The 115,343-nt window shown below is 64.3% G+C and carries 101 protein-coding genes, 1 tRNA gene and 2 pseudogenes (1 of these 104 running past the window's edge); 71 read left to right on the forward strand and 33 right to left on the reverse strand.

The window, feature by feature from the left end:
- The 24 genes from JWQ90_RS24360 to JWQ90_RS24475 form a co-directional block, all read left to right on the forward strand.
- On the forward strand, positions 1-592 hold a 592-nt coding region (locus tag JWQ90_RS24360), incomplete at its 5' end, for a 3D domain-containing protein (RefSeq protein WP_299697622.1).
- A gap of 206 nt (positions 593-798) precedes the next feature.
- Positions 799-2,634 carry a type VI secretion system baseplate subunit TssF gene (gene tssF / locus JWQ90_RS24365; RefSeq protein ID WP_299697624.1) on the forward strand — a complete coding sequence of 612 codons (1,836 nt, stop codon included), beginning with the start codon at positions 799-801 and terminating at the stop codon, positions 2,632-2,634.
- Positions 2,635-2,796: 162 nt separating this feature from the next.
- Positions 2,797-3,858, forward strand: coding sequence for a type VI secretion system baseplate subunit TssG (gene tssG / locus JWQ90_RS24370; protein WP_299697626.1), 1,062 nt, complete (start codon positions 2,797-2,799; stop codon positions 3,856-3,858).
- A gap of 23 nt (positions 3,859-3,881) precedes the next feature.
- Positions 3,882-6,536 carry a type VI secretion system ATPase TssH gene (gene tssH / locus JWQ90_RS24375; RefSeq protein ID WP_366919588.1) on the forward strand — a complete coding sequence of 885 codons (2,655 nt, stop codon included), beginning with the start codon at positions 3,882-3,884 and terminating at the stop codon, positions 6,534-6,536.
- Positions 6,537-6,735: 199 nt separating this feature from the next.
- The gene (tssI, locus tag JWQ90_RS24380; protein ID WP_299697628.1) at positions 6,736-9,033 is read left to right on the forward strand and encodes a type VI secretion system tip protein TssI/VgrG; all 2,298 of its coding nucleotides are present in this window, start codon (positions 6,736-6,738) and stop codon (positions 9,031-9,033) included.
- Entirely contained in the window at positions 9,033-9,656 is a 624-nt protein-coding gene (locus JWQ90_RS24385) for a peptidoglycan-binding protein (protein ID WP_299697630.1), read from the forward strand. Before tssI ends, JWQ90_RS24385 begins: the two co-directional genes overlap by 1 nt.
- A gap of 297 nt (positions 9,657-9,953) precedes the next feature.
- The gene (locus tag JWQ90_RS24390) at positions 9,954-12,389 is read left to right on the forward strand and encodes a hypothetical protein (RefSeq protein WP_299697631.1); all 2,436 of its coding nucleotides are present in this window, start codon (positions 9,954-9,956) and stop codon (positions 12,387-12,389) included.
- Positions 12,390-12,472: 83 nt separating this feature from the next.
- On the forward strand, positions 12,473-13,060 hold the full coding sequence (locus JWQ90_RS24395; protein ID WP_299697632.1) for a DUF3617 family protein: 588 nt from the start codon (positions 12,473-12,475) through the stop codon (positions 13,058-13,060).
- Positions 13,061-13,177: 117 nt separating this feature from the next.
- Entirely contained in the window at positions 13,178-14,848 is a 1,671-nt protein-coding gene (locus JWQ90_RS24400; protein ID WP_299697633.1) for a hypothetical protein, read from the forward strand.
- Positions 14,849-15,080: 232 nt separating this feature from the next.
- On the forward strand, positions 15,081-15,359 hold the full coding sequence (locus JWQ90_RS24405; protein ID WP_299697634.1) for a DUF1778 domain-containing protein: 279 nt from the start codon (positions 15,081-15,083) through the stop codon (positions 15,357-15,359).
- Positions 15,350-15,868, forward strand: a complete 519-nt coding sequence (locus tag JWQ90_RS24410) for a GNAT family N-acetyltransferase (RefSeq protein ID WP_299697636.1) — start codon at positions 15,350-15,352, stop codon at positions 15,866-15,868. The genes JWQ90_RS24405 and JWQ90_RS24410 overlap by 10 nt, the downstream gene beginning before the upstream one ends.
- A 444-nt stretch (positions 15,869-16,312) precedes the next feature.
- Positions 16,313-16,912 carry a hypothetical protein gene (locus tag JWQ90_RS24415; protein WP_299697638.1) on the forward strand — a complete coding sequence of 200 codons (600 nt, stop codon included), beginning with the start codon at positions 16,313-16,315 and terminating at the stop codon, positions 16,910-16,912.
- Positions 16,913-17,570: 658 nt separating this feature from the next.
- Positions 17,571-17,960: a hypothetical protein gene (locus JWQ90_RS24420; RefSeq protein ID WP_299697640.1), complete on the forward strand. Its 390-nt coding sequence runs from the start codon at positions 17,571-17,573 to the stop codon at positions 17,958-17,960.
- Positions 17,961-18,653: a penicillin-insensitive murein endopeptidase gene (locus tag JWQ90_RS24425; RefSeq protein WP_299697641.1), complete on the forward strand. Its 693-nt coding sequence runs from the start codon at positions 17,961-17,963 to the stop codon at positions 18,651-18,653. It abuts the gene before it with no gap.
- Between the two features lie 155 nt (positions 18,654-18,808).
- On the forward strand, positions 18,809-19,051 hold the full coding sequence (locus JWQ90_RS24430; RefSeq protein WP_299697643.1) for a DUF6868 family protein: 243 nt from the start codon (positions 18,809-18,811) through the stop codon (positions 19,049-19,051).
- 298 nt (positions 19,052-19,349) lie between these two features.
- Complete coding sequence (locus JWQ90_RS24435) at positions 19,350-19,751, forward strand: FAD-binding protein (RefSeq protein WP_299697645.1); 402 nt, start codon at positions 19,350-19,352, stop codon at positions 19,749-19,751.
- Between the two features lie 30 nt (positions 19,752-19,781).
- Positions 19,782-20,774 (forward strand): D-arabinono-1,4-lactone oxidase, encoded by a 993-nt coding sequence (locus tag JWQ90_RS24440; protein ID WP_299697647.1) that lies wholly within the window; start codon positions 19,782-19,784, stop codon positions 20,772-20,774.
- A gap of 252 nt (positions 20,775-21,026) precedes the next feature.
- A complete protein-coding gene (locus JWQ90_RS24445; protein ID WP_299697648.1) occupies positions 21,027-21,833 on the forward strand; it encodes an energy transducer TonB in 807 nt (268 codons plus the stop codon).
- A gap of 294 nt (positions 21,834-22,127) precedes the next feature.
- On the forward strand, positions 22,128-22,739 hold the full coding sequence (locus JWQ90_RS24450; RefSeq protein ID WP_299697649.1) for a DUF1780 domain-containing protein: 612 nt from the start codon (positions 22,128-22,130) through the stop codon (positions 22,737-22,739).
- A gap of 255 nt (positions 22,740-22,994) precedes the next feature.
- Positions 22,995-23,492, forward strand: a complete 498-nt coding sequence (locus JWQ90_RS24455) for a L,D-transpeptidase family protein (RefSeq protein WP_299697650.1) — start codon at positions 22,995-22,997, stop codon at positions 23,490-23,492.
- Between the two features lie 170 nt (positions 23,493-23,662).
- A complete protein-coding gene (locus JWQ90_RS24460; RefSeq protein ID WP_299697652.1) occupies positions 23,663-24,064 on the forward strand; it encodes a VOC family protein in 402 nt (133 codons plus the stop codon).
- Positions 24,065-24,147: 83 nt separating this feature from the next.
- Complete coding sequence (locus tag JWQ90_RS24465; protein WP_299697653.1) at positions 24,148-24,510, forward strand: nuclear transport factor 2 family protein; 363 nt, start codon at positions 24,148-24,150, stop codon at positions 24,508-24,510.
- 78 nt (positions 24,511-24,588) lie between these two features.
- Positions 24,589-25,083, forward strand: coding sequence for a hypothetical protein (locus tag JWQ90_RS24470; RefSeq protein WP_299697654.1), 495 nt, complete (start codon positions 24,589-24,591; stop codon positions 25,081-25,083).
- Positions 25,080-25,439 (forward strand): nuclear transport factor 2 family protein, encoded by a 360-nt coding sequence (locus JWQ90_RS24475; protein WP_299697656.1) that lies wholly within the window; start codon positions 25,080-25,082, stop codon positions 25,437-25,439. The genes JWQ90_RS24470 and JWQ90_RS24475 overlap by 4 nt, the downstream gene beginning before the upstream one ends.
- A gap of 88 nt (positions 25,440-25,527) precedes the next feature.
- Here the strand turns inward: JWQ90_RS24475 and JWQ90_RS24480 are convergent, their stop codons facing one another.
- On the reverse strand, positions 25,528-27,141 hold the full coding sequence (locus JWQ90_RS24480) for an NAD(P)/FAD-dependent oxidoreductase (protein ID WP_299697658.1): 1,614 nt from the start codon (positions 27,139-27,141) through the stop codon (positions 25,528-25,530).
- A gap of 186 nt (positions 27,142-27,327) precedes the next feature.
- Between JWQ90_RS24480 and JWQ90_RS24485 the strand changes: the two genes are divergently transcribed.
- Complete coding sequence (locus JWQ90_RS24485) at positions 27,328-28,275, forward strand: LysR family transcriptional regulator (protein WP_299697660.1); 948 nt, start codon at positions 27,328-27,330, stop codon at positions 28,273-28,275.
- A gap of 42 nt (positions 28,276-28,317) precedes the next feature.
- On the opposite strand, the gene JWQ90_RS24490 is transcribed toward JWQ90_RS24485, so the two are convergent.
- The 4 genes from JWQ90_RS24490 to JWQ90_RS24505 all read right to left on the reverse strand — a co-directional run bounded on the left by JWQ90_RS24490 (position 28,318) and on the right by JWQ90_RS24505 (position 33,670).
- Positions 28,318-30,765 carry a TonB-dependent receptor gene (locus JWQ90_RS24490; RefSeq protein WP_299697662.1) on the reverse strand — a complete coding sequence of 816 codons (2,448 nt, stop codon included), beginning with the start codon at positions 30,763-30,765 and terminating at the stop codon, positions 28,318-28,320.
- Between the two features lie 85 nt (positions 30,766-30,850).
- A complete protein-coding gene (locus JWQ90_RS24495) occupies positions 30,851-31,027 on the reverse strand; it encodes a rubredoxin (protein WP_299697663.1) in 177 nt (58 codons plus the stop codon).
- Between the two features lie 18 nt (positions 31,028-31,045).
- The gene (locus tag JWQ90_RS24500) at positions 31,046-32,299 is read right to left on the reverse strand and encodes a cytochrome P450 (protein WP_299697665.1); all 1,254 of its coding nucleotides are present in this window, start codon (positions 32,297-32,299) and stop codon (positions 31,046-31,048) included.
- Positions 32,300-32,401: 102 nt separating this feature from the next.
- Entirely contained in the window at positions 32,402-33,670 is a 1,269-nt protein-coding gene (locus JWQ90_RS24505; protein ID WP_299697667.1) for a sulfotransferase, read from the reverse strand.
- Positions 33,671-34,226: 556 nt separating this feature from the next.
- Here JWQ90_RS24505 and JWQ90_RS24510 point away from each other — a divergent pair.
- The 10 genes and pseudogenes from JWQ90_RS24510 to JWQ90_RS24555 all read left to right on the forward strand — a co-directional run bounded on the left by JWQ90_RS24510 (position 34,227) and on the right by JWQ90_RS24555 (position 46,455).
- Positions 34,227-35,669 (forward strand): OmpA family protein, encoded by a 1,443-nt coding sequence (locus JWQ90_RS24510; protein ID WP_299697669.1) that lies wholly within the window; start codon positions 34,227-34,229, stop codon positions 35,667-35,669.
- 561 nt (positions 35,670-36,230) lie between these two features.
- Positions 36,231-37,493 (forward strand): DUF1214 domain-containing protein, encoded by a 1,263-nt coding sequence (locus JWQ90_RS24515; RefSeq protein WP_299697670.1) that lies wholly within the window; start codon positions 36,231-36,233, stop codon positions 37,491-37,493.
- A gap of 167 nt (positions 37,494-37,660) precedes the next feature.
- Positions 37,661-38,515 (forward strand): DUF1295 domain-containing protein, encoded by an 855-nt coding sequence (locus tag JWQ90_RS24520; protein WP_299697671.1) that lies wholly within the window; start codon positions 37,661-37,663, stop codon positions 38,513-38,515.
- Positions 38,516-38,539: 24 nt separating this feature from the next.
- Positions 38,540-39,343 (forward strand): hypothetical protein, encoded by an 804-nt coding sequence (locus JWQ90_RS24525; protein WP_299697672.1) that lies wholly within the window; start codon positions 38,540-38,542, stop codon positions 39,341-39,343.
- 81 nt (positions 39,344-39,424) lie between these two features.
- Positions 39,425-40,837, forward strand: coding sequence for an aromatic ring-hydroxylating dioxygenase subunit alpha (locus tag JWQ90_RS24530; protein WP_299697674.1), 1,413 nt, complete (start codon positions 39,425-39,427; stop codon positions 40,835-40,837).
- 15 nt (positions 40,838-40,852) lie between these two features.
- Positions 40,853-42,454 carry an AMP-binding protein gene (locus tag JWQ90_RS24535; protein WP_299697675.1) on the forward strand — a complete coding sequence of 534 codons (1,602 nt, stop codon included), beginning with the start codon at positions 40,853-40,855 and terminating at the stop codon, positions 42,452-42,454.
- A gap of 1 nt (position 42,455) precedes the next feature.
- On the forward strand, positions 42,456-44,138 hold the full coding sequence (locus tag JWQ90_RS24540) for a methylmalonyl-CoA mutase family protein (protein WP_299697676.1): 1,683 nt from the start codon (positions 42,456-42,458) through the stop codon (positions 44,136-44,138).
- Positions 44,138-44,551: a cobalamin-dependent protein gene (locus tag JWQ90_RS24545; protein WP_299697678.1), complete on the forward strand. Its 414-nt coding sequence runs from the start codon at positions 44,138-44,140 to the stop codon at positions 44,549-44,551. Before JWQ90_RS24540 ends, JWQ90_RS24545 begins: the two co-directional genes overlap by 1 nt.
- Complete coding sequence (gene meaB / locus JWQ90_RS24550) at positions 44,548-45,495, forward strand: methylmalonyl Co-A mutase-associated GTPase MeaB (RefSeq protein ID WP_299697680.1); 948 nt, start codon at positions 44,548-44,550, stop codon at positions 45,493-45,495. Before JWQ90_RS24545 ends, meaB begins: the two co-directional genes overlap by 4 nt.
- A gap of 63 nt (positions 45,496-45,558) precedes the next feature.
- Positions 45,559-46,455: pseudogene (locus JWQ90_RS24555) on the forward strand (transposase).
- Positions 46,456-46,535: 80 nt separating this feature from the next.
- Here JWQ90_RS24555 and JWQ90_RS24560 read toward each other — a convergent pair.
- The 3 genes from JWQ90_RS24560 to JWQ90_RS24570 form a co-directional block, all read right to left on the reverse strand.
- Positions 46,536-49,271 (reverse strand): S8 family serine peptidase, encoded by a 2,736-nt coding sequence (locus JWQ90_RS24560; protein ID WP_299697682.1) that lies wholly within the window; start codon positions 49,269-49,271, stop codon positions 46,536-46,538.
- Between the two features lie 157 nt (positions 49,272-49,428).
- Positions 49,429-49,818: a DUF4280 domain-containing protein gene (locus JWQ90_RS24565; RefSeq protein WP_299697684.1), complete on the reverse strand. Its 390-nt coding sequence runs from the start codon at positions 49,816-49,818 to the stop codon at positions 49,429-49,431.
- A gap of 27 nt (positions 49,819-49,845) precedes the next feature.
- A complete protein-coding gene (locus tag JWQ90_RS24570) occupies positions 49,846-50,412 on the reverse strand; it encodes an OmpA family protein (protein ID WP_299697685.1) in 567 nt (188 codons plus the stop codon).
- Between the two features lie 177 nt (positions 50,413-50,589).
- Between JWQ90_RS24570 and JWQ90_RS24575 the strand changes: the two genes are divergently transcribed.
- Together JWQ90_RS24575 and JWQ90_RS24580 are read left to right on the forward strand one after the other, a co-directional pair.
- Positions 50,590-51,666, forward strand: a complete 1,077-nt coding sequence (locus JWQ90_RS24575; protein WP_299697687.1) for an ABC transporter substrate binding protein — start codon at positions 50,590-50,592, stop codon at positions 51,664-51,666.
- Positions 51,663-53,522 carry an ATP-binding protein gene (locus JWQ90_RS24580; RefSeq protein WP_299697689.1) on the forward strand — a complete coding sequence of 620 codons (1,860 nt, stop codon included), beginning with the start codon at positions 51,663-51,665 and terminating at the stop codon, positions 53,520-53,522. Before JWQ90_RS24575 ends, JWQ90_RS24580 begins: the two co-directional genes overlap by 4 nt.
- Before the next feature lie 173 nt (positions 53,523-53,695).
- On the opposite strand, the gene JWQ90_RS24585 is transcribed toward JWQ90_RS24580, so the two are convergent.
- The 4 genes from JWQ90_RS24585 to kynU all read right to left on the reverse strand — a co-directional run bounded on the left by JWQ90_RS24585 (position 53,696) and on the right by kynU (position 57,343).
- Positions 53,696-54,565 carry a DUF2167 domain-containing protein gene (locus JWQ90_RS24585; protein WP_299697691.1) on the reverse strand — a complete coding sequence of 290 codons (870 nt, stop codon included), beginning with the start codon at positions 54,563-54,565 and terminating at the stop codon, positions 53,696-53,698.
- A 52-nt stretch (positions 54,566-54,617) separates the two neighbouring features.
- Complete coding sequence (locus JWQ90_RS24590) at positions 54,618-55,046, reverse strand: hypothetical protein (RefSeq protein ID WP_299697693.1); 429 nt, start codon at positions 55,044-55,046, stop codon at positions 54,618-54,620.
- A gap of 103 nt (positions 55,047-55,149) precedes the next feature.
- A complete protein-coding gene (locus tag JWQ90_RS24595) occupies positions 55,150-55,965 on the reverse strand; it encodes an alpha/beta hydrolase (RefSeq protein WP_299697695.1) in 816 nt (271 codons plus the stop codon).
- Between the two features lie 145 nt (positions 55,966-56,110).
- Positions 56,111-57,343 carry a kynureninase gene (gene kynU, locus JWQ90_RS24600; RefSeq protein ID WP_299697697.1) on the reverse strand — a complete coding sequence of 411 codons (1,233 nt, stop codon included), beginning with the start codon at positions 57,341-57,343 and terminating at the stop codon, positions 56,111-56,113.
- Between the two features lie 221 nt (positions 57,344-57,564).
- Here kynU and JWQ90_RS24605 point away from each other — a divergent pair, with 221 nt between their 5' ends.
- Complete coding sequence (locus JWQ90_RS24605) at positions 57,565-58,440, forward strand: alpha/beta hydrolase (protein ID WP_299697699.1); 876 nt, start codon at positions 57,565-57,567, stop codon at positions 58,438-58,440.
- 56 nt (positions 58,441-58,496) lie between these two features.
- Here JWQ90_RS24605 and JWQ90_RS24610 read toward each other — a convergent pair whose 3' ends face one another.
- Positions 58,497-58,982, reverse strand: coding sequence for a DUF4399 domain-containing protein (locus tag JWQ90_RS24610; protein WP_366919589.1), 486 nt, complete (start codon positions 58,980-58,982; stop codon positions 58,497-58,499).
- Between the two features lie 289 nt (positions 58,983-59,271).
- On the opposite strand from JWQ90_RS24610, the gene JWQ90_RS24615 reads away from it, so the two are divergent.
- Positions 59,272-60,774, forward strand: coding sequence for a DEAD/DEAH box helicase (locus JWQ90_RS24615; RefSeq protein WP_299697702.1), 1,503 nt, complete (start codon positions 59,272-59,274; stop codon positions 60,772-60,774).
- A gap of 123 nt (positions 60,775-60,897) precedes the next feature.
- Here JWQ90_RS24615 and rpiA read toward each other — a convergent pair whose 3' ends face one another.
- Both rpiA and JWQ90_RS24625 read right to left on the reverse strand, forming a co-directional pair.
- Positions 60,898-61,563, reverse strand: a complete 666-nt coding sequence (gene rpiA / locus JWQ90_RS24620; protein ID WP_299697704.1) for a ribose-5-phosphate isomerase RpiA — start codon at positions 61,561-61,563, stop codon at positions 60,898-60,900.
- 11 nt (positions 61,564-61,574) lie between these two features.
- Positions 61,575-62,294: a YggS family pyridoxal phosphate-dependent enzyme gene (locus tag JWQ90_RS24625; protein ID WP_299697706.1), complete on the reverse strand. Its 720-nt coding sequence runs from the start codon at positions 62,292-62,294 to the stop codon at positions 61,575-61,577.
- Between the two features lie 94 nt (positions 62,295-62,388).
- Between JWQ90_RS24625 and JWQ90_RS24630 the strand changes: the two genes are divergently transcribed.
- From JWQ90_RS24630 to JWQ90_RS24640, 3 genes are read left to right on the forward strand one after another with little or no spacing between them, the layout of a single operon-like run.
- Positions 62,389-63,426: a type IV pilus twitching motility protein PilT gene (locus tag JWQ90_RS24630; RefSeq protein WP_299697707.1), complete on the forward strand. Its 1,038-nt coding sequence runs from the start codon at positions 62,389-62,391 to the stop codon at positions 63,424-63,426.
- Between the two features lie 15 nt (positions 63,427-63,441).
- Positions 63,442-64,608, forward strand: coding sequence for a PilT/PilU family type 4a pilus ATPase (locus JWQ90_RS24635; protein ID WP_299697709.1), 1,167 nt, complete (start codon positions 63,442-63,444; stop codon positions 64,606-64,608).
- Between the two features lie 12 nt (positions 64,609-64,620).
- Entirely contained in the window at positions 64,621-65,682 is a 1,062-nt protein-coding gene (locus JWQ90_RS24640; protein ID WP_299697711.1) for a PilT/PilU family type 4a pilus ATPase, read from the forward strand.
- 59 nt (positions 65,683-65,741) lie between these two features.
- Here the strand turns inward: JWQ90_RS24640 and JWQ90_RS24645 are convergent, their stop codons facing one another.
- The gene (locus JWQ90_RS24645) at positions 65,742-66,545 is read right to left on the reverse strand and encodes a lysophospholipid acyltransferase family protein (protein WP_299697712.1); all 804 of its coding nucleotides are present in this window, start codon (positions 66,543-66,545) and stop codon (positions 65,742-65,744) included.
- A gap of 202 nt (positions 66,546-66,747) precedes the next feature.
- On the opposite strand from JWQ90_RS24645, the gene JWQ90_RS24650 reads away from it, so the two are divergent.
- From JWQ90_RS24650 to JWQ90_RS24680, 7 genes and pseudogenes are all read left to right on the forward strand, one after another.
- A complete protein-coding gene (locus JWQ90_RS24650; protein ID WP_299697713.1) occupies positions 66,748-68,139 on the forward strand; it encodes a DUF1254 domain-containing protein in 1,392 nt (463 codons plus the stop codon).
- 155 nt (positions 68,140-68,294) lie between these two features.
- Positions 68,295-68,732 carry a 50S ribosomal protein L13 gene (rplM, locus tag JWQ90_RS24655; RefSeq protein WP_299697715.1) on the forward strand — a complete coding sequence of 146 codons (438 nt, stop codon included), beginning with the start codon at positions 68,295-68,297 and terminating at the stop codon, positions 68,730-68,732.
- Between the two features lie 15 nt (positions 68,733-68,747).
- Positions 68,748-69,146 (forward strand): 30S ribosomal protein S9, encoded by a 399-nt coding sequence (gene rpsI / locus JWQ90_RS24660; protein WP_299697716.1) that lies wholly within the window; start codon positions 68,748-68,750, stop codon positions 69,144-69,146.
- 111 nt (positions 69,147-69,257) lie between these two features.
- Positions 69,258-69,331, forward strand: a tRNA-Gln gene (locus JWQ90_RS24665).
- A gap of 208 nt (positions 69,332-69,539) precedes the next feature.
- Positions 69,540-69,755 (forward strand): Arm DNA-binding domain-containing protein, encoded by a 216-nt coding sequence (locus JWQ90_RS24670; RefSeq protein WP_299697718.1) that lies wholly within the window; start codon positions 69,540-69,542, stop codon positions 69,753-69,755.
- Positions 69,756-70,254: 499 nt separating this feature from the next.
- A pseudogene (locus tag JWQ90_RS29295) lies at positions 70,255-70,409 on the forward strand (acetyl-CoA C-acyltransferase); the annotation flags it as partial.
- 197 nt (positions 70,410-70,606) lie between these two features.
- Complete coding sequence (locus JWQ90_RS24680; protein WP_299697721.1) at positions 70,607-71,158, forward strand: hypothetical protein; 552 nt, start codon at positions 70,607-70,609, stop codon at positions 71,156-71,158.
- 582 nt (positions 71,159-71,740) lie between these two features.
- Here JWQ90_RS24680 and JWQ90_RS24685 read toward each other — a convergent pair.
- The 9 genes from JWQ90_RS24685 to JWQ90_RS24725 form a co-directional block, all read right to left on the reverse strand.
- A complete protein-coding gene (locus tag JWQ90_RS24685; RefSeq protein WP_299697723.1) occupies positions 71,741-72,232 on the reverse strand; it encodes a hypothetical protein in 492 nt (163 codons plus the stop codon).
- Positions 72,229-73,293, reverse strand: a complete 1,065-nt coding sequence (locus tag JWQ90_RS24690; protein WP_299697725.1) for an aminopeptidase — start codon at positions 73,291-73,293, stop codon at positions 72,229-72,231. The genes JWQ90_RS24685 and JWQ90_RS24690 overlap by 4 nt, the downstream gene beginning before the upstream one ends.
- A 41-nt stretch (positions 73,294-73,334) precedes the next feature.
- Positions 73,335-74,309, reverse strand: a complete 975-nt coding sequence (locus tag JWQ90_RS24695; RefSeq protein ID WP_299697726.1) for an MBL fold metallo-hydrolase — start codon at positions 74,307-74,309, stop codon at positions 73,335-73,337.
- Positions 74,310-74,327: 18 nt separating this feature from the next.
- Positions 74,328-75,284 (reverse strand): LuxR C-terminal-related transcriptional regulator, encoded by a 957-nt coding sequence (locus tag JWQ90_RS24700; protein WP_299697727.1) that lies wholly within the window; start codon positions 75,282-75,284, stop codon positions 74,328-74,330.
- A 173-nt stretch (positions 75,285-75,457) separates the two neighbouring features.
- Complete coding sequence (locus tag JWQ90_RS24705) at positions 75,458-76,588, reverse strand: RDD family protein (protein WP_299697728.1); 1,131 nt, start codon at positions 76,586-76,588, stop codon at positions 75,458-75,460.
- A 15-nt stretch (positions 76,589-76,603) separates the two neighbouring features.
- On the reverse strand, positions 76,604-77,191 hold the full coding sequence (locus tag JWQ90_RS24710; RefSeq protein ID WP_299697729.1) for an adenylate/guanylate cyclase domain-containing protein: 588 nt from the start codon (positions 77,189-77,191) through the stop codon (positions 76,604-76,606).
- 106 nt (positions 77,192-77,297) lie between these two features.
- Entirely contained in the window at positions 77,298-78,908 is a 1,611-nt protein-coding gene (locus JWQ90_RS24715) for an NAD(P)/FAD-dependent oxidoreductase (RefSeq protein WP_299697730.1), read from the reverse strand.
- Positions 78,909-79,027: 119 nt separating this feature from the next.
- Positions 79,028-79,405, reverse strand: a complete 378-nt coding sequence (locus JWQ90_RS24720; protein ID WP_299697731.1) for a hypothetical protein — start codon at positions 79,403-79,405, stop codon at positions 79,028-79,030.
- A gap of 24 nt (positions 79,406-79,429) precedes the next feature.
- Positions 79,430-80,314, reverse strand: coding sequence for a phosphoribosylaminoimidazolesuccinocarboxamide synthase (locus tag JWQ90_RS24725; RefSeq protein WP_299697732.1), 885 nt, complete (start codon positions 80,312-80,314; stop codon positions 79,430-79,432).
- A 149-nt stretch (positions 80,315-80,463) separates the two neighbouring features.
- Here JWQ90_RS24725 and JWQ90_RS24730 point away from each other — a divergent pair, with 149 nt between their 5' ends.
- From JWQ90_RS24730 to JWQ90_RS24740, 3 genes are all read left to right on the forward strand, one after another.
- Positions 80,464-80,697 (forward strand): hypothetical protein, encoded by a 234-nt coding sequence (locus JWQ90_RS24730; RefSeq protein ID WP_299697733.1) that lies wholly within the window; start codon positions 80,464-80,466, stop codon positions 80,695-80,697.
- Between the two features lie 53 nt (positions 80,698-80,750).
- Positions 80,751-82,040, forward strand: coding sequence for a phosphoribosylamine--glycine ligase (gene purD, locus JWQ90_RS24735; protein ID WP_299697734.1), 1,290 nt, complete (start codon positions 80,751-80,753; stop codon positions 82,038-82,040).
- Positions 82,041-82,234: 194 nt separating this feature from the next.
- A complete protein-coding gene (locus tag JWQ90_RS24740; RefSeq protein ID WP_299697735.1) occupies positions 82,235-84,727 on the forward strand; it encodes a DUF1302 family protein in 2,493 nt (830 codons plus the stop codon).
- A gap of 86 nt (positions 84,728-84,813) precedes the next feature.
- Here JWQ90_RS24740 and JWQ90_RS24745 read toward each other — a convergent pair whose 3' ends face one another.
- The 3 genes from JWQ90_RS24745 to trxA all read right to left on the reverse strand — a co-directional run bounded on the left by JWQ90_RS24745 (position 84,814) and on the right by trxA (position 87,872).
- Positions 84,814-85,647: a metal-dependent hydrolase gene (locus JWQ90_RS24745; RefSeq protein ID WP_299697736.1), complete on the reverse strand. Its 834-nt coding sequence runs from the start codon at positions 85,645-85,647 to the stop codon at positions 84,814-84,816.
- A 202-nt stretch (positions 85,648-85,849) separates the two neighbouring features.
- Entirely contained in the window at positions 85,850-87,085 is a 1,236-nt protein-coding gene (gene rho, locus JWQ90_RS24750) for a transcription termination factor Rho (RefSeq protein WP_366919590.1), read from the reverse strand.
- A 442-nt stretch (positions 87,086-87,527) separates the two neighbouring features.
- The gene (trxA, locus tag JWQ90_RS24755; RefSeq protein WP_299697737.1) at positions 87,528-87,872 is read right to left on the reverse strand and encodes a thioredoxin TrxA; all 345 of its coding nucleotides are present in this window, start codon (positions 87,870-87,872) and stop codon (positions 87,528-87,530) included.
- Between the two features lie 397 nt (positions 87,873-88,269).
- On the opposite strand from trxA, the gene JWQ90_RS24760 reads away from it, so the two are divergent.
- The 4 genes from JWQ90_RS24760 to JWQ90_RS24775 all read left to right on the forward strand — a co-directional run bounded on the left by JWQ90_RS24760 (position 88,270) and on the right by JWQ90_RS24775 (position 93,901).
- Complete coding sequence (locus tag JWQ90_RS24760; protein WP_299697738.1) at positions 88,270-89,550, forward strand: DEAD/DEAH box helicase; 1,281 nt, start codon at positions 88,270-88,272, stop codon at positions 89,548-89,550.
- An 11-nt stretch (positions 89,551-89,561) separates the two neighbouring features.
- Positions 89,562-90,317, forward strand: a complete 756-nt coding sequence (pgeF, locus tag JWQ90_RS24765; protein WP_299697739.1) for a peptidoglycan editing factor PgeF — start codon at positions 89,562-89,564, stop codon at positions 90,315-90,317.
- 120 nt (positions 90,318-90,437) lie between these two features.
- On the forward strand, positions 90,438-91,382 hold the full coding sequence (locus JWQ90_RS24770; RefSeq protein ID WP_299697740.1) for a YCF48-related protein: 945 nt from the start codon (positions 90,438-90,440) through the stop codon (positions 91,380-91,382).
- Between the two features lie 14 nt (positions 91,383-91,396).
- A complete protein-coding gene (locus JWQ90_RS24775; RefSeq protein ID WP_299697741.1) occupies positions 91,397-93,901 on the forward strand; it encodes an MMPL family transporter in 2,505 nt (834 codons plus the stop codon).
- Positions 93,902-93,972: 71 nt separating this feature from the next.
- On the opposite strand, the gene JWQ90_RS24780 is transcribed toward JWQ90_RS24775, so the two are convergent.
- Positions 93,973-94,791: a symmetrical bis(5'-nucleosyl)-tetraphosphatase gene (locus JWQ90_RS24780; RefSeq protein ID WP_299697742.1), complete on the reverse strand. Its 819-nt coding sequence runs from the start codon at positions 94,789-94,791 to the stop codon at positions 93,973-93,975.
- A 152-nt stretch (positions 94,792-94,943) separates the two neighbouring features.
- Here JWQ90_RS24780 and JWQ90_RS24785 point away from each other — a divergent pair, with 152 nt between their 5' ends.
- The 12 genes from JWQ90_RS24785 (at position 94,944) to JWQ90_RS24840 (ending at position 107,362) form a co-directional block, all read left to right on the forward strand.
- Entirely contained in the window at positions 94,944-95,117 is a 174-nt protein-coding gene (locus JWQ90_RS24785; protein ID WP_299697743.1) for a Flp family type IVb pilin, read from the forward strand.
- A 115-nt stretch (positions 95,118-95,232) separates the two neighbouring features.
- Positions 95,233-95,760, forward strand: a complete 528-nt coding sequence (locus JWQ90_RS24790; protein WP_299697744.1) for a TadE/TadG family type IV pilus assembly protein — start codon at positions 95,233-95,235, stop codon at positions 95,758-95,760.
- Between the two features lie 50 nt (positions 95,761-95,810).
- Entirely contained in the window at positions 95,811-96,770 is a 960-nt protein-coding gene (cpaB, locus tag JWQ90_RS24795; RefSeq protein WP_299697745.1) for a Flp pilus assembly protein CpaB, read from the forward strand.
- Positions 96,771-96,893: 123 nt separating this feature from the next.
- A complete protein-coding gene (locus JWQ90_RS24800) occupies positions 96,894-98,294 on the forward strand; it encodes a type II and III secretion system protein family protein (RefSeq protein ID WP_299697746.1) in 1,401 nt (466 codons plus the stop codon).
- Between the two features lie 83 nt (positions 98,295-98,377).
- Positions 98,378-99,577: a hypothetical protein gene (locus tag JWQ90_RS24805; protein WP_299697747.1), complete on the forward strand. Its 1,200-nt coding sequence runs from the start codon at positions 98,378-98,380 to the stop codon at positions 99,575-99,577.
- An 18-nt stretch (positions 99,578-99,595) separates the two neighbouring features.
- Positions 99,596-100,816 (forward strand): CpaF family protein, encoded by a 1,221-nt coding sequence (locus JWQ90_RS24810; protein ID WP_299697748.1) that lies wholly within the window; start codon positions 99,596-99,598, stop codon positions 100,814-100,816.
- Positions 100,813-101,733, forward strand: coding sequence for a type II secretion system F family protein (locus JWQ90_RS24815; RefSeq protein ID WP_299697749.1), 921 nt, complete (start codon positions 100,813-100,815; stop codon positions 101,731-101,733). Before JWQ90_RS24810 ends, JWQ90_RS24815 begins: the two co-directional genes overlap by 4 nt.
- Positions 101,730-102,671, forward strand: a complete 942-nt coding sequence (locus tag JWQ90_RS24820) for a type II secretion system F family protein (protein WP_299697750.1) — start codon at positions 101,730-101,732, stop codon at positions 102,669-102,671. Before JWQ90_RS24815 ends, JWQ90_RS24820 begins: the two co-directional genes overlap by 4 nt.
- Entirely contained in the window at positions 102,668-103,384 is a 717-nt protein-coding gene (locus tag JWQ90_RS24825; RefSeq protein WP_299697751.1) for a tetratricopeptide repeat protein, read from the forward strand. Before JWQ90_RS24820 ends, JWQ90_RS24825 begins: the two co-directional genes overlap by 4 nt.
- Before the next feature lie 21 nt (positions 103,385-103,405).
- A complete protein-coding gene (locus JWQ90_RS24830) occupies positions 103,406-103,708 on the forward strand; it encodes a DUF3613 domain-containing protein (protein ID WP_299697752.1) in 303 nt (100 codons plus the stop codon).
- A 142-nt stretch (positions 103,709-103,850) separates the two neighbouring features.
- Positions 103,851-106,889, forward strand: a complete 3,039-nt coding sequence (locus JWQ90_RS24835) for a diguanylate cyclase (RefSeq protein ID WP_299697753.1) — start codon at positions 103,851-103,853, stop codon at positions 106,887-106,889.
- On the forward strand, positions 106,886-107,362 hold the full coding sequence (locus JWQ90_RS24840) for a metallophosphoesterase family protein (RefSeq protein WP_366919591.1): 477 nt from the start codon (positions 106,886-106,888) through the stop codon (positions 107,360-107,362). Before JWQ90_RS24835 ends, JWQ90_RS24840 begins: the two co-directional genes overlap by 4 nt.
- A gap of 72 nt (positions 107,363-107,434) precedes the next feature.
- Here JWQ90_RS24840 and rsmA read toward each other — a convergent pair whose 3' ends face one another.
- From rsmA to lptD, 4 genes are all read right to left on the reverse strand, one after another.
- Positions 107,435-108,214: a 16S rRNA (adenine(1518)-N(6)/adenine(1519)-N(6))-dimethyltransferase RsmA gene (rsmA, locus tag JWQ90_RS24845; RefSeq protein WP_299697755.1), complete on the reverse strand. Its 780-nt coding sequence runs from the start codon at positions 108,212-108,214 to the stop codon at positions 107,435-107,437.
- The gene (pdxA, locus tag JWQ90_RS24850; protein WP_299697756.1) at positions 108,211-109,194 is read right to left on the reverse strand and encodes a 4-hydroxythreonine-4-phosphate dehydrogenase PdxA; all 984 of its coding nucleotides are present in this window, start codon (positions 109,192-109,194) and stop codon (positions 108,211-108,213) included. The genes rsmA and pdxA overlap by 4 nt, the downstream gene beginning before the upstream one ends.
- A gap of 4 nt (positions 109,195-109,198) precedes the next feature.
- On the reverse strand, positions 109,199-110,551 hold the full coding sequence (locus JWQ90_RS24855; protein ID WP_299697757.1) for a peptidylprolyl isomerase: 1,353 nt from the start codon (positions 110,549-110,551) through the stop codon (positions 109,199-109,201).
- A gap of 191 nt (positions 110,552-110,742) precedes the next feature.
- Positions 110,743-113,073, reverse strand: a complete 2,331-nt coding sequence (gene lptD, locus JWQ90_RS24860) for an LPS assembly protein LptD (protein WP_299697758.1) — start codon at positions 113,071-113,073, stop codon at positions 110,743-110,745.
- A gap of 88 nt (positions 113,074-113,161) precedes the next feature.
- On the opposite strand from lptD, the gene JWQ90_RS24865 reads away from it, so the two are divergent.
- From JWQ90_RS24865 to JWQ90_RS24875, 3 genes are all read left to right on the forward strand, one after another.
- A complete protein-coding gene (locus tag JWQ90_RS24865; RefSeq protein ID WP_299697759.1) occupies positions 113,162-114,175 on the forward strand; it encodes a phosphotransferase in 1,014 nt (337 codons plus the stop codon).
- 57 nt (positions 114,176-114,232) lie between these two features.
- Complete coding sequence (murU, locus tag JWQ90_RS24870) at positions 114,233-114,925, forward strand: N-acetylmuramate alpha-1-phosphate uridylyltransferase MurU (RefSeq protein WP_299697760.1); 693 nt, start codon at positions 114,233-114,235, stop codon at positions 114,923-114,925.
- Positions 114,926-115,089: 164 nt separating this feature from the next.
- A protein-coding gene (locus JWQ90_RS24875) for a hypothetical protein (protein ID WP_299697761.1) crosses the window boundary here: on the forward strand, positions 115,090-115,343 show its 5' portion. The gene runs 160 nt beyond the window's last position; only the first 254 of its 414 coding nucleotides appear in the window; its start codon is at positions 115,090-115,092; its stop codon lies off the right edge, out of view.

The raw sequence follows: 115,343 nt of genomic DNA on the forward strand, positions 1-115,343 counted from the left end.
CACGCCTGCATCGTCCGATGTCGCGGCGATGATCGCCGCGCTGAAGCAGCCGGGCTCGGGCTCAGGCTCGGGATCGTCCGCTGCGCCGGCGTCGCCGGCAACTGTGATCAGCAGCGGCGCGGAGCCCTCATCGCCCCTGTCCAAAGCCGGGCCGCGCACCGATATTCCCGATCCGAGCTACGTGTTCTTCCGCCGCATTCCCGACAGCCCTCAGGGTCCGCTGGGCGCGCTCGGCGTGTCGCTGACCGCGGGCCGCTCGATCGCGGTGGACCCGCGCACGACGCCGCTGGGCTATCCGGTGTTCCTGTCGACGGTCGCTGCCGACGGCTCGCAGAAAGCCGGGCGCCTGATGTTCGCGCAGGACACCGGCGGTGCGATCCGCGGGCCGGTGCGTGCCGATTTCTTCTGGGGCTTCGGCCCGCAGGCCGGCGCCCAGGCCGCGGCGATGAACGAGCCCGGCCGCATGTGGCTGCTGTTGCCCAAGGATCTTCAGATCAGCGCCGCCGATCCGGTGAAGACGCGCGGCCCCGGCGGCGTGCTGCGGCCGGCCGAATGCGTGATCGCAGACGACGAGAATTGCGTCGAAGAGTGAGGCCCGCACCGTTGCTTGGGGCGTGGAACTGTAGGAGCGGACCTTGTCCGCGATTGAGACCTTGAAGTGCACAATCGCGGACAAGGTCCGCTCCTACAGTTCCGCGATTTAGGGTGCCGCTATTCCCAGGGAATAGACCATCCGTTGGATAGTGGCGGCGCCGCGCGCTTCCTAGACTCGCTGTCGAGAAGTGGAGCGCCCGGCGAATGCTTGAAGACCTGCTACCGCATTACGAAAACGAGCTGACGATCCTGCGCAAGCTGTCGAAAGACTTTGCGCGGCGCTATCCGAAGATCGCCGGTCGCCTGATGCTCGAGGGCGAGGTCTGCGAAGACCCGCATGTCGAACGCCTGATCGAATCTTTCGCGTTCCTGACCGCACGCATCCATCGCAAGCTCGACGACGAACTGCCCGAAGTCACCGAGGCCCTGCTGTCGGTGCTGTATCCGCATTTCCTGCGGCCAGTGCCTTCGATGTCGATCGTGCAGCTCGCGGCCGCGCCCGGCGCCGGCCTGAGCAGCCGCCAACCGATACCGCGCGGCACGCAGCTGCTGTCGCGCCCGGTCAACGGCATGCCGGTCAAATATCGCACCGCCTACGATGTCGAGGTCTGGCCGGTCAGCGTCGTCGACGCGCGCCTCGAAGCGCTCGAACGCTCGGCCTTCGTCGCGCGCTCGGCCACGGCGGTGGCGAGCCTGCGCATCCGCGTGCAGGCCGATGCCGGCATCGTCATCGGCGCGCTGGGCATCGATCGCCTGCGCTTCTACATCGACGGCGAAAGCCCGGTGGTGCATGCGCTCTACGAGCTGCTGATGAACAGCGTCGAGCGGGTGACGCTGCTGGCGCCGGACAACGCCAGGATCGCGCCGCTGGAATTACCGGCGAGCGTGATCCGCAGCGTCGGATTCGGTAGTGACGAGGCGCTGCTCGACCACGATCCGCGCTCGTTCCTGGGCTACCAGCTGATCCAGGAATATTTCGTACTGCCCGAGAAATTCCTGTTCTTCGAGGTCAGTGGTCTCGAGCTGTCGCGCTTCAAGAACGCCGTCGACCTGGTGTTCACGATCAAGCCCTTCGGCCGTCCCGAGCGCCTGGCGAGGCTGGAGCAGACCGTCGGCGCCGAGACTTTTCGGCTGCACTGCACGCCGATCGTGAATCTGTTCAAGCAACTCGCCGAGCCGGTCCAGATCACCCAGGAGCGCCACGAATACCCGGTGATTCCGGACGTGCGCCGGCCGCTGGGGCTGGAGGTCTATTCGATCGACAGCGTGCGCAAGTTCAGCCGCAGCCGCGAGCGCGAGGCGATCGTCGAGTTCCAGCCGTTCTATTCGATCAAGCACGGCGTCGAAGGCGAGGACGCGGCGAATCATTACTGGCTGGCGCGCCGTGATGCCTCGACGCTGCCGAACGACGAGGGCACGCAGATGACGATCGCGCTGGTCGATCGCTCGATGACGCCCAATACACCGGCGGTGGAGACGCTGTCGCTGTCGCTGACCTGCACCAATCGGGACTTGCCTGCCTCGCTGCCGTTCGGCGGCAGCGACAGCGCGCTGCAGGTCGAGGAGGGCGGCGCGATCTCGATCGCGCGCCTGCTGAAGAAGCCGACCGCGACCTGGCGCGCGCCGATGCGGCTGGCCAATCAATGGCGGCTGATTTCGCATCTGGCGCTGAACCACTTGTCGATCGTCAACGGCGGCCGCGAAGCCTTGCTGGAAATCCTGAGCCTGTACAACTATGCGGATTCGGCGAGCCTGCGCAAGCAGATCGCCGGCATCGTCGACGTACGCAGCCAGCCCTCGGTGACGCGCATCGGCACTGCGCCGCGCATGGCTTTTGTCCGCGGTACCGACATTGAGCTGACGTTCGACGAAGACCAGTACGTCGGCTCCGGCATCTACCTGCTGGCGCGCGTGCTCGACCTGTTTTTCGGCCTGTATTGCACCGGCAACTCGTATACCCGTCTCAGCCTGCGATCACGCCAGCGCGAAGAGCCGATCACGCAGTTCGCGCCACGCGCCGGCGCGCTGCATTTGATCTGATCATGCGCGCCGGGCCGCACGTACTTATCCCTCTCCCGCTTGCGGGAGAGGGTGCCCCGCAGAGGCGGGTGAGGGGCTTTAGTCCGACTGCGCACCCTCACCCGGCGCTGTGCGCCACCCTCTCCCGCAGGCGGGAGAGGGGAACACGGCGTGCGAGTTAGCATGTCCATCCCGCCCGAAATCCAGACCCCGCTGCAGCGCCTCTACGCCGAGCCGCACCGCTTCGGTTTCTTCCAGGCCGTGCGCCTGATCTATCGCGCCCACGATTTCGGCACCCGCTCAACGCCGACCGACCCGGGCCCGCTGCACTTCAGCGTGCCGGCGTCGCTGGCCTTCCCGGCCAGTGAAATCGACGATCTGATCAAGCCGGCGATCGATGCGATCGACACCACGTTGACGATGCGCGTCAACTTCATGGGCCTGACCGGCACCAGCGGTGTGATGCCGCGGCACTACACCGAGTGGATGATCGCGCGCCGCCAGAATCGCGATCCGGTCATGCAGGATTTCTTCGACCTGTTCAACACGCGGCTGATCCAGCTGTTCTGGCGCGCCTGGGCCAAGTACCGCGCCGATATCGGCCTGGAATTCGGCCAGGAAAACTCGGTGCTGCGCTATGTATTCCACCTGGTCGGCATGGGCACGCCGAGTCTTTACGAGAAAGTGTTTCCGCGTCGCAGGCGCGGCGCGGAAGTCGCAGTCGACGCGGTGCTGCCGACGCACGCGCTCGGCTATTACTCGGGGCTGATCTCGCAGCGCCCGCACGGCATCGGCTCGGTGTCGCAGGTGCTCGGCGATTTCATCGGTGCGCCGGTGGAAGTCGATGGCTGCTTCGGTACCTGGCAAAAAATACCGGATGCGGATCGTGCGCGCCTGGGCCGCGCTTCGTCCGCGTTGGGCACGGCCTGCGCGCTTGGCAGCTGCTACTGGGACCGCCAGACCACGCTGCGGCTGCGTGTCGGCCCCTTGAGCGCGGACCGCTACCAGGCGCTGCTGCCCGGCGGATCACTGCTGGCACAGGCGACCGAGCTTGCGCGCTTCATGACCGGCATCGCGGTCGATCTGCATTTCAAGCTGCAGCTGTGCAATGCGGACTGGCGGCCGCTGCAGCTTGGCCGCCGCGACCAGCATCCAGCACAGCTCGGCTGGAACACCTGGCTTTCCGGCGATCGTCGCGGCCGCGCCGCCGACGATTGCGAATTTCATCTTTCCGCTTTGGCTTAAGCACCGAGGACCGCATCATGACCGTGAATATCCGCTCGCTGGTTGGCCGGCTCAACAGCAGCACCCGTTCCGCAATGGAAGGTGCGGCCGGGCTGTGCCTGTCGCGCGGCCACTACGACGTCGAGGTCGAGCATCTGCTGCTGAAGCTGGTCGAGACCGAGAACTCCGACCTGCGCCGTATCCTGCGACAGTTCGAGATCGCACCGGAGACACTGGAACGCGAACTCGGCCGCGCGCTCGATGCTTTCAAGAGCGGCAACACGCGCACGCCGGCGTTGTCGCCGCAGATTCCGCAGCTGCTGGAGCGCGGCTGGATCTACGCCAGCGTCGAGTTCGGCGAATCGCGCGTGCGCAGCGGCCATCTGCTGGTGGCGCTGCTGGCCGACGAGGAGCTGCGCCGGCTGATCGATCGCCAGTTGAAGTGCCTGGCCGCGATCAATGTCGAGACGCTGCGCAAGAATTTTCATGCGATCGTCGAGGCCTCCACCGAATCGCGCGATGCACGGCCGATCGGTGATGCCGCTGCTGCCGCGCCGTCGGCCGATGGCTCGGCCGCAGCGTCGCCCGGCAGGCCGAGTGCAACACCGAATCTCGACCAGTTCTGCACCAACCTCACGCAGCGCGCGCGTGAAGGCAAGCTCGATCCGGTGCTCGGCCGCGACGCCGAGATCCGGTTGATGGTCGACGTGCTGACACGACGCCGCCAGAACAATCCGATCCTGACCGGCGAGGCCGGCGTCGGCAAGACCGCGGTGGTCGAAGGCCTGGCCACGCGCATCCACGCCGGCGACGTGCCGCCGGCGCTGAAAGGTGTCGAGCTGATGTCGCTGGATCTGGGCCTGCTGCAGGCCGGTGCCAGCGTCAAGGGCGAATTCGAGAATCGATTGAAGGGCGTGATCGACGAGGTCAAGAAGAGCCTCAAGCCGATCATCATGTTCATCGACGAGGCGCATACGCTGATTGGTGCCGGCGGCGCCGCCGGCCAGAACGACGCGGCCAATCTGCTCAAACCCGCGCTGGCGCGCGGCGAGATGCGCACGATCGCGGCGACCACCTGGAGCGAGTACAAGAAATATTTCGAGAAAGATCCGGCGCTGACGCGGCGCTTCCAGGTGATCAAGGTCGAGGAGCCCGACGACGCGCGCGCGGTGATCATGCTGCGCGGCATCGTCAAGGCGATGGCCGCGCATCACAAGGTCCGCATTCTCGACGAAGCCGTGGTTGAAGCCGTAAAGCTGTCGTCGCGATATATAACCGGCCGCCAGTTGCCGGACAAAGCCGTCAGCGTGCTCGACACTGCCTGCGCCAAGATCGCGATCGGCCAGAACGCAACGCCGGCCGCGATCGAGGACGCCACGCGCAAACGCGACGCGCTAGCCGCCGAACACGAGGCGCTGAGCCGCGAAGCCGCGTCGGGCTCGGACCACGCCAAGCGCCTGGCCGAGATCGACGAGGAAGCCGCCAGAATCGGCGCGACGCTGACGACGCTGCAGGCGCGCTGGAACCAGGAGAAGGAGCTGGTCGCGAGCGCGATCAAGCAGCTCGATGCGCTCGACACCTTGCCGCCGGAATCGGCCGAGCGTGTCGTCGCCGGCAAGGTGCTCGAAGACCTGCGTACGCAGCTGAAAGCGCTGCAGACCGACACACCGATGGTGCAGGCCCTGGTCGATGGCGCCACCGTCGCGCAGGTGATTTCCGGCTGGACCGGAATCCCGCTCGGCAAGATGGTGTCCGACGAGATCGCGATCGTGCTGAAGCTGCGCGAGCAGCTGGAGATGCGCGTGATCGGCCAGTCGCATGCGCTCGACGCGATAGCCCAACGTGTTCGTACCTCGCGCGCCAACCTCGAAGATCCGAACAAGCCCAAAGGCGTGTTCCTACTGGTCGGCACCAGCGGCGTCGGCAAGACCGAAACCGCGATCGCGCTGGCCGACACCTTGTACGGCGGCGAGCGCTCGATGATCACGATCAACATGAGCGAATACCAGGAGGCGCATACGGTCTCCAGCCTCAAGGGCTCGCCGCCGGGCTACGTCGGTTACGGCGAAGGCGGCGTGCTGACCGAGGCGGTGCGGCGCCGTCCTTACAGCGTGGTGCTGCTCGACGAGATCGAGAAAGCGCATCCCGACGTGCTCGAGCTGTTCTTCCAGGTCTTCGACAAGGGCGTCATGGAAGACGGCGAGGGCCGCGAGATCGACTTCAAGAATGCCTTGATCATTCTGACCTCGAACGTCGGTACCGACCTGATCATGCGCGCCTGCATGCGCGGCGGCGACGACGCGCCGCCCGAGCCCGCAAGCCTGATCGAGCTGCTGCGACCGGAATTGAACGATGCCTTCAAGCCGGCCTTTCTCGGCCGCACCACGATCATCCCGTTCTATCCGCTGCGCGACGAGAACCTGAAGAAGATCGTGCGGCTCAAGCTCGGCAAGATCGGCAAGCGCATCGCCGCCAACCATCGCGCGGCGTTCACGTTCGACGACGCGCTGGTGGACGCGGTGGCGGCGCGCTGCACCGAAGTCGATTCGGGCGCGCGCAACATCGACAACATCCTCGCCGGCACGATGCTGCCGCAGATCGCCGAGCAGGTACTGACGCGAATGGCGGAGAGCCGCGGCATCGAGCGGATCGCGGCGAGCGTGAGTGCGGATGGTGGTTTCGAATACGTGGTCGAGTAGCAATGAGCGCGCCCTCTCCCTCTCCCGGCGCTGTCGCGCCACCCTCTCCCAGGAGAGGGAAAGCCGGAGTGTGTCGCCGTGACTGTGAACGCAGATGGCGGTTTCGAGTAGGGGGTCGAGTAGCAATGAGCCTGCAACAGCCTGAGTATTTCCCCTCTCCTGGGAGAGGGTGCCCCGAAGGGGTGGGAGAGGGTCGCTGATGGCCTACTCCCAGGAAGCGCGCCTTTTCGAGCTGAGCACGCCGCTCGACGACGACGATCTGGTCGTGCGCGAGTTCCGTGGTACCGAGCGCGTCTCGCAGTGCTTCCGCTTCGAGTTGTCGCTGGTGTCGCCTGACGACACGATCGACGCCGAGCAGCTGATCACCCAGCGCGTCACGCTGCGCGTCGAGACCGCGGAAGGCGAGCGCCACTGGACCGGCTTCATCGCGAGCTTCGAGCGCGTGGGTGAGATCAAGATCGAAGGCGAGGACGAGGTTTACACCGACTATTCCTGCGAGATCGTGCCGCTGCTGGCGTTCCTGGCCCAGGACGACGGCCAGCGCATCTTTCAGAACAAGACCGTGCGCGACATCGTCGAGGAGCTGTTCCAGCAGTTCCAGATCAGCGACTACGAGTTCCATCTGTCCGAGACCTACGCACCGATCGAATACTGCGTGCAGTACCAGGAGACCACGCTGGCCTTCATCGAGCGGATACTGGAGCGCGCCGGCATCTACTACTTCTTCAAGCACGAGGCCGAGCGCGAGCTGCTGGTGCTGACCGACAACCGCGACAACAACCCGGCGCTGGAACAGCAGCATATCGAGTTCCACGCCGAGGGCCTGACCGACGGCGACGTGATCAGCAAGCTGAAACGGCGCCAGGCGCTGCGCACCGGCCGCGTGGTGATGCGCGACTTCAACTTCGAAAAGCCGCGCAGCCCGATCGAAGTCTCGGTCGACACGCTGATCAAGACCGGCGACAACGCCAACTACGAGCGCTATCGGTATCCGGGCGGATTCGCCGATCGCGACCAGGGCGAAAACGTCGCGCGGCTGCTGATGGAAAGCGAGGAAGCCGAGCACGAGATTCTCGACGGCGACAGCAACGTGCGGCTGCTGACGCCGGGCTATACCTTCACATTGACAGGCCATCCCGACGACCAGCTCAACGAGGACCAGCTGGTGCTCGAAGTGCGGCACGACGGCCGCAACAATCTGGGCCGCGGCGGCGAGCAGGGCCATTACCGCAACCAGTTCTCGGTGATGCCGAGCCGCGTGCAGTACCGGCCGCCGGTGAACCGCCGCCGTGCGCGCGTCGATGGCCCGCATACCGCGATCGTGGTCGGCCCGACGGGCGAGGAGATCTACACCGACCAGTACGGCCGGGTGAAGGTCAAGTTCCATTGGGACCGCTCGGCCACTGCCGACGACAAGAGCTCATGCTGGCTGCGCGTCGCGCAGATCTGGGCCGGCCGCCAGTACGGCGCGTTCTTCCTGCCACGCATCGGCATGGAGGTGATGGTCGATTTTCTGGAAGGCGACCCGGACCGGCCGATCGTCACCGGCTGCCTGTACAACGCCGACAACATGCCGCCGTACGAGCTGCCGGCCGAGGCGACCAAGTCGACGATCAAGACCAACTCGAGCAAGGGTGGCGGCGGCTTCAACGAGCTGCGCTTCGAGGACAAGAAAGACAACGAGCAGCTGTTCATCAACGCGCAGAAGGATATGGACCTGCGTGTCGGCAACGACAGACGCGACTGGACCGAGCGTGATCACAACCTCGTCGTGAATCGCGACCGCATGGACGAGACCCATCGCAGCCATCACGCCTACGTCAATGAAAAGCGCGTCGCCGAGGTCAAGGGCGACGATCACCTGACGGTCGGCGGCCTGCAGGCGATCAAGATCGGCGGCTCGCTGTCGCTGAAAGTCGGCAGCGACATCGGCGAATCCTGTGTCAATCACAGCGAGGCGGCCTCATCCAACTGGTATGTCAATGCCGGCGCCAACGTGGTGATCGAGGCCGGCGCGATGATCACGCTGAAAGTCGGCGGCAGCTCGGTGACGATCTCCGCCGCCGGCGTGACCCTCGACGGCCCGCTGGCCAAGATCAATTGCGGCGGCTCGGCAGGCTCGGGCTCCGCCGCGTCGCTGGTGTCGCCGATGGCGGTGCTGGCGGCCGCTGCGGCACTGACCGCGAAGCCCGGAGCGGAGATGGCGATGTCGCCGCTGGCCGACCAGCGCGGCGCGGCGCCGCCGAACGACGCCAAGTCGCACGACCCCGACGCCGAAGAGAACCAGGACAAGACGCACTACATCGAGATCGCGTTGGTCGACGAGGCCGGCCAGCCGGTCGCCGGTGCCGCGGTCAAGGTCACATTGCCTGATGGCGAATCGGTCGCCTCCGGTACCACCGACGAGAAGGGCCTGTACAAGGTCAGCAATATCGATCCCGGCGAATGCCAAGTCGCGTTCCCGGATTTCGACGACGAAGCCTGGGAGGAAAGCTGATGCCGACGTATACCGTCAGTGCCGGCGAGAGCATTGCCAGCATCGCCAAAGAGAACGGTTTTTTATGGAACACGATCTGGGATCACGCCAATAATGCGGCGCTGAAAACCAAGCGGCCGTATCCGAATCAGCTGGTCGAGGGCGACGAAGTGTTTCTGCCGGAGAAAGGCACCAAGAGCGTAGCCAAGCCGGTCGATGCCAGGCACACGTTCAAGCGCAAGGGCGAGCCGACGCGGCTCAAACTGCAACTGCTGAGCATGGGCGAACCGCGCAAAAACGAGCCGTACACGCTGACGTTCGGCGACAAGGTCGTGCATGGCAGCACCGACGACCAGGGCAAGATCGACGAGGCGATTGTCGGCGAAGCCAAGTCCGCCAAGCTGATGCTGGGCAGCGGCGCCGAGGTCTACGACGTCGCGATCGGTGGGCTCGATCCGATCGAGGAGATCAGCGGCGTGCAGCACCGGCTCGGCAACCTCGGCTACGACTGCGATGGCGAAGAGGGCGAAGTCGGCGAGGGCACACGCAAGGCGCTGATCGCGTTTCAGCGGGCGGAGCAGATTGCGGAGACCGGCGAGATTGATGATGCGACGCGGGCGAAGCTGGGAGAGCGGCATGGGTAGAGCAGACCCTACCCAGGACCCTCTCCCTCCCCCGCTTGCGGGGGAGGGCCGGGGTGGGGGCGGAAGGCGCGGCGCTGTCGTCTCGCCCCCATCCCAACCTTCCCCCGCAGACGGGGGAAGGGGCTGGCCGGTTCCGGGATTCAAGCCGGCAGATGCAAGCCTGCGGCGGTCTCTCCCTCTCCCGCCCCTTCGGGGCACCCTCTCCCAGGAGAGGGGAAATGCAGCTTCGATCGCCCTTCGGCTTTCCCCTCTCCTGGGAGAGGGTGGCGCGACAGCGCCGGGAGACGGAGAGGGCCCATGAGCCTGCTCGACGACGCTGGCGGATTCGCCGAAAAGGCCGCCGACAAGGCCACCAACAATCCGCTGGGCAGCGCGCTCGACGCGATTGCCGGCGGCCTGTCCGGCAGTGCCGGCGCCGGGCCGGCCGGCATTGCGCGCTTCATCGATGGCGGCCCGATCGAGATCGCGAAGAAGCCGCGTACTTTTCCGGCGCCACCGGACAATCCCGGCGCGAATACGCCGGCAAAAAGCAGCACGCCGCTGAACATGGACAAGCCGCCGCAGTTCCTGCACCTGGCGTATGCGCACGACGACGTCGGCACGCTGTTCCCCGGCGGCGTGACTTCGCACGGCATCGCGTTCCGCGACGCGCTGGTGCGCGAGGCGGTGCTGCTGCATTCGTTCGCGCAGGGTGGCAAGCGTGTGCTGGCCAAGAACAAGGAGAGCAAGGGCGCAGCCGGTGCGCTGCTGGGCGCGGCGAGTTCCCTGCTCGGTGGCGCCAAGCAGGCCGCGCCGGGGCCGGAGGCTTTCGATCCGCTGTTCACGCAGATCCGCAGCGCAACCGATCCGATCAACCAAGAAAGCTTCGACTATCCGGTGATCCACGCTGCCGGGCTTGCGCTGGCCAAGACCGCCGACGCGCATAACGAGCTGTGCAAGAACGCGATGGTGCCCGATGGCGGTGGCGGACTCGGCCTGCCCTCGATCCCGGGCCTGGATTCCGTGCTCGCCGGCGCCGGTGTGCCGGCCATCGTCGCCAAGATCCCGGCCTGGCTGTTCAAGGTGCAGGACGCGTACCTGGCGATGTACCGCGAGGCGCGCATCGCCTACGAATGGCCGCTGATGAAGCTGTGCCATGACTATTCGCTCGACGCGGTGCGCGGCAAATGGCAGCCGACGTTCGACATCTGGCGCCAGCGCAATGCCGAGGCCACCGAGGCCGCGCAGGCCACTGACGATCCGAGCCAGGTCGATGATCTGAGCAAGGTCGAGCTGGCACTGAAGGCCGCTCAGGACAAGCTCGAAGAGGACGTGATCACGCTCGGCGGCAGCGGCTATGGCGCAACCGACACCGGCCCCGGCAAGGATGCGCGCGACAAGCTCGTCGACGCGCAGAATGCGGTCAAGGATCTGCGCACCAGTGGCGAGGACAAGGCGCAGATGCTCGCCGGCCTGCTGCAGACCGCAGCCGATCTGCAGTCGAAAATGCCGCCTGAAGCCGTTGCCACGCTGGCCAAGGCTTTCGCGCTGTTCGCCGGTGACGCCGCCAACGGCGTCAAGTCTTTCGGCGAGCGCATGAACGACGCGCTGGGCAAGGCGCTGATCGACGGCGATCTGCCGGATTTCATGAAGTTCTATACCGGCAAGCTCGCCGAGGCGACGCTGACCGTGCTCGACAAGGTGTACCGCGCGATCCACGGCGTCGGCGGCACGCCCGATCCCTCGCTGGTACTGGCCGCGGTGAACGACGCGATCGCCAGTAAGATCGTGGGGCTCATTTTCAGCCTGATTCTCGGCCGCGACCCGGCCGCCAACGACAGCAGCGACAAGCAGAAGACTGCGAAGTCGGTGGTCGACGACGTCGGTACCGGTTCGTTCGGATCGGCATTGGGCAAGGCAAAGAGCCTGAGCGACAACATCGACCAGGAAGCAGAGAACAAGGCAGCCGAGCTGGTCACCGCGTTCCTCAGAAACCAGGGCCAGCATCTCGACGGCATCATCTTCTTCGTCGCACAGGAACTGTGCCTGGAACTTGGCGATGCCTACCTGGAAAGCTACGGCAAGAACGCATTGACGATGGAGGCCTACCTGGGCCGCCTGCCGATGCTGGCAGCGACGGTGATGCGCAACCTGCTGTTCCCGATTTTCAACCTGGTGATGGACGTATTCGGCATGGGCGACAAGTTCGCCGGCCAGGTCTGGAATCCGGTCAGCGAGGGCATCGGCAAAGTCACCGACGTCGCCACATCGGTGAAAGACACCAAGGACGACATCCACGATTCCGGCAAGGACATCAAGGAGGGCCTGGGCCGGGCTGACGACGAGATCGACGATCGAAAGCGCAAGGCCAATGAACAGATCGGCAGGCTGTCCGATGTCAACCAGGACGACGCGGTCGACGGCTTCTCCAAGCAGTCCGGCGCCTTCGACGACCTGAAGAACAACGTCACTGGCGCGCCCGGCGCGATCAAGGACGCCGCGATGAACGACGGCCAGCAGGACCCGGCGGTCGAGGCGGTGAAGAAAGATCCGAATCGCGGCCCGCTGACCGCGCAGCGTGTCGCCGAAGGCAAGGCGCTGCCGATCACCAACTCTCAAATCGTGTCGGCCGGCCGCGAGGTGCCGGTCGACGAGAAGATCATCCTGAACGCGCGCATCGGTCCGTCGACGGCGCCGGCCGCGCCGGCCGGGCCGAAGATGCCGAGCCTGTCCGACATCGGCAAGATGTTCTGAACGATGCGCGCGGTAGCGGTCCGCTTGGCTCGTATCGTCTAATCGCGGCAATGCATCGCCCCCAAACAAGAAAAGGAGATTCCATGCGTCCCGTAAACATCGCCGCTCTCGTGGCCGCTGCATTCGTGGCTACGGCCTCGGCTCAATCGCTCGCGACCCTGCCGCAGCCGGGTCTGTGGGAAGAAGATGTGCAGATGCTGGTCAATGGCCAGGACGTAATGGCGCGCATGCGCCAGGCCCAGGCGGAGATGCTGAAGAAGCTGACGCCCGAGCAGCGCAAGATGGTGGAGTCGATGCCCAACCACACCGCATCGGGCCCGTCGCGCTCCTGCTTGGACGCCGCCAAGATCGCTGAATTCGCCGATCCGAGAAAGGCACTGGCCAAGTCGATGAAGGAGCAGCCGCATTGCAAGTCCGACATCGTGTCGGTCAGCGGCGGCACGGTGAAGTACAAGGTCCGCTGCGACGATCCCCACGGCACCACTGGCGACTTCAACGGCGAGTACAGCATCCTCGATGCCAAGCACTGGACGTACACGATGGAGGGCACCGGCCAGATGGCCGCGCATGGCGCCCCGGGTGCGCCCGCGGCGCAGGGCCCGGTTGCGATGAAGACCAGTGCGCGCGGCACCTGGATCTCGGCCGACTGCGGCAGCGTCCAGCCGGACTAGCTGCACCTGTAGGAGCGGGTCATACCCGCGACCATGCACTTCAAGGCCTGAGTCGCGGGTACGACCCGCTCCTACAGTGGCGGTGGTCGTCCGGGCCACGAAACACATCGGTGCCTGATGACCCCCAGCGACATCGCCGAAACCGAAGCCCGAGTAGCCGCATGCCTGGCCGGCATCGAGCGGCGCGACTACGCCGAGGCGCTGCGTGTGGGCCTGCAGATACTCGCGGCCGATGCCGGGCATCGCGCCGGTATCCACATCGTCGGCCTCGCGCACCTGCGCCTGAACGACCCGGAGCAGGCGCTGCCGCTGCTGGAGGACGTGCTGCGCGCCAATCCGCGCAACGGCCTGGTGCAATGGCAACTCGCTCAGGCGCTGCAGGCCATCGGCGAGCCCGCGCGCGCACTGATCCACTTCGACGCGGCCGAAGCGCTCGGCATCGTCGACACGCAGCTGCAGGAGCAGCGCTTCGATACGGCATTGCAGCTGTTTACGAAAGCGGGCGACTGGGCGCAATACGATCGCGCCCAGCGGCTGGTTCGCCAGAGCGTGCTGGCATCGACGCGCTGGGTGGTCGGTGAACACGCGCTGGCCTCGCCGTATTTCAGCAACGCGACACTGCTGCACGCAGCGAAGAATCACGCCGCTGCGGTGATCGCCCAGCTACCGCCGATGACGGCGTACCAGCACCGTGCGCCGAGCCGCAAAATCCGGCTCGGCTTTGTCGGCTGCGACTTCTACGAGCAGGCGACTTCGTACCTGACGACGGGCTTCATCGAGTCCATCGACCGCGATCGCTTCGAGGTTTTCGCCTACGAGTTTGGCGACGAGCCGCCGCTGACGCCGTATCGCAGGCGCGTGATGCAGGCCTACGATCACTTCCTGTCGATCCGCAGTCTGCCGGACGATGACGCCGCCGTGCGCATCCACGGCGACAGCATCGACGTGCTGTTCTCGATCAAGAATCCCGCCAGCACCCGGCTCGGAATCTTCGCCAGGCGGCCCGCCGCAATCCAGATTCACTACCTGTATTACCCCGGCACCTCCGGCATGCCGTTCTTCGATTACCTGATCGCCGACGACATCGTCGTACCGCCGCAACTGGAGCCAGCCTACGTGGAGAAAATCCTCAGGCTGCCGGGCTGCTATCAGCCCAACGACTCGCAGCGACCCCACGCCCGCGACATACCGCGATCGAACCGGGCCTTGCCCGAGGACGCGCTCATGCTCGCCAACTTCGGCCAGCTGTACAAACTCACGCCCGACCTGTTCGATCTGTGGTGCGGAATATTGCGCCGGCATCCGCGCTGCCTGCTGTGGCTGCTGAGCGGTGACGAGCCGATTCGCAAGCGGCTCAGGCACCAAGCGGCCGCGCGCGGCGTCGAGCCGCAGCGTCTGATCTTCACCGAGCACACCGACACCCAGCAGCATCTCGACCGGCTGCGTCAGGCCGACCTGGTGCTGGATACTTATCCCTACGGCGGCCACACGCTGAGCAGCGACGCGCTCTGGGCCGGCACACCGGTGGTCACGCGATGCGGCGAGACGTTCGCATCGCGAGTGGCGGCGAGCCTGCTCGCGTCCGTCGGCATGAGCGACCTGATCACCAGCTCCGAGCTGGAATACGTCTCGAAAATCGACAGCCTGCTGCAGCACCCCGAACAACTGCGCGACTGGCGTCGTCACCTGGATGAAGGCCGCTCCAGCTTCACCTTGTTCGACAGCGCGGCCTACGCGGACAAGTTCGAAGCGGCGATGAGCGCGCTGATCGAGCGGCATTGGTGCTGAAGCAGGGCCGGGCGTGCCGTTGGCAATTGGGCGACGAACTCGGAGATCATCCGGATTGGCGGCGCTGGCCTTGATCGCGATCCTTGCCGCGTCGCCCGCAGCGGCGGCCGATGAAGCCGCGCCCAGATATCCAAGCCCATCAGGACCCGCTCAGGGTTCAGCTGCAGGCCGGCTGACGCCGGCCCGTTTCCTCCGTACAATGTACGGCATGAAACCCGCTGGAGCCGCCGCCATGCCTGCCGCCACCGACCGCCTCGAAGTCCGCCTGCCGTCCGAAGAGAAGGGCCTGCTGGCCCGTGCCGCGCAGCTCGAAGGCGTCAAGCTGAGCCAGTTTGTGCTGGCCCCGGCGCTCAAGCGCGCACGCAAAATCATTGCCGATGCCGAGCAGATCGCCACCACGGCCAAGGGATACCGGGATGTGCTCGATGCCCTGGCCAAGCCGCCCAAACCGACCAAGGCGCTGATCGCAGCGATGCGTGACTACGAGGCCGCCGGCATTCAGTGGCGCTGATCGTCGGCAGTCTCGACAAGGCCGTTCATGACCGGACGGCCTTTGACTGCGGCGAGCCCCCGCTCAATGACTTTCTCCAGACCAAGGCGGCCAAGCATCAGGCACAGCGCGTCTCGCGCAGCTTTGTCCTGACCGATGACGCGGCACCCCAGCGCATCCTCGGCTACTACAGCCTCAGCAACTGCCACATCGCCCGCGAGCAACTCACCGAAGCGGAAGCCAAGACGCTGCCCCGGCATCCGGTGCCGGCGGTCATGTTGGCGCGCCTGGCGGTCGATCGAGGTCAGCAGGGCAAGCGCTACGGGCAGTGGCTGCTGATAGACGCGATCAAACGCTGTGCTCTGGTCGGCCAGCAGAGCGGCGTCTACGCATTGCTGGTGGACGCCAAGAACGAAGCCGCGAAGCGCTTCTACGAGCGCTTCGGCTTTGTCGCCATCGGCGGGCATCCGATGACGCTGTACCTGCCGCTGGAGACCGGGCTCAAGGCTTTGCAGGCAGCGCAGGGCTGAGCATGCGTCGGCACTACGATCTCAGATCTCTACGGGTGAAGCATCGCGGCATGTTAGCGAGCCTCCGCTCAGCTCTACCATCGCGGTCAAGGACCGCTCCTACAGTCGCGTATCACCGGTGCGCAAGAGTCCTGTAGGAGCGGTCCTTGACCGCGATTGAGACCTCAACCCCCGCACACACCCTCCATAGCTTGGCACCGGAACGGCTCCTCTGGTCAGCAGCCGATCAGGCGCCGGTTGGCGATCCCAACTGGAGCCAAGCGAGAACTCCGAGACATGAGTTACGCTCCGACAAGAGCCTGGAGATTCAGAATTGCATTTGACTGGGTCCCTATGTCGATATATTTAGCGCCCGGAAGTCAGCGTATGCAGATGCAAATTATTGCTGGTGCTTGCAATATCGTTACGAGAAATCGGCGTTAGCCACAAGAGAGGATAGGTACTGTGTCAATCGAAGTAACGCTTGTTACGGCACTACTTTCCTCGGTTCTTGGGTCAGGTGCACTTGCTGAGTCACTGATCGAGATCTTTAAGAAGGGCTTCAAAGAAAGGGCAAGTGATGACGCAGGTGAAGGCGCACTCACAAGCCAAGTGTCCGATCGCAAAGCCGCCTATCTTACCAGCCAGAAAGCATCCGAGATTGCGACGGACGCCGCGCTACAGGCATTGGACCTAACGTATCAAACAGGTTCCAGCATTCGTGACGAGCGAATGCGTCAAGCACGCTTAACATTTAATGTTGCCTTGGGCCTCATGACGGCCGGTGTTCTTATCGTATTCACAGGTGCGGCAATGTTGTGGTTCAGAGACAACATAGCGCCAGGACTAATTACCATTACGGCTGGCGCTGTTTCAGAGATCGTTAGCGCGCTGGTGTTTGCACTGAACAGGGAAACAAATAACCGTCTGGAGGACGTTCGTAAGGATTTATCGCGGATAGAGGCCGCTCGCATAGGCCTATCTATGGCCAAACAAATATCGGATCTTGAGAAACGAGATGGCGCAATAGTGGAGCTGACTATGCGGCTGCAGAGCAATGGCTAACCATGCCTTCCAGCCGACGCGGCTGAAGGCGGGCGTTGAGGCTGTAGAGAAATGAAATCGGGCACTGAAAGTCGAGCGAGAAAACCACCCTGCGCGAGGTCTGATCGACTCGTTGAAGTCGAGCGCGTCAGAATTCAACGTAGGCGTATAGGTTTCCCTTTTTCTGGCGGTTCGGGCGGGCGCTCGAACATTTTTCTACAGCCTCGTTAGCTCTATGAGCACCGAGGCAACACTAACGTACCTCGGAAGGGCAACCGGGCCCACTCCTGAAATGCTGGCGGCGGCTCCGTATGAGTCGTTTGGCTTCTGGGTCCTGGTCGCCGCGTTTACACTGTTTCTTACTTGCGCGTCCGCTCTAGCTTTCAAGGGTCGCGCACGTGGTTCGTGGCTAATAATTTCTGGCTTGCTTGTTGTGCTGCTGTATTTCGTGTTCCAAAGCACGTTGGCGCAAGACGCCGAGCTTCTGGACAGCCCTTGGGGCAATGCCGTCGCGTCCATCGCATATGGCCTGGGAGCCTTACTAATCTCCCTCGGCTACGCATGTCTGGCTGTGGCCACATTGCGGGCCGGACGTGCACGCTAACCAGAGCATCAGGCCGACGTTCACGCCTCCGCTGTGCTCCGGAGCGGCGGCGACTTACGCTCGGAGTTGGGCGTCATGAAGAGCTACTCAGAACGGACAGGGCGAGAGCCCGACTTTCGCGTGTCCTACAGGAAGCTTCCTACTCAGCAGGGCCTTTTTCAGCACATCCGCAGTAATGTTTCCTGGGCTGGTTGTAGTGATCAAAGTCAGCAATGGTCTATCTGGCCGGAGTTCGAGACATCCGAACGCGTTCCGCTTCCCGACGGCACAGAGGCACAAGAAGAAGGCACAGCAACAATGTGGGTTCTATACGATGACACAGCTTACAGAGCTGATCTTCGGCAGTGGATTCGCATTGGCCAAGAAGGCTTCTTCATGGCGGGACCTGAAAAATTTGCTCAGTTCACAATTATTGAGTTGCTCGGCATTGAGGCTGCCGTCCAACCGGCGTGTAGTGCTCTTTAGATGTGCCTCAAGACCTTCTCGGTTCTGATCGTTGCAGCTTTGCTCGGCCATCCGGCGACGAGCGTCGCGGCCGACAGCATCTGCTATGGCACCTCCAGCGCGGGGCACCTTGCGGGTGGGGTTCAGATTCCCGACTCCGGCCCCAACTTCTCGCCGTACAGCTCGCTTGGGGTCAGTCTCGGTCGGACCTTCGTTCATTCCAAAGTCGCGGCAACGATTGCGGCCGCGTACAAGGCGCTTGAATTGAGCGCGCCAGATAAGGTCTACGTTTATGGGGAGTCTGGCTGGCGGGAGGGTGGAAGGATCAAACCGCACCGGACCCATCAGAATGGAACAGCCGTAGACTTTATGGTGCCTGTACTGGACAAGAGCGGGAAGTCCATTCCCCTTCCGACGGGCATCACTAACAAGTTTGGCTACGCCATCGAATTCGATGCCCAGGCGCGGTACGGAGAACTGAGAGTCGACTTCGATGCCATCGCCGAGCATCTGTACGCCTTGCACCAGGCGGCGCAGGACAACGGCATCGGAATCGCGCGGGTGATCTTCGAGAAAGCCCACATTCCAGACCTGTACACTACAAAGCGCGCCCGATTCATACGTTCGTCGATACCCTTTATGCAAGGCGAGCCGTGGATTCGTCACGATGAGCACTATCATGTTGACTTCGCCGTCAGTTGCCAAAAGGGATGAGCGCTAACTCCAGGCTGTACCCGATCCGGCCACCGCGGCTTCGCCGCTCCGGCAGGGTCGCTGAGGAGCGTTGGGCGGTATTGAGAGACGTCTTACATCGACCCGTTGTTGGCTTCGGAAGGTGAACAGATGAGCTACGTCCGAGGCTGGGCACCGTGACCGCCGAACATGCAAGAGAGGTGCTGCTCTGGTGCGTGCTCATCAACTATGGCGTATTGATCCTGTGGTTCGTGGCTCTTTTGTCGGCTCACGACCTCCTGTATCGGCTGCACGCGAGGTGGTTCCGAATTTCTGTAGAGGCCTTCGACACGGTTCATTACGGCGGATTGGCGATCTACAAGATCGGAATTCTCCTTCTTAACCTCGTTCCTTACGTCGCGCTGACGCTCGTCGCGTAGACAACGTGGAGGACCAAGTCCGTGTCTTCTGCATCGTGCCGAGATCCGGTACTCGCGAGCTTCAAGGGCTTGGCGAAGTCAGCCCCAAAAAGGCCTTTCAGACAACGAGACAGACCCAGGGGGCGAACCACGTTTATGAAGACGTTAGAAAACGTAGTCTGGTGCTGATTTCCGCTCGGCCCGCACTCCAACGCGCATGGGCCGAATGAGTTCCTGCACATTCCGATGGGCAAGCGCGTGAGCATGGTCGTGGCCGACGTGATCGCGCGGCACGCGCAGCAGCCGGCCTGACCGACCGGTGTCCCTGAGCCGCCGTGAGTTCCTGTCTCGCTCGCTGACCGCCGCGGCTGTCGCGGCGATGCCGCAGGCCGTGATGGGCGCGGCCGAACCGCCGCACGTGCGCGACGCCGGCGGCGGTCTGGTGGATGTGCAGGTCGCGGACGTCGCGCGGCCGAAATCGGCTGGCGACGTGCAGCAGTCGCTGCAGCGCTGGAAAGGTCAGGTCTGCATCGGCGGCGCGCGTTACAGCATGGGCGGCCAGATCGCCGCGCCGGGCTCGCTGCACCTGGATATGCGCGGCCTGAACAAGGTGATCGCGTTCGACCCGGCGCTGAGGGTGATCCGCGTGCAGGCAGGCATGCGCTGGCGCGACGTGCAGGACGCGATCGACCCGCACGACCTGTCGGTGCGCATCATGTAGAGCTTCAGCAATTTCACAGTCGGCGGCTCAGTGGGCGTGAACTGCCACGGCCGCTATGTCGGCCGCGGCGCGCTGGTGAACTCGGTGCGCGCGCTGCAGCTGGTCACCGCGGATGGCGGCGTGACGGAGCTGTCGCGCGAGCGCAATGCCGAACTGTTCCGCGCGGCGTTTGGTGGCTATGGCGGGCTGGGCGTGATCACGGAAGTCGAACTGGACCTGGACCAGAACGACCGCATCGAGCGCCGCGTGCAGGCGGTGCCGCTGGCGGACTATCCATCCTTCTTCCGCACGACGATCCTGCAGGACCGCACCGCGGTGCTGCACAACGCCGACCTGGTGCCGCCCGGTTACGACGCGCCGCTGTGCGTGAGCTGGTACCGCAGCGCAGCGCCGCTGACCGAGACGCGGCGGCTGATTCCGCGTTCCGAATCCTTCGCTGCCGAGCGCGCAACGCTGTCTGCCATTGCCGGCTTGCCGGGCGGCGATTGGGTGCGCACGCATCTGGTCGATCCTTCGCGCTTCCGCGAGCGTGCCGTGATGTGGCGCAATTTCGAAGCAAGCCTGGATACACGCATGCTCGAACCACTGGGAAAGTCGCGCAGCAGTTGGGCGCTGCAGGAATATTTCATCCCGGTCGAGCGCTTCCACGCCTTTGCCGCGAAACTCGCAGCGCTGCTCAAGCAGCATGGTTCGGACATCCTCAACGTCTCGATCCGCCATTCGCCGGCCGATACCGCTGCGCTGCTGAGCTGGGCGCCGACCGAGGTGTTCTCCTTCGTCCTCTACTACCGCCAGCGTCCCGACAGCCGCAGCCGCGAAGCGGCCGGCGTCTGGACCCGCGCATTGATCGACGCGGCACTGGAGTATGGCGGGCGCTATTACCTTCCTTATCTGCTGCACGCGAGCGTCGACCAGTTCCGCCGCAGCTACCCGGAAGCCGGCAGATTCACGGCGCTGAAAGCGCAGGTCGATCCGGCGAACCGCTTCACCAACCTACTCTGGAATACTTACCTACCCAAGTAAGCAGGCTCGTCATCCTGAGCGGAGTGCCATTCGGGACAGACCTTCGGGACAGACCACGTTTTATGAAGAAGTTGTAAGACGTGGTCTGGTCTTGATTCCCCTGCGGACAAGTTCGAAGCGGCGGTCGCTGATCGAGCGGCATTGGTGCTGAAGCAGAGCCGGGCGTGCCGTTGGCAATCGGGCGACGAACTCTGAGATCATCGGCGCGATCCGCGGGGGCGGGATCACTGGCCAGAACCAACGGGGCGCGGAATGACATTCAGATTGGCGGCGCTGGCCTTCATCGCGATTCTTGCCGCGTCGTCCGCATCGGCGGCCGATGATGCCGCGCCCATCACGACCCATGCCCGCCCGGCGAGCAAGCTCTGCCCCGACCCGGCTTACCCGGCGGAATCGAGCGGCGCTCGCGAAGCCGGCAGCGTGACGCTGAAGCTCTTCATCTCCGCGGAAGGCCTGGTCGAACAGACCCGGGTGGAAACATCCAGCGGCTTTCAGCGGCTCGACGCCGCGGCCGTTGCGGCAGTGGTCCGCTGCCGGTTCGTACCCGCGCATAGCGACGGCGTGCCGACCGCGGCCTGGGTGCAGTTGCGGATCAACTACATAATGGAGGGCGAGGACAGCGAGCCGCTGAAAACCGTCGCCGCCGTGCTGCAGATGCGCAAGTATGTAGACGCGGTCATGCCGTGGTGCCAATCGGTCGCACCGACAGGCGAGCAGCCGGCCTTCGAATCGATACGCCAGGCCTGGCATGCACGCAACGATGCGGTCCTGCATCAGGCCGAACAGCTCAAGCAGGACTACTACGCGGGCATCCGCAGTGGCGCTCAAGGGCAAAGCCCGTCGGCCGCGGTCGCACGCAGCGAAGCCAGTCTCGAGTCGGACATCGGCCGGACAACGGCCCGGGAAATGGCCCAGCTATCCCGGTTGAGCGAGATCCAGCAGCGTGACCGCTGCCAGCGATACCAGGCGACGATCGCCAGCGGCGACTTCGACATTGCTCACCGCCTGCCAGAGCAGTACCACTACCTCAGCTCGGCGATACAGCAGCTCGTCCCGTAAAGTGCCGCACTGCCGTTCGGCGTTCGATGTACGCACTCCGGCATTTAGCTCGACACCGGGATGGCCACTTTAGCTTGCAGCCGATCTGGCGCCGGTTGGTGATCCCAACTGGAACCAAGCGAGAACTCCGACACATGAGTTACGCTCCGACAAGAGCTCGGGACTCAAAGTCGCATTTGACCGGGCACCTACGTCGATATATCGAGCGCCCGGAGATCAGCGTATGCGGATGCAAATTCTTACCTGCGCTTGCAATATGGTTCCGGGTAATTGGCGTTGGACGCTAAAAGACTTATGACCAAGCGCCGATCAAGGAAGCTTGAGGCTTATATTGAAGGGTTGGCAGAAGCGGTCGCATACTTTTCACCTCAGAACAAAACAACTCGCGAACTGTGGGTTATACGAGCTTATCTCATGAATGCGGGAGTTCCCTTCAGAAATGAAGAAGTGGAGGGTTCCAAGGTCGAGCCGCCGGACGTTCTATTTAGAGGAGCCCGATTCGAGGTTAAGGAGGTTCTTGACCCCGGCAGAAGACGCCATGCGGAGTTCAAAGCGGAGCTGGAGCGGGCTAGGTCAGCGACCACCATGAAAGGGTTGCTCTCAATGTTCACTCCCGTTGACGTGACCTTGGAAGATATCTATTCAAGATGTTTAACAGAAGTAAGAAAGCTCTCTAAAAAATATCCGTCGTCTGTGCGGAGCAGCTTGGACCTCATCTTCTATGTCAACTTGCAACATGTCATGGAGGTTAGTGAAGAGCCCTTCCCTGACACCTCCGAACTCTCATCTCATCGTTGGCGATCGGTATCTTTCGTGAAGGGAAATAGAGCATGTTGTCTCTACGCCCGCCATGATGCTCCGCCTTATATCGCAGTTATGGTGGGTAAGGTGTGCCATCGTGTCTAGTCCTGTGAGCGTCCAACAAGCTGCTCCAGCTGACGTATTTGCCTCCGCTACGCTACGGCAAATCCGCAGCTGAGCCCGGGCGTTGAGGCTGTAGAAAAATGAAATCGGGCACTGAAAGTCGAGCGGGAAACCCTCCCTGCGCGAGTTCTGATCGACTCGTTGAAGTCGAGCGCGTCAGAATTCAACGTAGGCGTATAGGTTTCCGCTTTTCTGGCAGTTCGGGCGGGCGCTCGAACATTTTCCTACAGCCTCGTTATGCCTAAAACCAACCCAGCGATCGCACTTCTTCTTGCGGTCGTTCTAGCGCTGCCGGCAATCGCGTCAGCTGAGAAGGCTGATCTGGTTCAGGTCAAGAAATCAAAGGCAAGGCTCTATCTGATCAAGGCCGGCACGCCATTTGCCGACTTCCCGGTTGTCTTTGGTGCTCAGCCAGAGGGCCATAAACAACAAGAGGGCGACGAGCGCACACCAGAAGGGCGCTACGTTTTGGACTACAAGAAAGAGAACAGTGCCTTTTTCAAGTCAATCCACATCTCATACCCCAACGCAGAAGACAGCGCCCGCGCCAAGCAACGCGGAGTCGGCGCTGGAGGCGCGGTCATGATCCACGGCCAAAAGAATGGGCTTGGCTGGCTGTCACCTGTCGCTCGGTTCATTAACTGGACAGATGGTTGTATCGCGCTTACAAACGAAGACATGCAAGCAGTCTGGGAGGCGGTTGATGCGGGCACACCTATCGAGATTGAGCCGTAGGCATAACAGGCCGCAAGCGACGGACTCCGCTTCGCAGGGCCGCCGGTGAACCGGGGGCGTTCGGTGGCAAGGGATGGATTTGTTCAGGCCGGCCTCTGAAGTCGCTCTCGGCTTCGAGGTCGGAGTGTGAGTGCGCCCAAACGAACTTCGGCATTGCCGGCCAGGTATGAATGAAAGACATCGGCTTCACCCACATCGCGCTGCCAGTGCGTTCTCTCGATGCGACGATCGACTTTTACGGCCGTTATGCCGCCATGCAGGTCGTGCATCGCCGTCCGGGAGTTGCATGGCTTAGCGACAAGACGCGGCCTTTCGTCATTGTGTTCTTTGAAATCGCGGATGAAATACGGCCGTTTGCACAGCACGCCCATCTTGGCGTGGGTGTGGCCTCACGCGAAGCGCTTGACGAGCTGTGCAGAAAAGCGGAAGTGGAAGGCTGTCTTGAGTCCGGCCCTGCCGATGCCGGCTGGCCAGTTGGCTACTGGTCCATCCTGAAAGACCCCGATGGTCATCGGCTTGAGTTGGCTTATGGGCAAGGGGTTGGCTTTACAGTCGAGAGCCGCAATGAATAAGCAGCTCCCGCAGTCGGGGCACTTCACTTGCCGTTTCAATCCGCGGCAGTCTGAGTTTTTGATCGCGACGTGGCTAAGCTCCCATGACCCCTGCTGAAACCATTGTCCAGAAGCAGCTTGATTCCTATAACGCCAGGGATCTGGAGGCATGGCTGGCCACCTATGCGGTCGATGCCCAGCAGTTTGAACTGCATGGCGGCTTGCTGGCGTCCGGGCACGCGCAGATGCGCGCCCGCATGAGTGCGCGATTCCTGGAGCCCGATCTGCACGCCCGGCTGCTGAGTCGCGTGGTGATGGGTAATATCGTCGTGGACCACGAGTTGATCACGCGCAACTTTCCCGAGGGCAGGGGGACGGTGGAGATGCTGTGCCTGTATGAGGTATCGGCGGATCTGATCCAGAAGGCGAGCTTTGCGCTGGGTCAGAAGCGAGTGCCGGCTCTGTGAGTTTCGGTGGAGCCGGGATTGCATCATGGAGCGGAGCCCGCCCTGCGGTTAACCTGTCGCATCGCCGGGAATAGTCCGATGCCACTGCCTACCATCATCATTCGCTCGCTTGTCGCTTTTCCGATCGCATCGCTATGGCTGCTGCCTCTGCCCGCTGGCGCACAGTCTCAGCAGAGTCCGCGGTATTCGTCGCGCGACGAATATCGCGCCTGCCTGGAGGAAGCCGATCGCATCGAGCCCCGGCGCGTGCAGCTGCAGAAGGGCATGACCACCCACAATGCCGAGCTGAAACAGCTGCAGGACGAGATGGACCAGCATATTGCGCAGCAGGACAAGCTCGACAATACCGACGACGCCGCAATCGACGCCTTCAACGCCCGTCTTGACGTGTTGAACGCAGGTGCCGGCGAGTTGAATGCCGAAGTCGAGCGGCTGAACCACGACCAGGCGGTCTACAACCACGATATTGCCGCAGTGAACCGGCGCTGCGCCGGTATGGTCGTGACTATCAGGGATCACAACGCCGTTATTAAGGAGCGTACCGCGGCTGGCAAAGGGCAGACCATACAATGAGCCCGCGTGAACTGGTCAATCACTGGGTGGCGGCCTTCAACCGTGCCGATCCGGATGCGCTGGCCGCGTTCTACGCCGAGGACGCGATCAATCACCAGGTTGCGGAGTCGCCGGTCCAGGGCCGCGCCGCGATCCGCGAGATGTTCGCAGCGGGTTTCGCTTCCGCGGCCATGGTCTGCATCGTCGAGAACCTGTTCGAAGATGGCCAGTGGGCGATGCTCGAGTGGCGCGATCCGCTGGGTCTGCGCGGCTGCGGGTTCTTTCAGGTAATGAGCGGCCGCATCGTGTTTCAGCGCGGCTACTGGGACAAGCTGTCGTTTCTGCGTGTGCAAGGGCTGCCGCTGCCGCAACGCTAATGGATTCAGGCGCGATTCTCCGTCGCGGCTTTTGCCGATTGGCGACATGACGCTCAATTTCAAAGCGCCCCAACGTACGATTCTGCAGTTAGCCAGCTCGCGCGTCCTTCATCGCCGTCTCCGCAGCAAGTCGACCTGGCCAACCACAGACGCCTCCGGAAGGATGTGAACCAGCTCCGGCGAGATAGAGCCCGGCAAACGGCGTGCGATAGCCCCCCAGCCCTGAAGCGGGGCGATTCATCAGCATGCGCGTCGGAATCATGTCGACGTGGAAATAGGCACCGTTGGGGGTGCCGAACTGATCCTCGAAGTCTTTGGGACAATGCTCGACGCTGCCGATCTCATGCTCAAGGCCGTCGACATAATGGCTGACGGCATTGCGAATCTGCTGGCTGTAGCCGGCCTTGTTCTCACCCCAGCCTCCAACAGGATTGAGCGGCGTATTGACGTATAGATAGAACACGTCCTGCCCTTTCGGAGCAATGCTGGCGTCGTTGGCGGACATGATCGCGAAGTACAGCGGCGGCCGGAAGTCGACGTTCTCGCCTCGTAGCGCGGCCTTATGCTGAGCGATGTGCTGCTCTAGCGTACCTGTCATGAAGGTAGTCTTCCGGACATCCAGATCGTCACGCTTGGCGCGCGCGGCGACTGCCTTTCTGTAGGTGACCGGTCCGCCGACGGCGTAGTCAATCTTGAACGGTGCCACCGCGATCGAATTGGCCGGGATGAACTCGATCTTCTTTCGCAGACCCTCGTCGCGGGCGGAATCGGGCAGCAGCTTGCCGAGCGCCACCTGCGGGGCGCAGTTCGCCAACACTCCCTCGGTTGCGAAGAACTCCTGCCCGCCGACGATCCTGACTCCTGTTACTCGCTTACCATCGAGAAGAAGCTCCTCCACCTTGTGATTGCAGCGGACCTCACCGCCATGCTTTTCTAGACACCGCTCCATCGCGCGGATCATTCCGCTCATACCGCCTATGGGACGAAAAATGCCGGCGCGATGCACGCTGCCGAATGCTGCGAGGTAGAGACCGCTGGCCTGAACAGTTGCTGGCGCGAACATACAAGCCCAGAACGCCCACAGGCCCCGCATAGCTTCGGACTCGAACGTCTCTGAGAACATCTCGAAGGCGCTAACCGATAGCATGCGCGCAAGTACTTTCCGGGTTTTCCGGTCGGAGGCCAGTTTGAGTACGACGTTCAGGAGCAGGCGCTTGGGCACCTCCGACGGATGATGCTGCATGATTCCTTCGAGCCCGCCCATAACCAGGTCGATGGCGCCGCGCACGTCGGCATAGGTCTTCGCATCCTTCGGCGAAAAGTATTTGATCTCCTCGACGGTCCGCTCGAAGGACTTATGCAGCACCAGGGTTTCGCCGTCCTCGCCCATCCAACCGTAGGGCGCTGCCATCGGTACGGAGTCGTAGCCGTGGCTTCGCAGGTCGAGGAATTCGATCATGGGGCTATGCGCCATCAGGGCATCGTCCATGGCGCCGAGGCTCAGAAAATGGTTGGGCGCAGCGGGCACAAAGGGATGACTGACCGATAGCCCGCCAGCCATGCCGCGCTGCTCGACTACCAACACCGACTTGCCAGCCTTTGCTAGGGTACAGGCGGCAGTCAGACCGTTGTGCCCCGCGCCGACTACGATGTAGTCCCACGACTTGCTATTGCCCATGCCAACCATTCCCTTGAAGACCATTTATCTGCATTGCCGAACGAACGGCGCCCAACATGCCACGTACCGCCGGCAAGCCACCGACCCGCACCCGCCCCAGTGGGCTATGTGCTAGCGTATTCAGATGGCGACCTTCGAATCGCCGGGGCCAACGCTGCTGAGGTCGGCCACTAATAGATGGCGTGCGCGAATTCATAGGAGGATGGTCAGGTGGACAAGGCTCTTCTGCGTGCCGACTTGAACCTGCTGAAGGTCCTGTACGTGCTGCTTGAGGAACGCAACGTCACCAGGGCTGCGGAACGGCTGTTCGTCACACAGTCGGCGATCAGTCGATCGCTTGGGCGCCTGCGGGATATGTTCAATGATCCTCTGCTCGTGCGCTCCTCTCAGGGGCTGGTACCAACCGAGCGAGCGAACCAGATCGCAGCGGTCGTCAGAGAGACGGTGGAAAAGATGGGGGGACTGTTCGAACCGCCCCCTTTTGATCCGCGTGTAGCCGAAGGATTTATACGGATTGCCGCGCCGGAATCTTTCGTTCTCGCGGCCTTGCCGCGCCTTGCTCTGGCTGTTCGAGCCGCAGCTCCAGCCGTGCGCATAGAAGCCTTGCACCTTCCGGACAACCACCGCGAACAGCTTGAAAAGGGGCTTCTCGACTTCGTCATCAATCATGACGAGCCCCATCCTGACACTTTCCTAGGCTCACGTTTGATGTCAATCACGCCGTTGTTCTGGTTTCGCAAGGGCCATCCTCTGGAGTCTCACAAAGAAATCAGTCTCGCCGACATCTGCTCTTACCCGATCATCTCGTTCCACGCCCAGAACGTCAGTCGTGAAGTCAACCGACTCATCTGGCAAGCGATCAAAGACGCCGGCCTTCCGCCGCCGAAGATTCTCATCGACACGAGCCATCTCCTCGTCACGCTGGATATCCTGACGATGTCGGATGCCACCATGCTGGGGCTCGAGCATCTGTCGCAGGTTCCGGCCTTTCGAGACAATCTTGTATCGAGGCCAATGGAGTACGTCGAATCAGTCGGACGCGCGGAGTCGACGCTGACCTTGATTCAACACGAGCGCACTGCCCAATCCTCCGTACACCTGTGGATCTCCGAAATGATCCGGGGGGTCTTCCGCGAACTTAGCGCGGAGGCGGCATAGGGCGTCCCGCCCAGCCTGTCGCCGCCGAGCGGAGGTCAAAGACTAGAACGTCCAGTTCAAACGAACACCGTAAGTCGCTTCCGGCTGCAGCAAGCCCGCCGTTGTGAAGTCGTCCTCCAGCTTGTAGAGGAAATAGTGTTCGTTCGTGAGGTTCTTGCCGAATACCGTTACGCGAGTGCTCCAGGGCTTGTAGAAGTAGCTCACATGCGCTCCGAGTACGCCGTACGCGGGCTGCTTCGCGTCCTGGGAATTCTGTGCTGTGAAGTAGAAGTTGCCGCTCAGGTAGTAATCCGCTGAAGCTTCGATCGAACCATTGGTCAGATCCCAGGAATAGCTGGCACTGGACGAGGCGGTGTATTCCGGTGTCTGTGTAATCCGATTGCCGGAGAAATCGCGGCCTGGCGTCAACGGTCCCAGGATCGCCCTCGGACCAAAGAACAGGCCGGTGGTCTCGTCGTATCCGCTGCCCTGGTCGAAACGGGTGTACTTGGCGTCGAGATAGCTGCCGCCGATATTCGCTACGAATCCGGGCGCGAATTCAAACAAGGGCTGCCAGGTCATATCGAACTCCGCACCCCTGATCCGGGCCTTGCCGGCATTCTCGAGAGACACCGCGCCACCGGCCGTCAGTGAAAGCACCTGGACCTGAAGATCCTTGATCCCGTTTTGAAATATCGCACCATTGAGCCGCAACTTGCGGTCGAACAGCTCGGTCTTGGCGCCGAGTTCGAAGCTCGTGACGGTTTCAGGCTTGACGTAGTTGGAGCCGGTGTAGATGTTGACGATGTTGTACGAGCCGCTCTTGAACGCCTGCGAGGCCGTTCCGTAAAACAGCAAGTCATCGTTGGGCTTGAAATCGAGCGTGAACTTTGGCGAGAAGTTCTTTTTTGTCGTTGATTGCAGCGGGAAGTTGATGAGCACTTCGTTGGGCACTAGGTAGTTGCCTACCGAGGATTTGACCAACGAACGCTTCTCGTCCTGGTAACGCCCACCCAGCGTGAGCGAGATGGTGTCCGTCAGCTTAGCCGTTCCCTGCAGAAACCCTGCGTAAGACTTCGTATCAACCACGCCTCGGGTGACGACCGTGACCGGTGACGGCCCCGTGCCGAGTTGAGACAGCAGCGGCGAGAATATGCCTTGATCCAGCTGACCGACCAACGAACCAAAAACGCTAGTGGCCTGGGTGCGGAACAGGTCCTGGAGTTGACGTACGCCGACATACAGCTCGAGCGGATCATAGCCGGCGCTGCTGTCGAGGTAGTAGAGGCCACCGATGTAATTCAGCCAATCGGCGCCCCAGCTGTCTTCATTCGACAGAAGCTGGAGCTCCGCGGTCTTCAATTTGCTGAATCCGTTCGGGTGGCTGAACGACACGAGCGGCAGCGGCGTTTCATCGAAATCCAGCGCCGTTACCGCCTTCACGTTCTGACTCGCGAGTATCGTCCTGGTCGTCAGACCGGGCAGAGTCCAGGTGCCGTCGAGCTGATAGATCGTGGTCGTGTTCGCGCTGTAGGCCGGATCATTGATATTGGTCGTGTAGTCAGGAGGTGGCGTTCCCTGGCCGACGAGCTTCAGCAATGGCTTGGGTGCAAGGTTGGCGCCCAGAGCCGTTCCGGCACCTTGGCTTTCGATCTTGGTGGCACCCAGGATGATGTCGAGATCTTCGTTCGGGCTGAAGCGCAGCTTGCCGCGCACCCCCTTGGCGATATCGCTTTGAGCGTCATAATTCACCGACTTGTAGTACACGTCCCGGTGGTCATACAGGCCGGACACGCTGAAGGCGAACGTGTCCGACAGCGGAACGCTGATGTAGGTCTTCGATTGAAGATCGTCGTAGCTCCCATAGGAGACACCGACCTCTCCCTCTGCATTGGCCAGACTGGGCTTCTTCGTGATGATGTTGATCGCGCCACCGGTGGCATTACGACCAAACAAGGTGCCTTGAGGGCCTTTCAATACCTCGATGCGCTCAAGGGCCCCGAAGTCCTGAGCCAGTCCCGACGCATACGGCATGTAGACGCCGTCCACGTAAGTGGCCACGCTCATATCGAACGAGGGCACGAATGCATCCGTGCCGACACCGCGGATGTAGATTTTGGCGTAGCTGACCAGCGAGGCGTAAGTCAGACCTGGGGTGACTAACGGGAGATCGGTCGGATTGTTGATGCCTTTCGCATCCAGCGTATCCGCGCTGAACGCCGAGACCGAAATCGGAACATCCTGAAGTTTCTCCTCGCGCTTCTGCGCGGTCACGATTACTTCTTCCACAAACCGGCTCGACGGGCGCGCGGCACTCTCGGCAGCCGGGGCCACCGGCGCTTCAGCCGCAGTGTCGGCAGCCGGCGCCACCGGCGCTTCAGCCGCAGTGTCGGCAGTCGGCGCCGGAGGAGGCACCTCAGCGGAGCTGCCCTCGACCTGAGCGCGGGCAGATATCGACGACAAGCTTCCCAATGCCACCAGTGCCAATGCAGTAGCTGATGTTACGCGCATGCTGTTTTCTCCTCCTTCCTATATTTGTATGTCATCCGTCTGTTGCTCCCGCTCCGACGGCTTGTTTCAATCTGCTTCGAGATCCCTAGATCTCTTCCATCTCGAACGAGGATTTGCCGTTCCCACAGTCAGGGCACACCCATTCGTCCGGTATGTCCTGCCAACGCGTGCCGGGCGGGATACCGGATTCCGGATGCCCGACCGCTTCGTCATAGACAAAGCCACAGTACGTACATTGGTAGCGCTTGTAGGGGTCATTCACGTGCGGCCCCGTCCGGCTTCATCCTGGAGCTTTCCAAACCAGTGGCAGGGATTCGAGATGATTCGTGATGCCGCTCAGCAACTTGAGCGTGGCTCCCTGCTTGATTTGAAATTCCGGGATACGGCGAGTCCATTCCGATAGGAAGATCGCCATCTCGGAGCGGGCGACGAACGTGCCCAGGCAGAAGTGCGGACCATTGGCGAAGGTCAGATTCTTGCGGTTGTTGGTGCGGCCGAAGTCCACCTCGGAAGCGTTCTCGAACCTCCGATCATCGATGCCAGTGGCGGTGGTCGGCAACAACACCATGTCGCCCGCTGCGAAGTGCCGCCCCTTGAATTCGATGTCCTTGGCGACCGTACGAGCATGGTTGACAATCGCGAAGCGGCGCAGCATCTCATCGGCTGCGGCCGGCACCAACTGCGGGTTCTCGACGAGCCTGCGAAGCTGATCGGGGTTTTGCGCCAGGTGCTTCGCGGCGATGCCCAACGCGCCCACGACGGTGTCCAGTCCTCCGACAATGAGCACCGACACGGCGCCGAGAATTTCCTGCTCCAGGATTTCACGGCCCTCGGGGCGGCTATGAATGATCTTGCTCAGGACGTCCGACCCCGGATTGGCGCGCCGCGCCGGAATCACGCGCGTGGCGACATATCCGGCCAGTTGCTGGAAGGCGTCCATGAAGGCCTTCATGTCGTCGCCGGCGTGTGCGACGTCGTCGACGAACTTGATCAGGTATGGAGTATCTTCCTCCGGCAGCTGCAGAATGAATTTCATCACGACCAGAGTCGGCATCTTCTTGGCGAATTCACTGACGAACTCGCAGTGCCCCTTGTCGATGATCTCGTCGATCAGCGAGTTCGCGACCTGCCGGATGACCGGTTCGAACTGTGCGACGGCCTTCGGTGAGAAGAAGGGCTGAAGAATGCTGCGAAATGCCGCGTGCTTGGCTCCGTCGTAGTTCAGGAACGCGAAGCCCCCCTCCGGCGCCGGGGGGATCATGTTGTTGCGGCTGTAGAAGTGCTCGTGGTCCGAGTAGATGGCCTCCAGGTGCTCGTAACGGGTCACTACCCAGTGCCCACCATAACGTGGGCTGTAGAAGATCTCCGGAGCGTTCTTTTGCAGTTCCTGGTAGGCGTCGTAGACATCGAACGCGGCATTGCTGTCGCGCTCCTTGGTGAAGTAGAAGTCGAAATCATGAACCGCCTCATCCGGCACATGTGCCGGAATCGTCAAGCCCGTGCCCTTCCACTCTCGAGTTTGCCCCATACTCATCAACGCAACTCCTTGTGTGCTGGTAAGCGCGCGTGGCGCCGACTGGTTTCTGCGATACATCCTTCCGTGCTGTCTGATCGGCGACCTCACACCGTCCTTAGCTCATTCGCTTGGGATGCCGAAATAGTTCTGATAGCGGCTGTAAACCTCTCGAGCCCGGTCGAGGGCTTGCCCTTTCACTGCAGGGTAACGATGAGCGGGCCGCGAGTCTCGAGGGTTGTCGGCCAGATACTTCGCCATGCCCGCCCGGCCCGCATCGCTGAGCGGAATGCCGAAGAAGCGATGTATTGATTCCAACGTGCCCATCGTGTCGGAAACCAGATCCTTGTAGTGGACGTTGTACAACTGCCCGGCGGGAATCGCTCCGCTCTCGATCAGGTCGATGACGCTGTTGAACAAGGACGCACTGAGCATCGGATCGCGCATCATGTCCAGCGACCCGGCCTGAAGAGGAGTGTCGCTCTGAGCCCATTGCATCGTGCCGAGCATATTGATGAAGGAGGCCGTGGACCGAACCGGATCGCGGTGTGCCCACACGACGCAGACGTCTGGAAATACCTTAAAAACGGCCGGCAGATTGCGCAGCAGGGAGACATCTTTGAGCACCCAGTGATTCCGGGGGTTCTTCCACTGCAATAGCTTCAGAACGCGTTTCAGGAACAGCAGCGGCAGGGTCGGATCGGATTGCGCGATGTAGCCGTGGAAACTGGGGACCTGCACCAGTCCGGCCAGCCAGGCATCGGATTGGAAGGGAATCGACATCACGACCGTGCACTCGAACGGCATCCGTGCGTGGAACTCGTGCATCGACTCCAGCGTCGGGACGACACGATTCCACTGAGTGATCCAGCGATCGGCCTGCTCGATTCGCGGATCGGTGTGGTACGTGGCCTTCTCGGGAGGCGGACAAGGAAGCAGCATCTCCCAGTGGAGCAGCGTCCCATAGTCGGGGTTCGCGGCCAATACGTTCTGCAGCATCGACGTTCCACTGCGTCCTTGACCGGTGACCAGAATCGGCTGCCGAATAACCTCGTCGTCGATTTCCGGGTGACGCTTGTAAGTGTCCTCGACCTGCAGTCGCGTCTTCAGAAACAACAGCATTTCCTGCCGGATACGCAGGCGCCCCATGAGGTTGAGGTTCGCTTCCTTCTCAAGGGCATCAATGAAGACCCTGAATGCTGTAAGCCACTCCGGGTCTCCGAAGTCGGAGAGACCGGTGCTCTGAACTGCAGCTTGCAGCAAGGATTGCTCATCCAGCGGGACGACACCGCGGATATCCATGCAGGCGCCCTCCTCGACAACCCGCTGGACCCATTCGGGGCGCTTCGGAGGCTGCCAATTCAGGCTGGGGTCGTCCTCCGATGAAAACATGGCCTGCTCCTCATATCGCAAATTGTAGTGATTGATCTCACTGAATCGCCTAGCTTCCCCGGCATCCAGTTCCGCCTCTTTGTTGGTTGTGCTTCATGCCGCAGGGCGGTGCGAGCGGCTAAATGTAAGTTTCGGCTGTCCTGATCGGCAAATGATTTCTAGTCATCGATGGCCATGCGTCCGGCGCAAGTAGGCCAAGTGGAACCGTTCGACTTCCCGTCATCCGTCATTCGCGAAGCGAGCGGTCTTCAGGATGATCAGCGGCAACACACCACGGCAGGCGGCGATCGCCCTGACTCGAAGCCGGTAGATCGGTATGCGTGAGACTCATGCGGAGTCATGCACATAAATCATTGGTCAGCGAACCGCGAGGAAATCAAGAATTGAGGGATGATGATGCGAGGCCTTCGAGGCCGATCTCGCACATCGAGCGCGGAAGCCGGCGGACTGAGGGATGCGGCTCAAACCTCGTAAAGCCGGGCGGCTCGTCAAGTTGAGGGGCCGCACCGCGATCAACATTCAAATAAATGGCCATTAAAAGTCCAAGGAGGAGAGCATGAGAATGAGAGTCAGCGGCCTGCTGCTGTTGTGCGGCAACCTGACCTGCACTGTCGCGGTCGGACAGGCATCGCCGTCACCCAACACCGCGATGGCGCCGCCCGGTGCGTCGATGACTATCACGTCTCCCCCTCCTCCTGTTGCTGGCGCGACGACCCAGCCGGAGGACGTCGTTCCGACGAGCGAAAGCAGCGACACCAGTCCGCTCAAGCAAGGTCCCTACATCTCTCCGATGCTGAGTTACATCATGCCGGTAACTCGGAGCCGGCTGGACGACGGATACGGTGGGGCATTCAGCGCCGGCTATCGCTGGGAATATTCTGCCATCGAGGCCACCGGCGTGTATGACATGATGGGTGGCGATGGCAATCCGAAGTACGTCGGGGGCTCAATCAACGGGCTGCTTTTCCCATTCAAGAGCCTGTCGAATTTCTATGGAAAAATCGGTTTCGGTGGACTCGAAGTGCGGGACTACGCCACAAACCAGGGCCGCTCCTTTTCGCTGACCACGGTCGAAGGCGGTCTGGGCTATCTGTTCCCATTCATTGGCGATACCTATAACTGGGCATTACGCGTCGAAGCGCTGTATCGCTATGGCCACCGCGAGACCAGGCTGAATGCCACTGAGGTCGATCTCGACGCACCCGCCAACTATGGCGATGTGGTGTTCAATCTCGGACTGTGGCTGCCACTAGGGAAGAAGGCACCCGTAGTCGCGCCGGCTCCGGCCACCGTTGTCCCGCTGGCACCAGCCTGCTCGGACGGGGTCGACAACGATGGAGACGGAAAGATCGACTTTCCCGCTGACGCCGGATGCACCGCTGCGGATGACAACGACGAGACCGATCCGGCGATGTGCTCGGATGGAAAGGACAACGATGGCGACGGCCTGGTCGACTTTCCCGCCGACAAGGGCTGCACTTCCGCCGACGACAACGATGAGACGGATCCCTGCAAGACGCCGCTGGCGGGTGAGAGAGTCACCCTATCCGGTTGCGGGACCGGTGACATCATCGTGCTGCGCGGCGTGAATTTCGATTTCGACAAAGCCACGCTGACGGCGAACGCGAAGACCATTCTCGACAACGTCGGCGACGAGTTGATCGCGAATCCACAGATCAACGTCGAATTGAGCGGCCACACCGATAGCAAGGGGGCCGATGTCTACAACCTGAAATTGTCCGATCGCCGGGCAAAGTCGGTCGTCGCCTATCTGGTTGCGAAAGGAATTGTGGCGGAACGGATGACGGCGGTCGGCTACGGGGAGACGCAGCCGGTGGCCGACAACGATACGGACGAAGGGCGGGAGTTGAATCGTCGCGTCGAACTCAAGGTCACGGGAAGCCGCGCTGCCGTTGCGGCAGCGCCGACTTCTACTCCTGCGCCTTCTTCAACCACCGAATCGCCACCAGTGGCCGATCCGTTCGCTGTCACGCCCTAGTGCTTAGTTGCATAAGTCCTGCTGCATTCAAGCGCTCTGGCATCCCCGATTGCGGCGTTGCCAATCCTCGCCATAGCGGTGCTATGCCTGCGGTTGGCGCCTTGCACTCGGGGCGCCAGAGCGCTTTCGGTGCGACGCAGACTTATGCAACAAAGCACTAGCCGCCGAGCGCCTTTCGTAGTTTGGGCGCAGTTCGTATTGCTCCTCCATTCGAACTGCGCTCTCTTCTCTTCCCGCACTCGCGCGCCGGAGGGCGCGCTGACGTTACCGAGAATCAGTGCAGCAGAACCGGTAAATCGATGTGCTTTAGCGGAGTGGAGCACCCGTACTTCCTTGCCCTCGATAAATGCCAATGGCTGACGCTTTTAACAAATGGCCGGGGACAATGTGATCGCCAGTTCCGTAGTCGAGTCGATGAGCCGTAGTCATGGACAGCGATGCGCACAAATCATTAGGCGGGCTTTTGCTGCACCGATACACTCAGTTGATCAGCCGCCGTTACTTCCGTGCGGTCCGACATTGCGGGCAATCGTTTACTTTCACCGGCAGGAGCGCGAATAAATGGAATCCAGCTTTGGCTCCAAACCGGCTGACGATGCACCGGCCCGCGTGGAGGTCAAAGACTTAGCCGAGCTTGCGACTGCAGAGTGGTCGACCTACATCGAGGCGCTGTTACCGCTGGCCGGTCGCTTGGTCCCTCAGTTGCTCGACGCTCAGGACGAACAGATCAGACGCGAGTTCTATCGCAACCTGTTCTCCCAGTTGGTGACTGCCTATGTCGGCCTTTTGTACGTCGATCCACAGCATCCGGATTTCTATCCGTTCGCGACGATCATGTCGGCTTACGCGGGGGCCAATCCCGATCAAGGCTATGCCATGTGTCCGATTGAGGATGTCGGCGTTTACCGTATCTCGGGGTACCGAGGAACGGTCAAACGTGTCGACGTGCAGATTGGCACCGGCAGCTTTTTCTCCCGCGGTGTCATGGATGCCCAGAAGCTCGGATTGACTCTGGCCAACTATGACTTCGACGCGCTCGAAATCGGGTCTGATGGATTCGTCGATGTGATTCTGAGCCCAGCAAGGCCTGAGAACTACAGCGGCAACTGGCTACAGCTACATCCAAAGGCCACCTATCTGTTGCTTCGCCAGACATCGTACGATTGGATCGGTGAAGTGGATGGGCGCTTTTCGATAGAGCGCCTGGACCGCGCCGCGGCAAAGCCGCGGCCCACTGCGAAGAGTCTCGATGAGAATCTCCGCCAGCTGGTGCTTTGGACCGAGGGATGGACCCAGTTGTCCATTGCCTTCGCGCGAGAAATCTACCGCGAGCAGGGTATCAATCAGATCCGCTACAAGGATCTCACCGAATACGGTGAACTGCTGACACAGAAGTACGCTTACGGCGGCTTTGACCTGGCAGCCGACGAAGCCTTGATCATCGAGGTCCAGGTGCCGGTGCCTTGTCGTTACTGGAGCGTGCACCTCATGGACGACGCATCGTTTACCTTGGACTGGTACAACAGGCAAACTCATCTCAACGGCCATACGGCCATCGTCGACACCGATGGCTTCGTCCGCATCGTCGTGTCGGCCGTAGATCCCGGCGTTCCCAACTGGCTGGACAGTATGGGCTACCGGCGTGGAGTCATGCAGGTTCGGTGGGAACGCTGCGAGCGTTATCCCGATCACATCGTCACCAAAATCAAGGTCGCTGACGTGAGACAGCACCTCCCGCCTGCAACCTCGGTGGTGAGCCCCGAGGAGCGCGAAGCGGCCATCCGCATGCGGCGCCGGGGCGCGTTGATGCGCAAGCGCTGGTAAACACTACGGTGTCTCTCTCGAATGCCGAACACGTCAAATCGGTCGGTTGAAAATAATCTGCGGCTGCCAGTCATGGTTAGGTCTGACCAGTACGTCATCGACCCGCTGCATCAGCCACCGCCTTGGGTCACACCACCTTTTTGCAAGACCTCCTAAGGATGAACTTGATGACTGAGATAATCACCGGCCTTGGTTTCGACTTGAGTACCAACTGGGGGATTTTCTGGCTGTGCACCACCTACACCTTCCTGGTCGTCACCCTCATCTGGATCATCGGTTGCTTCCAGACCGATCACTCGATGATGGACGGCTACTACGGCTTCGGCTACGCGATCCCGACGCTGATCGCGTTTCTGATCTCGGGCGCGCAGTCGCAGACCGCGGCGGTGCTGCTGCTGATGTGCGGGCTGCACGGCTGCCGCCTCGGTATCTATCTCTCCAAACGCTGGATGGGCTACAAGAAAGTCAGCGGCGGCGGTGACCAGCGCTACCTCGGCTTCGTCAAGAAATTCCAGCCCGGCTACTGGTGGAAGAGCTTCTTCGTGGTGATGGAGCCGCAGGCGATCGTGATCGCGGTGATCGGCTTGCCGGCGGTGTTCGGCGTACTCGCCTCCAAGGGCGTCGACGGCGGACAACTCAATGCGTTGTCGCTGCTCGGCATGGCGCTATTCGGCTATGGCTACTACTTCGAGACCGTCGCCGACGGTCAGCTGCAGGCCTTCAAGGCCGACAAGTTCAACAAGGGCCGCTACCTGCGTACCGGCGTCTGGACCCACACGCGTCATCCGAACTACTTCGGCAACACCTGCGTCTGGTGGGGCATCTGGATCGTCGCGGTGTCGGCCCATCACGAGATCTGGTGGACCGTCGCCGGCCCGGTGTTCAACACGATCATGCTGACCGGCATCCTCGGCCGCGCATTCCAGGACAAGTTCATGGGCTCGCGTCCGGAGTATCAGAAGGTCATCCACGAGACCAGCGGCTTCCTGCCGATCCCGAAGAAGCGCGATCCATCGCGCTGAGCACGTAATACCCCTGGGCGGTCCATGAGCAATCAACTGACGGTCAATTTCCCTGTCCCTCCGGACGCCGCGATTCCAGAGGGGCTTCAGACGATATTCCTGTATCTCACCATCGCGGCGACCGCTGGCGTGTTGGTGTGGGCATTGTTGATGGCGCGAAATCATCGATCGGCGGTCCCGGTACTGATGGTCGCCGCCGGCTTCGCGGCAGTCCCGCTCGAAACCATCGTCACCTTCCTCGGCCACGCGATTCATCCGGCGCCGGGCCAGATCATGATGTTCAATGCCGTTGACCGTGCGATTCCGTGGCACATCGCCCTGGGGTACGCGGCCGGCTTCGGGATGTTCTATCTCAGCTGCTATCCGAAGATGATTGCCGACTCGTTCACCAATGCTTTCATCTGGAAGGCCTGCGCGATAACGGCCGTCTGCTATTCCATTGGAGAGGCTTATCCGGTTTCCCACGGCCTCTGGGTGTACTACGACTATCAGCCGCTGCGGTGGTGGAGCGGCACTGCGCCGCTCACTTGGAACGTGCTGAACACGATCTGCATGCTGATGGGCGCGACACTGATGCACGTGACGCTGCCCTATCTGAAAGGGTTGAAGCAACTGCTGATCGTGGTGCTGGGCCCCGTCGGCGCGCTGATGGGCCATATGGGCGCGGGCTTCCCGATGTATAACGCGATGAACACCGACTGGCCGCACTGGGTCATCGAGCTGTCCGGCGTCGCAAGCGTGCTGATCGCGATCCTGCTGATCTGGATCTGCACGATCTTGCTGACACGGCGGGTCGCCGCTGGTTCAGCCGGGCTCGCGGCGAGCTGAAGTTCCCGCCTGCGCAAATCGTCATCGGTGTATCGCTTCGATTTTTCTGCTTTGTATCCTGATTCTTACGAGGTTCCAGTCATGGGCAAGATTCAGTTCGATTTCAAGAAGGGTTTTCGGGTCTATCCGAACGGTCGCTCCGGCCCGACCGGCGAGAAGGCACCGCACATCGACTACGGCACTGCACCGCCCGATCGCACGCGCTACTTCTCCAAGGAAGAAGCCGACCTGGAATGGAAGCATCTGTGGATGAAAACCTGGGCCTTCGCCGGCCTGATGCAGGACATTCCCGAAGTCGGCGACTACCTGCGCTACAACCTCGGCAAGGAATCCTTCATCGTCGTGCGCACGGGTGCCGGCCCGCGCGACATCAAGGCCTACTACAACGTCTGTCCGCACCGCGGCAATCGCCTGGTCCACAACGACTTCGGCCACACCGGCAACGCCTGCTTCACCTGCGATTTCCACGGCTGGAAATACAAGCTCGACGGCAGCAACAAGGAGATCCGCGACGAGCTGATCTTCCGCCCGGAAGTGGTCTGTGACCGCCCCGGCCTGACCGCGGTCAGCGTCGATTGCTGGAACAGCCTGATCTTCGTCAATCCGGATCCGAAGCCGCGGCTGACACTGCTGGAACATCTGGACGTGATGCCGGAACATCTCAAGGACTACGACTTCGGCCGCATGCGCGTGCTGCGTGATCTCGAGTTCTGCTGGGACGCGAACTGGAAGACCGCGCTCGACGCCTTCATCGAGTTCTACCACGCCGACGACGTGCATCCGGAAGCGATCCCGGTATCCGAAATGCTCGAATGCCAGTACGACCTGTACCAGAACGGCATGAGCCGCATGATCATCCCGATCGGCTACGTCACCAGCCGCCATGAGGATCGCGACACCGTCAACGAATACCTGAAGATGTTCGTGTCGATCTACGGCGGCAACCCCGAGGACTTCAATCACCTCAAGGGTTACGAGTACAAGCAGGCGATGACCGCCACCAAGCGCAAGTGGGGCAAGAAGCACGGCTACGAGTTCTTCGACAAGCTGACGGACGATCAGATCGTCGACGACTGGAACTACTCGCCGTTCCCGAACATGACGATCAACGTGTTCGTCGACTCGCTTCTGCTGCAGATTTTCCGCCCGCATCCGACCGATCCGCGCAAGAGCTGGTACAACGCGATCACGCTGTGCCTGCCGGTGTCGGATGACACCACGCAGGTGATCGACCTGAACTCCTTCGGTCCCGAAGCCTTCGGTCCCGCGGGCTGGAAAGGCGAGGAACGCCCGGCGCGCTTCATGCCCAAGGAACTGTCCGAATTCGGCTACCTGCTGGCGCAGGACGTTCGCCGTGTGCCCGAAGTGCAGAAAGGCATCGAGTCCGAATGCTTCGTCGGTGCGCGGCTGTCGGAGTCGGAAATCCGCATTCGCCACTACCTCGCCGAAGTCGATCGCCTGCTCGGACGCAGGCCGCCGGTCGTGGGCGAGTAAAACGGAACAGGCACGATGACGGTGAGCAGCACGGCACTCGGCAAATCCTACCTACGCGCCGACTGGAGCGCGGAGTTTCTGGGCCTGTCGGTCGGCGACCTGTTGCGCCAGGGTGCGCACGAGGTGCCGGATCGGCTCGCGCTGATCGCGCCCAAGCTCGGTGAAACGGCACGCCAGTGGACCTACGCCGAACTGCTCGCAGAAGCCGAAAAGACCGCGTACGCATTGCTGCGGCGCTTCGAGCCCGGCGACCGTGTCGCCACCTGGGCCGGCGGCAGCGCCGAAATCCTGATGCTGCACCTGGGCGCGGCGCTCGCCGGCATCGTGCTGGTCACGCTGAACCCGGCCAATCGCGCCGGCGAACTCGAGTACCTGCTGCAGCAGAGCCGGTCGCGTGGCCTGGTGCTCGAACGTGTCTGGCGCAGCTTGGACAACCAGGCCGTGATCGAAGCGCTGCAGCCCTCGCTGCCCGCCTTGCAGACCGTGGTTTATCTCGACCAGTGGAACGCCTTCGTCGCCGATGCGCCGACGGTCGAACTGCCGGTCGTGAAAGCCGACGACCTGGCGATGATCCTGTTCACGTCGGGCACAACCGGCAAGCCCAAGGGCGCGATGTTGCGCCAGGCCGGCATCGTCAATAACGCGCGCTTCACCGCCTCGCGACTGGAAGTGCCGACCGGTTCGGTGTGGCTGAACCTGCTGCCGATGTTCCATGTCGGCGGCAGCGTGACGATGAGCCTGGGCTGCCTGTCCAACCTCGGTACGCAGGTGCTGGTGCCCGACTTCAGCGCCGAGGCGATGCTCGACGCGATCGAGCGCTACGGCGTGCGCGCGACGATGGCGGTGCCGACGATGCTGGTCGCGATGTTGCAGAGCGAGCGCTTCGCGGGCACCGACCTGTCGAAGCTCGAAGTCATCGTCACCGGCGGCACCATCGTCGCGCCCGAGCTGGTGCGCGAGGTCAAGGCGAAGACCGGCGCCGAGATCATGACGCTGTTCGGCCAGACCGAGGCCGGCGGCGCGATGTTCGTGACCCGTCGTGGCGACGACATCGACCGCGTGACGCAGAGCGCCGGCCTGCCGCTGCCGCTGTCCGAGGCCAAGGTGATTTCATCCGCCGGCGAGATCGTGCCGATCGGGGTCGTCGGCGAAGTCTGCGTGCGCACGCGCTGCTGCATGCAGGCGTATTTCGGCATGCCGGAGAAATCGGCCGAAGCGTTGGATGCCGAAGGCTGGATCCACACCGGCGACCTCGGCGTGATGCGTCCCGACGGCTACGTGCAGGTCACCGGCCGGCTCAAGGACATGATCATCCGCGGCGGCGAGAACCTCTATCCGCGCGAGATCGAGGACCGCCTCGCAGAACATCCGGCGGTGGCGCAATCGGCAGTTTTCGGTGTGCCGGACGTGAAGTGGGGCGAACAGGTCGCGGCCGCGGTGATCTTCCGCGGCGGCCAGAGCGCGACCGCCGACGAGCTGGTCGAATTCCTGCGGTCGCGCATCGCGCGGCACAAGGTGCCGAAGTTCTGGCACGTGGTCGACACGCTGCCGGTGAACGCGTCGGGAAAGATCCAGAAGTTTATGCTGCGCGAACAGTTCGCCCCCAAGGACACCTGACGTGAACGCGCCACCCAAGCCAGACGAGACGCAACGCGCCGCCGACATCGCCGCCCATCTCGAGGACGTGTCGGTGAAGCTGTCGCGCACGGCGACCTGGAGCGGTATCGAGACGCAGCCGAGCTACGGTCCCGAGGACATCAGGGACACCGACTACGCGCGCGACCTCGGCAATCCCGGCGAGTACCCGTACACGCGCGGTGCGTATTCGCAGATGTACCGCAGCCGCATGTGGACGCTGCGCAACATCGTCGGCTACGGCTCGCCCGAGGACACGCGCGATGGCATCGAGAACGCGATCAGGATGGGCACGGCCGGCATCAACATCGTGCTCGATACGCTGAGCCAGGAGGCGATCGACGCCGATCACCCGGTGCTATCGGCCGACGCCGGCCAGGAAGGCTGCTCGCTGCCGATGGTCGCGGATTTCGAGATCCTGCTGAAAGGCATCGACGTCACGCGCCAGGACATCGCCTGGCACAGCACGATGATGACCTACCCGATGGTCGTCGCGATGGCGTTGCGCCAGGGCAAGGACATCAGCAAGCTGCAGGGCTCGCACATGCCCGATCATCTGCAGCTGCGGCTCGCCGGCTGGAGCGAGGCGATCGTGCCCGCCGGACTGGGCCATCGCACCACGGTCGACTGCGTCGAATACAGCGCGAAAAACAGCCCGAAATGGGCATTGGGCTGTCCGCAGGCCTACGACATCCGCGAGCGCGGCATGTCGGCGGCCGGCGAGATCGCGATCGGCATGGCGATCATCAACCAGACCTTCGGTGACCTGATCGCACGCGGCATGCACGTCGACCAGGTCGCGCCGAGCATGGCCTGGGTGTCGACCAGCGACATCGATTTCTTCGAGGAGATTGCCAAGTTCCGCGCACTGCGCCGGGTCTGGGCGCGGACGATGAAGGAGCGCTTCGGATCGGTCGATGCGCGCAGCCAGCGGCTGCGCCTGGCCTGCCACACCTCGGGCCGCTCGCTGGTCTACCAGCAGCCGCTGAACAACCTCTCGCGAGCCGCCGTGCAGACGCTGGCCGCGCTGCTCGGCGGCGTGCAGTCGGTCGAGACCTGCACCTACGACGAGCCGATCTGCATTCCGACCGAAGAAGCGCGCGAACTCGCGACGCGGACGCAGCAGATCCTCGCCAACGAGATCGGTGCCGCGCGCACCGCCGATCCGCTCGGCGGCAGCTACTACATCGAGAAGCTGACCAACGACGTCGAGGCCGAGGCGCTGGCGATGCTCGCGAAGATCGAGGGCATCGGCCTGATCAAGGCGATCGAGGACGGCACGATCGAAGGCATGATGGACGAGTACAACTACCGCCATCAGCAGGAACTCGACAGCCAGCAGCGCATCGTCGTCGGCGTCAACAAGTACCTGCCGAAGAATTCGACCCTGCCCAAGCGCTTCAGCTTAGACCCCGGCCGGATGACTTCGCACATCCAGCGCTTCAAGGAGCGCAAGGCCGGGCGCGACATGAGCGTTCTGCGCTCGAAGATCGATGCGCTCTACCAGGTCGCGCATCGCCGCGAGAACAGCCACCAGGCGATGATCGACGCGCTGGTCGCCGATGGCACCACTGGCGAAGTCTGGGGCACGGTACGTGCTGCCAACGGCCTGCCCTATGATCCGTTCCGGGCGATCGAATCGCCGTTCCAGTACCCGAAGCCCTGATGATCGGCGAAAAGATCCGCTGCCTGCTGGCGATGCTCGGCACCGACGTGCACAGCAAGGGCATCCGCACGCTCGCGCAGCTGCTGCGCGACCGCGGCGTCGAAGTGATCTACCTCGGCGAGCACAACACCGCCGACGGGCTGATCAATGCGCTGATCGCCGAGGACGCCGACGTCGTCGGCCTGAGCTACAGCACCGCGACCTACCTGCACTACACGCGTGACCTGCTGGTGAAGATGAAGGCCGCCGGCGTCGATGACGTGCCGGTGATGCTCGGCGGCCTGATCCACGCTGACGACGAGCCCGAGCTGCGCGAGATGGGCGTGAAAGGCATCTTCGGGCCGGGATCGTCGATGACCCAGATCGTCGCGTTCCTGCAGGACGTCACCGGAAAGACGCTCACCGCGCCATGAGCGACGCGATCGCCGACGCGGTGCGGCGTGGCGAGCTGCGCAGCGTCGCGCGCCTGATCACGCGCATCGAGGCCGGCGATCCGACGATTGCCGCCACCTTGCGCGACCTGCACGCAGCTGCCGGTAACACGCCCATCATCGGCATCACCGGGCCGCCCGGAGCGGGCAAGAGCACGCTGGTCGACCAGATGCTCGCGCGCTATCGGGCGAACGGCGAGCGCGTCGCCGTGCTCGCCGTCGATCCTTCGAGCCCGTTCAGCGGCGGCGCGATTCTCGGCGACCGCGTGCGCATGAATCGCCACAACACCGACCGCGGCGTCTTCATCCGCAGCATGGCCGCGCGCGGCCGTCTCGGCGGACTCGCGCAGGCCGCTGCCGACGCGCTCGTCGTGCTCGACGCGATGGGCTGGGATCGCATCCTGGTCGAGACCGTCGGCGTCGGCCAGAACGAAATCGACGTGCTGCGCCACGCCGACACGGTGCTGATCGTGCAGACTCCCGCTGGCGGCGACACGGTGCAGGCGGTCAAGGCCGGCATCCTCGAAGTCGGTGACCTGTTCGTCGTCAACAAGGCCGACACCGGCTCCGCCGACCGCACCGTGTCGGCGCTGCGCGAGGCCATCGAATTCCGCACGCATGCGCTCGGTGCCGATGCCTGGCATCCGCCGGTGCCGAAGACCGCCGCCACCGACAACCAGGGCATCGCCGAACTGCTGACGGCGATCGACGCGCATCGGCGGCATCTGCAGGATCATCCCGAGCAGTTGGCGCTGCGCCGGCGCGCACAGGCCCGCGCGCGCGTCACCGAGCATCTCGCGGAAATCCTGCGCTCGCGCTACCTGCAGCCGACCAACCGGAGCGAACGCTTCGAGGCGATCATCGACGAGGTGGTCGCGCGGCGCTGCGATCCAAGCAGCGCCGCAGCCCGGCTGCTGCATGACTAGAGCATTTTTGATTTAAGAACATACGCATGTTGGATAATCCTCAAGTTTCGGAGGAGGAATGCGGTGCGCGCGTACTCACAAGACTTGCGAGATCGGGCTTTGGCGGCGCTGGGACGAGGCGAGAGCATCAGTTCGATTGCGCAGCGACTGGAAGTGAGACGCCAGTGGGTTGTGGGTTTATGACGTGCGGGATCGATTGGTGATGGAAGGGGCGCGAACGAGTCAGCGCGTCTCGGAGGCCATCGCCGGTCGGTGATTGAGGGAATGCGGGACGAGATCGGCGGCTGGCTTCAAACCGAGCCGGACCTGACGCTTCAGGAGATGTGCGACCGGTTGGCGGCACAAGGCAAAGTGCTGAAGGTGCCGGGCCTTTGGCACCCGTTGAATCAGTGGGGTCTGACGTTTAAAAAAGCTCCTGCACGCCAGCGAGCAAATGCGGCCCGACGTGCAACAGGCGCGGGCACAATGGCAAGCTGAACAAGCAAATCTGGCGATCTCCCGGCTGGTTTTTCTCGATGAAACCGGTGCTGTGACCCATATGACCCGGCGCTATGGGCGCGCGCCACGCGGACAGCGCTGTATCGCGTTTGCACCGTACGGACATCGCAAGACCACGACCTTCATTGCCGGTCTGCGTCATGATCGGATCACCGCACCCTTGGTCCTGGACGGACCGATGGAGGGCGCGACATCGTGGTTGCCGACAACCTGAGCAGTCACAAAGTGGCAGGGGTGCGCGAAGCGATCGAAGCCGTCGGTGCGCACGTCCGCTATCTGCCGCCATATTCACCCGATCTGAATCCGATCGAAAAGCTATTTGCCAAACTCAAAGCCCTGCTCCGCAAAGCTGCGATGCGGACCGTCGATGCCCTCTGGAATCACATCGGCGCTCTACTCGACTCCTTCTCTCCACAGGAATGCGCAAACTATTTCGCTTCCTCTGGATATGTCAGTTTATAAATCGAAAATGCTCCAATAAAGCCGCCGGATGAAAATCCGGCGGCTTTTCTGCGCTTCACGCAAGCGGTGTCAGTACAGCCTCAAGGCGTCGGTACGTTGCAAACCTTCGGTCCGGTCAAGCGGATCTTGAAAGCCCGGATGCTGCCGGTGTCCGCACCGGCCGTGTCCTTGGCCTGCAGCGCCCAGGTGCCGTTGCCGGTACTGCCGTTGAGTGCCGCCAGCGGATTGGCCGGCGTGAAGCTGCCGGTAAATGGCGCCGACGAACTGACGATCGATTGGATGCCTGGGCCGCCGCCCTGATCGTCCAGCACCGTCTGGCAGAAGTTGTTGCCGCTGCCGCCCGCGTTGTCGATCAGCTTCGCGCTGCTGCCGTTGGGCGCGATCAGGCTGATCTCCAGATCGCCGACGAAGCTGTGATCGATGCCGACCGTCGTCGATCCGATATCGGTATTGCAGCTGCTGCCGGCGATGGTCAGGTTGACGTCCGAAACCGTGCCGGAAAATCCGCTGACATTGATCGGTGCCGTGACCGCTGCGCCGGCGTCGGGGATGGCGACCGGTGAGCCGGAATAGACGAAGTTCTTCGCCGTGCCAGTGCCGCCGGTCTCGGTGCTGAAGGGGAAGCTCTGCGGGCTCGCGCCACTGTTGTAGCTGACGCTGAGTGAGAAGGCGATCGTGCCTCCGCACGGGAAGCTGGGCGGTAACTTGAACACGAAGGGCGTCGTGTTTTTGCCGGTCTTGGTCGCCTTCAGATTGGCGTAGGGGGAAACCGCGGTCGTGATCTTGGCCTTCGGCGTCACGGTGCTCAGTGTCCCCTTGATGTTCTTTGCGGTGGCGCCGCCGATGTTGGTCAGCGCGACGCTGATCGACCAGGTTTCGTTGGGCTCGATGAACGCATCGCCGTCGCCGCTCACCTGGGTGAATTTTGCGGAGCCGGCCGACAGGTACGGCTGCGGTATCGCACCGCCGGCCTGCAGCGCCGGTACCGGCATCACGATGCCGGCGCCGGTGGACACGTCCACGCCGGGCACCTCGATGTCGATGGCGGTACTGATCAGCAGGTTGCGGATGTCGGCTGGAGCCAGCGCCGGCAATTCGGATTTCAGCAGGCCGGCGATGGCCGCTGCATGAGGCGCCGCGGCCGATGTGCCGTAAAACGGATCGAAGCCCGGTGCGGATGTCGATACGCCATCGGCCGCGGTGATGTCCGGCTTCTGCCGCAGCACGCCGCCAGTGCTGGTGCGGTTGCCCGGCGTCAGCTCGACCCCGGTGGGGCTCAGGATGATGCGGCGCGGGCCGTCGGAGGTGAAGCTTTCGCTCGCGTTGACGCTGGTGAACAGGCCCGGGTTGGGGCCGTCGGGCGTGATGCCGTCCCACGAGGCACCGGCCGGCGTTGCGGCGGTACTGAAGGCAGCCGCCGCGGCGCTGTGGCCGCGCGTCGCGCCGGTGGTCGCCAGGCTCTGCGTCAGCTGGCCGCGGAATACGATCAGGTTAAACATCGGCACACTGGACGTGGTGCCCGCCGCAACGCGGTTGACCACCAGGCGCTGGCCGGATGAGCCGCTACCGATGTACTCATACGGAATGTCGTCGCCGCCGCTGCCATTCTGGTGATCCGTGCTGGCGTTGACGACGCTGGTCATGCTGCTGTTCAGCAGATACAGGTCGTAGTCGGTGGAGGCGACGCCGCCGCTGAGATCGTAACTCTCGGCCCAGAGCAGCACGCTGGCGGAGCCCGAGTCGGTAATCGGGATCGACACGCCGCCGTCGCCGAAATCATGCAGCGGGCCGATCCCGGTCAGCGGCGCCGGGTTCACTGCGGCGCTGGCGTGAAAGTCGCCTTCCCAGGTGCCGGAATTGCCGTCCGCCTTGTTGTTTTCATTGCCGGCGGAAGAGAAGTACAACACGCCGGCCGCGGTGACATCGTTGACTGCCTGGGCCACCGGGCCGTCCTGAAACGGCGATTCGTCGTAGTAGATGACGTCGTCGACAATCACGTTGCAGCCGTCGGTAGCGAGATCGCGGATGTTCTGCGCGAACTGGCCTTCGCCGTTGAACGCCGAGGCGAAGCCGAGTGTCGCCGAGGGCGCCATGTCGTGCAGGATCTCGAGCATCGCCGTGCCCTCGTCGCCATCGCCGGCCTGGCCGGGCAGCACGTCGACGGCCGGCAGATCGCCCGACGCGATGCTGGTGGCCAGCGAGTTGACACCGTCGGACAGCGCACAGAGCTTGACCCCGGCGCCGGTCGCACCATAGGTCGCCAGCGCGTCGTCTGCGCCGTGCGTCTGCACGCCTTCGGAGACGTTGATCGCATGCGTGACGGCACCGACGGATTCGCGAATCCGGCTGATCTGGCTCATCGCCGCCAGCGATTCGAGATCGGCCAGCCGCAGGCGCGCGCTGATCAGGCCGTCGCGATACGCGCCCTCCTTGGACGACAGCAGTTCCGCATCGAGTGCGGCCAGCTTCTGCAGCAACGCCGTGGCGCCGTCCTTGCGGCTCAGCAGAATGTCGACCGGTGTACGGCCGTCCTTGCCGGTGGTTAAAAACTGGAACTCGGTCAGCGAGGCCAGGCGCGCGTCGCCGCGTTGTTTCAGCAGCGCCAGATACAGCCGCGAGCCGATCTTGTCCTGCTGCGCCGTCTTGGAGGTCTTGATCTGTTGCAGCACCGCGATCTGTGCGGCGGCGCCGGCCTGCATCGTCGCGGCCGGGCCGTCCGTGGCCTGGGCGTGAGCGCTCGCTGTCAGCGCCAGCCCCAGTGCCAGTGCGATCGGCGCGGTGATCGCGCGCAGGCCTCTGTTGAATTCGTGATTCATGGAAATCCCCCTTCCCCCAGCATTGAACAACGGAGTTGCTTTTCAGCCTTGAAGCACACTAACACCTAAAAGTAGGTCGGCAATCCCTTGCCGACATGAGGCAGCGATTGCACATCGGGCTTGCATGTCGGCAAGGGATTGCCGACCTACATCTGCGCTACGGAATCTGATGCGTCACCTGCCCCGGGACGCTCACCGATACCACGCCGGTCCACATGCACATGCATTTGGAGGTGTCGTTGAGCGCAACCAGGTTGGCGATCTGCACCGTCGGTGAGCCCGGCGCCCACGGCGTCGTCGTCGCCGGGATGCAGGGCTGCGGCGTCAACACGCCGAGCGCTGCGGCAGTTGCCGCGGCGACCTGTGGATTGGCCGGCGTGATGCACATGCCGAAGGGCATGATGTTGAGCATCGGCACGTGGTCCATGATCGTCGCGGCCGGCTGGTTCGACGACAGCGTGCGATTCACCGGCAGCACCGTCAGCGCGCTTGGCGCGACGCCGCAGCTGCACATCAGCATCGCGCCGTTGACCACCTGACTGGGCATGGCGGCGGCTCCTGTCGGTACCGTGGCTCAGCTACCGGCGACGATTTCGACGCGGCGGTTTTCGGCAGCAGCGGGGTTGTCCTTGTTGGCCAGTTCGGTCAAGCCCTTGCCGATGGTCTTCAGCCGCTCGGCGCCGACGCCGTTGCTGACCAGATAGGCCTTTACCGATGCAGCGCGGCGTTGCGACAGCGCCATGTTGTAGTCGGCTGCGCCGCGGCCGTCGGTGTGGCCGACGATCGTGAACGTCTGGCTCTGCAGCTCGCTGGACGTCAGCGCAGCGGCGAGGTTGTTCATGATCTTCTTCGACTGCGCCGAGATCCGATCGGACGCGTAGTCGAACTGGATCTGCATCGAGATCGACGGCGCCGCGGCCGGCTCGGCGACCGCGGCGCTGGTGGCTTCCGCCGCTGCGCCCGGGCGCAGCGAGCGCGTGCGCACGCCGCTGACGCTGTCGTCTTCCTTGAGGCTGTTGACGATGTCGCTTACCGACGGCTGCGTCTTGCCGAAATCAGTCTCGGCCCGGGCCGGCATCGCGCTGGCCAGTGTGCCGGCGGCGGTGAGCATCAGCAGCAGCGCGGCGTAGGGGGTTTTCATGATCGTGCTCCAAGTGCATGCGTGCCGGCCGCAGTCGCGCCGGCTCCTGTGATGCAAAGTGTGGATTCGGAGCGCGTGCTTTTCGATATGCAGGACGACATAGGCCGCCGCCCCGGCGGCCCATAGGCCCTTTTGCTTATCGCGCCTCAGGATCGCTTCTCTTAGCTTGTGCGGACCATGTCATACCGGCACCGTCGGCGTTTCCGGGCACTCCTGCGCAAGCTAGCGGGCACCGCGCTGCTGTGCTCGGTGCCGCTGCTTGCGGCGCAGGCCGGTGTGCTGTTGGTGCGCGATGCTGAGGTCGCCGCGAGCAAGCAATTCGTCGACGAGCTTGGCGTGCGGCTGAGTACGGCACGCATGCAGAAGCAGGTATCGGTGGTGTCGCAGGATTTCGCGGCCGGCTACCAGCGGCTGCATGCCGCCGCCGCCGATGACGATGACGAAACCGCTTTCGCTCAGCCGCCGCGCACCCGCAGCCTCGGCGCACTGATGTCGGCGGCACCATCGACGGCCGACGAGCACCAGGCGCTGCAGGCCGCGCCAGCGGATCTGACGATTGTCGTCGCCGTCGGGCCGGCGGCTCTGCGCGCCGCGCTACAGCGGCCGGCGCGCGAGCCGGTGGTCGCGGTGCTGGTCAGCCGCAGCGAAGTCGAGGAGGCATACAGCGCGGCGGACACCGCGCCCGAAAACAGCTCGTTGTACGCGATCGTCACCAATCAGCCGGCGCGGCGCCAGCTGTCGCTGATCGTGATGGCGCTGCCGGATCGGCATCGCATCGGCGTGGTTTATCCGCCGGATGCAGAGCCACTGCTGGCCGAGGTGCAGGCCGAGGCGCAGCGGCTCGGCGTCGGGCTGGTGGCGCGGCGCAGCGATTCGGCGGCCGAGCTGTCGGCGGCGCTGGCCGAGGTGCTGCCGATCAGCGACGTGCTGCTGCTGCTCGCCGACCCGGTGTCGCTCGCGGCCGGCGTCGCGCAGAACGTGCTGCGCAGTGCCGCGGCTTCGCGCAAGCCGGTGGTCGCCTCGACCGAGGCGATGGTGCGCGCCGGCGCGCTGCTCGGCGTGTACACCACGCGCGCGCAGTTCGTCGACGAAGCCGCGGACTACGTCGCGCGCCTGCAGAAAGGCGAACGGCCGCCGCCGATCGCGGCGCCGCGACGCTTCAGTGTCGGCGTCAATTCTTCGGTCGCGCATGCGCTGGCGCTGGACGTGCCCGACGAGCTGCAACTGCAGCGAAAGCTGACGGCGACGCCGTGAAGCCGCTGAGCCATGCGATGGACGTGCAGCAGCGCGTGATGCTGCTCGGCCTGGTGCCTTGCGCCGCGGCGACGGTGCTGCTGACGTCATATTTCACCATCGACAAGATCCGCACGCTGGAAGCAGCCTTCGCCGAGAGCGGCGCGGCCACCGCGCAGCGCCTGTCTTCGTACAGCGATTTGAGCCTGTATGCAGGCGACATCGAAGCGCTGCGGCGCATCAGCCAGAATGCCGTGCTTGAGGCCGGCATCGACAGCGTCGCGATCAGCAACGGCAATGGCGTCTACATCAGCGCCCGCCGCAGCGGCCCGCCGGCGCGGCAGACGCGCAGCTTCTCGGCCGCGGTGCGCATACGCCCGACCGGTGCGCTCGACGATGTGTCGATGGACCGCCGCGATGCGGCGGCCGACGAGGTCGGCGCCGTGCACGTGCGCGTCGATTCCGGCCGGCTCTACCAGCAGGAGCTGCAGTCGGCGCTCACCGGCCTGCTGCTGGGCCTGGGTACGCTGCTGGCCGCGATGTCGGCGGCGCGGAGCCTGGCGCGCGGCATCGCCACGCCGCTGCGCAAGCTCGGCGAAACCGTCGCGCTGATCCGCAGCGGCGATCTGGCGGCGCGCAGCCGCCTGCATCGCGACGACGAGTTCGGCCGCCTGTCGATCGGCATCGATGACATGGCCGAGGCACTTGCCCGTCATCGCTGTGAACTCGAGACGCGTGTGCGCCTGGCGACGCACGAGGCGCAGCAGCAGATCCTGCAGGCCGGGAAGGCCAATGCGGCCAAAGCCCGTTTTCTGGCCGCGGCGAGCCACGATCTGCGCCAGCCGCTGCACGCCGTCGGCCTGTTCGTCGGCAAGCTGCGCGAGACCGCCAGCGCCGATCAGCAGCCGCTGGTGGCGCGCATCGACGAAGGCCTCGCCGGCATGGCGGGCCTGCTGACCGCGCTGATGGAAATTTCGCGGCTCGACGCCGGCGTGGTCGAGCCACAGCGCGCGGTGGTGGCGATAGACCGGCTGTTCGGCGAAGTGCAGGCCAGTGTCGACATGCTGGCGATCCAGCACGGTACGCGCCTGGTGTTCCGGCGCCGCGCGCTGCATGTCGATGTCGACCTGGCGCTGTGCGAGCGCATCCTGTGCAACCTGGTCGAGAACGCGCTGCGTTACGCGGCGGGCGCCGCGGTGCTGGTGACCGCGAGCCGCCGCGACGATCACGTGCGCATCGAGGTACGCGACGACGGCATCGGCATCGCGCCGATGTATCACGAGCGGATCTTCGAAGAATTCTTTCAGCTCGACAATCCCGAGCGCGACCGCAGGAAAGGCCTGGGTCTGGGCCTGGCGATCTGCCAGCGCGCCGCGCATCTGCTCGGTACGCGGATCGAAGTTGCGTCGGCTATCGGACGCGGCAGCAGCTTCGCCTTCGAGCTGCCGCTGGCCGCAGCGCCCGCGATCGTCGCGACGGCGCCCGCGCCGGCAGCGCTGCCGGCGCGGGGCAGCGCGCTGGTGGTGGACGACGACCGCAGCATCCGCGAAGGCACGATCGGGCTGCTCGAGCAATGGGGTCTGAACACGGCCAGTGCCGGCTGCGTCGACAGCGCCTTGCCGCTGCTGCAGGCACAGCCGGCTTTCGACTACCTGCTGTGCGATCTGCAGCTGCGCGAGATCGATGACGGCTGGCGCGTGATCGAAGCGGCGCGGCGCGCGAGTGCGTCGACGCGGCTGTTGCTGATATCCGGCGACACCGCCGCCGCAACGCTGCGCCGTGCGCGCGAGAACGGCGTGATCGTGCTGACCAAGCCGGTCACGCCGGCGAAGCTGCGCGCGGCGCTGGGGCCTGTCGCGAAGCCCGTTCACCCGTAGGTCGGCAATCCCTTGCCGACGTGAGGCCTCGATTGCACATCGGGCTTCGCACGTCGGCAAGGGATTGCCGACCTACGAGGTGTGTGCGGCTCTGATCGATTCGCGGTCAAGAACCGCTTCTACAGGAATACTGCGCAGCCTTGAGTCCGCGAATCTTCCAGCGCTGACGAATATCAATTATTCCTGCGCTTGAAAAACTTGCCGAACATGCCGGCAACGCCTGCCAGAATCAGCACCAGAAACTTCTTCGCTGCGAACGCGATCGCCAGCACCTTGGCCAGCAGGCCGGTCTTCGCCGCAACGCCGCCGGCGACCAGCGCCGCGAGTCCGTAAGCGGCGAGCTTGTCGGTGCTCTGGTTGAAATCCGCGTAGCGGTTGCCCTGCTTGAAATCGGCCATGCCCATGACCTTGTTCATGTCGCGGCGCACTTGCTCGAGCTGGTCGATGCCGGCGACGGCGTTGAGCTCCAGCACGCCTTCGCGGCCGAGCACGCGGACGAAATAGTTCAGCGTGCGGTGCTGCTGATCGCCGAAGCTCAGATCCTTGGCCCAGAAGATCTTGTGCGCGCTGGCGTCGTAATGCGGCGGCTCGGCCCAGCCGAGCAACTGCACGGTGGGGAAGCCCTGCTTGGCGCGCTCGTCGTTCTGGTCGGCGGCGGCCTTCTGCATGGTTTTCAGCAGATCGGCGTAGTCGATCTGGTTGGCGTCCTTGTCGGACACATGGCCGTCCTGGTTGTAGGTGACGATCACGCCCCAGCCGTTGTCCGCTGCGGCGTCACCGCCGGCGGGGATGATCATGCCGAGCGTATCGGCGCCGCTGCCGGGCGGGTTGCCCCAGACCTGCTCGAGCAGCTTCTGGGTGTCGTCCGGCTTCAGGTAGCGGAACGCGTCGTTGAGCCTGAGTTGGGCGATGCCGCCGGGCAGTTCGATGTCGCCGCTTTGCGGCTTCAGCGACTGCATCACCGAGGCGGCGCTGTCCTGGGCCGGAGAAGGAGCCGCGCACAGCGCGAGCCCGCACAGCAGAGACAGTCTGAGGATGCGCATCGGCGTTTTTCCTGCGGAGTTGCGGCGGTCCCGCTATCGTAAACGGATGCGCTCAGCGATCCGGGGCAAGCGTCACATTTTCGCTATGCACTGAGGCCGGAGCGAGCGATTGCAGGATCGCCTGCCGGCGACGCTCGGCGGATTCGCGCCAGCGCGCGTAGCTCTGCTGCTGACTCGCGTAGTCGGCGCGCAGGCTCGCATACCGGGCAGGATCGTCGGCCCGGGCTTCCATCAGCTTGAGCATGAAGGCCGAGGTGCGCAGGCGGTTTTCGCGATCGTCGATTTGCTCGCGAATGTGTTGCAGCTCGTAAACCCGGCTGTCGTTTTCGGGCAAGCGGCCCATATGATCCCAGGCCGGCAGCTCCATGCCCATGGCTTCGTAGTCTTCGCGGCTGAGTTCGTAAGCCTGGCTTGAGCTGGAGATCGGTGCCAGCAGCAGACAGGCGGCAATCAGTAGCGGATGGCGACGGCGGCGAGACATGGACAGCCTCTTTGGCGAAAGCGGCATGAGGACACGACATGGGTGCCCATGCTGCTCCGGATGCCGGCGGGGTCGCCATGGTCAAGACATCGCAGTCCCGAGCTCATCGCAAAGCGGCGTTCACTGCGCCGCGTATCGCGTCCCAGGCCGGAGCCTGCGGCGACGCCGCATCGAAATGGCCGCCGTCGAACATCCGTTCGCTCACCGTATCGCCCGCCTGCCTTGCCGCCCGCGAGTAGGCGCACATCGACGCCGCGGAAACGATGGCATCGCGCCGCCCCTGAACCAGCCACTGCGGAACCCCGATCGGCAGCCGCGCCCGCGGCGAGGTCTGGGTATAGCGATCCGGCACGGTCTGCGGCGTGCCGCCGAGCAGCGGCTCGACCGAGGCGTGGCAGGAGCCGGCCGGGCCGATCCGGTACTGCGCGAGGTCAGTGATCGCGGCGAGGCCGATCGCGCCGCACAGCGGCAGCGGATCGCGGCCGCGGATCGCGCTGTCTTCCGGCAGGCGTGGCCGCGCGGCCAGCCACAAGGCCAGCTGGCCACCGGCGGAATGCCCCGCGGCAGCGACGCGCCGCAGGTCGAGACGGTAGCGGGGCGCCAGCGCCCGCAAGGTGTCGAGCGCGCTGCCGACGTCGAGGAAAGTCTGCGGCCAGCCGCCGCCGCTGTCGCCGAGACGGCGGTATTCGATGGTCCAGGTCGCATGGCCTTCGGCGCTGACCGCGGTGGCCAGATGGCTCATGTAGCGGTAGTCGTAATCGCTGAGCCAGCAGCCGCCGTGAATCAGCATCAGCACCGCAAAGGGGCCTTCGCCGGCAGGCATGCGCAGTTCGCCGAACTGCGAAGCGTCGCGGCCGTAGGCGATGCGCTCGCCGGCCGGCGGCAGCGGGCGTTGACTGAGTTCGGTCCAGGTCAGCATTCGGGGCTCCAGCTTGTAGGATGTCAGCAATGTGATCGCTATGAAGCACGGTAGGAGCGGACCTTGTCCGCGATGGGGGGCTCACCGGCGCAATCGCGGACAAGGTCCGCTCCTACAGTTGGTTTCAGACAACCCCTGCTGAGGCTCAGGTGACTTTCGCGCGGATCTGGTAGTGCGGCTGCCGCCAGCTGTCGGCATCGATGATCTCGCGCAGGGTGCTGGCTGCGTCCCAGACCTCGGCGTACGACAGGTACAGCGGCGTGAAGCCGAAGCGCAGGATGTCCGGCGCGCGCACGTCGCCGATCACGCCGCGCGCGATCAGCGCCTGCATGATCGGCCAGGCCTCGGCATGGCGCAGGCACACCTGGCTGCCGCGTTTTGCCGATTCCCGCGGCGAAACCAGCTCGAAAACGCCGGGCATCCATTGCTCCACCAGCGCGACGAAGCTCTCGCACTGAAGGATGGATTTCGCGCGCACTTGTTCCATGGACACGCCCGTCCAGACATCGAGCGCGGCATCGAGCGATACAATCGACAGGATCGCCGGCGTGCCGGCCAGCATTCGCGAAATGCCGGCGGCCGGCGCATAGACGGGAACAAAGTCGAAAGGTCTCTGGTGCCCGAACCAGCCGCTCAGCGGCGTCGACGCCTGGGCCTGCAGCCGCTGCGCGATGTACAGGAACGCCGGCGCACCCGGGCCGCCGTTGAAATACTTGTAACCGCAGCCGACCGCAAGATCGACATCGCATGCGGCGAGATGGATCGGCAGCGCACCGGCCGAATGGGCCAGATCCCACAGCATCAGGGCTCCGGCATTGTGGGCACGCTGCGTGATCGCGGCCATGTCGTAGAGCGCGCCGTTGCGATAGTTGACGTGGCTCAGCGAGACGACGGCGACACGCTCGTCGATCGCGGCCTCGATCTCGCCGGGCGACACGCTGCGCAGTTCGAGCCCGCCGCCGAGCAGGGCCGACAGGCCTTCGGCGATGTACAGATCGGTCGGGAAGTTTTCGCAGTCCGACAGGATCAGCTTACGGCCGGGCCGCAGCTTTACCGCCAGCGACAACAGCTTGAACAGGTTCACCGAGGTCGAGTCGCAGGCCAGCGTCTCGCCCTCGCGCGCGCCGATCAGCCGGCCGATCCTGTCGCCGACGCGTTGTGGCAGATCGACCCAGCCGGCGCTGTTCCAGCTGCGCACCAGGGCTTGCGACCAGTCGTGATCGAGCGTGCGGCGCACGCGATCCGCGGCGGCGCGCGGCATTGCGCCCAGCGAGTTGCCGTCGAGATAGATCGTGCCCGCCGGCAGCACGAACTGATCGCGCAGCGCGGCGAGCGGGTCCTGGCGATCGAGTTGCAGCAGGTGTTCGCGGGTCAGCATGGGGTTTCACCGTGATCTGGAATCCCGCTCCTTATGCCAGCTTGTTTAGGCCGCCGCTACGAAACCGGACGCGCGCTGTCGGCATCGCGGACAAGGTCCGCTCCTACAGGAATACTGCGCACCCTCGATTCCGCGACTGTAGGAGCGGACCTTGTCCGCGATTGCGCCGGTGAAGCCCGGGCTGGTCTCAGTACAATGAGCCTCAGCCGGAGATCTACCGCATGACCGACTATTACAGCGCCGAGCCCGAACGTCTGACGATCGCCGCCAACGGCATCGACTTCGTCTGCCTGGCGCTGGGTGAGGGGCCGCTGGTGCTGTGCCTGCACGGCTTCCCGGATCGGGCCGAGAATTTCGTTCCGCTGCTGCGCGATCTCGCCGCCGCCGGTTTTCGCGGCGTCGCGCCGTACCTGCGCGGCTACGCGCCGACCAGCATGCCGGACGACGGCGACTACACGATCACTGCGCTGGCGATGGACGTGATCGCGCTGATCGACCATCTGGGCGCCGAGCGCGCCGCGCTCGTCGGCCACGACTGGGGTGCGGCGGCGGCTTATGCAGCGGCGAATCTGCGGCCCGATCGGATCAGCAGGATCGTCTGCGCATCGGTGCCGCATCTGCGGCGCTTCATCCTGAGGCCGACGTTCGCGCAGATCCGGCGCTCGTCCTACATCCTGGCGTTCCAATTTGCCGGCATCGCCGAGCGCAGGCTGATGAAGGACGATTTCGCGCAGCTGGAAAAAGCAGTCGCGACCGCAGCGCCCGGCCTGGCTTTCAGCAATGCGGAATGGTGGATCTCGCTGAAGGCTGCGTTCGCCGAGCCCGGCCGCCTGACGGCGGCACTGAGTTACTACCGCGGCCTGCGCAAGCTGTTCGGCGACGCCGAGCTATGGCGCCTGGCGACCGCACCGGTTGCGGTGCCGGCGCGGCTGATCTACGGCGCGCGCGACGGCGCCATCGGCGCCGAGATGTTCTCGCGCCAGGAGCACCTGTTCACGGCCGGCCTCGATATCCAGCGCATGGAAACCGGCCATTTCATGCAGATCGAACAACCGGCCGCGTTCGCGCAGCTGGTGATCGATTTCCTGCAGGCTTGACCTGCCGTCGGCGAGGCCCATCCCGGGTTTTACCCGGGGCTTGTTCGGGTCGGCCGCTACTTGACCGTGATCGTGATCTTGTCCGACTGGATGCTCGGATTGAACGGCTGGTGCTTCCAATCGCCGAATACCAGCTGCAGCGTGTGCTTGCCGGGCGTGAGCGTCAGCGTGGTTTCGGTCTGGCCCTTGCCGAAGTGCTTGATCTGATCCGTCATCGGCAGCGGCATGGTGTAGTCGATCGTCGGGCCGTCGATCAGCAGGTGATGGTGGCCGGTGCCCTCGACCTGGGTGCCGGCGGGCGCGATGCCCATCGCGGCCAGGCCGAACACCACGGTGACCGGCGAGCTGACGGTGTCGCCGTCCTTCAGTGTCGGGAAGTAGACCTTGGCGCCGGCCGGCGCGGCGGTCGGCAGGTTGAGCTTTTCGGCGGCGTAGTTGCCGGCCTGCTGCTTGGCCATGCTCTTGTAGTCGACCTTGTCGGCGGCAATGGCGGGCAGCGAGGCGAAAACCAGCAGGGAGAGGGCGAGGGTGCGGCTCTTCATCATGGGATGAGTTCCTTGAGTTCCTAAAGAAGGGGGTGAGCGGGGGTGGTCAAATCATACTGCCATCAGCCGGAGATGGCGGTATGACCATCTAATGTCTATACTGGCCGCGTTTGTTGGGGGCGCCCACCGGTTGGCGCCATGAGTTCGGGTCTCACTACGGCCCCACTTTTCCGCAAACCTCGCGGTACGCGCTATCGGCGCTGTTCCTCGATTCCCATTTTCAGCGGCCTGAACCGGTTCGCCCACGCACTGCCGTGGCGCAGGCGCGTTCAGGAGTCACACCTACATGCTGTTTGAAGAACTGGGCCTTGAAGAAGGCCTGCTGCGCGCTGTTGCGCAAGAAGGTTACACCACGCCGACGCCGATCCAGGCCCAGGCAATCCCGGTCATCTTGAAAGGCGGCGATCTGCTTGCGGCCGCCCAGACCGGCACCGGCAAGACGGCGGCTTTCACGCTGCCGCTGCTCCACAAGCTCAGCCAGCGTCGTGCCGAAGGCGGCAAAACCCTGTCGAAGAAGCCGCTCGCGCTGGTGCTGACGCCGACGCGCGAACTCGCGGCCCAGGTCGCCGAAAGCGTGCGCACCTATGGCGGCCATATCGGGCTGAAGACCACCGTGATTTTCGGCGGCGTCAGCATCAACCCGCAGATCGACATCCTGCGCAACGGCGTCGACATCCTCGTCGCCACGCCGGGCCGCCTGCTCGACCACGTCGGCCAGCGCACCATCGACCTGTCCGCGGTCGAAGTGCTGATCCTGGACGAAGCCGACCGCATGCTCGACATGGGCTTCATCCATGACATCAAGCGCGTCATCGCGCAGCTGCCGAAACAGCGCCAGAACCTGATGTTCTCGGCGACGTTCTCCGACGACATCCGCAAGCTGGCGACCGGCTTCCTGCACAACCCGACGACCATCGACATCGCGCCGCGCAACTCGGCGGTCGAGACCATCGAGCAGCGCATCGTGTTCGTCGACAAGGCGCGCAAGAGCGAGCTGCTGGCCTATCTGATCAGCAGCAGCAACTGGCAGCAGACGCTGGTGTTCGCACGCACCAAGCACGGCGCCAACCGCCTGGTCGAAAAGCTCAACAAGTGGAACATCACCGCGGCTGCGCTGCACGGCAACAAGAGCCAGAACGCGCGCACCAAGGCGCTGGCCGACTTCAAGACCGGCGGCGTCCGCGTGCTGGTGGCGACCGACATCGCCGCTCGAGGCCTGGACATCGAGCAGCTGCCGCACGTGGTCAACTTCGAGTTGCCGAACGTGCCGGAAGACTACGTGCATCGCATCGGCCGCACCGGCCGCGCCGGCGAAAGCGGCGAGGCGATCTCGCTGGTGTCCAGCGACGAGCACGATGATCTGAAGGCTATCCGCCGCCTGCTGAAGAAGGAGCTGCCGGGCTTCATCGTCGAAGGCTTCGAGCTCGGCAGCAAGAGCCTGAATCCGGAACCGGAAGAGGCGCCGCGTCCGCCGATGCAGCCGCGCGGCCGTCATGGCGGCCAGGGCCAGCGTCATGGCCAGCGCTCGGCGCCGGCGGCCGGTCAAGGCCAGCCGCGCGCCCAGCGCGACGGACAGACTGCGGCTGCGCGCGGCCCGCGCCCCGAGCGCGCCGAGCCGGGCCCGAGCATCAACGTCAATCGTGGCGGTGAGCCGGGCAACTCGCATCGTCGCGGCGGCGGTGACAACCGTCCGCGCGGCGCTGCCGATGGCAACCGCGCCGGCGGCCCGCCGCCGAATCGCGGCGGTGGTGCCGGCCGTCCGAACTCGAGCCCGCGCGGCCCGCGTTAAGCGCCGTTGATGCAACAAAAAAGGCGGCGCAGATTGCGCCGCCTTTTTTGTGCGGTTTTGTAGGTTGGGGTGAGCGCAGCGAACCCCAACATTCGTCCGCGCCGATGTTGGGGTTCGCGATGCTCACCCCAACCTACTCATCTCGCGCACACCTTCCGGTGACCCGAGGATCAGCCGATCCGCCGGGCGATGCGCGAACAGGCCGACCGTCACCACGCCCGGGATCGTATTGATCGCGGTCTCCAGCGCGCGCGCGTCGCTGATCGTCAGCCCGCGCACGTCGATAATCGGGTTGCCGTTGTCGGTGATCACGTTCTCGCGCAGCACCGGCTCGCCGCCGAGCTTGACCAGCTCGCGCGCGACGAAGCTGCGCGCCATTGGCAGCACCTCGACCGGCAGCGGGAATTTGCCGAGCACGTCGACCAGCTTGGATTCGTCGGCGATGCAGACGAAGACCTTCGACGCGCCGGCAATGATTTTCTCGCGGGTCAAGGCGGCGCCGCCGCCCTTGATCAGCTCGAGCCGGTAGTTGGCCTCGTCGGCGCCGTCGACGTACACCGACAGCGGGCCGGAGCTGTTCAGATCGACGACCCTGAAGCCGTGCTTTTTCAGCCGCTCGGTGCTGGCCTCAGAAGACGAGACCGCGCCGGCGATATCGAAGTGGTTTTCGGCCAGCAGATCGATGAAATGGTTGACGGTGGAGCCGGTGCCGACGCCGAGCATTTCGCCCTGCACGACATAACGGAGCGCCGCTTCGGCGGCCTTGCGCTTGGCCAGATCCTGGCTCATCAGGTTTCTCTCTAGGTGTAGGGACGGTCGCCGAACAGCGCGCTGCCGACGCGGACCAGGGTGCTGCCCTCGGTGATCGCGGCTTCCAGATCGTCCGACATGCCGGCGGAGATCGTGTCGAAGTCGCTGACACTGTGCGGCCGCTGCTGTTCCAGCTGCGATTTTACCTGCTGCGCGAGTTCGCGCAGCGCCGCATAGGGTTTGCGCGCTAGGGCCGGACCGGCAGCGTCGTCCAGCGGCGCCGGGATCGCCATCAGTCCGCGCAGGCGCAGCTGCGGCAGCGCGGCGATGGCCAGGCACAATTCGGCGGCGTCTTCAGGCGCGCAGCCTGCCTTGCTCGCTTCGCGCGAAATGTTGACCTGCACGCAAACTGACAGCGGCGGCAGCTCCGCCGGTCTTTGTGCTGACAGGCGTTCGGCGATCTTCAGCCGGTCGACGCCGTGCACCCAGTCGAAGTGCGCGGCGATATCGCGGGTCTTGTTCGACTGGATCGGGCCGATGAAATGCCAGACCGGCCGCGGCCCCAGCGCCGCGATCTTGGGCAGCGCTTCCTGCAGATAGCTCTCGCCGAAATCGCCAACGCCGAGCCGCTGCGCCGCACGCAGGCTGGCGACATCCACGGTCTTCGACACCGCGAGCAGGCGCACGCCTTCGCGCGCTCGTCCAGACGCTGTGCAGGCTTGGTCGATGCGGGCGCTGACGAGTTTCAGACGGGCGGCGAGGTCGGGCATCCGTAGTGGGGGCGGCGTGCATTGCGGGGTCTGTGGAATGCCGATAGTGTCTCGTCGGACCAGATCTCGCCACAAGACAGGGGCCTCAGAGCCGATGGATATCGCGCAACTGCTGACTTTCGGCGTGCAGCAAGGTGCGTCCGATCTGCATCTTTCGGCGGGTGTGGAGCCGATGATCCGGGTTGACGGCGACGTCAAGCGCATCAATCTGCCGCCACTGGATCAAAAAGACGTTCATGGCATGGTCTACGACATCATGAACGACAAGCAGCGCAAGGCTTTCGACGAATTTCTGGAGTGCGATTTCTCTTTCGAGATTCCGGGGCTGGCGCGCTTCCGTGTCAACGCCTTCAACCAGGCGCGCGGCGCCGGCGCGGTATTCCGCACGATCCCGTCCAAGATCCTGTCGCTGGAAGAGCTCAAGTGCCCGCCGATCTTCCGCGAACTGTCCGATACGCCGCGCGGGCTGATCCTGGTCACCGGCCCGACCGGCTCGGGCAAGTCGACCACGCTGGCGGCGATGGTCAACCACAAGAACGAGACCGAGTACGGCCACATCCTGACGATCGAGGACCCGATCGAGTTCGTGCATCAGCCGAAGAAATGCCTGATCAACCAGCGCGAAGTGCATCGCGACACATTGGGCTTCAACGAAGCGCTGCGCTCGGCGCTGCGCGAGGACCCGGACACGATTCTGGTCGGCGAGCTGCGCGATCTGGAGACGATCCGGCTGGCGCTGACCGCCGCCGAAACCGGCCATCTGGTGCTCGGCACGCTGCACACTTCGTCGGCGGCCAAGACCATCGATCGCATCGTCGACGTGTTCCCGGCGGCGGAAAAGGAAATGGTCCGATCGATGCTGTCCGAAGGTCTGCGCGCGGTGATTTCGCAGACGCTGATGAAGAAGAAAGGCGGCGGTCGTATCGCGGCGCACGAGATCATGCTCGGCACGCCCGCGATCCGTAACCTGATCCGCGAGAACAAGATCGCGCAGATGTATTCCTCGATCCAGACCGGCCAGAAAGACGGCATGCAGACGCTGGAGCAATGCCTGCGCGATCTGGTCAAGCGCGGGCTGGTTGATGTCGGCGAGGCCAAGCGCAAGTCCAACAAGCCGCTGGAGCTGAGCTGACATGGGACCGATCTAATGGAGCGCGATCAGGCGATCAAGCTGGTGCAGCAGCTGCTGTTGCTGATGAAGCAGCGATCCGGCTCCGACCTGTTCCTGACGGCGGGCTTTCCGCCGGCGATCAAGATCGACGGCAAGCTGACGCCGGTGATGGAAAGACCGCTCTCCGCGGAAGATTCGGCGGTGGTGATCCGCGCGATCATGAACGATCGCCAGGTCAAGGAATTCGAAGCGAGCAGCGAATGCAATTTCGCAATCGCGCCGCCGGGCATCGGCCGCTTCCGCGTCAACGCTTTCGTGCAGCAGGGCCGGGTCGGCGGTGTGTTGCGAACCATCAACACCACGATCCCGAAGTTCGAGGAACTTGGCCTGCCGACCAGCCTGCAGGATGTGGTGATGGCCAAGCGCGGCCTGGTGCTGATGGTCGGCGCCACCGGCTCCGGCAAGAGCACCTCGCTGGCGGCGATGGTCGGCTACCGCAACGACAACTCGCAGGGCCACATCATCACGATCGAAGACCCGATCGAGTTCGTGCATCCGCACGGCGGCTGCGTGGTCACCCAGCGCGAGGTCGGCGTCGATACGCAGAGCTGGGACATGGCGCTGAAGAACACGCTGCGCCAGGCGCCGGACGTGATCCTGATCGGCGAGATCCGGGCACATGAAACCATGGAGTATGCGATCAACTTCGCCGAAACCGGCCATCTGGTGCTGGCGACGCTGCATGCCAACAGCGCCAACCAGGCGCTGGATCGCATCATCAATTTCTTCCCCGAAGAAAAGCGTGACCAGCTGCTGATGGACCTGTCGCTGAATCTGCGCGCGATCATCTCGCAGCGCCTGGTACGCAAGGAAGGCGGCGGCCGCGCGGCGGCGATGGAGATCCTGCTGAATTCACCGCTGATTTCGGATCTGATCTTCAAGGGCGAAGTGTCGAGCATCAAAGAGGTGATGAAGCGCTCGAACGAGCAAGGCATGATCACCTTCGACCAGTACCTGTTCCAGCTTTTCGAAAGCGGCGATATCACCTACGAAGAAGCCTTGCGCAACGCCGATTCGCAGAACGAACTGCGCCTGCGGGTGAAGCTCGAATCCAAGCGCGCCAGCCAGGATCTGCATGCCGACGAGACGGTGAAAAGCATGGGCATGAAGCCGGGGCCAGACGAACCGCTGCGCCATCGCTGAGCGAGTCCGGCGATGATCAAATTACTGCCGTACCTGAAGCTCGCCGCGGACAAGAACGGGTCCGACCTGTTCTTCAGCAACGGTGCGCCGCCGATGCTGAAGATCGAGGGCGAGATGCTCGCGGTCGGCAAGACCATCCTGACCGAAGAATTTCTGCGAGACCTGATTTACAGCGTGCTGACGCCCGGGCAGCAGGCACAGCTGGCGCGCGAGCTGGAGCTGGACCTGGCACTGCAGACCGGCTCGCTCGGGCGGTTTCGCGTCAACGTTTTCTATCAGCGCGGTGCCATCAGCATGGTGCTGCGCCACGTCAAGGCCGAAGTGCCGCAGCTGGACGCGCTCGATCTGCCCGAGGCGCTGAAGCCGCTGATCATGCAGAAGCGCGGCCTGATCCTGATGGTCGGTGCGGCCGGCTCGGGCAAGAGCACGACCCTGGCAGCGATGATCAATCATCGCAACGAGAATGCCGGCGGCCACATTCTGACGATCGAGGACCCGATCGAGTTCGTGCATCCGAACCGGCGCTCGATCGTCAATCAGCGCGAAGTCGGGCAGGACACGCACAGCTACGAGCGCGCGCTGATCAGCGCGATGCGCGAGGCACCCGACGTGGTGCTGATCGGCGAGGTGCGCTCACGCGAAACCATGGACGCTTGCGTGCAGCTGGCCAATACCGGCCATCTGGCGCTGTCGTCGCTGCATGCCAACAACGCATCGCAAGCGCTGCAGCGCGTCGTCAATCTATATCCGCAGGATCGTCGCGACCAGCTGTACCTGGACTTGTCGCTGACCTTGCGAGCGGTGGTTTCGCAGCGGCTGGTGCGGCGCAAGGACGGCAAGCGCTGCGCTGCGGTCGAGGTGCTGATCAATACGCCGTTCATGCAGGACCTGATCCTGAACCGCCGCATCGACGAGATTCCGCAGGCGATGGATCAGTCGTCCCAGGGCGGCATGCAGACTTTCGATCAGTCGCTGCACCAGTTGTGGAAGCGCGGCCTGATCGAACTCGACGAAGCGCTCGACAACGCCGATTCGCGCTCCAACCTTGAAGCGAAAATCAATTTCGGCGGGTAGGGCGGGTCGCGACCCGCCGATTCAACCGGCGCGCCAAAAGAGGCGGGTCGCGACCCGCCCTACGGTGTCTGGATCGCGAGTTTTGCTGGGCGGCGGCGGCTCGACTTCGTGCCCAGCTCCAGTGCTTGCAACGATGCCGTGATCGCGGCCTGATAGCGCGGAAAGTCGGAGAAATCCGCATTCGCCGGCACATGGATCGGTGCGCCGTAGCAGATGTCGATGCGCGTGAACGGCTTCGGCAGGCGGAACGAATCCCAACTCGGGAACGACCAGTAGCGCCGCGGCAGCGTCAGGTAGGGCACCACCGGAACGCCGGCGAGACGCGCCATCTCGATGATGCCGGGCTTGACCTCGAAGGCCGGGCCGTTCGGGCCATCCACGGTGACCGCGCCGGGCAGGCCGGCACGCAGGCGGTCGATCATCTCGTCCTTGGCCAGCTTGCCGCCCTTGTCGCGGCCGTCCTTCTTTCTGGAGCTGCCGCGCACGACTTCGTGGCCGAGCTTGCGGCACAGGTAGCTGGCCGGATCGCCATCGCGCGAGCGCGACACGATCACGCAATGGCGTTTCGCGGACTGCGCGAGAATTCCGGAGAAAAGATTCTGATGCCAGATCGCGAGCACGTAGCCGTCGGCGGGGCCGGTGCCGGGCGCGATCGGCGGTTTGGCCGAGCGGAATCGATAGGTCGACGCCAGCGCCCGGACCAGCAGATAAGCGAAGAAAAGCAGGTAGCGATTGATGGGGACGTCTCCAGCGCGTAACCCGTGGGCGATGAGCCCCTCGGGGTGATCCGCGGGTGGAACACGGCGCGCGATGCGGTGGGACGCGGGCTGATGGAGCTGAGTCTGATGATGCGCGGAACACATTGCATCGCGTCGAGCTTTAGCTTAACGCGTTGGCGCAGGTCCGGTCGGGCTGGCTGATGTGGAATTTGCGCGTTCTGGGGGATGAGGCTTTGCATAGACAAGGCAATCGTCGCTGCGTTCGCCCGAGTTAGCATATTTGCTCTTTGCTTACACCCTGACGTCGAAGCCTAGGCTTCTGGCCCGTTCACGAAGAGCTGCTGTCATGGTCACCCATTTCTTGCGCCGCGCGACACACCCTTGGATTTTTCTGCTGCCGTTGCTGCTCTCCGCGTGCGCGAATGCCGGCACCGAGCCCGGGCCCGAGTCGATCGCGGCCACCCAGGCCGCCGCGCCGGCGAGCTTTGAGCAGAGCGCAGACGATGCCTACGCCTACGCACTGCCGCTGTTTGAGCTCGCCGCGGCACGCAAGGCCGCCTTCGATACGCTGGTTCAGCAGCCGAATGTGTTCACACACCGGCGGATGCTGTCCAACGCGCAATCGCGCACGGTGACGACGCCGAACGCCGACACGCTGTACTCCTCGGCCTGGTTGCTGCTGACTGAGGCGCCCCTGCAGATCGACATCCCGGCCAGCGGCGCACGCTATTTTTCGCTGGCGCTGATGGATTTCTACTCGAACAACATCGACGTCCTCGGCACGCGTCGCGACGGTGGTGTGGCAAAGCGGTTCTGGATCGCGCCGCCCGGCTGGCAGGGCAGCGTGCCGGCCGGTGTCGAGCTGATCCGTTCGCCGACCCGGTCGCTGTGGGCGCTGGGCCGGACCTACGTGCGCGATCAGGCCGATCTGCCCGCGGCTTGGGCGGTGCAGAACCAGCTGCATATCGCCGCGGTCGACGGCGGCAAGTCGGTGTCGCCCCCGGCGTCGGTCAGCCAGACCGTGCCTGGGCTGACCGACTGGGAAGGTTTTTTCGACTATGCCGACTGGTTGCTCGCAGAATGCCCGCTGCCTGCCGCGAGCGCGGCGCTGACACGGCTCGGTCTCGGCACCGGGCATTTCGATGCCGCGGCTTTCAGCGCCAGCGAACGCGAGGCGCTGGCCGCCGGCGCACAACGCGCCTACCAGCGCGCCAGCAGCGGCTCGCTGGGCGGCACGCCCGAGCAGGGCTGGGTCTATCCGAAGCCTGGCCTCGGCGACTTCGGCAGCGACTATGGCTACCGCGCGACCGTCGCGCTGGTCGGCCTGGGAGCGCTGCCGCTGAAGGAGGCGGTTTATGTGTTCGGCGCTGGCGATACCGCGACGCCGCAGCGCTACGACGGCAATCAGGACTACACGTTGCGCTTCCCCTCCGGCCAGTTGCCGCCGGCCAGGGCGTTCTGGTCGGTGACGCTGTATCAGCCCGAAGCGAACGGAAACCTGTTTTTCTACGACAACGAGCAGAAGCGTTACGCGATCGGTGATCGCACGCCGGATCTGGTCTATGGCAGCGACGGCTCGCTGACGCTGCACGTCGGACACCGCGACCCGGGCGGGCAGGCGAGCGCCAACTGGCTGCCGGCGCCGGCGGGGCCGTTCGCACTGGTACTCCGTGCCTATCTGCCGGACGCCAGTCTGGTCGACGGCCGTTATCGGCTGCCGGCGGTGCTGCCACAATAGCCAGTGCACTCCCCGATATGGTTGCTTTCTGTCCGGGCGATCACTACAATTCGCGCCCTCACGAGGTTTGCCGTGGCTGTCGCCGACGTTGGTACAACGCGGCGGGCAAACTGAACTATAACGACCCACATGCGTGGGCTAGCTGGATGACATTGATGAAAACCTTCATGGCGAAGGGCGAGACCGTCAAGCGCGACTGGTACATCGTCGACGCGGACGGCAAGACGCTCGGCCGACTGGCCACCGAAATCGCCCGCCGCCTGCGCGGCAAGCACAAGCCCGAATTCACCCCGCACGTCGACACCGGCGATTACATCGTCGTGATCAACGCCGCGAAGTTGGCCTTCACCGGCAACAAGATGAACGGCATGGACGGCAAGATCTACTGGCGCCACACGATGCACCCGGGCGGCATCAAGCAGACGGCACTGTCTGACATGATGGCCAAGCACCCCGAGCGCGTGCTCGAGAAGGCGGTCAAGGGCATGCTGCCCAAGGGCCCGCTGGGCTACGCCAACTATCGCAAGCTCAAGGTGTATGCCGGTGCCGAGCACCCGCACACCGCGCAGCAGCCGCTGCCGCTCAACATCTAAACCGGTCCCGACATCATGGCTCAGCCCACCAATCAGAATTACGGCACCGGCCGCCGCAAGTCCGCCGCGGCCCGCGTGTTCATCAAGCCGGGTTCCGGCGTGATCACCGTCAACAGCAAGACGCTCGAACAGTATTTCGGCCGCGAAACCAGCCGCATGCTGGTCCGTCAGCCGCTGGAACTGGTCGATGCGGTCACCCGCTTCGACATCTACATCACGGTTGCCGGCGGCGGCCCGTCCGGCCAGGCCGGCGCGATCCGTCACGGCATCACCCGTGCGCTGATCCAGTACGACGAAACGTTGCGCAAGACGCTGCGTGATGCCGGCCTCGTCACCCGCGACGCACGTGAAGTCGAGCGTAAGAAGGTCGGTCTGCACAAGGCCCGCCGCGCGCCACAGTACTCCAAGCGCTAAGGCGCTTTGCTCTTCGGGTGCTTCGCCTGGTTTCCGGGCGAAGCCCTTGGAGAGAGTTTTTGGAGGCATTAGACTGGTCGTCCAGCCTGCTGCTTCTCACAAGGTTTCTGTTGGGGGATCGTCTAATGGTAGGACAACAGTCTCTGACACTGTTTATCTAGGTTCGAGTCCTAGTCCCCCAACCAATAAGTTGTCCGAAGCCGTCCGATACCGTCCCGCTTCGATTCTAAACCCCGCTGGTGCGGGGTTTTTTGTGCCCGTAACTTCCCGGTGGCGCCGAGCAAAGCCGGAAAAGCCTGTGTAGTAATTTGTGTAGTAAAGGTGGCGAGACGAAGCCATTTACTACACGCTCCAGGAGAAGTTCCAACCTGGTACTACATTATGGGAATCAAGTTGACGGACCTGGAAGTCCGTAACGCCAGGCCACGGCAGGAAAAATACGCATTGTCGGCCGGCCATGGCCTCACCCTGATCGTGATGCCTGACGGCTCGAAATACTGGCGCCTAGGCTATCGCTTTGGCGGCAAGCCGAAGATGATCGTCGTCGGCAAGCCCTACCCGGAGACGACCCTGAAAGGCGGCAGTCGCCGGAGCCGCGGCGCAAGATGATGCAGGACTGGGCCGATCTGCTTGACCGTATGGCGTCCGGTGAAAGCAAGGTAACGCCGATCCGGCGCGGCGCAGGCCAAACCCTGATGGCCACTTGAAAGTGTGGCATGCGTGCCTTGCTCAAATTATCCGCTCCGATGGCGGGCTTGGGGCCGCTTACGGCGTGAAGCGGACGATCAGCGAATGGCTCAAACGCCAGCCTTACAGCGCGGAGCCAACCAAGCGCCTCGCAAGCAGCCATTGAACGAAGTTTTCTTTGATGGCATGCCCTCAGTTCACTGACGAATGACCAGCCCACCGATTCAACTCTCCGCCGACGCTCCGTTGCGCAAGCTCAGCGCGGATGCGGTGAAACGCCTGGACGCCGAATCGGTCGCGGAAGCCGATGAGGCACCGGCGCATGCGGCACATCGCTGACGCCAATCTGCTGCTGCCGGTACTGACCGAGGGTCACGCCCACCGGGGGCCGGCCATAGAGTGGTGGGAAGGCTGTGCCGACGGCACCGTCGCGCTGGGCGATCCGATCGGCGCCACCGCCGCGCTGCTGATCGGCGCCGTGCTCGACGAGTTGGAGGGCGCGATCTCAAGCGCGCCATCGTTACGATGTGCGCGGCGGGCGGAATGGCGCCCACCATGCTCATCGAGCGGCTGTGACAGCGATCCCGCGAACGCCTGTTAGCGATCGCAGCTGTCACAAAATTGAAACAAATACGGCCTTGGTGATTACGGCTTTAGACTATGGGTAAGCCCATATCAAATGGGATAAAGGGCGAAGCGTCCACGTTTGCTTAGTGCGTTCCGCTATTCCTCTGCGGGTGCCCTTTTATATGCCGATTGACTTGGAGTTTGTTATGCCGGCCGCACATCCGCGTTATGCAGGTAAGTCCGACGAGCAAGAGGTTTTGATCGGCCTGTATCTCCAGCCGATATTAAATCCGAAGGGCGACCTCGAAGGCTTGCTGATCGAGGTCGGCGGCGCGCCTGCGCAGATCGTTATCGACCCGAATGAAGAAGCTGAGTTTTTCGATGGTATTTCGGTGGGTCAGTCCCTGAAAGTAAAAGCTGCACCGGTGGCGCCATCTCCAAAGGGCGAGCCCGTCCATCCCGTCTTTCGTTTTCATGCCCTGCAGGCTGTCGATGGGAAGAAACCGAATGGCGGCAAAAAGACCGGCGTATTTAAGGGCAAGGTGTTGCGATTGAATTTTGCCAAGCATGGCCTTCCGAACGGCGTCATTCTCGACACTGGCGATTTCATTCATCTCCGCCCACGCGGCTTCATCGACGCGGGCTTGAACATTGGCGACAGCGTAAAGGCCTCGGGAAGAGCTAAAAAAATGGCAAAAGGCGGCTTTGTCGTTGAAGCTGCCGAGGTCAATGGCGTAGCGATCGAAGCGCACAAGTAGACTACTTAAAAGCAAAAGACGTTACGGACTGGGCGGGCCTGTGGCTTCGAGCACACCGTGGCGATGCAGCCATCATTCGAAGACGCGCTAAATCGAAACATTTCCTTGATACCTTGTGGGTGATCAATGGGGATCGTGGCGCGACATGGGGCACAGATGAAGGCAGCGGATAGCCCTCAGTACATTTCCTGCGAGCATTGGGACGTGCTGACGGTCGGACCCAAAGGGCCGGTTCTCATGCGTCCTTACGTCCGGCTTCCGGACGGCAAGGACACGGCGCCGTTTCCGAACTGGTTTTCGCTGAGCCTGGCTGAAGCCGATCACTTGATGGAGCAACTGAGGCGGTTGCGCGCACTGCGAGCGACTTAGTTGCAACCGGGACGCTCGACACGCATGGTGCTTGATTCGTCGAAGTTCATATCCAGCAGAATCCATCCAATGACGATCTTCTCCCATGACGATTTCAATGGCCGGCACCGCTTGAAGCGTCGATACCTTTACTCCGCTATGACTTTCGTTGCCGGTGTCGCATTTGGGCTGGTGCTTCCGCACCTGATCTAGATCCTTGGGCCGTGCACCAAGCTAACGCCCATACGCATCATCACAAAGCCGATGCAGCTCCCCGAACGCATCCGCCAGCTTCGGCAGATCGTCCGGCTGCGGTGCGAGCACCGCGGTATCGCCGATCTGCTTGCTGTCGTCGTGGTCGCCGCCCTTGGTTTCGAGTTCGATGCAGTCGGTCGTCGCCTGGCAGTACAGGCCGACTGATGGGCCACCCTGCCATACCGGTACGACGTCGGCGATCGGAACGATCTGGCGTACGAGTTCGCCGCCGTCGACGGCTTCGCGGCTGATGGTCAGCTCGCAGCCGTCTTTTGAGAAGCGGTACGACCACAGGAAGAATTGCCCGCTGCGCTGCCAGCCGTCGCCGGCCTGGCGATTGAGTTTTTCCAGGATGAAGCGGTTGGCGTCGCGGCGTTCGGTAGAGGTTTTGTCGCTGCCGCCGAAGGCGCACAGCAGCGGCAGCAGGCTGAGGGCGGCCAGGGTTTTGGCGATTGCACTGGTGCGGTTCAAGACCGGGGTTCCGTGGCGGCGAGTTCTTTCAGACGCGCCCGGCGCGCGGCGGGTTCCAGCTTGCCCAGGATGCTGGCCGCTTTATAAAACGCGGGCCAGTCGGCGTTGTTTTGGTGGAACAGCGCGGCGAAGGCCGGCACCCATTGGTCGTAGAGGCCGAAGGGCAGCAGCCGCGCGTTGTTGAGCGGTTCGTCGAAGAAGCCGTCGTAGCCCTTGTAGCCGGCCCACTGGGTGTCGCGCAGCCGGTGGTAGCGGCTGATCAGGCGATCGAACTCGGTCTGCTTCGCGGCGCGCAGCTCGGCGCGGTCCTGAGTGGCGGCGTAGGCTTTTTCCAGGCGTTGGCGTGCGTCGAGTATCAGCTCGACGAAATCGTGGCTGCGTTTTTCGCGGGCCGCTTCGTCAGCGGAGTTGAGGCCACGCGCTGCGCCGTAGTCGCTCAGGCCCTGCTGCTCGACGAAGTTGGCGAAGGATTCGTTGAACGCGGTGTCGTTCTTGACGTAGAGCTTCTGGTGGCCAAGCTCGTGGAACAGTGTGCCGATCAGCTGCGCGTCGGACCAGCGCAGCATCGTGTTGATCACCGGGTCGTTGAACCAGCCCAATGTGGAGTACGCGGCGACGCCGCCGATTTCGGTCTCAAAACCCTGGGCGCGCAGGTCGGCGGCATGTGATTCTGCCGCCTTCTCGTCGTAGAAGCCGCGGTAGGCGAGGCAGCCGGCGATCGGGAAGCAGGATTCGACCGCGTCCAGCGAGAACTCCGGCGTGGCGAACACGTTCCAGACCACGTAGTCGCGGTGCACGTCGGAGTACAGGGTGTAGCTCTTGTTGTCGGGCAGGTGCAGCGCGGTGACCGCGTAGCGGCGCGCGTCCTGCACCTTGGCCAGACGCTCGCGCAGGCGTGTATCGCGCGAGGGGTCGTGCACGACGTCGGCGATCGGCTCGCGGCTGGTCATCAGCTGGTACTGGCCGCGGGCGAGCTGCAGGTAGTAGCTGGTGGTGGCGCAACCGGTGAGCGTCAGCAGCGTGCCGAGTGCTGCTGCGACCCATGTGGTGCGGGGCGTCATTCCCGCGAAGGCGGGAATGACGGGCGGCGAATGTTTGGATGTCACTGCGCCGATTGCTGCTTGTCGAGCCAGACGACCAGGCCCTGGGCATTGAGATCCAGATCGAACTCCAGCCATTCGCGGGCCAGAGCTTCCGGAATGTCGACGCGGCGGCGCCGCAGTTCGGCAAAGCTCCAGTCGTACAGCGCCTGCTTGATCGCCGGCTGGCGGTCCGCGCCACGGGCCTCGACGCTCATCGCCAGGTGCTGGTAGTCGATCAGGCCTGCGCGCAGTTCGTGCGCCAGGCGTGGCACCTCGTCGACGGCGCCGTAGTGGGTCAGGTACATGCGTTGCGGCGCGTAGCTCAGGTAGCGGTCCAGTGTCCGCTCCCAGGCCTCGGGCTCGAACTGCACCGGTGTGGTCGTCGGCATCAGCCAGGGGCCGGCCGGGCCGTCGAATGCGCGGTATGACAGGCCGAAGGTGTCGCCGGTGAAGAAGCCCTGGCTGACGGCGTCCCACACCGAGAAGTGATGGCGTGCGTGGCCGGGTGAGTCGATGAATACCAGCTCGCGGCCGGCCAGGTTCAGGCGATAGCCGTCGTCGGCGACGATCATGCGCGACTCGTCGGCGGACAGGATTTCACCGTAGATGGCCTGCATCGCGGCTTCGCCGTAAACCGCGGTTGCGCCGGCGATCAGCTTGCTGGGGTCGATCAGGTGGCGGGCGCCGCGCGGGTGCGCTACCAGCTGGGCGTTCGGCAGCTCGCGCATCAGCCGGCCGGCACCGCCGGCATGGTCCAGGTGCACATGCGTCGGGATCAGGTAGCGCACTTGCTCGCGGGCAATGCCCATCTGCTCGAGCCGCGCCAGCAGGCCGGGCACGCCGTGCGAGGTGCCGCATTCGATCAACGCGGCCTCGCCGCCGTGTTGCAGCAGGTAGCAGCAGGCCAGGCCCGGGCGCTGCTGCTCGGTATCGATGCAGGTGATGCCATGGCCCAGATCCTGGGCCGCCGGCAGCCGCGGGCTAGTCGTGCTCATGCGGGGTGCAGCGCGGCGCTAGCGGTTGATAACGGTCGGCTCCGGCGCCGGCGGGCGCCGCACCAGGTCGACCAGGTCTTCGCGCCGATAGATGCCGAGCTTGCGGTAGATGCGCGACGCATGGTTGGCCACCGTCGACACCGCGATGTCGTACTGGCGTGCGACGCTCTTGAAGGTTTTGCCGTTGCCGAGCGCCCGCGCGATCTGCTGCTCGCGGGGCGATAGGCCGTCCAGCGGCAGCGGGCGGCGCGCGTGCAGCTGAAACAGATTGCCCAGCGGCGAGATGCGGAAATGCAGCGGGCCCTGGAAGAAGGCCTCGTCGCCTTCCAGTGCCGGCGCCGGGATCGCGAACGGCAGCCGCGCGAAATCGGGCTTGGCCGCGCTCTGCTTGGCGACGAGATCGCGGAAGCGGCTGCTGGCCGCGTACACCGTGCCGTGCGAATCGACCACCGCCGCGCTGCCGCGATTGGTGCGGCCCAGCGACAGCAGCCATTCGTCGCGCTGGATGTACTGGTGCAGCGACAACGCGCCCGCTTCGGCCAGATGGCGCAGCGCGCGGCCGAACAACGCGGCCGATGGGACGGCGTTGGTGAAGTACAGCAGCAGCACGCTGTGCAGTGCGTCGCCGCGATGCAGCTGTCTTTCGGCAAGTACCGCCCTGGCGCCGGCGGCGCCACGGGCGGCGAGCGTGGGCGGCACTGGCGCGATCGTCGACATGCCGTCGCCCGCCGCCAGATTCAGCGCGATCAACTGGGCGCGCTCGATGCCCAGCTCCGGCGGGTAGATCGAGAACTCGCCGATGTTGCCGTCGGAGCGGGTCAGCCAGGCGCCGCCGACGGCGCCGCTCCACAGTGCGACTTCGCGCAGCGCGTGGCTGCGGAAGTCCTGCCATTCGCACTCGACCGCGAGCCGGTAGAGCGTCGGGATCAAGTCATCGAGGCTGCGCGCATCCGCTGCCGCCAAATGGTCCGCCATGCAGTCCCTCGCACTGGTTTTACAGCCTGATTTCAGCGGCGCGGAATCTGGCCGCTAGAGGCTGGTCCGACTCCGATGTCGTAGTGTAGATATACCATGCTGGGGGGCGGGACGCAGAGAGGGTAGGCCCCCGGTTGCGCATCGACGGTACAGGTCGGCAAAGGGTCGCCGATCTACGGTTCGATCTTCAGATGCGACAGATCCACGTCGCGGATCACTGCGGTGAACGACAGCTGGTCCTGCACCGCCTGGCGGTTCGGGTCCCAGTAGATCTGCAGAAAGCCGAGCAGGCCGGTGCTGAAGCCGGCTGCGTAACCGCCGTAGCGGCCGAAGCTCATCCAGTACGACAGCGGCTTGCCACCCAGGTGCACGACGCGGATTTTCATCAGGCGCTTGCCCGGTGTCTGGCCGGCCCACAGGGTCGTGAACAGCGTGAAGTAGGCGGCGGCCCAGCCGATCGACAGGCCGAGATCGTCGAGCATGCCGTAGAGCTGTTTCAGCAGGCTGTATTCGGGCTGGCGTTCGGCCTTTTCCGTCTTCGGACCGGCGTCGTCGTCGGCGTCAGCTGCAGTGGCCTTTTTGCCCCTGGTTTTCGTGTGTGCGATTTCCTGCGTCGATTGTTCCAGCTTCGCCGCGGCGCTGGCTTTCAGCTGGGCGCGCTCGGCTTCGTCGGATATCGTCTCGTCGATCAGCCCATTGATTTTCGCGAGCTTGGGTTCCGGCTTGCCCTTGACCTCGGCGAGCGCTGCGGCCATGCCCTCGACGGCATCGGTACGGCATTTCGCGTCGTCGCAGGCTTTCAGCGCGATCAGCATCGCACCGAAGATCATGCTGTCGGCACCGCTGATCAACTGGTCCTTTTTCGGCGCCGATGCGTCCTCGTCATCGTCGCCCACGTAACGGTCCCACACCGGCTGCAGCAGGCTGACCGCCACCGCGAAAATCAGCATCGCGACCAGGATGCGCGCCGGCAGGCCGAGGCCGCGCGCGATGCGGCTGCTCGGGCGATAGCGGTTTTTCAGCCAGCTGTACGCAAACACCGCAAGTACCGCGGCGAGCATGACGCCGCCGGTCTTGGTCAGCAGCAGCACCAGCACGGCGTCGATGCCGATCGCGATCGCGCGCCGGTTCGGTGTCGCCAGCGGCAGGCCGAGCAGTGACGGCGACACCCGGAAAGCATGCGGCGTGATGATGTCGCGAGGATCGTGAGCGGGCGCCGCGAAGGCCTCGTTCTCCGAAGGCGCTCGCTCCCAGCGCGGCTCCTTGTCGACGTCTTTGGGCCTGGTTTCGGGATCGCGGCTCATCGTCGGCGTGACCGATCAGGCGAGTACGCGGAACGCGTCGAGCCTTAGCCCGGCGATGCTGATGTCCTGGGGTTCCAGCCTGTAGCAGTGATCGCTGCGGTGATCGGTGCCGAGCGCTTCGGCGAACGGGCGGCTGGCCAGGATCTCACCGGTTTCGGCAAGGTCTTCGCCGAGCTTGAATGCGGTGTTCACCGCGTCGCCATGCGCGTCCGAGTTGGGTATCAGCAGGATGCGGCCGTAAGCCAGGCCGATGCTGACCGGCTGCGCGCGCGCGTCGTTCATCATCAGGTGGCGCATCTCGACGGCCGCTTTCATCGCCTCGTTGGCGTCCGCAAACGCGGCGAGCAGATTGTCCGCCTCGTACTTGATCACCTCGCCGCCGTGTTCCAGCACCACCGGCCCGGTGATGGCGTGCATGCGCCGGATACGGCACAGGTAGGACAGCACGCCGTCACGGCGCACCGATAGCGAGAACTCGCTCATGTCCAGCGCCAGTACCGCGCGATCGACGCCGTAGCGCTGCCAGATATCGGCCTCCATCGCCTGGCGCGAATTGTCGTCGGCCTCCGCGTAGCGGTCGATCGTGGCAAAGAAGGTCTGCATGTTTCTCACTCAGCCATTGTAGGTTGGGTTGAGCGTAGCGAACCCCAACATTTGTTCCGCGCCGACGTTGGGGTTCGCTGCGCTCACCCCAACCTACGCTCGCTTGCTAATCCTGCAGCACTGCGGCCGCCGCGTTGCGGCCGCAGGCGCCCATCACGCCGCCGCCCGGATGCGCCGCGGCGCCGCAAAGATAAAGTCCCTCGAGCGGCGTGCGGTAGTCGCTCCAGCCCGGCACCGGCCGGAAGGCGAACAGCTGGTGCAGCGGCATCGCGCCCTGAAAGATGTTGCCGCCGGTCAGGCCGAAACGCGCCTCCAGGTCCGGCGGCGCCAGTACCTGGCGGTGCAGAATCGAGCGCTTGAAATTGGGCGCGAATCGCGTGATCTCGTCGACGCAGCGGTCGGCGAAGGCTTCGCGCTGCTCGTCCCAGCTGGTGCCGGTGAGCTGGTACGGCGCGTACTGCACGAACAGGCCAACGATGTGGTGCCCGGCTGGCGCCAGCGTCTTGTCGACGCTGGTCGGGATGGTCATTTCGATCACCGGGCGCTGGCTGGGCGCGCCGCGCCGCGCATCCTCATAGGCGCGCTCGATGTAATCCGGCGTCGCGCCGATATGGATCGTGCCGCGATGCTGCGGGCCGGGCTCCTGGCCCTGGTTCGGCGCCGCGATGAAATCCGGCAGTTCCGACACCGCGAGATTGATCTTGACGCTGGCCGAGGCGTAGTCGATACGCCGGACCGCGGCGTCGAAACGTGGCGGCAGGCTGCCCGGCGCGAGCAGCTTGCCGAAAGTGACCGCAGCGGTTGCATTGGAGATCACGCGCCTGGCGGTGATGCGTTCGCCGCTGGCGAGTTCCACGCCGGCAACGCGGCCGTTTTCGACCCGGATCTGCGCAACCTCGGCGTTGCAGACGATGTCGACGCCGTGCGACTGCGCGGCCCTGGCCATTGCGTCGCTGAGCGCGCCCATGCCGCCCTCGACGTAGCCCCAGACGCCGCGCGCGCCTCCGGCCATGCCCATCACATGATGCAGCAGCACGTAGCCGGTGCCGGGTGCCGACGGCGGCGCGAATGTGCCGATGATCGCGTCGGTCGCCAGCGTGCCCTTGAGTTCGTCGGACTGAAACCAGCGATCCAGGATCGGGGTCGCCGGGCCGGTCAGCAGCTCGATCGCCTCGGGCAGCTCGCTGCCCAGCGACTTCATCGCGGTATACAGCGAGCGGCCGCGTCTGAGATTGCGCAGGCGATCGAGCAGGCCGTGGCGGCGCCAGCTTTGCGGCAGTGGCAGCAACTCCGGCGGGGTGTCCATCAGCGCCGGCTCCAGCGTCTCGGCGATCCGCGACAGCCAGGCTTCGTAGCGCGGGTAGACATCGGCGTCGCGCGCCGAGAACTTGGCGATTTCGCGATGATTCAGCGCCGCGTCCGGGCCCATCAGCAGCGAGCGGCCGTCCTCGAATGGCGTGAACGACGAGGGGCTGCGCGGCAGCACGCGGTAGCCGTGGTCGCGCAGCTTGAGGTCACGCTCCACATCCGGCAGCAGCAGGCTGACGACATAGGACGCGGTGGAGCAGCGATAGCCCGGCGCGAGTTCTTCTGTGACCGCGGCGCCGCCGATCAGATGCCGGCGTTCGAGCACCAGCACGCGCTCGCCGGCACGCGCCAGGTAGGCGGCGCAGACCAGGCCGTTGTGGCCGCCGCCGATGATGATTGCGTCGTACATGCGGCTATCCTAATTCAGCGTCGGCATGCACGACGATCGGCGAAGCCATTGTAGGAGCGGTCCTTGACCGCGATTGTGCTCTGCCAGTTTTCAATCGCGGTCAAGGACCGCTCCTACAGTCAGGAAGTTGGAGCTTCTTCAGCGTTCGCAGCGGGCTTGGCGCGACGCGGCTTCTTGGCAGCGGCTTTCTTGCGCGGCGTCTTGCTCGCTGTCTTGCGCGCGGCACGCGGCTTTTTCACCGGCGCGGCCTCGACCTCGACTTCCGCTTCGTCGCGATCGCGCCCCATCGCCCCGCGCAGCAGCTTCCACGTCGGGTTGCGGCGGATCATGTCGAGGCTGGCCTGCAGCACAGCGGCTGGATCGAAGCTCTCGCTGGCGGCGCCGACTTTCTCGCGCAGGAAGCGCACCACGTCGTCCTGCAGGCCGGCGACATCGGGTAGGCCGAGGAAGCGGCGCAGCTCCTCGGGTTTGACGTCGATTTCGATCTTGATCTGCATCGGCAGCTTCTCCCTATCGGCCCGTTACGCCGTCAGCAGGCGCTGGGCCTCGCGATACGTCGCGCCGGTGCGGGCGATGATTTCGTCCGGCAGCTGCGGGCCTGGGGCCTTTTTGTTCCAGGCCAGCGTCTCGAGGTAGTCGCGGACGATCTGCTTGTCGAAGCTCGGCGGACTGACTCCGGCGCGATAGGTGTCGGCCGGCCAGAAACGCGACGAATCCGGCGTCAGCACCTCATCGATCAGATGCAGCCTGCCGGCATCGTCGAGGCCGAATTCGAACTTGGTGTCGGCGATGATGATGCCGCGGGAGCGCGCATATTCCGAGGCCTCGCCATAGATGCGCAGCGTGGTATCGCGCAGCTGCTTGGCCAGATCGGCGCCGATGCGGCGCTCGACCTCGGCGAAAGTGATGTTCTCGTCGTGGCTGCCGACCGGGGCCTTGTCGGCGGGTGTGAAGATCGGCTCCGGCAGCTTGTCGGCGAGCCTCAGGCCGGCTGGCAGCGCGATGCCGCAGACCTTGCCGCTCGCCTGATAATCCTTCCAGCCGGAGCCGATCAGATAGCCGCGCGCGACGCATTCGATCGGCAGCGCCTTGAGCTTCTTGACAATCACGGCGCGGCCTTCGCATTGCGCCAGCTCATCGGGCCTGAGCCAGTCTTCCAGGCGCATTTCCGGCGCCATCTGGTTCGGCAGCAGGCCGGCGAAGCGCCGCATCCAGAACTCGGTCAGCGCCTGCAGCACCGCGCCTTTGCCAGGGATCGGCTGCGGCAGGATCACGTCGAAGGCCGACAGACGATCGCTGGTCACGATCAGCATGTGCGAGTCGCCGACGGCGTAGATGTCACGAACCTTGCCGCGATGGATACGGGGCAGGCTGTCGATTCGGGATTCGAAGAGGGCGGAGCTCATGCGGTCGGTGCCGATAGCGGGCAGGGTACAGGTGTGCCGGCATGATACGCGGGCTCGTGGGACTTGATCAGAGGCTGCCCAGGGATGGCAGGCGCGGGCTTTGGCCGCATAATCGCCCATAACAGGGAGGTGAAACAGGGAGGTGAGCGATGCTGGCGATGTTTGTGGAGATGGCGCTGTACGGAGTCGGTGCGGCGGTGATCATTTATCTGGTCTACACGCTGTTCCTGTCAGGCGGGGGCAAGTCGGCCAAGGCCGGGCCGAAAAAACACCGGCGCTTCGAGCGTCGCGAAGGCGAACGCGGCGATCGCCGCAAGAGCGACCAGGGCCCGCCACCGGGCGTGGAAGATCGGCGCAAAGACCCGCGGCGCGGCCGCGACTAGCTGCCAGAAAAACAGAAAAAACAGAAACGATCGCGAAAACGAGGAGAGATCGCATGGTGATCAGGGACAAGAAGATTCTGGTGATCGGTGCCGGCGGCCGTGAGCACGCGCTGGCCTGGAAGATCGCGCAGTCGCCGCGCGTGGCCGAGGTCGTGGTCGCGCCGGGAAACCCCGGCACCGCCGCGGAGCCACGCTGCCGCAACGCCGCGGTTGCGGCCGACGACATCGCCGGCCTGGTCGATCTCGCACGCCGCGAATCGGTCGCACTGACCGTGGTCGGCCCCGAAGTGCCGCTGTCGCTCGGCGTCGTCGATGCGTTCGAAGAGGCCGGCCTGCGTATCTTCGGGCCGACGCGTGATGCTGCGCAGCTTGAGTCGTCGAAGGCGTTTTCCAAGGATTTTCTGGCGCGTCACAAGATACCGACCGCGCAATACCGCGTATTCAACGAGCTCGATGCCGCGCTCGCCTATATCGACGAGCGCGGCGCGCCGATCGTGGTCAAGGCCGACGGTCTGGCCGCGGGCAAGGGCGTGGTCGTCGCGACCAGCATCGACGAGGCCAAGGCCGCGGCTCGCGACATGCTCGGCGGCGCGATGCTCGGCAAGGGCGGGGCGCGCGTCGTCGTCGAGGATTTCCTCGACGGCGAGGAGGCCAGCTTCATCGTCGTCGCTGGCGGCACGCAGTACGTGGTGCTGCCGACCTCGCAGGATCACAAGCGCATTTTCGACGGCGACCAGGGCCCGAATACCGGCGGCATGGGCGCGTATTCGCCGGCACCGGTGGTGAGCCAGGCGGTGCACGAGCGCGTCTGCCGCGACGTGATCGAGCCGACCTTGCGCGCGATGGAGGCCGAGGGCCGTCCGTTCACCGGCTTTCTGTATGCGGGGCTGATGATCGATACGCGCGGCAGCATCAAGGTGCTGGAATTCAACACGCGCATGGGCGATCCGGAAACCCAGCCGATCCTGTTTCGCATGGAGTCGGATCTGGTCGATTTGCTCAATGCCGCGCTGGAACAGCGCCTGCCGGAGATCAGCGTGCGCTGGAGTGCCCAGCCGGCGATCGGCGTGGTGCTCGCTGCGGCGGGTTATCCGGCGAGCGTCCGGCGCGGCGATGTCATCGCCGGACTCGACGCCGATCTGCAGGGCGCCAAGGTATTCCACGCCGGCACCGCGCAGCAGAACGACGCGGTTGTGACCGCCGGTGGCCGCGTGTTGTGTGTCGTTGCCAGCGGCGACACTTTGGCTGCCGCCAGCCGCGTTGCCTACGCGGCCGTCGACAAGATTTCGTGGGAAGGCATGCAGTACCGTCGCGACATCGGGCACCGCGCGCTACATCGCTAGCAGCCCGTAGGTTGGGGTGAGCGCAGCGAACCCCAACATCGGCGCGGGACCACGTTGGGGTTCGCTGTGCTCACCCCAACCTACGGGACGACCCGACGACGATGGGCCACACCGCCGCGCGGCGCGGTCCCTGCAGTCAAATGGAGTCCGTCGGGGTCGGCACTAGAATCGTCGCTCGCGAACGGGGAGGGGCCATGGTCGGCATTGCATCGACGACGCTTGTCAGAAGACTGCGTCCGGGATTTGTGGCACTGGCATTGACGCTGATCGGAGCCGGCCCGGCTCATGCGCTCGAGGTCAATTTTGGTGATATCAGCGGCACGCTGAACACCAACCTGACTTTCGGCACCGAGATGCGCATGCAGAGCCCGGCCAAGGATCTGATCGGCAAATCCGACAACGATCCGAATGTCTGTGGCGTCGTCGGCGGCGTCAACTACCAGTCCTGCCAGGCGGTGTTCCGCGACCAGATTTTCCCGGCCCAGAAGCTGGTCGATGCGCCCGGCGCCAGCGGCATGCGCGCCGACGACGGCGATCTCAACTACCAGAAACACGATCTGACCCAGGCCGTCGCGATGGCGGCGCAGGATCTGACACTGCACTGGGGCGACTACGGCCTGTTCGCGCGCTGGCTGTACTTCTACGACTTCGTCAACAACGACTTCAACGAAACCAAGCCGAACATCATCACGGCCGAGAATGCCGGCAGCGTCGGCATCACCGGCGACCCTGAAGCCAACCGCTATTTCAGCCGCGTTTACGGCGCCGGCGGCAGCGAGAAGATCAAGCGCAGCGACGGCGAAACGCTGCGCCAGATCGGCAGCGATTTCCAGCTGATGGACATCAATGTCTTCGGCAAGCTGCCGCTGTGGGGCGACAAGGAAATCAACTGGAAAATCGGCCGGCAGAATCTGAACTGGGGCGAGAGCACCACGCTGGTGATCAACAGTCTCAACCAGATCAATCCGCCGAACGCCAACAACCTGTATCGCGTCGGCACGCAGCTGGACCAGGTGTTCCAACCGGTCGGCATGCTGACGTTCTCGGGGGAGGCGTTTGCCAATGTCCAGTACGAGGTCTTCTACCAATTTGAATGGCGGCCGCTGGAAGCGCCGGCGACCGGCAGCTACATGTCGTTCGCCGACCTCGGCACCAACAATGCGCGCGACTACGCCAACCTGAGTTTCGGCGGCTCGGCCGATGATCCGAGCGGCCTCGGCCATCCGCTCGACAGCCCGCTGGCGCTGATCACGCCGACCACCGCGCGCGCCGTGCGCGATCCGGACCGCGAGCCCGAGAACGGCGGCCAGTACGGCTTCTCGCTGAAGTACTACGCCGAGAACATCAACAGCGGCACCGAGTTCGGGTTCTATTTCATGAACTATCACTCGCGGCTGCCGTATGTCAGCTTCAAGTCCACCGATGCGAGCTGCGCGCGGCGCGAGGGCAATGCGCTGGGTATCGACGCACACAACACGCTGGAGTTCTTCGAGACCTGCAACAACCTGCCGGGCTACGATCCTGCCGCGCTGTCCCAGGTGCTGACGCAGGCCGGCGTCCTGCTCGCGCAGAAGCCGGGTGCGATCACCGATTTCGGCGCCAATATCGGCGGTCTGCTGGCGGCGGTGATTCCGAACCCGGATCAACCGCTGTCGGACGCGGTGCCGCTGAGCACCGGGCGCGTGTTCTTTGAGTATCCGGAAAACATCCAGCTGTATGGCTGGAGCTTCAACACCGCGTATGGCGACTACTCGTTTCAGGGTGAAATCGCGTATCGCCCGAACCTGCCGCTGCAGGTTTCGATCACCGATCTGGAATTCGCCGCCGCCGGCCCGACGCTGACGCGCTGCCACGACAAGGATCTGAACTGCGCCGGCACCACTGGAGGCCGTGGCATCGATGCCAGCGGCAGCATGATCACCTACGGCAGCAGCGACTTCATCGACGCCAATGGCAACAACCCGTTCCCGGACACGGTCAATCTGATCGTCGGCGCGGCGCCGGGTTCGGCACGTTCGTTCCCGAGCTTCGTGATTCCGTATCGTGGCGGCACTCTCGGTGAAAACCCGCCGAACAGCTATATTCGCGGCTATGAGCGCTTCGATGTGCTGCAGTACAACCTCGGCCTGACGCGCGTGCTCAGCGGCACCGAGAACTGGATCGGCGCGGACCAGATCCAGTTGGTGGCCGAAGTGGGCGCGACGCATGTGCCGGGTCTGCCGGCCTACGACCGGCTGCAGATCGAATCGCCCGGCGTCTACTACCACGCCAGCGCCGGTGCCGACGGCAGCGGCGCCAACGGCTCGCGCCAGGCCTGCTCGACCAACCCGACCTGCTCGATCGGCCCGGACGGCGCGCGCTTCAATCCGCACCAGGCCAACCTCGACGACCTGGTCGACAAGTTCTCCTGGGGCTATCGCCTGATCGCGATCATCAAGTACGAGAGCGTGCTGCCGGGCATCAGCGTCTCGCCCTTCATCCTGTTCGGCCACGACGTCAACGGCACGGCGCCGGGCCCGGCCGAAAACTTCGTCGAAGACCGCAAGCAGGCGCAAATGACAGTCGAAACGCGTTATCGCGACGCGCTGTCGTTCACGCTCGGCTATTCCTGGTTCTGGGGCGGCGGTTACACCAACGTCTATCGCGACCGTGATTTTGCGCAGGCTTACGTGCGTTATCAGTTCTAGTAGGTCGGCAATCCCTTGCCGACGCGAGGCCGCGATGGCGCAATGAGGGTACACGTCGGCAAAGGATTGCCGACCTACGTAGTTCCCTACGCCGCGTATTCGCGGCGCAGCTGCTCGAGCAGCTGCCGGTTGTCGTGCTGCCACGGGTGGAAGCCGGGTTTGAACCAGGCGAGCCAGGCCGGGAATACGCGGCGGAACGGCCCGGGCGCAACGAACATAAAGCCGAGCAGGCGTAGCCAGCCGCGCCAGTCGCCGCCACGACCATCACGCCGCACCAGCCGGATGATGGTGCTCCAGACATGCGTCGTGAAATAGAACGACACGCTGAGCATGATCCAGCTGCGCAGCACGTAGGGCCGCCAGCTGCGGCCGAATACGCGCTCGAACACGTCGAAGGCCACGGCCTTGTGTTCGGTTTCTTCCATCGCATGCCAGCGCCACATCCGCGCCATTTCGGGGTCGGCGTTGGCGAACAGCTTAGGGTTGCCGAGCACTTCGTTGGCCAGCATCGCGGTGAAATGCTCGAGGCATAAAGTCATCGCCAGCTGTTGTGCCGGCGAGGCCTTGTCACGGGCCAGATTCAGATTGGACAGCGCTTCGGCTTCCAGGCCGGCGGCGTTGACGCCCTGATCTTCGAGCCGCGCGTTGTAGGCACGGTGTTCGCGTGCATGCAGCGCCTCCTGGCCGATGAAGGCGCGCACCTCGGCGTCGAGCCGATGGTCGCCGGCGATGCGCTCGCGGTAGTGGCGCAGGCTCTCGATGAAGAAGCGCTCGCCCTCGGGGAAGAACAGCGACAGCGCATCGAACAGCCGCGTGCGATGCACGTCGCCGGCGAACCAGTAACGTGGGATTCCGGTTTGCGAGAAATGGATGTCGCGGCGGGTGATGCCGGCGCCGCCGGGGTGATCGCTCGGATTCATGACACCGGCTCCTGTGGCAGATGCGGCATCATCATCTCGTCAGCATGCCGCCGCAGTTGCCGCAGTGACCGCTTCCGTCGGCGCATCAGTCAGAGCCGCGAACTGTAGGAGCGGACCTTGTCCGCGATTGTGTCGGCGGGGCCTCAATCGCGGACAAGGTCCGCTCCTACAAGTAGACGCAAGCAGACGCCGCGGTAGCGCGCTAGTTGCGCTTCATCGAATCGAAGAATGCTTCGTTGGTCTTGCTCTGCTTCATGCGGTCGATCAGCAGCTCCATCGCCGCCAGCTCGTCCATAGAATGCAGCAGCTTGCGCAGGATCCAGATCTTGTTCAGATCCTTCTCGTTGACCATCAACTCTTCCTTGCGCGTGCCGGAACGGTTGATGTTGATCGCCGGGAAGGTGCGCTTCTCGGCGATGCGGCGCTCGAGGTGCAACTCCATGTTACCGGTGCCCTTGAACTCTTCGTAAATCACTTCGTCCATCTTCGAGCCGGTGTCGATCAGCGCCGTGGCGATGATCGTCAGCGAACCGCCCTCCTCGATGTTGCGCGCGGCGCCGAAGAAGCGCTTCGGCTTCTGCAGCGCGTTGGCGTCGACACCACCCGACAGCACCTTGCCCGACGACGGCGCGACGGTGTTGTAGGCGCGGGCGAGGCGGGTCAGCGAGTCCAGCAGGATCACCACGTCGCGCTTGTGCTCGACCAGGCGCTTGGCCTTTTCGATGACCATTTCTGCCACTTGTACGTGACGCGTCGCCGGCTCGTCGAAGGTCGATGCCACGACTTCTCCGCGCACGGTGCGCTGCATGTCGGTGACTTCTTCCGGGCGCTCGTCGATCAGCAGCACGATCAGGTACACGTCCGGATAATTGGCGCCGATCGACTGCGCGATGTTCTGCAGCATGATCGTCTTGCCGGCTTTCGGCGGGCTGACGATCAGGCCGCGCTGGCCCTTGCCGAACGGCGCGACGATGTCGATCACGCGCGCGGTGATGTCTTCGGTGGTGCCGTTGCCGCGCTCCATCTTGAACTGGTCGTCCGCGAACAGCGGCGTCAGGTTCTCGAAGCTGACCTTGCGCTTGCTGACTTCAGGCGGCTCGAAGTTGATCGTGTCGACTTTGAGCAGCGCGAAATAACGCTCGTTGTCCTTGGGGCTGCGCACGCGTCCGGCGATCGAGTCGCCGGTACGCAGCGAGAAGCGGCGGATCTGCGACGGCGACAGGTAGACGTCGTCCGGGCCGGCCAGATAGCTGGCGTCGGGGCCACGCAGGAAGCCGTAGCCGTCCTGCATGATCTCGAGCACGCCGTCGGCCATGATGTGGTCGCCGCGCTTGGCGGCGGCGCGCAGGATCGTGAACACCAGATCCTGCTTGCGCACGCGGGCGATGTTCTCCAGGCCCTGGCTTTCGGCCAGCTCCAGCAGCGCCGCCGCGGTCATCTTCTTCAGCTCGGGGATGTAGACCAGCTTCGGCGGTTCCAGCGGAACCTGGGGCTGTTGCGGCTGCTGCGCAGCCTGCTCCGTGCGCTCCCCACGATCGCCACGCTGCTGACCGTTGTTCTGGTTGTTGCGCCGGTTCTGATGGCCACCGCTGCCGTTGGCTGCCGCATTGGCTGCGGCATTGCCGCCGACATTGCCGTTGCGGCCTTCACCGTTACCTTCGTCGCTCAGCCCGGCGTTGTTGCCGGATGACGAAGACTCGGCGTCGAAGGACTCGGTCTGCAGGGCCACCATCACTGGCGTACCGGCGTTCTGGGCGGCTTCTTCCGCCTCCTCGTCGATGTCCATCGGCAGGCCGTCCTGGCCGCCGTCCTTGGGTTGGCCGGCTCGGGCGTTGTTTGAGCCGTTGGAGTGACGGCGGCGGTGCTTCATCATGCGTTGATCAGGCCACGTTCAAATGGGTCAAATGGGGGGCGACAAAGGCGGCGAGCTGGGCTTTATGCACAGCGCCGACCTGGGTTGCGGCCGGCTTGCCATCCTTGAAGAGAATCAGGGTCGGGATGCCGCGGATGCCGAACTGCGGCGGCGTGCCTGGGTTTTCGTCGACATTGAGCTTGACCACCTTGAGCTTGCCCGCCTGTTCGGCCGCGACCTGTTCGAGGATCGGCGCGATCATGCGGCAGGGGCCGCACCATTCCGCCCAGAAGTCGACGAGCACGGGCACGTTGGACTTGAGTACGTCCTGTTCGAAAGAGGCGTCGGTGACGGGGGAGATATGTTCGCTCATGGGTTGGACCTCATTGAAGACGGAAACCGCCTAGGAACCGCGTTTCGCTGGAATATCTGTCTGGATCAGCGGTATGGATGCGCTGCTTGGATAGGGAGTCGGGGCGCGGCAGGGATATGAGTCTGGGGTCGATCAGACGCCGATCAAGCACTGCGGAGCTGTGCCGTCGCGCAGGAACACACGACGATTGTTATGATTCGATTTTCAGGGGAACTGACGCGCACCGTAACTGTGTCCGAAGCGGGCTTTCGGGCCGGTGAACACACAACGGGATGCCGTTATTTGATCCCATTCCCTGCTGCCTTGCAAGTGGTGATCGGCGAGCCGGCCCATTGTGCAGGGAACCGCCATCGGGCCATCAGGCTGCGCCGGCATTGAACGAACCACTAGAGAGCGCATGTTACCCGACCATCTTTCCGACGTGAGCTTCCAGTCCCTGGGGCTGCATCCGCTGCTGCTTTCGAGCCTGGCCAAGATGGGATACGACTACTGCACGCCGATCCAGGCGCAGACCCTGCCGCTGGCGCTGGCCGGGCAGGACATCGCCGGCCAGGCACAGACCGGCACCGGCAAGTCGGCCGCCTTCCTGCTGGCGACGATGCACAAGCTGCTGACCGATCCGCCCAGCGGTCCGGACGGGCAGCCGCGCGCCTTCATGCTGGCGCCGACCCGCGAGCTGGCGATCCAGATCCACGCCGATGCTTGCAAGCTGGGCAGCGATACCGGCCTGCGCATGGCGGTCTGCTACGGCGGCACCGGCTACGACGCGCAGCGCCAGGCGATCATCGACGGCATCGACATCCTGATCGGCACGCCGGGCCGCCTGATCGACTACTTCAAGCAGGACATCTACACCCTCAAGCATGTCGAGGTCGTGGTGCTGGACGAGGCCGACCGCATGTTCGATCTCGGTTTCATCGCCGACATCCGCTACCTGTTCCGGCGCATGCCGGAGCCGGCCAAGCGCAAGAACTACCTGTTCTCGGCGACCTTGAGTCAGCGCGTGCTCGAGCTCGCCTACGAGCACATGAACAGCCCGACCAAGGTCGAGGTCGAGCCGGAGCGGATGACCGCCGACCGCGTGCGCCAGTCGCTGATCCATGTCGCCAACGACGACAAGCTGCCGATGCTGGTCGGCCTGCTGCGCCATCACGATCCCTTGCGCACGCTGGTGTTCATCAACACCAAGCGCGACGCAGAAGACGTGGAAACCACGCTGCGCGCCAACGGCTTCGAGGCGAGCACGATCTCCGGCGACGTGCCGCAGAACAAGCGCATGAAGCTGCTGGAAGACTTCAAGGAAGGCCGGTTGCCGATCCTGGTCGCGACCGACGTCGCGGCACGCGGCCTGCATATCCCGGCCGTCACCCACGTGATCAATTACGACCTGCCGCAGGATGCCGAGGACTACGTGCATCGCATCGGCCGCACCGCGCGCGCCGGCGAGAGCGGCGACGCGATCTCGCTGTGCTGCGAGACCTACGTCTACTCGCTGCCGGACATCGAGAAGTACATCGGCAATCGCATCCCGGTGGAACAGGTGCCGGACGAATGGATGCCGACGGACTTCATCCGCGGCCCGCGTCCGCCGCGGCATCACGGCCGTCCGGGCGGCGGTGGCGGCCGTCGTCCGGGCGGTGGTGGCAGCGGTGGCCGCGGCGGTCCGCGTCGGCGCTAAGCACGCTACCCGTGCTCGGCGGCGCGTCCTTTCTGGTTCCGGACTGGCCTGCACCGGCGCGGGTGCGCTCGGCGCAGACCACGCGTATCGGCGGAGCCGGGCAGGGCGTCTACGCCGGCTTCAATCTGGCGACGCATGTCGGTGACGATGCGCAGCGAGTCGCAGCCAATCGGGCCGAGTTGAGACGGGCCTTGTCGCTGCCGGCCGAGCCGCGCTGGCTGGAACAGGTCCACGGCGTTCGCGCGCGACAACTGCCTTCGGCGACATGCAATGCCACCGACGCCGCCTGGACGGCTAGCCCGGGCGAAGTCTGTGTGGTGATGAGCGCCGACTGCCTGCCGGTGCTGTTCTGCGACGAAGCCGGCAGCTGTGTCGCCACCGCCCATGCCGGCTGGCGCGGTCTGGCCGACGGTGTGCTGGAGGCGACCATCGCGGCGATGCCGGCGGCGCCGTCGCGGCTGATGGCCTGGCTCGGGCCGGCGATCGGGCCGCAGGCTTTCGAGATCGGCGCCGAAGTACGCGCGCGTTTCGTCGCGGACGATGCATCGGCCGCTCAATATTTTGTCGCGGCTGCCGATGCCGGCAAGGATGCGGGTAAGTATTGGGCCGATCTATATGGCCTGGCTCGTGCACGTCTTCGCAAGGCCGGGCTGCAGAACATCCACGGCGGCGGCTTTTGCACTTATACGGACGCGGATCGTTTCTTCTCATTCCGGCGCGACCGCGTCTGCGGCCGCATGGCGAGCTTGATCTGGCTGCAGCCGTAGGTTGGGGGTAGGTTGGGGTGAGCGCAGCGAACCCCAACGATCACCGCCGTTTGCGCGGGACGACTGTTGGGGTTCGCTATGCTCACCCCAACCTACACATCACCGACGGCAAGGGAAACGATGACTGCATGGCTGCGCGGGGCGCTGTTCGGATCGCTGGCGCTGATCGCCTTCGGCGCGGCGGCGCAGGTCAAACCGCGAGCTTCAGAAATCATGCCGCGTGCTTCGCAGAGCCTGACCCTGGCCGTGGTCAACAACGGCAAGCATCTGATCACCGTCGGTGATCGCGGCCAGATTCTGGCGTCCAACGACGGCCTGAAGTGGGCACAGGTCGAGGTGCCGGTTCGCTCGACACTGACGGCGGTGGCGTTCGTCGACGATCAGACCGGTTGGGCAGTTGGCTTTGACGCGACGATTCTGAAGACCGAGGACGGCGGCAAGAGCTGGATGCTGCAGAACTTCGAGCCGGAGAAAGAAACAGCGTTCCTGTCGGTGGCGGCGACCGACCGCCACCATGCCTATGCGGTCGGCGCTTTCGGTTTGTTTTACGCAACCAGCGACGGTGGCATCAGCTGGGCCGAGGTGGCCGCGCCCGCGGTTCGCGACGAGGAGCTGTCCTTCCACTCCATCGTCAGGCTCAACGACGGCAGCCTGTTCATTGCCGGCGAGAGCGGCATGCTCGGCCTATCTTCCGGCGGCAAGTGGCAGCGCTTGAAATCGCCGTACGAGGGTACGTTCTTCGGCGCACTGCCGCGCGGTAAGAAAGGCGCGTTGATCTTCGGCCTGGGCGGCACCATCTACGTCAGCGACGACGTGCGCAGCATGCGCTGGAGCAAGCTCGCCCTCGGCACCGAGGCTGCGCTGTATGGCGGGACGCTGCTGCCGGATGGACGGGTGCTGCTGGTCGGCTTGTCCGGTGCGGTATGGGTGGTCGATGCGGACGGCAAGCGTGCGCGGCCGATCGCCAGCGGTGTGGCCTTCTCGTTGTGCGGTGTCGCCGCCGTCAATGGCGGCCTCGTCGTCGTCGGCGAGAGCGGCGTCCAGCGCTTCAATACCTCGCTGTAAGCCGTGAAGCCAGCATGAGCGAACCCCGGATTTTGAATCGAAGCGAAAAAATCCTGCTCGCGATCGAGCCGCTGATCGAGCAGCTGATTTACCGCAGGCGCAAGCCGCTGATGGCGGTGCTGCTGGCGATCACTGCCTTGCTTGCATTCCTGACGGTGCAGATCAGAAGCGATGCCGGCTTCGACAAGTCGATTCCGCTCGATCATCCGTACATGCAGGTGCTGAAGCAGTACCAGGCCGATTTCGGCAGCGCGAACACGGTGCTGGTCGCGCTGATGCAGAAAGACGGCGACATCGGCGATATCTATAGCCAGAAATTCCTGACGCGCCTGAAAGCCGTCAACGACGCCGTGTCCGTGCTCAAAGGTGTCGATCGCGCCCGCGTGTCCTCACTGTTCACAGCCGATGTGCGTTTCGTCGACGTGGTCGAAGGCGCCTTCAAGGGCGGCAGCGTAATCCCGGCCGAGTATCAACCAACTCAGCCGATGTTCGATCTGATACGCCGCAATGTCGCCAGGGGCGGCCACGTCGGCCGTTATGTTTCCAAGGACCAGCGCGGCGCGATGGTCTTCGCCGAGCTGTTGGAGACCGATCCGGCTACCGGCGAGAAGCTCGACTATGGCCAGATGGCCAGGCAACTCGAGCACGTCCGCAAGCAATACGAAGGCGATGGCATCAGCGTGCATATCGTCGGCTTCGCCAAGCTGGCCGGCGATGTCATCGAGGCGACGCCGCAGGTGCTGATGCTCTCCGCGATCACGCTGGCGATGACGTTCGTGCTGCTGTGGTGGTATCTGGGCAGCGTCAGGCTCGCGCTGCTGCCGCTGCTGTGTTCGGTGACGGCGCTGATCTGGCAGTTTGGCCTGTTGCGATTGTCCGGATTCGGGTTCGATCCTTTCGCGATCCTGCTGCCGTTCCTGATTCTGGCGGTGTCGCTCAGTCACGGCCTGCAGTATGTAAACGCCTGGGCTGATGAGATCGCCGGCCGGCATTGCAATGCATACGACGCCTCGCTGCATGTCTGGCGTCGGCTGGCGATCTACGGCATGTTCGCGATCCTGGCCGACCTCGCCGGTTTCGCGACGATCGGCCTGATCCCGATCGGCATCATTCGCGAGATGGCGATCAGCGCCTGCTTCGGCATGGCCGCGATCATCATCGCCAACATGGTGATGATGCCGATCGCGCTGATCTGGGTCGGCGTTGGTGATTCCGCGGTTTTCGCCGCGAAGCAGCAGCGGCGTGACGCGGTGTTCGATGGCCTGTGGCGCCTGCTGTCGAACATGGTGAAACCGAAAGCCGCTGCGACCGCGATCCTGATTTCGGCCGCGCTGTTCGGCGGCGCGCTGTGGCAGGGACGCGGCCTGCAGCTCGGCGACAGCCAGGCCGGCGCGCCGGAGCTGTTGCCCGATTCGCGCTTCAACCAGGACTTGCGCAGCATCGAAGCGAACTTTGCGGTCGGCGCCGATATCCTGAAAGTGATTGCCGAAACCGATCCGGAAGCCTGCGTGAAGTTCGAGGTGATGGATCAGATCGATCGTTTCGCCTGGCATCTGGACAACACGGCCGGCGTCGCTTCGACGCTGTCCTTGCCGCAGGCGGCAAGATCGGTCAACGCCGCCTTCTCCGAAGCCAATCCGAAGTACAACACGCTGCCGCGCAATCAGGCGTTGATGGTGCAGGCGATGTCGCCGATCCCGGCCTCGAGCGGCCTGCTGAACCCGGACTGTTCGGCGATGGCGGTGTTCGCGTTCATGCAGGATCACCGTGCGACGACGATCGAGCGCGTGGTCGACCAAGTCAAACTCTACAACCGGCAGAACGCGACCGAGTACTACGAAACCAACAAGGACGTCGACTCGAAATACTGCGCTGCCAAGCTTGCGGCGCGCCGCGATGTCGGCAAAGCCACGGCCGATGTCGACAAGGCGCAGAAGAAGCTCGCCGGCTTCGACAAGGCCTGCCCGGTGAATTTCGCACTGGCGGCCGGCAATGTCGGTGTGATGGCGGCGACCAACGAAGAGCTGCGAGAGCGCCAGAAGCAGGCGCTGCTCTATGTCTATCTCGCGATCGCGGTCTGCCTGTACCTGGGCTTCTTCGAGCTGAGCAGCCTGCTCGCGATCCTGCTGCCCTTGTCGCTGGTGTCGTGGATGGCCTACGCGCTGATGTCGGCGGCCGGCATCGGCATGAAGGTGACGACGCTGACTATCGTGCCGCTGGCCGTCGGCATCGGCGTGGACTACGGCATCTATGTCTACGCGACGATGAAGGACGCACTGGCCAGCGGCTGCCGGATGCAGGAGGCCTACTATCGGACGCTCAGGACAACCGGCAAGGCCGTGATCTTCACCGGCCTCACGTTGAGCCTGTGCGCCGCCACCTGGCTGTGGTCAGGGTTGCAGCTGCAGCGCGACATCGGCCTGCTGCTGGTCTTCATGTTGGGCGCGAATCTGCTCGGCGTGATCCTGGTGCTACCGGGCATTGCCGCGTTTTTGCTCAGCGAGCGCGAGCCTGAGTAGGTCGGCAATCCCTTGCAAACGTTTACTTTCGATGCGCAAGCGAGGCCTCACGTCGGCTAGGGATTGCCGACCTACGAGGGCTGGCATGGCGCCGTGATCAGCCGCCCGGTGTCGACATCCAGTGCGGTCAGGCTGGCGCCCCAGACGCAGCCGGTGTCCAGCCCCCAGACCCGGTGCTCGGGCCATTCGACGCGGCCCAGGGTCGACCAGTGGCCGAACACGATGCGGGTGCCGGCGGTGCGGCGACCGGGGACCATGAACCACGGCAGCAGACCTTCGGCCTGCGAGCCCGGCGCCCCTTTCGGTTTCATCGCCAGTTCACCCTGCGGGCTGCAGTAACGCAGCCGGGTCAGGCAATTGATGACGAACCGCGTGCGATCCCAGCCGCTGAGCGACTCGTCCCACGCCGAGGGCCGGTCGCCATACATATGAGCGAAGAATGCGGCGCGATCCGCTCCGGCCAGGGTTGCCGAGGCCTCCGCGGCCAGGGACAGGGTCTGCTGCAGATCCCACTGCGGCGGTACGCCAGCGTGGATCATCAGCAGATCGCGGTCGGGGTCGTGCGCCGCCAGGGGCTGTGCGGCCAGCCAGTCCAGCAGCTCGGCCGCGTCGGGGGCGTCGAGGATCGTATCGACTGTGTCGCCCGGCTTCAGGCGCCGGCGATCGCCGGCGCAGGCGAGCAGGTGCAGGTCGTGATTGCCAAGCACGCTGAGCACCGAGCCGGCGTTGTCGCGGGCGAAGCGCAGGCACTCCAGGGACTGCGGTCCGCGGTTGACCAGATCGCCGGCGAGCAGCAGCCGGTCGTGCGAGGGATCGTAGGAAACCCGGTCCAGCAGCCGGCGGAAATCCTCGTAACATCCTTGCAGATCGCCAATGGCATAAGTCGACATGAACCGTTTGTCCGGTAAGCTGGGCCTTTGACTGAACAGGCCCGATGAGCGGTACAGATTGCGTCAGTCGGCAGCTTTGACCCGACCTAAAGCCGACAGCATAGTAACGACGCTGACTGATGGGGTCAGCCAACCGTCTAAAGGAGTGTCACATGTTGAACAAATTCTATGCTTCGCTTCCCCGCCGCCAGGAAGGCGCCACCGCCGTTGAGTACGGCCTGATTGCCGGTTTGATTGCTGTTGCGATCGTCGTTGTGCTTGGCTTAGTGGGTGGGAGCCTCAGTACCGTGTTCACGTCAATCCAAACCGCCCTGGCGAACATCTAGAACTGGCACCGGCCACTGGCACCGGCGGCAAAAAAAGCGCATCCGGTGCGGCCGGCCGCGAAGTCTGAGGATTCGCGGCTACATGTTCCAGTGACGCGGCATTTACCGTAGGGGTATGGACGCAGTGCGCAGCCAAGGTCGGGCAAAGCTAACGCAGCGGCAATCGGGCGCGACGGCGATCGAGTTCGCCTTCGTCTTGCCGCTGCTACTCGCGCTGACTTATGCGATGTTCGTGTACTCGTATGTTTACGTTGTCTTCGAGTCCATAAACTATGCGGCTCAGCAGGGTGCAGAGTCGGCGGTGGCGGTGGACCCGGCGCTGGGTAATGCCTATCTCGACACCGTTACGTTGCATGCCCAGGCCACCGCCGCAAGCGTTCTCAGTTGGTTGCCGGCGGACCAGCTCAGCAATTCGATCGGCACTAACGGTTCGTTGATTCAAGTGACGCAGTGCTTTCCGACCGGAGGTGGTGGTCCCCACTGTCCGACCACGGCCAGCGGGGGAACTCCGATCGTGGTTCAGATCAATTTCCCGCTGCTGACGCCGGCGCTGTTTCCAACCTTGACCTTGCCCGGGATCGGGCCAGTACCACCACTGCCGGCGCAGCTGACCGGTGTGGGCGTTACGCTGCTTTCAGGCTAGAGTGACCGTTTGCCCGCAGGGGCCGGCGGATTTTATTGGGGAGCAATCTGATGAGTAGTTCAGCTGCGAAGCTGATGGCGGGTATCGGCCTGATCCTGACGCTGGTACTGGCCGTCGTTCTGTACCGTATCAGTCACAACTATGCCGAGAACGCGCAGAAGCCGGCGAAGACGGCTGCGGCCGGCGCGGATGCGCCGGTGGTCCCCAAGACGCTGGCCGTGGTGGCGTTGAAGCCGCTCGCGGCTTACCAGGCCATCGGCAAGGACGATGTCGCCCTGGTCGAAGTCAGTATCGCTCCGGCGGACTACTACACCAGCGTCGCGCAGGTCGTCGGCAAGGAGCCGATCGTCGATGTCGACGGCGGCGCGCCGGTCACCAAGCGTTATTTCGGTGAAGGCAATCTGCTGGCGCGGGCGATCCCTGCGGGCTTCCAGGCGATCTCGGTGGAGATCAACGACGTGGTCGCCGTCGGCGGCTTCGTGCGTCCTGGCGACATGGTCGACGTGCTGCTTTATTTACGCGACTCCAAGGATGTCGAGGCCGCCCAGGCGCGCGTGCTGCTGAAGCAGGTACGGGTACTGGCTTATGAAGACCGCCTGGTCGAACGGCCCGAAGGGCTCACCGAGGCCGACGACAAGAAGGGCGCTGCCGCCAATGCCAATCGATCCACTCAGACCCGGCGCACGCGCACTGCCGTGCTGGCCGTGCCCGAAACCGACACTACGCGCCTGATGCTGGGCGCCAGCCAGGGCGAGTTGCGCCTCGCGCTGTACGGGCAGAGCTTACCCGGCGTCGAGAGCGAGCCGGTCGCTGAAATCACGGTCGCGGGCGGGCTTCCGGCAAGCAGCGATACCTTGGCGAAAATCGAATCCTACAAAGTGCCTGACAAGGCGCTGTCGATGCAGCAGCTGTCGCGGATCAAGCCGCCACCGGCCAAGCAGAACAGTGCGCCGATACAGGTGCCGGTGTACCGCGCCGCGGAAGTGCAGACGGTCGCGGTCAAGCCGTAGCAGATGGCGGCGGTGTAGCCGCACAGGCTGCGGTTCGTGGTCAAGAAGACAATGGGAGTTGGCACCTGGAGCGGGTGCCAGCTGCTGCAAGAACAATGGGGCGGTGACGACGTGAGAGTGCGAATGAAGCAGCTAATAGTCTCGAACGGAAAATGGATCGGCAGCCTGCTGCTGGGATGCCTGCTGGCGTCGGGCATCGCCCACGCGGCGGCTACGGCAGCACCTACTTCGGTGGCTATCGCGATACCCGCGGATCGCGTGATCCAGGTCGAGGCCGGCACGCACAAGCTGGTGCGCGAGAACGCGACGATCCGCAGAGTCGCGGTCGGCGAGCCGACGATCGCCGACGTCAACGTCATCAACGGACGCGAGCTTCTGGTCAGCGGCAAGAAGATCGGCATCACCAGCCTGATCGTCTGGACCGGCGCCGCGCCCACGGAATACCGGATTCGGGTCGGTGCGGTGAAAGACCCGATGCAGCCCTCGGCATCCGATCCGGAACTGGCCGACGCGCGTGTCGAGAAAGGCTATAGCCTTGAAGGCAGCATGCCGAACCTGATCGCGCATCGCCGCGCCAGCCTCGGTGCCGCCAACGGCAAGGACCCGATCACCGATACCAGCAGTGTCGATCTAGATACCCAGGTGATGACCCAGATCAAGATCGCCGAGATCAACCGCTCTACCGCGCAGCGCTATGGCGTCAACTTCTTCAAGAACATCGCCAATACCACGGCAGGCATCTCAGGTCCCGGTGGACTCAGCGGTATCGAGGTGAACCCGACGACGGACAGAAATCAGATCGTTCTCCAGAGCGGCTCCGGCTTCGTCCCGCTGCAGGATGCGTTCAGTCTGGTCTTCGGCAGTGCCACCAATGGCCTGCTGGGCGTGCTCAGCGTGCTTGAGGGCAAGGGCATGGCGCGTGTACTCGCCGAACCCAGCCTGACCGCGATGAGCGGCCAGACCGCGAGTTTTCTGGCCGGTGGCGAATTCCCGATACCGGTTGCGCAGGGCGGTGGCAGCGGCAATGCGTCGATCACGATCACCTACAAGGAGTTCGGTATCCGCGTGAATCTGACGCCGACCGTGCTGTCGCGTGATCGCATCTCGCTGAAGGTCGCGCCCGAAGTCAGCGATCTCGACTACACCGCCGCGGTATCGATCAACGGCATCTCGGTGCCGGCGCTGAAAGTGCGCCGCACCGACACGACGGTCGAACTCGGCGATGGCGAGAGCTTCGTGATCTCGGGCCTGGTCAGTACCAGCCTGGTACAGAATGTCGACAAGGTGCCATGGCTCGGCGACGTGCCGGTGCTCGGCGCCTTCTTCAAGAGCGCCTCGGTCGACCGTAGCAGCCGCGAACTGATCATGATCGTCACGCCGCATCTGGTGCGTCCGCTGGCCCGCGAGGCCCGCCTGCCACCGCTGCCGGGTGCTGCCTACGACAAGACGCAGCCCAGCTACGGCCGCCTGGTGTTGGAGGAGACTGGCGATTTCAAGCCCTCCGACTACGGATTTGGCCGTTAGCGGTCGCTTGAAGCCTCGATCGTTCAGCCGCCCATTCAACTGATACTCCCGTACTCACCTCCGCAGATAGACGGATAACAAGAGTGAAGACCCAGGCCTTTGTGGTAGCGGACGATCCGGTTTACGCGAACTGGTTGCAGACGGCTGTCAGCACGGCGGAATTTTCGCTGGTAAGGCCGATCGATACCGAAGATCTGCTGAGCCGGCTCGAATTCAGCGGTCGGCCCGAACTGCTGTTCATCGAGTTTCATCCCGACAATGCCGAGCAGCGCGCGGCGATGGTCGAGAGCGTGGTCGAGCGCTTCCCGGACCTGATCCTGGTGGGCCTGGGTGTCGACAACAACCCGGCACTGGTGCTGGCGGCGATGCGCGCTGGCGCGCGTGATTTCTTCGTGCTGCGCCGCGACGAGGCCAACATCGCCGCACTGGTCGGCAAGCTTCTGCTGCGGCGTACCGCCGGCGCCACGCCGAGCGCGCGCGGCAAGCAGGGCGTGCTCGCGGCGGTGCTGTCCGCGCATCCCAACGACGGCATCGCCTTCCTCGCCGAGCACCTCGCCTATGCCTGCCAGGAGCGCCTGCGGCTGAAGGAGCGCGTGCTGTTGCTGGACCTGGCGACGCCGGCCGGTGCGACTTCGGTGTTCCTGAACCTGAGCCCGACTTATGGCGTGCTCGATGCGATTAACGACGTGCATCGCTGCGATGCGACGCTGGTCGAAACCGCGTTCCCGAAACATGAGAGCGGCCTGTACGTGCTGAGCCTGCCGGAAGAACTGCTGGGCCGGCCTCAGATCGACTCCGATCCCCTGCTGCGTTTGATCAGCGTGTTGCGCGGCCTGTTCGCGTGCACCGTGCTGGCGATCGACGGCTTCACCTCGATCGATGTGCTGCGCGCCGTGCTGGCGCAGGCCGATCGCTCGCTGCTGGTTACCGATCAGTCGATCCTGAAGTCGCGGCACAACAAGTACCTGCTGCGCGCGCTGCGTGGCGAAGACGCGCCGATGGACCGCGTCGGCCTGATCATCGACAACTACCGCCATCGTCTCGGGCTGGAGCCCGAGAGCCTTGCCGAACTGCTGGGCCTGCCGCTGCTGGCGACGCTGGGCGCCAACGCGCAGGCGCGTATCCAGGCGATGAATTCCGGCGAGACCCTGTTCAAATCCAGCCCCAAGGATCCGTACGTGCTCGAGATGCGCCGTCTCGCCTCGGCGCTGGTGGCCGGGCAGCCGGTCGAGGCGAGCGAACCGACCGTGGCCAAGAGCCTGCTCGGCCGTCTGTTCCGCTAGCGGCCGATCGAACTCCGCATGAGCGCCCCCCACGACCAGATGATGCGGTTCCGGCTGACGGACCAGTATCAGCAGCTGAAAAGCGCGCTGCATCGGCATCTGATCAGCCTGATCGAAGATCGCAATCTCGAAATCGATCTGTGGGAGCCGCTGCGCGTCGAGCGTTTCGTATCCGAGCAGGTCAAGCTGTACGTGATGCAGCAGCGGCTGCCGGTCAATCAGCGCGAGACCGAGGCGCTGGCCACCGACGCTCGCGACGAGTTGATGGGCTACGGCCCGATCCAGGGCCTGGTCGACGACGACAGCGTCAACGACATCGTCGTCAACGGCCCGAACAAGGTCTTCATCGAGCGGGCCGGCAAGCTGTCGGTCGCGCCGGTGCGCTTCGTCAACGACGCGCACGTGCTGCGCGTGATCCAGCGCATCCTCGCGCCGATCGGCCGCCGCGTCGACGAGTCCACGCCGATGGTCGATGCGCGGCTTGCCGACGGTTCGCGCGTCAACGCGATCGTGCCGCCGATCGCGCTCGACGGCCCCTGCCTGTCGATACGCAAATTCCGCCGCCAGCCGCTGACCGGCGCCGATCTGGTGAAGTCCGACACGCTGTCGCAGGCCGAGCTCGACTACCTGCACGAGCGTGTGCGCAAGCGCGCCAACCTGATCATCGTTGGCGGCACCGGCTCGGGAAAGACCACGTTTCTGAACCTGCTGTCGCGGTGGATACCGGTGACCGAGCGTGTCATCACGGTAGAAGACGCGGCCGAACTGCGGCTCGAGCACGACCACGTCGTGCGCCTGGAAACGCGCCCGCCGAATCTCGAAGGGCAGCGCGCGGTGACGGCGCGTGATCTGGTGCGCAACGCGCTGCGCATGCGCCCCGACCGGATCATCGTCGGCGAGGTCCGTGGAGACGAGGTGATGGACATGCTGCAGGCAATGAACACCGGCCACGACGGCTCGATGACCACGCTGCACGCCAACGCGCCGAAAGAGGCCGTGCACCGTCTCGAGCTGCTGGCGGGCTTTGCCGGTTATGCCGGCAGCGAAGCCAATTTTCGAGCGCAAGTCGCCTCGGCGGTGAACCTGTTCGTCCATGTCAGCCGCCTGGTAACCGGCGCGCGCAAAGTCATGTCGATCACCGAGGTCTACAGCGACGGCACCGAGGCGCTGCTGCTGCGCGACCTGTTCCGTTACGACATCGATACCGAACAGCATCTCGACCTGAGGGCCGCAACATGATTTTCAGCATTCTCAGCGTCGCGATTCTGCTGGTGTTTGCCGGCGCCATCTACCTGTTCGTCTACGCCGCTCGGCGCGCCCGATCCGAAGACGTGCTGCTGCGTCTGCGTGCCGGTGATGACGAGGCCGCTGCGACGGTCGTTACCGAAGGCCAGATCTATAACCCGATCGTGCGCGCGGTCTGTCACCTGTTATGGCGCGCGGGTTCGCAGGCCAAAGCGGCGCAGGTCGCGACGAGCCTGATGGTGCTGGTCGCTCTGGTGCCGCTGACGCTGCTGATTTTTGGCTGGCTGCAGGGCGCCGTCATCATTTTCTTCGCCGGACTGATGGGCTGGTTCGTGCTCAATCGCCGTGCGGCGAGCCGCCGCGCCCGGATCGTCGAGCAGCTGCCGGCCTATCTGGAAGCCGCGATGCGCGTGCTGGCCGCCGGCAATACGCTGGAAGAGGCGATTGCGTCGGCTGCCCGTGAAGCCCAGGACCCGCTGCGTTCGTTGTTCATATCGGTCGCCCGGCAGGTGCGCCTGGGTGCGCCGGTCGATACGGTGCTCGCGGAGGCGGCCGAGATCCATCAGATCCGCGATCTGCGCGTGCTGGCGCTGGCCGCGAACATCAATCGCAAATACGGCGGTACGCTACGCAACGTCTTCCGCAGCCTGATCCAGGCGATCCGCATGCGTGAAGCCGCCGCGCGCGAATTGCGCGCCTTGACGGCCGAGACGCGGTTCTCCGCATTCGTGCTGGCGGCGATTCCGATCGCGGTATCCGCCTTCATCTTTTTTCGCAACCGGGCCTACTACGTTGACATCCTGGCTACCCCCAGCGGCAAGACCGTGCTGATCTCGGCGGTCGTTTTGCAGTTGCTCGGCATGTTGGTGATCTGGCGAATGATGCAGGCCGCATCGGATACCGAAGCATGAGTCCGAACATTTTCGCGATGCTGGTTTCTTTGACGCTGGTGTTTGCGGCACTGACGCTGGGCGCTCTGGTCTGGTGGGCGGTCAGCGCTTCCCAGAACCGCCGTGTACAGCGCCGCCTGTTGCCCGAAGCTGCGGCCGCGAACGATTTCGATATCGGCACCCGCAACCCCGTCCTGCAGGGTATCGCGAGCCGCGGCAAGGCGATCGAGAACGTGCTCGATAGCGAGGGCAAGAGCACCAAGCTGATGATACAGGCCGGCTGGCGCAGTGCCACCAGCCGCCTGGTTTTCTATGTGCTGCAGGGGCTGACGCCGATCCTGCTGCTGATCGGTGTCGGCGCGCTGTGGCCGTTGGCGCCGGAACGGCTCACCGCCAAGCCGATGATGCTGCCGCTTGCGGCGTTGGCCGCGCTGATGCTCGGGCTGTTGTTGCCCTCGATGATACGGAGTCGTCGGGCCCGGGCGCGTCAGCAGCGACTGCGCAACGAAGTACCACTGTTCATCCACACGCTGGTGCTGCTGTTCGAGTCGGGTCTGTCGACGCGCCAGGCGTTCTCCAGCCTGGTGCGCGAAGGCCGCGGCGTGCTGCGCGAACTGGGCACCGAAGTCGAAGTGTTGTTGCGCCAGCTCGAAGCCGGCGCCGACATGGCCGACGCACTGACCAAGCTGTCCGATACGCTGGAAGTCGCCGATCTCAGTACCGTGCTGCTGTTGCTGCGCCAGGTCGATCGCTACGGCGGCGAGATCAAGGAGCCGCTGCTCGATACCTTGCAGGTCATCGAGGATCGCCGCGAAATGGATCTGCGCGAGAAAGTGAACCTGATCTCCGGCCGCATGACCGTGGTCATGGTGCTGTTCTTCTTCCCGGCGCTGATCATCTTCGTCGCCGGCCCGTCGTGGGTCTCGTTGATCGGGGCGCTTTCGGGAATGGGCAAGTGAATTCGCGGGCCGCCGGTGTTTGCGTGCTGGCTGCATCACTGCTGCTCGCCGCCTGCGGCTCGACCCGTTCGGTCGAGCGCCAGCTCGACACTGGCGAGCCGCTGCCGCAGCCGAACGCGGCCGAAGACCGGCGGATTCATCTGGATCTGATCCGGCGCATGATCGACCAGGACCAGAACTACGCGGCGCTGGCGCATATCCAGGCGCAGCAGCGCGGCGGCAACAGCGACGAGCTGCGCCTGCTCGAGGCCGATGTGCGGCGCAAGCTGGGCCAGCTCGCGGCCGCGCAGCAGCTGTATCAGGCGCTGCTGACCACGCCGTTCGCGGCGCAGGCCTATCACGGTCTTGGGCTGATCACGGCGACGCGCGACCCGGCCCAGTCGCTGGCCTATTTGCGCCGTGCGGTACTGCTGGCGCCGACCGATGTCGAGCTGCGCAACGACCTGGGCTATGCGCTGATGCTGGCGCGGCGTTATCCCGAGGCGCTGCCGGAGCTGTCGACCGCGGTAGAGCTGGGGCCGAACAATGAAAAGAGCCGCAACAATCTGGTGATCCTGATGATCCTGATGCGCGATGAACGCTCGGTACAGCGGATCGTGCGCCAGTCCAATGTCGATGCGGGCACGCTCGCCGATCTGCGCAAGCAGGCACAAAACATGGCAACCGCACCGCGCCCCGCGGTCCCTGCACCCAAGCCCAGCGGCGCTGGATAAACGATGAAGATGGAGACGACGATGAAGACGAACACGCTGCCGATGTGGGCTGCGGTATCCCTGGCGATGCTGGCGCTGTCGCTGCCGGTCTGCAGCTGGGCGCAGCAGGCCGCGCCCACTGATGAAACCGAGGAATTTGGCGCGCAGACTCGCGCCTGGGTCGATCTGCAGGCAAGCAACAACGCGGCCATGGGCGCAGCACGGCCGATGCCGGGCGAGGTCGCCGACCAGGTTTTCAGCCGCTACCTGAAGAGCTTCACGCACCCGATCCCCGAGTATTTCGAGCGCGACAAGTTCGTCCAGGGCAGCGGTGGCTCGCAGTAAGCGCAGGAGTGCGGAAATCACCGCGGCCTGCGCTAGCTGATCGCAGGCTCGTTGGTTATGCGGGCCGTGCTGGCCGGCAGCGGGTTTCAGGGTAAGCATGGCAAGACGCGCGCTGCCTTCGTGGGCTCCGCTGGCGGCCGGCATGACCACCTCGGTTTTGCTGGCAGTACTCGGTATCTGGCAGATCGCGGCGTCTTATCAGCTGGCGATCGCGATGAAGAGCGATCGTGCAGTCGACCGCATCGCATCGGTGCTCGACCAGGCCTACGCCACCGGCGATCCCGGTGAACTTCAGCGGGCCACCAGTGGCCTGATCACGGACGGCGACCTCGGCCTGACGTATCTGGCGGTCACCAGTCCCCAGGGCCGGGTGCTGGCGGTCGATGGCCGTTACGAAAGCTGGCATGTGTCATGGTTGCCGCCATGGTGCGCGCGCGCGATGCGCAGGCTCGCGTATCGCTGGACCGGCCGGTTTCAGCAGGCCTCGCTGCGTGCTCCCGGCAGTGGCTTCGGCGAAATCCATTTCATGATCACGCCGAGTGTCGGTAGCGCTGTGCACGAGGCCGCTGTGCAGCGGCTCTGGATCGGCGGCATGCTGGCGCTGGCTCTGGCGGTGTTTGCCGGCTGGTCCGCGCGGCTGTCGCTGCGGCGGGTTTTGCCACCATCGACGGCATGGATGCAGAGACTCGATCCCGACTATCGGCCGCAGCATCCGCTCTCGGCCAACGACATCGAGGAGCGGGTGATAGAGAACGTGCATCTACGTGCCGGCAGCCTGTTCGACGAGGTCGCGCGCGGCGTCGTCATCGTCGATCGCGATTCGGGTATCCGCCATTTGAACACCACGGCCGAAAAGCTTACCGGCTGGTCGCTCGCGGACGTACGGGGGCGCCTGGTCTATTCGGTGTTCCATCCGGTGGACGAGCGCCACTCACCGTTGCTGACGCCGGTCGAGATCTGCATGCGTGACAACCGGGCATCGCCGGCGACCGAGATGCGCTTGCGCGGCCGTGACGGCACGCAATATCCGGTGGAAGTGATGGCGATGCCGCTGCGCAAGCCCAACGGCAGTATCGACGGCGCGATCATGCTGTTCCACGATATCTCCGAGCGCGAGGGCCGAGCCGAGCAATTGCGACGTCAGGCGCGCTTGTCGCAGGGTGTGATCGATCATCTGGTCGAAGGCGTGCTGACCACCGACCCGGCCGGCGTGATCCGCTTCGCCAATGCACGAGCCCTGCGCATGTTCGGCTATGCGCGCGAGGATCTTGACGGCGTCACCGTGACCAAGCTGATGCCGGTTCCGTTTCTGAACTCGTCCTCGGTGCAGCTGACCGACTACATCGCGTCCGAGCGCTCGGCAGGTTTGCCAAAAGTGGTCGGCTGGCGGCGCGACGCGACCACGTTCCCGGTCGAGCTGGTGGTGCAGACGATGACTATCGATCACAGCCAGGGCCTGCTGATGATCGTGCGCGACATCACCGAACGCTTACGTTCGGAAAACCTCGCTCAGCGCCTCGGCCGCCTGCTCGACGCGGCGACCGAGGAGGTCTACATCTTCGACGCCGCTTCGCTGTTCTTTGTCGAAGTGAACCGCGGCGCGCGCCGCAATCTCGGCTATCACCCCAGCGAGATGACAAAAATGACGCCGCTGTCGATCAGTATCGACCTGGATACCGAAACCTTCCTGAATTACCTGGCGCGGCTGCGCAGCGGCGAAGCCGAGCACCTCAGCTATCGCTGCAAGCATCGCCGCGCCGACGGCAGCACCTACCCGGTGGAAGTGCGGCTCAATTTCTCGCGCGAGGAAGAGCCGCCGGTGTTCATGGCGATCGCGGTCGACATCACCGAGCGCGAGCTGGCCGAGCAGCGTCTGCGTTTCCTCGCGCACCACGACGTGCTGACCGGCTTGCCGAACCGCGCGACGCTGCAGGATCGCCTGAGCCAGGCGATGCTCGCCTCCAGGCGCAGCAATCGCCAGGTTGGTGTGCTGTTCATGGACGTCGATCGCTTCAAGGGCTTCAACGATACCTACGGTCACGAAGTCGGCGATGCGGTCTTGAAGCAGGTTGCATCGAGGTTGTCCGCACTGCTGCGCGCCAGCGACACCGTCGCGAGGTTCGGCGGCGACGAGTTCGTCGTAGTCGCCTCCGGCCTGCGTGCGGAAGGCGACGCGATCGCACTGGCGAAGAAAATCCAGCGCGCCTTCGATGCGCCGCTCGAGTTGCCCGAACAGCATCTGCAGGTGAGCCTGAGCATCGGCATCGCGATCTGTCCGGTCGACGAGAGCGATGCCGACAACCTGCTGCACCACGCCGATCTGGCGATGTACGAGGCCAAGCATGCCGGCCTGGGGCAGTTTCGTGTGCATCAGGTCGATCTGTCGCCGGATCGTCGCCGGCGCATCGAACTCGAACGCGGCATCCAGGCCGCGCTCGCGTTGCAGCAGTTCCAGCTGCAACTGTCGCCGGCGATCGATGCCGGCAGCGGCGCGCTGCGCACGCTGGTCGCGATGTTCTGGTGGCAACACCCCGAGTTCGGCCGCGTCGAGACGGCAGAGGCGATGGCCAGCGCGCGCCGCGCCGGCCTGCAATCCGAACTCGAACTCTGGCGACTTTCCGGCGTTGGAGCCTTGCTCGAATCCGGGCGCGATCGGCTGCCGTTATCGAGCGTCGTGGTGCCGATTTCGGCCGCGCTGCTGCGCCACCCGGACTTTGCGGCGCAGATCGCTCAGCTGGTGCAACGGCATCAGCTGCAGCCGGGGCGCTTGATCATCGCCGCCGACGCGGAGAGCCTGCGCGAAGCCAGAGCCTCGGCGCAAGAGATGCTGCACCGGTTTTATGCCGCCGGACTCAGGCTAGCCTTGCACGATCGTGCCGGGGCTCTGATCGCCGCGATGAGCCGCGGCGGTCTGCCACCGATCGATCTGATCCTGCTCGACGCCCAGGAACACGACGGTAATATCGCCAACATGCCGCATATCGAAACCGTGAAGCGTGCGTTGCAGCTGGCGCGCGATAGCGAGCTGCCGGTCGTGGCCACCGGCGTCGACTCGGCTGAGACTGCGGCCTGGCTGGCGCAGGAGACCGGCGTTGTGCTGTCGGGCAGCGCAATCCAGGAGCCGCTGGATGAAACCACGTACGCGCCCTGGCTGGCGTCGCGGCGCTGCGAGCCGATCTGATGAGATCCCGCAGAAAGCGTGTCGGACTGATCTCGGACACTCACGGCCTGCTCAGGCCCGAGGCGCTCGCTTTCCTGCGTGACTGCGACGCGATCATCCATGGCGGCGACATCGGCGACGCCTCGATTCTCGAGGCCCTCGGTAAAATCGCGCCGGTAAGCGCCGTGCGCGGCAACAACGACGAGCGCGATGCCTGGGCCGCAGCGGTGCCGGAGACGCAGCGCCTGAGCATCGGCGGCGTGACGATCTATGTGCTGCATGCACTGGCACTGATCGATATCGACCCCGCCGCATCCGGCATCGCCGTCGTCGTGTCGGGGCACTCGCACAGGCCGCTCGTCGAAGAACGCGGCGGCGTGCTGTATGTGAATCCGGGCAGCGCGGGGCCGCGACGTTTCAAGCTGCCGGTGTCGGTCGGCGAATTGCTGATCGAGAACCGGATCGTATCCGCGCGAATCGTCGAGTTGTCGTAGGTTGGGGTGAGCGCAGCGAACCCCACGCATCAGCGCGGAGCAATGTTGGGGTTCACATTCGTTCACCCCAACCTACACGCTCAACTGATTCGCCAGCGCGGCGAACTGCGCCGCCGACACACGCTCGGCGCGCCACTGCGGATCGATGCCGGCCGCTCGGATCTGGTCCGCACTCAGCAGCTGGCGCAGGCTGTTGGTCAGGGTCTTGCGCCGCATCAGGAACGCCGCGCCGACCACGCGATCGAAGGTTTTCCAGTCGTCGATGACGAAATCCGGCTTGCGCGGACGCAGGCGCACCACCGCCGATTCCACTTTCGGCGGCGGCCTGAAGGCGCCGGCACCGACGTCGAACAGGTGCACGACTTCGGCGCGCGCCGCCAGCGCCACCGACAGCCGGCCGTAGGCGTCGTCGTCGGCGCCCGCACACATGCGATCGACGACCTCTTTCTGCAGCATGAAATGCATGTCCTGCACGCGGTCGGCAAAGCCGAGCAGGTGGAACAGCAGCGGCGTGGAGATGTTGTAGGGCAGGTTGCCGACCAGGCGCAGCGGCTGGTCCGGCGGTGCCAGTGCGGCGTAGTCCACTTTCAGCGCGTCGGCCATCACGATGTTCAGGCCCGGCGCATTGCCGCAGGCTTCGCGCAAATGCGGGATGACGTCGCGGTCGAGCTCGACCACGGTGAGCTGCGGCACGCGCTTCAGCAGCGGCGCGGTCAGCGCGCCGGGCCCCGGGCCGATCTCGATGATCGCCTCGCCGGGCTGCGGATTGACCGTGCGCAGAATCCGGTCGATTACGTACGGGTCGTGCAGAAAATGCTGGCCGAAATGTTTTTTGGCGCGCGGCTCGCTCATGCCCGCGTGGCCAGCACTATCGCCAGCTGCAGCGCCGCTTCCAGCGATCCGGCGTCGGCGCCGCCATTGCCGGCGAGGTCCAGCGCGGTGCCATGATCGACCGAAGTGCGGATGATGCTCAGCCCCAGCGTGACGTTGACCGCGTTGCCGAAGCCGGCGTATTTCAGCGCGGTCAGGCCCTGGTCGTGGTACATCGCGAGCACCGCGTCGCCGCGCTTCAGCACCTGCGGCGTGAACACCGTGTCGGCCGGCAGCGGACCTTCGATCAGCAGGCCTTCGCGGCGCAGCGCCTCGAGCGTCGGCGCGATGATCTCGATTTCCTCGCGGCCCAGATGGCCGCTCTCGCCGGCGTGCGGGTTGAGCCCGCAGACCAGGATTCGCGGAGACTCGATACCGAAGCGCGTGCGCAGATCGGCGTCGAGCACGCGCAGCACCTGGCTCAGGCGATCCGGGGTGATCGCATCCGGTACCGCGCGCAGCGGCAGGTGCGTGGTCGCCAGCGCGACGCGCAGCGTGCCGGCGGTCAGCATCATCACCGGCATCGGTGCGCCGCAGCGCTCGGCAAAGAATTCGGTATGCCCGCTGAAAGGCACGCCGGCGTCGTTGATCACGCTCTTCTGGACCGGTGCGGTGACCAGCGCGTCGGCATGGCCCTTGATGCATTCGTCGGCCGCCAGCGCCAGCGTCTGCACCACGTAGGGCGCGTTGATGATGTCGAGCTGTCCGGGTGTTTCGATATGGGCCAGGCGCACCGGCAGGATGCCGATCTCGCCGGCCGGGAACGCCTCGGCGGGCGCGGCCATGTCGACCAGGTGCAGTCGCAGCGGCAGGCCGAGCAGGTCGGCGCGGCGCAGCAGCAGCTCAGGATCGGCGACCGCGACGAGTTGCGCCGCGCGGCCCCGTTGCGCGATCTGGACGACCAGGTCCGGCCCGATGCCGGCCGGTTCGCCCGGCGTCAGCAGGATGCGCGGCGCGGGCACCGCTTCAGGGCGTCGCGGCCGCCGGGGCCGCGGCGGCAGGCGCGGCGACCGGCGCCGAATCCGCTGGCGCGTCGGTCTTGGCCAGCCGGTACTCGATGTAGGCCTCGTCGCGCAGGCGACGCAGCCAGGTTTCGTACTCTTCGGCCGAGCGGCGCTGCTGAATCGCCTGGCGCGCGCGGGCGCGGCGGCTTTCCTCGGTGGTATCGCGCACGCGGCGCTCGATCACCTTGGCGACATGCCAGCCGAACTGGGTATGGAACGGCGTGCTGGTCTCGCCCGGCTGCAGCTGGTCGATACGGATCTGGAATTCCGGCGCGAACACGCCGGGCGGCTGCCAGCCGAGGTCGCCGCCGTTGTTCTTGGAGCCCGGATCGTCGGAGAACTCCTTGGCCAGCTTGGCGAAGTCGCCGCCCTTCTGCAGCCGGTCGTAGATGTCCTGCGCCTGCACGCGGCTCTGGTCTTCGCTGCGCAGCGCGTTGTTCATCAGCAGGATGTGCAGTGCATGGGTTTCGTTGACGGTCAGGCGCTCTTCGCCGCCGCGGGTGCCTTCGAGCTTGATGATGTGGAAGCCCGATCCGGCCTCGAGCACGTCGCTGGTCTCGCCCGGCTTGAGCTTGGCCGCGGTGGTGGCGAACAGCGAGGGCAGATCGCCGGCCTTGCGCCAGTCCAGGTCGCCGCCGGTCAGGGCCTGCTGGCCGTCGGATGAGGTGATCGCGATCTGGGCAAAGTCTTCGCCGCCGCGGATGCGCTTGAGCAGGCCCTGGGCCTTGGCGCGACGCTTGTCGCGCTCGTCGCTGGAGGCGCCGTCGGGGATGCTGACGAGGATGTGGCTCAAATGGTATTCGATGTTGTCGCTGGCGCTCTGGTTGGCCAGGTACAGGTCGACGTCCTGGTCGGTGACCTGGATGCGCGATTCGACTTCTTTCTGGCGTAGCCGGTTGATCACCACCTCGTCGCGGATCTGCTCGCGCACGTTGAGGAAGTCCAGGCCGTCTTCCTTGACCGAGTCGGCGAGCTGCGACAGCGTCATCTTGTTCTGGCGCGCGATGTTGTTCAGCACGTCGTTGAGTTCGCGATCGTCGACGCGGATGCCGGCCTGCTGGGCGCGCTGGGTCTGCAGGCGCGTGACGATCACCTTCTCCAGCACCTGCGGCCTCAGCACGTCATCGGCCGGCACCGCGACGCCGCGGCTTTTGATCTGCGTCTGGGTGTCGCGCATCGCCTGGTCCAGCTCGCTTTGCAAGACGACGCTGTCGTTGACGACGGCGACGATGCGGTCGAGGGTTTCGGCGTGCGCCGGGCCGGTGAGCAGCCACAGGGCGGCAAGGGGAGCGACAAGCTTCTTCGGAAAGGCCATCGTAGGGAGCGGGAAGGTAGTGAAGGGGGAGCCGCAACACAAGCCGCGCACTGTACGTTCACTCTATGGGAACGCTGAAGGCGGACTTTACTGATCGGCAAGGTTAGCACGCTCGGGCAGCGCGGCTCGTGGCTGAGGCGGGACGACCGCTATCGGACCCCGGTTTGGACAGAAGATTCAACAAGCGCAGATCAGGGATGTCGCCCGCCGCCGCTGCTGCCGTTGCTGAGGCTGCTGCCCGAGCCCAGCGCGCCCGGCGAAGACTCGTCGTCGCCGTTGTCCGAGGGCAGCAGCGACGCGAAGCCGGTGCCGATCCGGCTCAGCCCCTTGAGTTCGAGCTGAAAGTAGACGCCGCTGTTCAACTCGCCGTCGCTGCTGGCGATATAGCGCCGGTAGGCCGCGCTGATCGCCCAGCAGCAGGTTTCGTAGGAGGCGCCCATGAAGGTTTCCAGGGTCTTGGAGTCGCGCAGCGAGTAGCGGTTGCGCGCGCCGATGCGCCAGGTATCGCTGACCGGCAGATCGAAGGACACGTCGGTCTGTTCGAGCAGGCCGCGGTGGTCGCGGTAGGCGATGTCGAAGCGGCTGCCGGTCGGCGAGTTGCGGTAGCGCAACGCGACGTTGCGGCGTTCCAGCTCGGTCTTGTCCGGCGACCACTGGCCGGTGGCGGCGGCCGACCAGTTCTTCAGGAAGTTGTAGCTGACTTCGCCGATGAAGTCGGTGGCGCCAGAGTCCGGCGCGTCCTGGCCCGGCAGGGCGACGCGCGAGGCCTCGAAGCGGTACAGCTGGCCGAAGCTGGCGCTCCAGCGGGTGTCCCCGGAATCCGGGTCGATCATCCGCGTGGTCACCGCGGCGGTCAGGTTCTCGGCGTCGGAGATGCGGTCCTCGCCGAAGAAGCGGTTGCGCGCGAACAGCTGGGTGAAGTCGAAATCCGGCTCGCCGGTGTCGAACAGCGGCAGCCGGTCCTGGTTCTGGTAGGGCACGTACAGCGCGAACAGCCGTGGCTCCAGCGTCTGGATCGCGCCGCTGCCGGTGATGCGGTCGAAGCGCAGGCCGGTCTCGGCCGACACGATCGGCAGCGAGCGGCTCGGTGTGCTCGGCTGGTTCTCAATCAGGGATGCGCCGGTATCGCTGAGCTTGTAGCCGGTGTAATGCCAGTCGAATTGCGAGGTGAGGTACCAGGCATTGAGGTCGCGCTGGTAGCGCAGATAGGGCTGCAGATCGAAACGCTGGCCCTGGATCGATTCGACACGCTGGCCATCGACGATTTGCTCGTCGCGTACGAAATTCACGTACTCGGCGTTGAGGCCGGCGCGGGTATCCAGGAAGGCATTGCGGGTCAGCGCGTCGAAGTGGATCTGCGGCAGGCGCTTGTACGGATCGTCGACGGCGGCCAGGCCGGTGTCGATGGTCTGGAAGGTCTGCACCAGGGTCGTCAGCCGGAACGAAGCCGGCGACTGGTAGGTGAGCCGCGCGCTGCGTTCCAGGTAGGTGATCGACGAACTGGCGAAGGTGCCGCCGAGGTCTTCGAAATACTGCGAGTCGCTGGCCTTGGCGTAGGTCGCCTCCAGCCCCAGGTCGGGCGTGAACAGATTGGCGTGGTCGAAGCGCGCCAGGCTGCGGCTGGCGCCGTAGGTTTTGTCGTCGTCCAGATAATCGTAGGACGCGCTGCCTTCGCCGTTTTCGAGCAGATAGCGCCCGCTGGTACCGATCTGCAGGCCGCGCTTGGTCATCAGGCGCGGCGTGATCGTCGCGTCGTAGTTGTCGGCCAGGTTCAGATACACCGGCCAGCGCGCGTCGAAGCCGGTCTTGCTGGTGTCGCCGACGGTCGGGAACAGCAGGCCGGTGCGGCGCTGATCGTTGATCGGGAACTGGAACCAGGGCATGTACAGCACCGGCACGCCGCCGAAGCGCAGCCGGGCGTTGCGCGCCGTACCCAGGCCCTCGTCCTGGTCGAGCTTGATGTCGCTGGCCTCCAGGTACCAGGCGTTGGAGCCGGGCGCGCAGGTCGTGTACACGGTGTGCTTGAGCTGTGCCTGGCCGCTGGTGGCGACGTTGATCTGGTCCGAGGTGCCGCGCGCGCCGCGCACCGGAAGCACGAAGTCGGCCTTGTTGAATACGCCCGAGCTGTCGTTGAGGTTGAAGCTCGAGGTCTGGCTCTTGATGATCAGGTTCGGATTGCTGAACACCGACTCGGTGTCGACCGTGATCAGGCGCTGGCTGTCGTCATAGTCCAGGTTCTCGCCGACGAACTCCTTGTCGCCCTGGCGCACCTTGACGCTGCCCATCAGCTGCGACAGACCGTCCCGGGTCATCGTCGCGGAATCGGCGTCAACGAACACTTTTTCGTCGAGCTGCAGCGTTTGCGATTCCTTGTCGTCGGGCTTGGGCGGCGACACCGCCGGCGCCGCCGTGAACGTCGGCTGCGAGCACGCGCCGCCCTCGACCGCCGCCGCGGCGAGGCCGGAGTAAAGCAGCGCCGGCAGCGTGCAGGCGGCCAGCAGGGCAGAGTGGCTTAGTGTCATGCGGGCGCCAAGTATCGGTTTTTGATACGGTCGCCCGCAATCTTTTATCTGTCTTTCTCAGTCATACGGCCCAGCCCCGACCCGACGCATGAGCGCAGACCCGCAAGCGACACCCGGCAACCCCGACGATCCGCGCCGCGACCAGGCGCGCGACTTTGCGCTGCAGGCGCTGGTCCTGAGCGATGCCGCTTTCGAGCCGGCCTCGACCGACGCCAGTTTCCGCCGCTATTTCCGGCTCAGCGCCGGCGAGCGGTCCTGGATCGTCATGGACGCGCCGCCTGCGCAGGAGGACTGCGCGCCGTTCATCCGCATCGCCGGGATGATGGAGCAGGCCGGCCTGCATGTGCCGAAAGTGCTGGCGCAGGATCTGCAGCGCGGCTATCTGCTGCTGAGCGACCTCGGCCGCCAGACCTGGCTGAACGTGATCAGCGAAGCGAACGCCGACGCGCTGTTCGCGAGCGCCATCGACGCGCTGCTGCGCTGGCAGCTCGCCTCGAAGCCGGGCGTGCTGCCGGCCTTTGATGAGCCGCTGCTGCGCCGCGAGCTGGCGCTGTTCCCGGACTGGTATGTCGCCAGGCACCTGCGCAGCGTGTTCACGACTGAACAGTCGGCGATCTGGAACCACGTCCAGGGACTGCTGGTCAAGTCCGCGCTGGCGCAGCCGCAGGTCTATGTGCATCGCGACTACATGCCGCGCAACCTGATGCTGAGCACGCCGAATCCGGGCGTGCTGGATTTTCAGGACGCGGTCTACGGCCCGATCAGCTACGACGCCGTATCGCTGCTCAAGGACGCGTTCCTGTCCTGGCCGCAGCAGCGCGTCGAGACCTGGGCGCGGCAATACTGGCAGCGCGCGCGTGACGCCGGGCTGCCGGTACGCGAGGACTTCGACGCCTTTTTCCAGGACTTCGAATGGATGGGTGTGCAGCGCCACCTGAAAGTGCTGGGCATCTTCGCGCGCATCCACTACCGCGACGGCAAGCCCAAGTATCTGGCCGACACGCCGCGTTTTGTCCGCTACCTGCGCCAGACCGCTACGCGCTACGCGGGGTTGGCGCCGCTGCTGCGTCTGTTCGATGAACTCGGCTTGATCGAGGGCTGATGCGGTGACGGTCGCGATGATTCTGGCCGGCGATCGGGCGCGCCCGTGACGACAGCAATGATCTTGGCCGCCGGGCGCGGCGAGCGCATGCGGCCCCTGACGGACGAGCGTCCGAAGCCGCTGGTCACGCTGGCCGGCCGCGCGTTGATCGAGTATCCGCTGACGCAACTGATCGCCGCCGGCGTCAGCGACTTCGTGGTGAATCTCGGCTACCGCGGCGAGCAGATCCGCGAGCACCTCGGCGACGGCTCGCGCTGGAGGGTGCGCATCCGCTACTCGGTGGAAGGCGATCCGCCGCTGGAAACCGGCGGCGGCCTGCTGCAGGCACTGCCGCTGCTGGGGCCGGGGCCGTTTCTGCTGGTGAATGCCGACGTGTATGCGCGTGTCGACTGGAGCCGCTTGCTGGCGCGGGCTGCGGCGCTGCCCGCGAACACGCTGGCGCATCTGCTGCTGGTGCCGAACCCGCCGCATAAGGCTCAGGGCGATTTCGCACTGATCGCGGATCGCGTGGTCGAGCCGATCCCGGCTGGCGCGCCGATCTATACGTTCTCCGGGATTTCGATCCTGAGGCCGGCGCTGTTTGCGGGCTGCCAGCCCGGACGGTTCCCGCTGGCGCCGCTGCTGCGTGCCGCGGCGCTGCGCGATCAGCTCGACGGCGAAGTCTTCGGCGGCCTGTGGTCCGACGTCGGTACGCCGCTGCGGCTGGCGGAGCTGGAAGCGCTGCTCGGTACTCCGGCTACGCAGATGTAGGTCGGCAATCCCTTGCCGACATGAGGCCTTGATTGCGCATCGCAGGGCCACGTCGGCAAAGGATTGCCGACCTACACGCAGTCACTGCATAAGCTTAGCTGGCGAAAGCGCTTGTGCCTCCAGGCCCCACTGCCGACAATGGCCTGACATCCGACGCTCCGCTCATGAACGCCTTCCGCGGCTCCCGCACTCTCCATCTGATCGCGCTGCTGGCCTTGATCGCGCAGCTGCCGATGCGGCATGCGGCGGCAATGGCGCATGCGGGCAGCGATCCGCTGCTGCTCGCGTTCTGCGGCAGCGCTTCGCCGGTCGCGCTGCAGCGTCTGCGCGCCGCGGCGCCGCCGGAGTTGTTACAGGCCCTGGTCAGGACCGACGCTAAACAGAAGGCGGCAGCCCAGCCGGCTTGTGATTTTTGCGC

Origin of the sequence: Hydrocarboniphaga sp. (genome assembly GCF_028291725.1) — a bacterium.
Taxonomy (GTDB): Bacteria; Pseudomonadota; Gammaproteobacteria; order Nevskiales; family Nevskiaceae; genus Hydrocarboniphaga.

What these genes read in the sequence shown, in the direction of transcription:
- tssF (WP_299697624.1), top strand. Translation starts at nt 799, where the DNA reads ATGCTTGAAGACCTGCTACCGCATTACGAAAACGAGCTGACGATCCTG.
- tssG (WP_299697626.1), top strand. Translation starts at nt 2,797, where the DNA reads ATGTCCATCCCGCCCGAAATCCAGACCCCGCTGCAGCGCCTCTACGCC.
- tssI (WP_299697628.1), top strand. Translation starts at nt 6,736, where the DNA reads ATGGCCTACTCCCAGGAAGCGCGCCTTTTCGAGCTGAGCACGCCGCTC.
- JWQ90_RS24385 (WP_299697630.1), top strand. Translation starts at nt 9,033, where the DNA reads ATGCCGACGTATACCGTCAGTGCCGGCGAGAGCATTGCCAGCATCGCC.
- JWQ90_RS24390 (WP_299697631.1), top strand. Translation starts at nt 9,954, where the DNA reads ATGAGCCTGCTCGACGACGCTGGCGGATTCGCCGAAAAGGCCGCCGAC.
- JWQ90_RS24395 (WP_299697632.1), top strand. Translation starts at nt 12,473, where the DNA reads ATGCGTCCCGTAAACATCGCCGCTCTCGTGGCCGCTGCATTCGTGGCT.
- JWQ90_RS24400 (WP_299697633.1), top strand. Translation starts at nt 13,178, where the DNA reads ATGACCCCCAGCGACATCGCCGAAACCGAAGCCCGAGTAGCCGCATGC.
- JWQ90_RS24405 (WP_299697634.1), top strand. Translation starts at nt 15,081, where the DNA reads ATGCCTGCCGCCACCGACCGCCTCGAAGTCCGCCTGCCGTCCGAAGAG.
- JWQ90_RS24420 (WP_299697640.1), top strand. Translation starts at nt 17,571, where the DNA reads ATGAAGAGCTACTCAGAACGGACAGGGCGAGAGCCCGACTTTCGCGTG.
- JWQ90_RS24425 (WP_299697641.1), top strand. Translation starts at nt 17,961, where the DNA reads ATGTGCCTCAAGACCTTCTCGGTTCTGATCGTTGCAGCTTTGCTCGGC.
- JWQ90_RS24445 (WP_299697648.1), top strand. Translation starts at nt 21,027, where the DNA reads ATGACATTCAGATTGGCGGCGCTGGCCTTCATCGCGATTCTTGCCGCG.
- JWQ90_RS24450 (WP_299697649.1), top strand. Translation starts at nt 22,128, where the DNA reads ATGACCAAGCGCCGATCAAGGAAGCTTGAGGCTTATATTGAAGGGTTG.
- JWQ90_RS24455 (WP_299697650.1), top strand. Translation starts at nt 22,995, where the DNA reads ATGCCTAAAACCAACCCAGCGATCGCACTTCTTCTTGCGGTCGTTCTA.
- JWQ90_RS24460 (WP_299697652.1), top strand. Translation starts at nt 23,663, where the DNA reads ATGAAAGACATCGGCTTCACCCACATCGCGCTGCCAGTGCGTTCTCTC.
- JWQ90_RS24465 (WP_299697653.1), top strand. Translation starts at nt 24,148, where the DNA reads ATGACCCCTGCTGAAACCATTGTCCAGAAGCAGCTTGATTCCTATAAC.
- JWQ90_RS24470 (WP_299697654.1), top strand. Translation starts at nt 24,589, where the DNA reads ATGCCACTGCCTACCATCATCATTCGCTCGCTTGTCGCTTTTCCGATC.
- JWQ90_RS24475 (WP_299697656.1), top strand. Translation starts at nt 25,080, where the DNA reads ATGAGCCCGCGTGAACTGGTCAATCACTGGGTGGCGGCCTTCAACCGT.
- JWQ90_RS24480 (WP_299697658.1), bottom strand. Translation starts at nt 27,141, where the DNA reads ATGGTCTTCAAGGGAATGGTTGGCATGGGCAATAGCAAGTCGTGGGAC.
- JWQ90_RS24490 (WP_299697662.1), bottom strand. Translation starts at nt 30,765, where the DNA reads ATGCGCGTAACATCAGCTACTGCATTGGCACTGGTGGCATTGGGAAGC.
- JWQ90_RS24500 (WP_299697665.1), bottom strand. Translation starts at nt 32,299, where the DNA reads ATGAGTATGGGGCAAACTCGAGAGTGGAAGGGCACGGGCTTGACGATT.
- JWQ90_RS24505 (WP_299697667.1), bottom strand. Translation starts at nt 33,670, where the DNA reads ATGTTTTCATCGGAGGACGACCCCAGCCTGAATTGGCAGCCTCCGAAG.
- JWQ90_RS24510 (WP_299697669.1), top strand. Translation starts at nt 34,227, where the DNA reads ATGAGAATGAGAGTCAGCGGCCTGCTGCTGTTGTGCGGCAACCTGACC.
- JWQ90_RS24515 (WP_299697670.1), top strand. Translation starts at nt 36,231, where the DNA reads ATGGAATCCAGCTTTGGCTCCAAACCGGCTGACGATGCACCGGCCCGC.
- JWQ90_RS24520 (WP_299697671.1), top strand. Translation starts at nt 37,661, where the DNA reads ATGACTGAGATAATCACCGGCCTTGGTTTCGACTTGAGTACCAACTGG.
- JWQ90_RS24525 (WP_299697672.1), top strand. Translation starts at nt 38,540, where the DNA reads ATGAGCAATCAACTGACGGTCAATTTCCCTGTCCCTCCGGACGCCGCG.
- JWQ90_RS24530 (WP_299697674.1), top strand. Translation starts at nt 39,425, where the DNA reads ATGGGCAAGATTCAGTTCGATTTCAAGAAGGGTTTTCGGGTCTATCCG.
- JWQ90_RS24535 (WP_299697675.1), top strand. Translation starts at nt 40,853, where the DNA reads ATGACGGTGAGCAGCACGGCACTCGGCAAATCCTACCTACGCGCCGAC.
- JWQ90_RS24545 (WP_299697678.1), top strand. Translation starts at nt 44,138, where the DNA reads ATGATCGGCGAAAAGATCCGCTGCCTGCTGGCGATGCTCGGCACCGAC.
- meaB (WP_299697680.1), top strand. Translation starts at nt 44,548, where the DNA reads ATGAGCGACGCGATCGCCGACGCGGTGCGGCGTGGCGAGCTGCGCAGC.
- JWQ90_RS24560 (WP_299697682.1), bottom strand. Translation starts at nt 49,271, where the DNA reads ATGAATCACGAATTCAACAGAGGCCTGCGCGCGATCACCGCGCCGATC.
- JWQ90_RS24565 (WP_299697684.1), bottom strand. Translation starts at nt 49,818, where the DNA reads ATGCCCAGTCAGGTGGTCAACGGCGCGATGCTGATGTGCAGCTGCGGC.
- JWQ90_RS24570 (WP_299697685.1), bottom strand. Translation starts at nt 50,412, where the DNA reads ATGAAAACCCCCTACGCCGCGCTGCTGCTGATGCTCACCGCCGCCGGC.
- JWQ90_RS24575 (WP_299697687.1), top strand. Translation starts at nt 50,590, where the DNA reads ATGTCATACCGGCACCGTCGGCGTTTCCGGGCACTCCTGCGCAAGCTA.
- JWQ90_RS24585 (WP_299697691.1), bottom strand. Translation starts at nt 54,565, where the DNA reads ATGCGCATCCTCAGACTGTCTCTGCTGTGCGGGCTCGCGCTGTGCGCG.
- JWQ90_RS24590 (WP_299697693.1), bottom strand. Translation starts at nt 55,046, where the DNA reads ATGTCTCGCCGCCGTCGCCATCCGCTACTGATTGCCGCCTGTCTGCTG.
- JWQ90_RS24595 (WP_299697695.1), bottom strand. Translation starts at nt 55,965, where the DNA reads ATGCTGACCTGGACCGAACTCAGTCAACGCCCGCTGCCGCCGGCCGGC.
- kynU (WP_299697697.1), bottom strand. Translation starts at nt 57,343, where the DNA reads ATGCTGACCCGCGAACACCTGCTGCAACTCGATCGCCAGGACCCGCTC.
- JWQ90_RS24605 (WP_299697699.1), top strand. Translation starts at nt 57,565, where the DNA reads ATGACCGACTATTACAGCGCCGAGCCCGAACGTCTGACGATCGCCGCC.
- JWQ90_RS24610 (WP_366919589.1), bottom strand. Translation starts at nt 58,982, where the DNA reads ATGAAGAGCCGCACCCTCGCCCTCTCCCTGCTGGTTTTCGCCTCGCTG.
- JWQ90_RS24615 (WP_299697702.1), top strand. Translation starts at nt 59,272, where the DNA reads ATGCTGTTTGAAGAACTGGGCCTTGAAGAAGGCCTGCTGCGCGCTGTT.
- rpiA (WP_299697704.1), bottom strand. Translation starts at nt 61,563, where the DNA reads ATGAGCCAGGATCTGGCCAAGCGCAAGGCCGCCGAAGCGGCGCTCCGT.
- JWQ90_RS24625 (WP_299697706.1), bottom strand. Translation starts at nt 62,294, where the DNA reads ATGCCCGACCTCGCCGCCCGTCTGAAACTCGTCAGCGCCCGCATCGAC.
- JWQ90_RS24630 (WP_299697707.1), top strand. Translation starts at nt 62,389, where the DNA reads ATGGATATCGCGCAACTGCTGACTTTCGGCGTGCAGCAAGGTGCGTCC.
- JWQ90_RS24635 (WP_299697709.1), top strand. Translation starts at nt 63,442, where the DNA reads ATGGAGCGCGATCAGGCGATCAAGCTGGTGCAGCAGCTGCTGTTGCTG.
- JWQ90_RS24640 (WP_299697711.1), top strand. Translation starts at nt 64,621, where the DNA reads ATGATCAAATTACTGCCGTACCTGAAGCTCGCCGCGGACAAGAACGGG.
- JWQ90_RS24645 (WP_299697712.1), bottom strand. Translation starts at nt 66,545, where the DNA reads ATGTGTTCCGCGCATCATCAGACTCAGCTCCATCAGCCCGCGTCCCAC.
- JWQ90_RS24650 (WP_299697713.1), top strand. Translation starts at nt 66,748, where the DNA reads ATGGTCACCCATTTCTTGCGCCGCGCGACACACCCTTGGATTTTTCTG.
- rplM (WP_299697715.1), top strand. Translation starts at nt 68,295, where the DNA reads ATGAAAACCTTCATGGCGAAGGGCGAGACCGTCAAGCGCGACTGGTAC.
- rpsI (WP_299697716.1), top strand. Translation starts at nt 68,748, where the DNA reads ATGGCTCAGCCCACCAATCAGAATTACGGCACCGGCCGCCGCAAGTCC.
- JWQ90_RS24680 (WP_299697721.1), top strand. Translation starts at nt 70,607, where the DNA reads ATGCCGGCCGCACATCCGCGTTATGCAGGTAAGTCCGACGAGCAAGAG.
- JWQ90_RS24690 (WP_299697725.1), bottom strand. Translation starts at nt 73,293, where the DNA reads ATGACGCCCCGCACCACATGGGTCGCAGCAGCACTCGGCACGCTGCTG.
- JWQ90_RS24695 (WP_299697726.1), bottom strand. Translation starts at nt 74,309, where the DNA reads ATGAGCACGACTAGCCCGCGGCTGCCGGCGGCCCAGGATCTGGGCCAT.
- JWQ90_RS24700 (WP_299697727.1), bottom strand. Translation starts at nt 75,284, where the DNA reads ATGGCGGACCATTTGGCGGCAGCGGATGCGCGCAGCCTCGATGACTTG.
- JWQ90_RS24705 (WP_299697728.1), bottom strand. Translation starts at nt 76,588, where the DNA reads ATGAGCCGCGATCCCGAAACCAGGCCCAAAGACGTCGACAAGGAGCCG.
- JWQ90_RS24710 (WP_299697729.1), bottom strand. Translation starts at nt 77,191, where the DNA reads ATGCAGACCTTCTTTGCCACGATCGACCGCTACGCGGAGGCCGACGAC.
- JWQ90_RS24715 (WP_299697730.1), bottom strand. Translation starts at nt 78,908, where the DNA reads ATGTACGACGCAATCATCATCGGCGGCGGCCACAACGGCCTGGTCTGC.
- JWQ90_RS24720 (WP_299697731.1), bottom strand. Translation starts at nt 79,405, where the DNA reads ATGCAGATCAAGATCGAAATCGACGTCAAACCCGAGGAGCTGCGCCGC.
- JWQ90_RS24725 (WP_299697732.1), bottom strand. Translation starts at nt 80,314, where the DNA reads ATGAGCTCCGCCCTCTTCGAATCCCGAATCGACAGCCTGCCCCGTATC.
- JWQ90_RS24730 (WP_299697733.1), top strand. Translation starts at nt 80,464, where the DNA reads ATGCTGGCGATGTTTGTGGAGATGGCGCTGTACGGAGTCGGTGCGGCG.
- purD (WP_299697734.1), top strand. Translation starts at nt 80,751, where the DNA reads ATGGTGATCAGGGACAAGAAGATTCTGGTGATCGGTGCCGGCGGCCGT.
- JWQ90_RS24740 (WP_299697735.1), top strand. Translation starts at nt 82,235, where the DNA reads ATGGTCGGCATTGCATCGACGACGCTTGTCAGAAGACTGCGTCCGGGA.
- JWQ90_RS24745 (WP_299697736.1), bottom strand. Translation starts at nt 85,647, where the DNA reads ATGAATCCGAGCGATCACCCCGGCGGCGCCGGCATCACCCGCCGCGAC.
- rho (WP_366919590.1), bottom strand. Translation starts at nt 87,085, where the DNA reads ATGACCGCGGCGGCGCTGCTGGAGCTGGCCGAAAGCCAGGGCCTGGAG.
- trxA (WP_299697737.1), bottom strand. Translation starts at nt 87,872, where the DNA reads ATGAGCGAACATATCTCCCCCGTCACCGACGCCTCTTTCGAACAGGAC.
- JWQ90_RS24760 (WP_299697738.1), top strand. Translation starts at nt 88,270, where the DNA reads ATGTTACCCGACCATCTTTCCGACGTGAGCTTCCAGTCCCTGGGGCTG.
- JWQ90_RS24770 (WP_299697740.1), top strand. Translation starts at nt 90,438, where the DNA reads ATGACTGCATGGCTGCGCGGGGCGCTGTTCGGATCGCTGGCGCTGATC.
- JWQ90_RS24775 (WP_299697741.1), top strand. Translation starts at nt 91,397, where the DNA reads ATGAGCGAACCCCGGATTTTGAATCGAAGCGAAAAAATCCTGCTCGCG.
- JWQ90_RS24780 (WP_299697742.1), bottom strand. Translation starts at nt 94,791, where the DNA reads ATGTCGACTTATGCCATTGGCGATCTGCAAGGATGTTACGAGGATTTC.
- JWQ90_RS24785 (WP_299697743.1), top strand. Translation starts at nt 94,944, where the DNA reads ATGTTGAACAAATTCTATGCTTCGCTTCCCCGCCGCCAGGAAGGCGCC.
- JWQ90_RS24790 (WP_299697744.1), top strand. Translation starts at nt 95,233, where the DNA reads ATGGACGCAGTGCGCAGCCAAGGTCGGGCAAAGCTAACGCAGCGGCAA.
- cpaB (WP_299697745.1), top strand. Translation starts at nt 95,811, where the DNA reads ATGAGTAGTTCAGCTGCGAAGCTGATGGCGGGTATCGGCCTGATCCTG.
- JWQ90_RS24800 (WP_299697746.1), top strand. Translation starts at nt 96,894, where the DNA reads ATGAAGCAGCTAATAGTCTCGAACGGAAAATGGATCGGCAGCCTGCTG.
- JWQ90_RS24810 (WP_299697748.1), top strand. Translation starts at nt 99,596, where the DNA reads ATGAGCGCCCCCCACGACCAGATGATGCGGTTCCGGCTGACGGACCAG.
- JWQ90_RS24815 (WP_299697749.1), top strand. Translation starts at nt 100,813, where the DNA reads ATGATTTTCAGCATTCTCAGCGTCGCGATTCTGCTGGTGTTTGCCGGC.
- JWQ90_RS24820 (WP_299697750.1), top strand. Translation starts at nt 101,730, where the DNA reads ATGAGTCCGAACATTTTCGCGATGCTGGTTTCTTTGACGCTGGTGTTT.
- JWQ90_RS24830 (WP_299697752.1), top strand. Translation starts at nt 103,406, where the DNA reads ATGAAGACGAACACGCTGCCGATGTGGGCTGCGGTATCCCTGGCGATG.
- JWQ90_RS24835 (WP_299697753.1), top strand. Translation starts at nt 103,851, where the DNA reads ATGACCACCTCGGTTTTGCTGGCAGTACTCGGTATCTGGCAGATCGCG.
- rsmA (WP_299697755.1), bottom strand. Translation starts at nt 108,214, where the DNA reads ATGAGCGAGCCGCGCGCCAAAAAACATTTCGGCCAGCATTTTCTGCAC.
- JWQ90_RS24855 (WP_299697757.1), bottom strand. Translation starts at nt 110,551, where the DNA reads ATGGCCTTTCCGAAGAAGCTTGTCGCTCCCCTTGCCGCCCTGTGGCTG.
- lptD (WP_299697758.1), bottom strand. Translation starts at nt 113,073, where the DNA reads ATGACACTAAGCCACTCTGCCCTGCTGGCCGCCTGCACGCTGCCGGCG.
- JWQ90_RS24865 (WP_299697759.1), top strand. Translation starts at nt 113,162, where the DNA reads ATGAGCGCAGACCCGCAAGCGACACCCGGCAACCCCGACGATCCGCGC.
- murU (WP_299697760.1), top strand. Translation starts at nt 114,233, where the DNA reads ATGATCTTGGCCGCCGGGCGCGGCGAGCGCATGCGGCCCCTGACGGAC.